Annotated in this window: 104 protein-coding genes, 1 pseudogene, 1 riboswitch and 1 other annotated feature (2 of these 107 only partly in view); of the genes and pseudogenes, 14 read left to right on the forward strand and 91 right to left on the reverse strand. The window is 43.8% G+C overall.

The annotated features are described in order from the left end of the window. On the forward strand, positions 1-864 hold the 3' portion of the coding sequence (locus NSS82_RS31160) for a ketoacyl-ACP synthase III (RefSeq protein ID WP_076137015.1). Its footprint begins 129 nt before the window's first position; 864 of the gene's 993 nt are visible here — the last part of the coding sequence; its start codon lies beyond the left edge, outside the window; its stop codon occupies positions 862-864. Between the two features lie 185 nt (positions 865-1,049). On the opposite strand, the gene NSS82_RS31165 is transcribed toward NSS82_RS31160, so the two are convergent. The 6 genes from NSS82_RS31165 to NSS82_RS31190 form a co-directional block, all read right to left on the reverse strand. Next, a complete protein-coding gene (locus NSS82_RS31165) occupies positions 1,050-1,883 on the reverse strand; it encodes a prohibitin family protein (protein ID WP_036680268.1) in 834 nt (277 codons plus the stop codon). Positions 1,884-1,988: 105 nt separating this feature from the next. After that, complete coding sequence (locus tag NSS82_RS31170; protein WP_038573360.1) at positions 1,989-2,762, reverse strand: hypothetical protein; 774 nt, start codon at positions 2,760-2,762, stop codon at positions 1,989-1,991. Between the two features lie 190 nt (positions 2,763-2,952). Further along, the gene (locus NSS82_RS31175; protein ID WP_038573362.1) at positions 2,953-3,951 is read right to left on the reverse strand and encodes an LLM class flavin-dependent oxidoreductase; all 999 of its coding nucleotides are present in this window, start codon (positions 3,949-3,951) and stop codon (positions 2,953-2,955) included. A 21-nt stretch (positions 3,952-3,972) separates the two neighbouring features. Beyond that, a complete protein-coding gene (locus tag NSS82_RS31180) occupies positions 3,973-4,455 on the reverse strand; it encodes an RrF2 family transcriptional regulator (protein ID WP_038573363.1) in 483 nt (160 codons plus the stop codon). A 218-nt stretch (positions 4,456-4,673) separates the two neighbouring features. After that, positions 4,674-6,119: a SulP family inorganic anion transporter gene (locus tag NSS82_RS31185; RefSeq protein ID WP_038573365.1), complete on the reverse strand. Its 1,446-nt coding sequence runs from the start codon at positions 6,117-6,119 to the stop codon at positions 4,674-4,676. Between the two features lie 195 nt (positions 6,120-6,314). Continuing rightward, a complete protein-coding gene (locus NSS82_RS31190) occupies positions 6,315-7,391 on the reverse strand; it encodes a bifunctional 3-deoxy-7-phosphoheptulonate synthase/chorismate mutase (RefSeq protein WP_036680279.1) in 1,077 nt (358 codons plus the stop codon). A gap of 628 nt (positions 7,392-8,019) precedes the next feature. Between NSS82_RS31190 and NSS82_RS31195 the strand changes: the two genes are divergently transcribed. After that, positions 8,020-8,565, forward strand: a complete 546-nt coding sequence (locus NSS82_RS31195) for a glutathione peroxidase (protein ID WP_038573366.1) — start codon at positions 8,020-8,022, stop codon at positions 8,563-8,565. A 66-nt stretch (positions 8,566-8,631) separates the two neighbouring features. On the opposite strand, the gene NSS82_RS31200 is transcribed toward NSS82_RS31195, so the two are convergent. From NSS82_RS31200 to NSS82_RS31235, 8 genes are all read right to left on the reverse strand, one after another. Next, entirely contained in the window at positions 8,632-8,973 is a 342-nt protein-coding gene (locus NSS82_RS31200) for a 4Fe-4S binding protein (protein WP_036680283.1), read from the reverse strand. Beyond that, entirely contained in the window at positions 8,970-10,580 is a 1,611-nt protein-coding gene (locus tag NSS82_RS31205) for an FAD-binding protein (RefSeq protein ID WP_038573370.1), read from the reverse strand. The genes NSS82_RS31200 and NSS82_RS31205 overlap by 4 nt, the downstream gene beginning before the upstream one ends. A gap of 159 nt (positions 10,581-10,739) precedes the next feature. Next, complete coding sequence (locus NSS82_RS31210) at positions 10,740-11,798, reverse strand: ABC transporter substrate-binding protein (RefSeq protein WP_076273145.1); 1,059 nt, start codon at positions 11,796-11,798, stop codon at positions 10,740-10,742. 47 nt (positions 11,799-11,845) lie between these two features. After that, on the reverse strand, positions 11,846-12,178 hold the full coding sequence (locus tag NSS82_RS31215; RefSeq protein ID WP_036680289.1) for a 4Fe-4S dicluster domain-containing protein: 333 nt from the start codon (positions 12,176-12,178) through the stop codon (positions 11,846-11,848). Then, the gene (locus NSS82_RS31220) at positions 12,175-13,782 is read right to left on the reverse strand and encodes an FAD-dependent oxidoreductase (protein WP_036680291.1); all 1,608 of its coding nucleotides are present in this window, start codon (positions 13,780-13,782) and stop codon (positions 12,175-12,177) included. The genes NSS82_RS31215 and NSS82_RS31220 overlap by 4 nt, the downstream gene beginning before the upstream one ends. Positions 13,783-13,806: 24 nt before the next feature. Continuing rightward, positions 13,807-14,694, reverse strand: a complete 888-nt coding sequence (locus NSS82_RS31225; RefSeq protein ID WP_036680293.1) for an ABC transporter permease — start codon at positions 14,692-14,694, stop codon at positions 13,807-13,809. 35 nt (positions 14,695-14,729) lie between these two features. Continuing rightward, a complete protein-coding gene (locus NSS82_RS31230) occupies positions 14,730-15,533 on the reverse strand; it encodes an ABC transporter permease (protein ID WP_038573373.1) in 804 nt (267 codons plus the stop codon). 106 nt (positions 15,534-15,639) lie between these two features. Continuing rightward, complete coding sequence (locus tag NSS82_RS31235) at positions 15,640-16,416, reverse strand: ABC transporter ATP-binding protein (protein ID WP_036680296.1); 777 nt, start codon at positions 16,414-16,416, stop codon at positions 15,640-15,642. A 326-nt stretch (positions 16,417-16,742) separates the two neighbouring features. Here NSS82_RS31235 and NSS82_RS31240 point away from each other — a divergent pair, with 326 nt between their 5' ends. Next, positions 16,743-19,925, forward strand: coding sequence for an S-layer homology domain-containing protein (locus tag NSS82_RS31240; protein ID WP_340961241.1), 3,183 nt, complete (start codon positions 16,743-16,745; stop codon positions 19,923-19,925). Between the two features lie 431 nt (positions 19,926-20,356). Here NSS82_RS31240 and NSS82_RS31245 read toward each other — a convergent pair whose 3' ends face one another. Beyond that, the gene (locus tag NSS82_RS31245) at positions 20,357-20,485 is read right to left on the reverse strand and encodes a hypothetical protein (protein WP_256718578.1); all 129 of its coding nucleotides are present in this window, start codon (positions 20,483-20,485) and stop codon (positions 20,357-20,359) included. Between the two features lie 46 nt (positions 20,486-20,531). Beyond that, entirely contained in the window at positions 20,532-21,815 is a 1,284-nt protein-coding gene (locus NSS82_RS31250; protein ID WP_036680299.1) for an ArsB/NhaD family transporter, read from the reverse strand. A gap of 543 nt (positions 21,816-22,358) precedes the next feature. On the opposite strand from NSS82_RS31250, the gene NSS82_RS31255 reads away from it, so the two are divergent. After that, on the forward strand, positions 22,359-23,444 hold the full coding sequence (locus tag NSS82_RS31255; protein WP_076273498.1) for an LLM class flavin-dependent oxidoreductase: 1,086 nt from the start codon (positions 22,359-22,361) through the stop codon (positions 23,442-23,444). A gap of 60 nt (positions 23,445-23,504) precedes the next feature. Here the strand turns inward: NSS82_RS31255 and NSS82_RS31260 are convergent, their stop codons facing one another. Both NSS82_RS31260 and NSS82_RS31265 read right to left on the reverse strand, forming a co-directional pair. Next, positions 23,505-23,744: a hypothetical protein gene (locus tag NSS82_RS31260; protein ID WP_076273497.1), complete on the reverse strand. Its 240-nt coding sequence runs from the start codon at positions 23,742-23,744 to the stop codon at positions 23,505-23,507. Further along, positions 23,741-24,748: a TIR domain-containing protein gene (locus NSS82_RS31265; RefSeq protein WP_170914300.1), complete on the reverse strand. Its 1,008-nt coding sequence runs from the start codon at positions 24,746-24,748 to the stop codon at positions 23,741-23,743. Before NSS82_RS31265 ends, NSS82_RS31260 begins: the two co-directional genes overlap by 4 nt. A gap of 149 nt (positions 24,749-24,897) precedes the next feature. Here NSS82_RS31265 and NSS82_RS31270 point away from each other — a divergent pair, with 149 nt between their 5' ends. Next, positions 24,898-26,046, forward strand: coding sequence for an N-acetylmuramoyl-L-alanine amidase (locus tag NSS82_RS31270; protein WP_076104179.1), 1,149 nt, complete (start codon positions 24,898-24,900; stop codon positions 26,044-26,046). Between the two features lie 96 nt (positions 26,047-26,142). On the opposite strand, the gene NSS82_RS31275 is transcribed toward NSS82_RS31270, so the two are convergent. From NSS82_RS31275 to NSS82_RS31290, 4 genes are all read right to left on the reverse strand, one after another. Continuing rightward, positions 26,143-27,435 carry an Nramp family divalent metal transporter gene (locus NSS82_RS31275; RefSeq protein WP_051491117.1) on the reverse strand — a complete coding sequence of 431 codons (1,293 nt, stop codon included), beginning with the start codon at positions 27,433-27,435 and terminating at the stop codon, positions 26,143-26,145. A gap of 207 nt (positions 27,436-27,642) precedes the next feature. Beyond that, complete coding sequence (locus NSS82_RS31280; protein WP_076146298.1) at positions 27,643-29,322, reverse strand: glutamine--tRNA ligase/YqeY domain fusion protein; 1,680 nt, start codon at positions 29,320-29,322, stop codon at positions 27,643-27,645. A gap of 81 nt (positions 29,323-29,403) precedes the next feature. Further along, positions 29,404-29,664: a binding site (T-box leader), on the reverse strand. 45 nt (positions 29,665-29,709) lie between these two features. Then, positions 29,710-31,266 carry an SAM-dependent methyltransferase gene (locus NSS82_RS31285; protein ID WP_038573381.1) on the reverse strand — a complete coding sequence of 519 codons (1,557 nt, stop codon included), beginning with the start codon at positions 31,264-31,266 and terminating at the stop codon, positions 29,710-29,712. Positions 31,267-31,321: 55 nt separating this feature from the next. After that, on the reverse strand, positions 31,322-32,176 hold the full coding sequence (locus NSS82_RS31290) for a copper amine oxidase N-terminal domain-containing protein (protein ID WP_038573382.1): 855 nt from the start codon (positions 32,174-32,176) through the stop codon (positions 31,322-31,324). A gap of 164 nt (positions 32,177-32,340) precedes the next feature. Between NSS82_RS31290 and NSS82_RS31295 the strand changes: the two genes are divergently transcribed. Then, on the forward strand, positions 32,341-33,525 hold the full coding sequence (locus NSS82_RS31295) for an oxalate decarboxylase family bicupin (protein WP_076104176.1): 1,185 nt from the start codon (positions 32,341-32,343) through the stop codon (positions 33,523-33,525). 18 nt (positions 33,526-33,543) lie between these two features. On the opposite strand, the gene arsC is transcribed toward NSS82_RS31295, so the two are convergent. The 11 genes from arsC to NSS82_RS31350 all read right to left on the reverse strand — a co-directional run bounded on the left by arsC (position 33,544) and on the right by NSS82_RS31350 (position 45,275). After that, positions 33,544-33,963: an arsenate reductase (thioredoxin) gene (arsC, locus tag NSS82_RS31300; protein ID WP_076104175.1), complete on the reverse strand. Its 420-nt coding sequence runs from the start codon at positions 33,961-33,963 to the stop codon at positions 33,544-33,546. A gap of 21 nt (positions 33,964-33,984) precedes the next feature. After that, positions 33,985-35,274, reverse strand: coding sequence for an arsenic transporter (locus NSS82_RS31305; protein ID WP_076273496.1), 1,290 nt, complete (start codon positions 35,272-35,274; stop codon positions 33,985-33,987). Between the two features lie 128 nt (positions 35,275-35,402). After that, the gene (locus tag NSS82_RS31310) at positions 35,403-35,729 is read right to left on the reverse strand and encodes an ArsR/SmtB family transcription factor (RefSeq protein ID WP_036680319.1); all 327 of its coding nucleotides are present in this window, start codon (positions 35,727-35,729) and stop codon (positions 35,403-35,405) included. An 81-nt stretch (positions 35,730-35,810) separates the two neighbouring features. Beyond that, a complete protein-coding gene (locus NSS82_RS31315) occupies positions 35,811-36,227 on the reverse strand; it encodes a GNAT family N-acetyltransferase (protein WP_081386705.1) in 417 nt (138 codons plus the stop codon). Between the two features lie 27 nt (positions 36,228-36,254). Then, complete coding sequence (locus NSS82_RS31320; RefSeq protein ID WP_081386704.1) at positions 36,255-37,598, reverse strand: sensor histidine kinase; 1,344 nt, start codon at positions 37,596-37,598, stop codon at positions 36,255-36,257. Continuing rightward, positions 37,599-38,267, reverse strand: coding sequence for a response regulator transcription factor (locus tag NSS82_RS31325; RefSeq protein ID WP_038573388.1), 669 nt, complete (start codon positions 38,265-38,267; stop codon positions 37,599-37,601). A gap of 28 nt (positions 38,268-38,295) precedes the next feature. Beyond that, positions 38,296-40,257 (reverse strand): ABC transporter ATP-binding protein/permease, encoded by a 1,962-nt coding sequence (locus NSS82_RS31330; RefSeq protein ID WP_076273495.1) that lies wholly within the window; start codon positions 40,255-40,257, stop codon positions 38,296-38,298. A gap of 367 nt (positions 40,258-40,624) precedes the next feature. Further along, positions 40,625-41,143: a DinB family protein gene (locus tag NSS82_RS31335; protein ID WP_038574881.1), complete on the reverse strand. Its 519-nt coding sequence runs from the start codon at positions 41,141-41,143 to the stop codon at positions 40,625-40,627. Between the two features lie 169 nt (positions 41,144-41,312). Continuing rightward, on the reverse strand, positions 41,313-41,969 hold the full coding sequence (locus tag NSS82_RS31340; RefSeq protein ID WP_038573390.1) for a response regulator transcription factor: 657 nt from the start codon (positions 41,967-41,969) through the stop codon (positions 41,313-41,315). Further along, complete coding sequence (locus tag NSS82_RS31345; RefSeq protein WP_076273494.1) at positions 41,947-44,328, reverse strand: ATP-binding protein; 2,382 nt, start codon at positions 44,326-44,328, stop codon at positions 41,947-41,949. Before NSS82_RS31345 ends, NSS82_RS31340 begins: the two co-directional genes overlap by 23 nt. A 137-nt stretch (positions 44,329-44,465) precedes the next feature. Next, complete coding sequence (locus NSS82_RS31350; protein ID WP_340961248.1) at positions 44,466-45,275, reverse strand: CPBP family intramembrane glutamic endopeptidase; 810 nt, start codon at positions 45,273-45,275, stop codon at positions 44,466-44,468. 496 nt (positions 45,276-45,771) lie between these two features. Between NSS82_RS31350 and NSS82_RS31355 the strand changes: the two are divergent. Beyond that, positions 45,772-45,977, forward strand: a pseudogene (locus NSS82_RS31355) (hypothetical protein); the annotation flags it as partial. Positions 45,978-46,057: 80 nt separating this feature from the next. Here the strand turns inward: NSS82_RS31355 and NSS82_RS31360 are convergent. From NSS82_RS31360 to NSS82_RS31370, 3 genes are all read right to left on the reverse strand, one after another. Further along, complete coding sequence (locus tag NSS82_RS31360) at positions 46,058-47,290, reverse strand: glycosyl hydrolase family 8 (protein WP_340961249.1); 1,233 nt, start codon at positions 47,288-47,290, stop codon at positions 46,058-46,060. Between the two features lie 238 nt (positions 47,291-47,528). Next, positions 47,529-48,065 carry a DUF2812 domain-containing protein gene (locus tag NSS82_RS31365; RefSeq protein WP_036681393.1) on the reverse strand — a complete coding sequence of 179 codons (537 nt, stop codon included), beginning with the start codon at positions 48,063-48,065 and terminating at the stop codon, positions 47,529-47,531. Positions 48,066-48,081: 16 nt separating this feature from the next. Further along, the gene (locus NSS82_RS31370; protein ID WP_036681391.1) at positions 48,082-48,405 is read right to left on the reverse strand and encodes a PadR family transcriptional regulator; all 324 of its coding nucleotides are present in this window, start codon (positions 48,403-48,405) and stop codon (positions 48,082-48,084) included. Between the two features lie 137 nt (positions 48,406-48,542). Between NSS82_RS31370 and NSS82_RS31375 the strand changes: the two genes are divergently transcribed. Continuing rightward, entirely contained in the window at positions 48,543-48,713 is a 171-nt protein-coding gene (locus NSS82_RS31375; protein ID WP_162636851.1) for a hypothetical protein, read from the forward strand. An 84-nt stretch (positions 48,714-48,797) separates the two neighbouring features. Here NSS82_RS31375 and NSS82_RS31380 read toward each other — a convergent pair whose 3' ends face one another. From NSS82_RS31380 to NSS82_RS31445, 14 genes are all read right to left on the reverse strand, one after another. Next, the gene (locus NSS82_RS31380) at positions 48,798-49,838 is read right to left on the reverse strand and encodes a globin-coupled sensor protein (RefSeq protein WP_306032061.1); all 1,041 of its coding nucleotides are present in this window, start codon (positions 49,836-49,838) and stop codon (positions 48,798-48,800) included. A gap of 175 nt (positions 49,839-50,013) precedes the next feature. Then, positions 50,014-50,343, reverse strand: coding sequence for a four-helix bundle copper-binding protein (locus tag NSS82_RS31385; RefSeq protein WP_076273492.1), 330 nt, complete (start codon positions 50,341-50,343; stop codon positions 50,014-50,016). A 106-nt stretch (positions 50,344-50,449) separates the two neighbouring features. After that, positions 50,450-50,770 carry a metal-sensitive transcriptional regulator gene (locus NSS82_RS31390; protein WP_076273491.1) on the reverse strand — a complete coding sequence of 107 codons (321 nt, stop codon included), beginning with the start codon at positions 50,768-50,770 and terminating at the stop codon, positions 50,450-50,452. Between the two features lie 74 nt (positions 50,771-50,844). Continuing rightward, the gene (locus NSS82_RS31395; RefSeq protein WP_305953527.1) at positions 50,845-51,876 is read right to left on the reverse strand and encodes a cation diffusion facilitator family transporter; all 1,032 of its coding nucleotides are present in this window, start codon (positions 51,874-51,876) and stop codon (positions 50,845-50,847) included. A 230-nt stretch (positions 51,877-52,106) separates the two neighbouring features. Beyond that, positions 52,107-58,250, reverse strand: coding sequence for an S-layer homology domain-containing protein (locus tag NSS82_RS31400; RefSeq protein WP_340961250.1), 6,144 nt, complete (start codon positions 58,248-58,250; stop codon positions 52,107-52,109). A 302-nt stretch (positions 58,251-58,552) separates the two neighbouring features. After that, positions 58,553-59,269, reverse strand: coding sequence for a purine-nucleoside phosphorylase (deoD, locus tag NSS82_RS31405; RefSeq protein ID WP_076273179.1), 717 nt, complete (start codon positions 59,267-59,269; stop codon positions 58,553-58,555). 116 nt (positions 59,270-59,385) lie between these two features. Then, positions 59,386-60,207, reverse strand: coding sequence for a methyl-accepting chemotaxis protein (locus NSS82_RS31410; RefSeq protein ID WP_036681377.1), 822 nt, complete (start codon positions 60,205-60,207; stop codon positions 59,386-59,388). A 266-nt stretch (positions 60,208-60,473) separates the two neighbouring features. Further along, a complete protein-coding gene (gene ahpF, locus NSS82_RS31415; RefSeq protein WP_036681374.1) occupies positions 60,474-62,003 on the reverse strand; it encodes an alkyl hydroperoxide reductase subunit F in 1,530 nt (509 codons plus the stop codon). A gap of 14 nt (positions 62,004-62,017) precedes the next feature. Continuing rightward, the gene (gene ahpC, locus NSS82_RS31420; protein ID WP_036681373.1) at positions 62,018-62,581 is read right to left on the reverse strand and encodes an alkyl hydroperoxide reductase subunit C; all 564 of its coding nucleotides are present in this window, start codon (positions 62,579-62,581) and stop codon (positions 62,018-62,020) included. Between the two features lie 249 nt (positions 62,582-62,830). Then, positions 62,831-63,709, reverse strand: coding sequence for an aminoglycoside phosphotransferase family protein (locus NSS82_RS31425; protein ID WP_076273178.1), 879 nt, complete (start codon positions 63,707-63,709; stop codon positions 62,831-62,833). Between the two features lie 93 nt (positions 63,710-63,802). Further along, positions 63,803-67,336: an alpha-amylase family glycosyl hydrolase gene (locus tag NSS82_RS31430; protein WP_094902388.1), complete on the reverse strand. Its 3,534-nt coding sequence runs from the start codon at positions 67,334-67,336 to the stop codon at positions 63,803-63,805. Positions 67,337-67,589: 253 nt separating this feature from the next. After that, a complete protein-coding gene (locus NSS82_RS31435; protein ID WP_076099896.1) occupies positions 67,590-68,576 on the reverse strand; it encodes a phosphotransferase in 987 nt (328 codons plus the stop codon). Between the two features lie 85 nt (positions 68,577-68,661). After that, positions 68,662-70,404, reverse strand: a complete 1,743-nt coding sequence (gene thiC / locus NSS82_RS31440; RefSeq protein WP_038573398.1) for a phosphomethylpyrimidine synthase ThiC — start codon at positions 70,402-70,404, stop codon at positions 68,662-68,664. Between the two features lie 102 nt (positions 70,405-70,506). After that, a riboswitch (TPP riboswitch) is annotated at positions 70,507-70,616 on the reverse strand. A 69-nt stretch (positions 70,617-70,685) separates the two neighbouring features. Next, entirely contained in the window at positions 70,686-72,737 is a 2,052-nt protein-coding gene (locus tag NSS82_RS31445; protein WP_038573399.1) for a beta-galactosidase, read from the reverse strand. A 170-nt stretch (positions 72,738-72,907) separates the two neighbouring features. Here NSS82_RS31445 and NSS82_RS31450 point away from each other — a divergent pair, with 170 nt between their 5' ends. Beyond that, the gene (locus NSS82_RS31450) at positions 72,908-73,741 is read left to right on the forward strand and encodes a helix-turn-helix transcriptional regulator (protein ID WP_052097339.1); all 834 of its coding nucleotides are present in this window, start codon (positions 72,908-72,910) and stop codon (positions 73,739-73,741) included. A gap of 55 nt (positions 73,742-73,796) precedes the next feature. On the opposite strand, the gene NSS82_RS31455 is transcribed toward NSS82_RS31450, so the two are convergent. The 12 genes from NSS82_RS31455 to NSS82_RS31510 form a co-directional block, all read right to left on the reverse strand. Beyond that, positions 73,797-74,321, reverse strand: coding sequence for a hypothetical protein (locus tag NSS82_RS31455; protein ID WP_076273177.1), 525 nt, complete (start codon positions 74,319-74,321; stop codon positions 73,797-73,799). Between the two features lie 30 nt (positions 74,322-74,351). Next, the gene (locus NSS82_RS31460; RefSeq protein ID WP_076141928.1) at positions 74,352-74,852 is read right to left on the reverse strand and encodes a hypothetical protein; all 501 of its coding nucleotides are present in this window, start codon (positions 74,850-74,852) and stop codon (positions 74,352-74,354) included. Positions 74,853-74,892: 40 nt separating this feature from the next. After that, positions 74,893-75,756, reverse strand: a complete 864-nt coding sequence (locus NSS82_RS31465) for a hypothetical protein (RefSeq protein WP_341109926.1) — start codon at positions 75,754-75,756, stop codon at positions 74,893-74,895. 24 nt (positions 75,757-75,780) lie between these two features. Then, positions 75,781-76,344: an AAA family ATPase gene (locus tag NSS82_RS31470; RefSeq protein ID WP_340961277.1), complete on the reverse strand. Its 564-nt coding sequence runs from the start codon at positions 76,342-76,344 to the stop codon at positions 75,781-75,783. Between the two features lie 60 nt (positions 76,345-76,404). After that, positions 76,405-76,857 (reverse strand): hypothetical protein, encoded by a 453-nt coding sequence (locus NSS82_RS31475; protein WP_038573403.1) that lies wholly within the window; start codon positions 76,855-76,857, stop codon positions 76,405-76,407. Next, positions 76,829-77,815, reverse strand: coding sequence for a phosphotransferase (locus NSS82_RS31480; RefSeq protein WP_081386664.1), 987 nt, complete (start codon positions 77,813-77,815; stop codon positions 76,829-76,831). Before NSS82_RS31480 ends, NSS82_RS31475 begins: the two co-directional genes overlap by 29 nt. A gap of 243 nt (positions 77,816-78,058) precedes the next feature. Beyond that, entirely contained in the window at positions 78,059-78,430 is a 372-nt protein-coding gene (locus NSS82_RS31485; protein ID WP_036681355.1) for an iron chaperone, read from the reverse strand. A 58-nt stretch (positions 78,431-78,488) separates the two neighbouring features. Then, the gene (locus NSS82_RS31490) at positions 78,489-78,923 is read right to left on the reverse strand and encodes a hypothetical protein (protein WP_076273174.1); all 435 of its coding nucleotides are present in this window, start codon (positions 78,921-78,923) and stop codon (positions 78,489-78,491) included. After that, positions 78,907-79,125 carry a helix-turn-helix transcriptional regulator gene (locus tag NSS82_RS31495; RefSeq protein ID WP_036681352.1) on the reverse strand — a complete coding sequence of 73 codons (219 nt, stop codon included), beginning with the start codon at positions 79,123-79,125 and terminating at the stop codon, positions 78,907-78,909. Before NSS82_RS31495 ends, NSS82_RS31490 begins: the two co-directional genes overlap by 17 nt. Positions 79,126-79,699: 574 nt before the next feature. Beyond that, positions 79,700-80,188 carry a DUF2199 domain-containing protein gene (locus NSS82_RS31500; RefSeq protein ID WP_038573408.1) on the reverse strand — a complete coding sequence of 163 codons (489 nt, stop codon included), beginning with the start codon at positions 80,186-80,188 and terminating at the stop codon, positions 79,700-79,702. Positions 80,189-80,380: 192 nt separating this feature from the next. After that, positions 80,381-80,758, reverse strand: a complete 378-nt coding sequence (locus tag NSS82_RS31505; RefSeq protein ID WP_076099892.1) for a GNAT family N-acetyltransferase — start codon at positions 80,756-80,758, stop codon at positions 80,381-80,383. Between the two features lie 458 nt (positions 80,759-81,216). Beyond that, positions 81,217-82,011, reverse strand: coding sequence for a MerR family transcriptional regulator (locus NSS82_RS31510; RefSeq protein ID WP_076099891.1), 795 nt, complete (start codon positions 82,009-82,011; stop codon positions 81,217-81,219). Between the two features lie 256 nt (positions 82,012-82,267). Between NSS82_RS31510 and NSS82_RS31515 the strand changes: the two genes are divergently transcribed. Continuing rightward, positions 82,268-82,942: a DUF4097 family beta strand repeat-containing protein gene (locus NSS82_RS31515; RefSeq protein WP_038573411.1), complete on the forward strand. Its 675-nt coding sequence runs from the start codon at positions 82,268-82,270 to the stop codon at positions 82,940-82,942. A 478-nt stretch (positions 82,943-83,420) separates the two neighbouring features. Here the strand turns inward: NSS82_RS31515 and glmS are convergent, their stop codons facing one another. From glmS to NSS82_RS31555, 8 genes are all read right to left on the reverse strand, one after another. Then, complete coding sequence (glmS, locus tag NSS82_RS31520; RefSeq protein ID WP_076208469.1) at positions 83,421-85,253, reverse strand: glutamine--fructose-6-phosphate transaminase (isomerizing); 1,833 nt, start codon at positions 85,251-85,253, stop codon at positions 83,421-83,423. A 640-nt stretch (positions 85,254-85,893) separates the two neighbouring features. Continuing rightward, complete coding sequence (gene glmM, locus NSS82_RS31525; protein ID WP_076273173.1) at positions 85,894-87,234, reverse strand: phosphoglucosamine mutase; 1,341 nt, start codon at positions 87,232-87,234, stop codon at positions 85,894-85,896. Between the two features lie 88 nt (positions 87,235-87,322). Next, complete coding sequence (locus tag NSS82_RS31530) at positions 87,323-88,783, reverse strand: CdaR family protein (RefSeq protein ID WP_076273172.1); 1,461 nt, start codon at positions 88,781-88,783, stop codon at positions 87,323-87,325. Then, positions 88,776-89,606: a diadenylate cyclase CdaA gene (cdaA, locus tag NSS82_RS31535; protein ID WP_036681290.1), complete on the reverse strand. Its 831-nt coding sequence runs from the start codon at positions 89,604-89,606 to the stop codon at positions 88,776-88,778. The genes NSS82_RS31530 and cdaA overlap by 8 nt, the downstream gene beginning before the upstream one ends. A 214-nt stretch (positions 89,607-89,820) precedes the next feature. After that, positions 89,821-90,435: a zf-HC2 domain-containing protein gene (locus NSS82_RS31540; protein WP_036681404.1), complete on the reverse strand. Its 615-nt coding sequence runs from the start codon at positions 90,433-90,435 to the stop codon at positions 89,821-89,823. A 122-nt stretch (positions 90,436-90,557) separates the two neighbouring features. After that, complete coding sequence (gene sigW / locus NSS82_RS31545) at positions 90,558-91,124, reverse strand: RNA polymerase sigma factor SigW (RefSeq protein WP_036681288.1); 567 nt, start codon at positions 91,122-91,124, stop codon at positions 90,558-90,560. Between the two features lie 514 nt (positions 91,125-91,638). After that, on the reverse strand, positions 91,639-94,431 hold the full coding sequence (gene ppc / locus NSS82_RS31550) for a phosphoenolpyruvate carboxylase (RefSeq protein ID WP_076273171.1): 2,793 nt from the start codon (positions 94,429-94,431) through the stop codon (positions 91,639-91,641). A 234-nt stretch (positions 94,432-94,665) separates the two neighbouring features. Beyond that, positions 94,666-95,559: a LysR family transcriptional regulator gene (locus tag NSS82_RS31555; protein ID WP_036681285.1), complete on the reverse strand. Its 894-nt coding sequence runs from the start codon at positions 95,557-95,559 to the stop codon at positions 94,666-94,668. Between the two features lie 165 nt (positions 95,560-95,724). Between NSS82_RS31555 and NSS82_RS31560 the strand changes: the two genes are divergently transcribed. From NSS82_RS31560 to NSS82_RS31575, 4 genes are all read left to right on the forward strand, one after another. Then, positions 95,725-96,693, forward strand: a complete 969-nt coding sequence (locus tag NSS82_RS31560) for an ABC transporter ATP-binding protein (protein ID WP_076273170.1) — start codon at positions 95,725-95,727, stop codon at positions 96,691-96,693. Between the two features lie 90 nt (positions 96,694-96,783). Further along, positions 96,784-97,863, forward strand: a complete 1,080-nt coding sequence (locus NSS82_RS31565) for an ABC transporter substrate-binding protein (protein ID WP_076273183.1) — start codon at positions 96,784-96,786, stop codon at positions 97,861-97,863. A gap of 5 nt (positions 97,864-97,868) precedes the next feature. After that, positions 97,869-99,548 (forward strand): ABC transporter permease, encoded by a 1,680-nt coding sequence (locus NSS82_RS31570; RefSeq protein WP_076273169.1) that lies wholly within the window; start codon positions 97,869-97,871, stop codon positions 99,546-99,548. Next, the gene (locus NSS82_RS31575; protein WP_076105558.1) at positions 99,545-100,855 is read left to right on the forward strand and encodes an MBL fold metallo-hydrolase; all 1,311 of its coding nucleotides are present in this window, start codon (positions 99,545-99,547) and stop codon (positions 100,853-100,855) included. The genes NSS82_RS31570 and NSS82_RS31575 overlap by 4 nt, the downstream gene beginning before the upstream one ends. 103 nt (positions 100,856-100,958) lie before the next feature. Here NSS82_RS31575 and NSS82_RS31580 read toward each other — a convergent pair whose 3' ends face one another. The 21 genes from NSS82_RS31580 to NSS82_RS31680 all read right to left on the reverse strand — a co-directional run. After that, positions 100,959-101,240 carry a holin gene (locus NSS82_RS31580; RefSeq protein ID WP_076099882.1) on the reverse strand — a complete coding sequence of 94 codons (282 nt, stop codon included), beginning with the start codon at positions 101,238-101,240 and terminating at the stop codon, positions 100,959-100,961. 12 nt (positions 101,241-101,252) lie between these two features. Continuing rightward, the gene (locus tag NSS82_RS31585; protein ID WP_036681277.1) at positions 101,253-101,945 is read right to left on the reverse strand and encodes a M15 family metallopeptidase; all 693 of its coding nucleotides are present in this window, start codon (positions 101,943-101,945) and stop codon (positions 101,253-101,255) included. Beyond that, positions 101,917-102,306, reverse strand: a complete 390-nt coding sequence (locus NSS82_RS31590; protein WP_036681275.1) for a hypothetical protein — start codon at positions 102,304-102,306, stop codon at positions 101,917-101,919. Before NSS82_RS31590 ends, NSS82_RS31585 begins: the two co-directional genes overlap by 29 nt. Further along, on the reverse strand, positions 102,299-102,499 hold the full coding sequence (locus tag NSS82_RS31595; RefSeq protein WP_036681274.1) for a hypothetical protein: 201 nt from the start codon (positions 102,497-102,499) through the stop codon (positions 102,299-102,301). The genes NSS82_RS31590 and NSS82_RS31595 overlap by 8 nt, the downstream gene beginning before the upstream one ends. A gap of 2 nt (positions 102,500-102,501) precedes the next feature. After that, positions 102,502-102,783 (reverse strand): hypothetical protein, encoded by a 282-nt coding sequence (locus tag NSS82_RS31600; RefSeq protein ID WP_036681272.1) that lies wholly within the window; start codon positions 102,781-102,783, stop codon positions 102,502-102,504. A gap of 94 nt (positions 102,784-102,877) precedes the next feature. After that, on the reverse strand, positions 102,878-103,096 hold the full coding sequence (locus NSS82_RS31605) for a hypothetical protein (protein ID WP_036681268.1): 219 nt from the start codon (positions 103,094-103,096) through the stop codon (positions 102,878-102,880). Positions 103,097-103,121: 25 nt separating this feature from the next. Next, positions 103,122-103,556: an XkdW family protein gene (locus NSS82_RS31610; RefSeq protein WP_178944249.1), complete on the reverse strand. Its 435-nt coding sequence runs from the start codon at positions 103,554-103,556 to the stop codon at positions 103,122-103,124. 29 nt (positions 103,557-103,585) lie between these two features. After that, positions 103,586-105,121, reverse strand: coding sequence for a hypothetical protein (locus tag NSS82_RS31615; RefSeq protein ID WP_076273167.1), 1,536 nt, complete (start codon positions 105,119-105,121; stop codon positions 103,586-103,588). An 11-nt stretch (positions 105,122-105,132) separates the two neighbouring features. Further along, the gene (locus NSS82_RS31620) at positions 105,133-105,744 is read right to left on the reverse strand and encodes a putative phage tail protein (protein WP_036681263.1); all 612 of its coding nucleotides are present in this window, start codon (positions 105,742-105,744) and stop codon (positions 105,133-105,135) included. Positions 105,745-105,747: 3 nt separating this feature from the next. Next, positions 105,748-106,083 (reverse strand): hyaluronate lyase N-terminal domain-containing protein, encoded by a 336-nt coding sequence (locus NSS82_RS31625; protein ID WP_076099872.1) that lies wholly within the window; start codon positions 106,081-106,083, stop codon positions 105,748-105,750. 11 nt (positions 106,084-106,094) lie between these two features. Continuing rightward, a complete protein-coding gene (locus tag NSS82_RS31630) occupies positions 106,095-107,117 on the reverse strand; it encodes a DUF2793 domain-containing protein (protein WP_076273166.1) in 1,023 nt (340 codons plus the stop codon). Between the two features lies 1 nt (position 107,118). Next, on the reverse strand, positions 107,119-107,532 hold the full coding sequence (locus NSS82_RS31635; RefSeq protein WP_036681259.1) for a hypothetical protein: 414 nt from the start codon (positions 107,530-107,532) through the stop codon (positions 107,119-107,121). 1 nt (position 107,533) lies between these two features. Beyond that, positions 107,534-108,592 (reverse strand): baseplate J/gp47 family protein, encoded by a 1,059-nt coding sequence (locus tag NSS82_RS31640; RefSeq protein ID WP_076273165.1) that lies wholly within the window; start codon positions 108,590-108,592, stop codon positions 107,534-107,536. Further along, positions 108,585-109,016 carry a DUF2634 domain-containing protein gene (locus NSS82_RS31645; RefSeq protein ID WP_076147401.1) on the reverse strand — a complete coding sequence of 144 codons (432 nt, stop codon included), beginning with the start codon at positions 109,014-109,016 and terminating at the stop codon, positions 108,585-108,587. The genes NSS82_RS31640 and NSS82_RS31645 overlap by 8 nt, the downstream gene beginning before the upstream one ends. Next, entirely contained in the window at positions 109,013-109,309 is a 297-nt protein-coding gene (locus tag NSS82_RS31650) for a DUF2577 domain-containing protein (protein WP_076147429.1), read from the reverse strand. Before NSS82_RS31650 ends, NSS82_RS31645 begins: the two co-directional genes overlap by 4 nt. Before the next feature lie 5 nt (positions 109,310-109,314). Continuing rightward, a complete protein-coding gene (locus NSS82_RS31655; RefSeq protein WP_076273164.1) occupies positions 109,315-110,277 on the reverse strand; it encodes an XkdQ/YqbQ family protein in 963 nt (320 codons plus the stop codon). 9 nt (positions 110,278-110,286) lie between these two features. After that, positions 110,287-111,039: a LysM peptidoglycan-binding domain-containing protein gene (locus NSS82_RS31660; protein ID WP_076147399.1), complete on the reverse strand. Its 753-nt coding sequence runs from the start codon at positions 111,037-111,039 to the stop codon at positions 110,287-110,289. Between the two features lies 1 nt (position 111,040). Next, on the reverse strand, positions 111,041-113,086 hold the full coding sequence (locus NSS82_RS31665) for a hypothetical protein (protein ID WP_076273163.1): 2,046 nt from the start codon (positions 113,084-113,086) through the stop codon (positions 111,041-111,043). Between the two features lie 194 nt (positions 113,087-113,280). Beyond that, complete coding sequence (locus NSS82_RS31670; protein WP_076273162.1) at positions 113,281-113,703, reverse strand: phage tail assembly chaperone; 423 nt, start codon at positions 113,701-113,703, stop codon at positions 113,281-113,283. A gap of 125 nt (positions 113,704-113,828) precedes the next feature. Continuing rightward, positions 113,829-114,299, reverse strand: a complete 471-nt coding sequence (locus NSS82_RS31675) for a phage tail tube protein (RefSeq protein WP_036681245.1) — start codon at positions 114,297-114,299, stop codon at positions 113,829-113,831. Between the two features lies 1 nt (position 114,300). Beyond that, a protein-coding gene (locus tag NSS82_RS31680; protein ID WP_076273161.1) for a phage tail sheath family protein crosses the window boundary here: on the reverse strand, positions 114,301-115,343 show its 3' portion. Its footprint extends 280 nt past the window's final position; only the last 1,043 of its 1,323 coding nucleotides appear in the window; the start codon falls outside the window, past its right edge; it ends in the stop codon at positions 114,301-114,303.

A 115,343-nucleotide genomic window follows, 5' to 3' on the forward strand; every position in this document is an offset into this window, starting at 1 on the left:
GACCGGAGATACATCGTAAAAGAACAGGGTGAAAATGCCCTGACGATGGGATTAAAGGCTGCCCAAAAAGTGCTTAGCGAAGCGAATTTGCAAGGTGAGGATATGGACATGATCATGTTCGCTTCACAGACGCCAGAGTACACCTATCCTACCAATGCACTTCTACTACACCGTATGCTTCAAGGTAAACACCGGACCATTACGCAGGATTCCAATGCTAACTGCGCAGGAATGGTATCTGCCGTGGAGCAGACAAGTCGTTATATGCAAGCCAATCCCAGCATCAGGTACGCACTCGTCGTAGGAAGCGACTACAGTTCAGTGAACTGCAATACAGATGATGAAATTACTTACCCTAACTTTGGGGACGCCGCAGCAGCAGTGATTCTGGAGCGCAGCAACGAGCATGCAGGCTTCATAGATTCCCTTTATTACACCGATTCTGAGGGCTCCGAGAATATTATGTTCCCGGCCTGCGGCCTGTCGAATATTTATCAAGAGGGTATGACCCCAGAGCAGATTCGGATACGGTGGACCCCTTTTGACGGTACTGTGTGTGTAGACGCAGCTATAGCGGATATGAAAGAGCTTCTCTCACGCAACGGTCTGACTACGGACGATATCTCTGCATTCTGTCTTTCACAATTCTCACTGAAAAATATCGAGCTCATCCAAATCGGACTCGGACTAACCGCAGAGAAGTTCATTTATGTAGGCGACGAGTTCGGCTATACAGCCACAAGCAGTCCTTTTATCGCCTTTCAACGCGGAGTCGAGGACGGACGAATCAAACGTGGCGATTATGTCTTCTTTTGGTCAGTTGGCGCTGGCTGGCAAATTCCTACGATGCTTTATCAATATTAATAGTATAAAAAGCCCTACTTCTATAGAAGTAGGGCTTTCCTATCAGAGGAGCAGTTGTTGATAAACTAGGGAGTGTCCGTATAGCCAATCCCGGAATTACATAAGGTAAATAGGAGGCATCTTGGCGTTCGAGCCGCTATTGGCATAAAGCAAATTGTGAAATAAATCAGAAACCCAATAATGAATTATTTAGTCAGGGATTGAACATCCACAAAAGGTGTGGCTCCCCCTGTTACAGATGGCAGCACGCCGTTCCATTTTTCCAGCGCTTTCTCCTGAACCTCAATTTGCTTCAGCTGCACCAGCTCAGGTGTAACCTCTTGCTTCTTAAGTCTTAAAGATTCGGCCTCTGCTTGCGCCTGGGCGATTTTTTGCTTCGCTTCAATTTCAATCCGCCGGAGATCATTTTCCGCCTTCAGCGCCTGCTGCTGGGCAACCTGCTTTGCTTCAATCGACTGGTTAAACGCCTCCGAGAATTTAAAGTTAACGATGTTAATATCGTTGACGATCAGGTCATATTTTGCCAGCCTAGCGGTTAAGTGCTCACTAATCTCACTCGACACCACATCACGACGCGTAATCAAATCCTCTGCTGGATATTTGGCTGTCACTTCTTTAACGATTTCTTGAATAGCCGGATTGATAATTACACTATCAAAATTACCTCCGATATTGTTCATCAGATTAAAGGCCGAAGCCTTATTTACGGAATAGTTCACCGCCACATGTGTGGACACAGGCTGAAGATCCTTTGAAGAGGCTGAAGTATCGGTCTCCGCCTTCGTTACCTGTGTATTGACCTGAATCACTGTCTGAATAAAAGGGATTTTAAAATGAATGCCGGGTGACAATGTATTGTCATTTAATTTGCCAAAGGTTTTGTATAAACCTACATGCCCATATTCCACAGATACAAAAGAGTTCGCGCCGATCAACAATACAATGAGCACCGCTGCAATACCGCTGACTATTTTTCCCGGACGCAGCTGTTTCAATTTCGGATTCATTTGCATATTCATCCAATACCCCTCCTAGATTATGGATAATCATTCAAGCTTAACCGTCTATACGGAGGTTTAGGGTAAATGGTCGCAGGAAATATTTCAACAGCAGTGGTCATGGCGTTACCGCTCTGGGATCAGTCCTTCTACGGTCAACCGGAATTTTTTGCTCTGCTTGTCCCCGATATTAGAAGCTTCATATATTCCTTCATCCGTTAGCACCACGGAGTCCGCCTTTAAAGCATCATTAACGAAAGTTATCTCAGCGTGATCAACATTCCAGCGGTAAATGTAGGCACTCATCGGATTTCCATGTGCGGCTACACCCTCAAAAGATCCATCCTGATCAACATCCAGCTCTCTGGAATGTCCGGTATCAATTTGCAGCAAACCCGAGGGGTTACCGCTCTCGTCGATTAAATAATAGTTACTGAGCGAGTTATTTGCTCCTAGTCCTCCAGTGATTTTCAACACCTTTTCGCTAAACAGCCGCACTACTTCTACCTTGATATCCTCCGGTTGACGATAATTATAAGTTCCTATCGCCCCTAGACTGTATTGCCCTTTGGAAGTAGAAGTTCTGGCATACACATAGTCTTCGTCACTAGCCATCGTATACACACTCACTTTGACTCCTCCGAAATCTTCCAGCTTCTTCTCTGTAATCAAAGTAGCGCCTGTAGGTGGAGCAATTAGTTGAGAGACTACGGGGATTGTATCCTCCAGCTTCCACTCTAGCTTAATGAGATTTGCAGCGGTGTCCGTTGGCTTCGGTCTTGAGGTGTGGTAGTCGTTAGCCGATTGAAGGGAGGATGGGTCCACCTGATGTTGGCAACCTGCCAGCAGATTCATTAGAAACAAGGCTGTCAGCGTAACGGATTTATGTAAAGGAAACATCCTTGATCACTTCCTACCTCTTTTTAAAATTAAATCTTTCATTAATCATAGATGAAGTTAGGCATTCAAATGTTACTTTTAGGAGGCGGTAGGGTTAATTTATTGTCTTTTGAGGGGATGCGCCGATCAAAAGCTAAATTAGCATACAAAAAACCCGCATCAAATGCGGGTTAAGGTTAGCTATCCAGAATCAAGAGCCTAGCAGTTCACGCGCCAGTAGTCGGTAAACCTCTAGCCGTTTCTCCTGCGAATGTGGGATGCTGCATATCATTGCTTCTTGGAATCCATATTGTGCTTGTTCTTCTTGCAAACGTACGGCGATGTCTTTAACCGCACCAACCAAATGAATCTTGCGCCCTTCCTTGATTGACATCCGGTCAATTTCCGATAACGAAATGTTCTGAGCTTCTTCTGGTGTCAGCACCTGAGTAATCCGGCCCTTACTCATCATCAACCGAAAAATATCCTGCGGTAACGCTTCATACTCAGCTTCTTCCTTCGTTTCTGCTGTGGTCACCATATAGGATACACTGATCTCTGGTTTGTCCATAAAGATAGAAGGCTGGTAGTTATTCCGGTAATGGTCCAAGATCTCATTACTCATCGCACCATTAAAAAATTGTGCGAAGGAGTATCCGACTCCCATTTGTGCAGCTTTTCGCGCACTATTGCCGCTCGAGCCTAACAACCATACTTCAGGGAGCGCCACCTTCGTTGGAGCAGCGAGATTTTTGGCATATAGCTCATCTTCCGGAATCTGATCACTAAGCAGTTGCATGGTAATGCCAAGCTTGTCATACATATTATGCAGCATTAACTCACGGCCTTCAGATAAAGCGTACATGGCGCTTGTATCGCCACCAGGAGCTCGTCCCACACCGAAATCAATTCTCCCCGGGGAAAAAGCACTTAACGTTTTAAATACTTCCGCCAGCTTAAGAGGAGAATAATGCATCATCATTACACCGCCGGTGCCGATTCGAATACGGTTGGTCTTGGCGGCTAAACGGGCAGCCGTTACTTCCGGAGCTGAGCTAGCAAAAGTATTTCCGCCATGGTGCTCTGCCATCCACATTCTGCTATATCCCAGCTCATCTGCTAAAATAGCCAGTTCTTCTGCTTTATTCAGGGCACCTTCCGCTGTGTTACCGCTTGTCACGGGTGCCTGATCCAATACGCTTAATCTCATGCGAATACATCCCTTCTTTGGTTAGATGACCATTTTATTGCTGACCCATTCCTCTAAGACTGCAATCTTATCTTTAAAGCGTTCAGCACGCATTTCCTCCGACAACGAAGCAATAGTCTCTCGCTTTAATACAGCTTTCCAAGAGGATTCAGCTTCTTCCATCAGATTCGATAACAGGCAGCAGCTGTCTTCTTTTTCTAAATCCAACATGTCTACCAGAATCCCATTCGATGAATACAGCGACTGCTGGCCTTCCACCGCGAGGTAAACGTCATATACACGAATATCTTCAGGGCTTTTCTTTAATTTAAAACCGCCTTTAATGCCAGGAACAGACGTGATGATGTCTGCGGTTACCAGCTTTCTTAACAGTTTCTGAAAATAGGTCGCCGATGCTCCGAGCTGCTGGCTAATCGCTTCCCCAGACAACACCGCCTTATCCGGCAGCATGTTGAGTAGAACCAGTGCATATACCGACTGTTCTACCCCTGTTTTCATATGCATGTACAGCACCTCGATTTACGTAAATAGCTTGATTCAAACTGTAGATAATACCGTCCGCGTATAAAGCGGATAAACATTATCCACTTTATACTTTATATTATTTTAAATCCAAAGTAAAACCTTGCTGGCCTTTTCTTTCAGTTAATATCTGCTATAAAAAAAAGATCACGCACATAGCGCAATCTTTTTTGAGGGTATCCGTTATTTTTTTGTATGTCCTACTGTAATGATAATCCCACCCGCTGAACCAGCTGTGAGCTCTGGTCATTAAGTCCTGTAATGGTGACTTTTTTGCCATGCTCGGCGTATTTGCTCATCGTCTTCGCTATGGCATGGACAGCGGATTGGTCCCACACATGGGAGTGTAAAAAATCGATAATAATATGATCCGGATCGCTTTCGTATGCGAATTCATGAATGAAGTGGCTTGTCGTGCCGAAGAACAGCTGGCCGGAAACCGCATATGTCTTGGAAGAGGTTGCTTCCTGAACAGTTAGGCGGATCGAAGCTATTTTCCAAGCAAACGTTAAAGCACTTAGCAGAACCCCAAACAAAACCCCAATAGAAAGGTTGTCTGTAACCACCACGGTGACCACCGTCACAATCATAACCAGCGCATCGCTTAGCGGAACACGGGTTAAAGTTTTGAGTGAGCTCCATTCAAAGGTGCTGATACAGACCATTATCATTACGCCGACGAGCGCGCCCATCGGGATCTGCTTCACCACATCGCCAAGTACGATAATTAGGAATAATAAAAAGATTCCTGACACAAACGTGGACAGACGCGTGCGTCCTCCTGACTTCATGTTAACCATCGATTGGCCAATCATCGCACAGCCTGCCATCCCTCCGAAAAAACCAGTGACTACATTCGCAAGCCCCTGTCCCTTCGCCTCTCTGTTCTTATCACTACCTGTGCCCGTAATATCGTCTATTAAGGTGGCAGTCATCAGGGATTCCAATAGCCCAACTACGGCCAGTGAAAGTGAATATGGCAAAATAATAAGCAGAGTATCCAGCGTGAACGGGATTTGCGGGAGATGGAATAGTGGCAAAGTTGCTGTAATATTCCCCATATCGCCTACGGTTCTTACGTCCAGATGAAGAGCGATGCTAAGAACAGAAACGATAACGATCGCTACAAGTGCTGAAGGTACGGCTTTGGTAAACCGAGGAACCATGTAGATAATAAGCAAGGTCAGAGCTACCAGTCCGTACATCACCCAGCCTTGTCCTTTAAAATGGGTAAGCTGTGCCATAAAAATCAGTATCGCCAGCGCGTTGACAAACCCTGTCATGACCGGCTGTGGCAAAAACGTGATAAACCGCCCCAGCTTTAGCATCCCCATCAATATCTGAAACACACCAGCCAGTACAGTTGCCGCGAACAGATACTCTATTCCGTGTTCTAGTACGAGACTTCCGACTAACAGAGCCATAGCTCCCGTAGCCGCCGAGATCATTCCGGGTCTGCCCCCGGCAAGTGCCGTTACAATCGCAATACAAAAAGAGGCATATAAACCAACCATCGGACTTACTCCCGCCAGGATCGAAAAAGCGATCGCTTCAGGAATCAGCGCAACGGCTACGGTCATCCCCGATAAAATATCGGTTCGAGTGTTAGAAAACCACCCATTATTTAAGGTAAGCTGCTTCAAAATCTATTTTCCTCCTGTGACTATTAAAATGTGTGGATCTTTTGTCAGAAAAGACCCGGGGCCGGTGCAACGCTAATGTTGCTTATTGTACTCGACCCACCTTAACCTTCACAAAAAGATTAGTTAGACTTGTAAGCGCTTATACACCTCATTTTCTAGCGAATCCTTAAAATATCATGCAAATTCTATATTTCTAGATTACCGGTACAATCCGGAAGCTTTCACTTCATTAAAGAAGGTGTTGAATTCATCAATGTTCAGCTGCTGAGCGGCATCAGACAATGCGGTTGCAGGATCAGGATGCACTTCCACCATAATGCCGTCAGCTCCAGCTGCGAGTGCGGCTTTCGCACATGGAATAAGGATGTCTTTGCGGCCTGTCGAGTGAGTTACATCAACCAATACTGGCAAATGGCATTCCTGTTTGAGAATTGGCACTGCTGAGATATCAAGCGTGTTGCGGGTCGCTTTTTCATAGGTGCGAATTCCACGTTCAATCAGCATGATCTGTGTGTTTCCACGAGACATGATGTATTCCGCTGCATGGATGAATTCATCGAGTGTGGCAGCCAATCCACGTTTCAGCAGCACCGGCTTGTCGACTTCTCCGACCGCTTTTAGCAGCTCGAAATTATGCATATTACGTGCACCGATCTGGATGATATCCACATAATCAAGCGACTCTTCAATATGTCTTGGATCTACAATTTCGCTGATGGTCAGCAGTCCATATTCATTTGCTGCTTCTCGTAATATTCTTAAACCGTCCATTCCCAGCCCTTGGAAATCATAAGGTGAAGTCCGAGGCTTGAAGGCACCGCCACGCATTACACGTACTCCGGCTTTTTGCAGGGCAGCAGCTACGGTGCGAGTCTGCAGTTCACTTTCCACGGAGCAAGGACCGGCTACCATCAGTGAAGAAGCACCGCCAACCGTTACATCTCCCGGCAGAACAATCACTGTATCCTCTTTGTGGCTCTTGCGGGCTACCAGTAAAGTTTTTTTATGATCATCTGTTTGTAAGTCCAGAGAAGCTGAGAAAATTTGTTTGAAGAGGCTACGGATCGTCCCGTTAGTGAAAGGGCCTTTGTTGCTCGCTACGAGCTTATCCAGCATCTGTTTTTCCCGTTCCGGATCAAATTTAGGGACACCTTGTTTTTCTTTAACTACTCCAATCTCCTGAACAATCTTAGCCCGCTCGGAGATCAGCTCCAGCAATTGCCCATTAATTTCATCCAGACGACCTCTAAGAACATCCAATTCCACGTTACTCATTACCCTTCCACTCCCTCTTTTTGTTATAATTTGGAACGCAAAAAGGCCCCCCGTCGCAAGGGACGAGGAGCCGTGGTACCACCCTTATTTAGAATTAACCCGAATACTAGCACAAAGGAATAGAATCTCATGTTCCCCTGACTAAGAATTAATTCTGTCTTTCACCCGGTAACGCGGGGCGCGGGCCTCCCTACTCATACCTGCCACAACCTGTGACAAACTACTTCAGGGGCCGACTCGGAAGTGAACTTCGGCATTAATCGTCTCATGAGGGTGCTCTCAGTCTCCGGCACGCCTTCCCTGTTAAGATCCGCTATAATGCTTACTCTCTTCGTCATAGTCCTTATCTATGTCAGCGCGGCTTTTGCGCTGGTTTCTGCTATCTTAATCAAAAAACGTTCCCGATGCAAGATAATAATGGAACGCAGAGTAGCTTTAACGCAATAAATTTTTTTGACTGATCCATACCCATTATCTATCCTATTCCAACCTGGCAATTACGGTTCCAATTCCTTCAAGCTGTATTGTTTGACAGCGATAATTGAATTGTTTACAATTTAATTATTATAAATATTTCCTGTTCTTTTTCAAAAAGCATAGATAACTTAACTGAAGGGATGTAGCAGCCATGAGCATTTATCAATATTCAGCACGCAGTATTCGGGGAAAAGATATCGAGCTAGAGCAATACAAAGGTAAAGTACTACTGATAGTGAACACAGCAAGTAAGTGCGGATTTACCCACCAATATTCAGATCTGCAAAAGCTTTATGAGCGGTACGAGGAACGTGGCCTCCAAATTCTCGGCTTTCCTTCCAATCAATTTGGAGAGCAAGAACCCGGCAGCAATGAAGAGGTTAATGTATTTTGCCAAATTAATTACGGGGTAACCTTCCCACTCTTTGAAAAGGTTGACGTAAAAGGCGAAGCTAAACACCCTCTTTTCACCTACCTAACAGAACAGGCTGGATTTGAAGGGTTCGATATCAACCATTCTTCAGGAAAGCTGCTGCAAAGCATGCTTGAAGACAAAGATCCAGAGGCTCTGAACAATGACGAAATCAAGTGGAACTTCACTAAATTCCTGATTGATCGCGAAGGCAATGTTGTCACTAGATTCGAATCTACGGTGGACCCGCTGGATATTGAACCAGCTATCGAAGCCCTGCTGTAAGTTTCTAATATATGAAAAATCCGCCTAGCTTTCGGGCGGATTTTTTGGGTTTAAGCCTCTGCTTATTCATGTACGGTACTGCTCGGTAAACACTTCAAAATAAGGAGTCGTATCCCTCTCCGCCATCGAGCCATTCGCACCTGGTCCCCAGCCGATTTCAGCACGCCAGCTTCCCAACGCGCCTGACTGGATTAACGCCTCCTCATTTACACCGATCAGCTGATCCGCCTGTGGTGCCACGTATAAAGCATCTACAGGACAATAAGCTTCACACATGAAACAGGTCTGGCAATCTTCCTGACGGGCAATGACCGGAATCTTCCCCTGCATTTCGAATACGTTCGTCGGACATACTTTCGTACACAGCTTACAACCAACACAACGCTCCAAGCTGATTAATTCGATCATATCGCTTGCCCCTCCTTCAGCGCATTCAGTTCATGAGCATGGGGCACAGCCTCTGTACTGATGCTTATATGTTGAATACCGGATAAGATTAGCCGGTGAGTCTGGCGCGGATCAAGCTCCGGATATTCCGCTAGCTTTTGCAGTCCGCGGGTCTCTTTCCGGGCGAGTGCCGCGGTGTACATCCACCTGCCGACCGCGAGCATAGCCGCGGCTTCACGCGATTGCACGATGCCCTGAACGCTGGCAGGAGCCTGCCCGTTCAAATAGGGCATCAAGGCATTCAGCCGCTTCAAGGCTGAAGAAATGCCCGGCTCGCTGCGGAAATAATTGATCTGCAGCGGCAAGATTTCACGCTGGATTGCCGCGATTAGCGGCTTCACCTCCAGCGTTTCCGAGGCATCGGCGCCAGCCTCCAGCCCGTAGCGTCCCGCTGCGGTCAGCTTGCGGCTGTTCGCCTGTCCTCGGCAGGACAGCGCATGCTGCGCGGCTCCCTGCCCAGCCCAGCTTCCGCTGCACATGGCCCAGGAAGCGTTATAAGCCCCGCCGCCGGAGATGGCGCCGGTCACTTTCTCGCGAGATGCGGCATCTCCGGCCGCATAGAGTCCGGGCACGGTCGTCTGGCAATCCGTGCCGCTCAAGCGCAGACCCCCAGTGCCGCGCATCGTGCCCTCATAGCGCAGGGTGAGCGGGAATTTCTGCTTAAACGCATCAATTCCCGCCCGCTCCAGCGGCATAAAGAAAATCGGATGCGCTTTGCGAAGAAAATCCTGTTTCTCCGCGGTGTCCGCCAGATCCAGCGAAGCGTAAACCGGACCCTTCAGCATCAGCTCAGGAATGCTGCCAAAGGTCCGATCCCCTCTATGCAACGGATGACCGTCCGCATCATAAAGGGTGGCCCAAGCCAGCATGCGGCCACGTGTTACGGTTCCGTCCGCAAAGCTTGGCGCATATTGGCGGCTGAATTCCATGCCCGAAAGATCAGCTCCCACCTCTGCGGACATCAACAATCCTTCCCCTGTCAGCACGTTGCAACCAAGGCCTTTGCTGAGAAAAGCACAACCTCCGGTAGCCATCACAACGGCATTAGCCTTCACTTCCCAGGACTCTCCTGTCAGGCGGTTGATCCCACGCGCTCCACCGACACCGTGTTCATCGTGAAGAAGTTCCAGCGCTGGTGACTGATCAAGAATTGTGACCCCTGCTTTGCGCACAACTTTTCGCATAATCCGCATATATTCTGGTCCATGGAGATGGGTACGCAGTGAGTTTCCTTCTTCATCCTTCGGAAACGGATACCCCCACTGCTCCACTTGAGCCAGGTTCTGCTCTACCTGATCCAGCACCCGGTGAATCCAGGCATTCTCCGATAAATATCCGCCGGCCTTAAGTCTGGCCTGCACTGCCTGCTCCCGCAGCTCGGCAATGGGAGGGATAACGAGCAACGTTGTTCCACCCGGTGCAGTTGCGCCACTTGTGCCCAAGTAGCCCTTATCCGCCAGGACTACCTTTGCACCTTGCGAGGCTGCACTCCATGCCGACCACGCCCCAGCAGGACCTCCGCCAAGCACGAGGACATCCACTGTCATTTCCTTCTTAAGCTGCGACATCTTTTTTCCTCCTACACCATTAGCTGAGTTAGTTGAACTTAAAAATCACTAAAGGGAGGAGTGGCGGAGTGGCGGCCGAAAATCCAAACATTCACCGCAGTCACTCAATTACCTTTATAGAAGAATCTTAAGTTCAATTAAAGCAGCCTTTAAGCAACTTTATTTCAACTGCCAATCGCTAATATTGAAGTCTTTTTTCGCTAACTTCTCTTCGACGAGGAAGTTTTTGGTACCTTCCAGCAGCTTTATTCCTTCATCAGTGAACGCAGTATCCTTGATATCACTAATCGGATTCACTTGCTTCGCCAGCTCAGGCGTTGTATCTCCGATTTCAGCCAGAAATTGATAATACTCATCCTCATGCTGCTTCAAGTCTGCCAAGGCCTTCTCTCTAGCTTCGTTCCATGCCTTCGGAAAATCAGGGAATTTCGCCAGATAATCCTCAGACACAACTGTTGCGCTAGAACCAAGCAGATTCGGGTGCTTCGAGGCATCATCTAAGTGAGTGTAGCCTTGGTCAATCAGCTTCAGCGCAGGAACGCCTAGATTTGTTGTAGCATCTATATCTCCACGGGCTAAAGCTGCGGTAGCATCAGGAATGAGCATATGCACGAGTTTGTAGTCGGTTACTCCTTCTTCCTGTAGTAATCCAACAACATAGCGGTGCATGAAGGAGCCCTTTTGAATTGCGATAGTCTTACCTTGCAAATCTTTCACCGTCTTGGGCCCATCCTTCTTGCCGATCAAATAACCGATCGTGTTCGCGGAAGATTGTGAAATCAGACGGGTCTTGGCTCCAGAAGCGTAGGCAATAATAGCAGGTGTATCTCCAAGGCTGCCGATATCCAGCCGACCACTAATCAAGGATTCTGTCTGATCCGGACCGTTTGGAAAGCCAGTAAGCTTCACTTCAGTAATGCCGTATTTCTTCAACTCTTCTTGAATAATCCCTTTATAAAAGCCCCAACCCTCTGCGCCGCCAGGCACATTCAGTTTGTTGGAACCGATAAACCCAAAGTTCAATACCGCTGGAACATCGCTCGTGGCCTCTTCTCCCGCCTTCTCCGTATTTGATCCCCCGGAGGCAGATGCTCCATTGCCGCCCGTATTATTTCCGCAAGCCTGAAGCACCAGCATGGCCATCATAATTGTAGTTAAAAGTGCAAAACGAATCTTCCTTGAACGTTTCCCTTGAATCTTTCTGTACGCTTGTTTCATTGTTTCTCCCCCTAGGTTTATGCTATTTATTTAAATCTTAATCAAGCTCAGAACCCTGCCCTCGACGCCAATTTATACATAAAGTCATGGCTTGCTACCGGCTGCCTGCCCTTACCCCAGCCTACTTTTTCACGATAACCGCCAAGTAGTCCCTGCTCCTGAAGTTCCGCTTCTGTCACACCAATAATATTCTCAGAGTCTGGTGCAACGTAGAGAGCATCGACAGGACAATACAGCTCACACATAAAGCAAGTCTGGCAATCGCTCTGCCGGGCAATAACAGGAATGCCATCCTCTACCCGTTCGAAAACATTAGTCGGGCAGACAGATACACATTGGTTGCACTCTACACATCTGGCAGCGCTGATCACCTCAATCACGATAGAACACCCTCCTTAGCCACGGCTTCCGTCTTCACCCATACCTGATCTAATCCGCCGCTGATCAAACGATGATGCTGGCCATGATCTGTAGCCTTGAAATCCTCACGCTTATGCATGCCTCTCGTCTCTGTACGAGCAAGTGCAGAATTGTACATCCAGCGGGCTGTTGCGGTCATGGCTTCGGCTTCACGTGCCTTGACCCCTTCTGGCGTGCGTTGAATTTCGCGGCTTCGTTGCTCTTTCCACAACCCATCGAGACGATCTAGTGCAGAAGTCAGCCCTTGTTCTGTCCGGAACAAATTGATGTCATACGGCTTCACCTCAGCCTGTACAGCAGACACATACTCTGCCGTTTGGGCCGCCACTCCCGGCTTCACTTCCTGATGCACCAGTGGTGATGATGATAAGCCGACTGGACTACGCTGCGCAGCGTGCGACCCCAGACTCTGTGCATAGACAGCAGCTCCTTCACCAGCAAAAGAACCTGAAGACATCGCCCACGCCGCATTATGGCTGCCTCCGCCAGTAAAACCTCCGCAAATCAGCTCGCGGGTAGCAGCATCTCCTGCCGCGTAAAGTCCGGGAACACCTGTGCCGCAGCTTTCATCTGTAATATGGATGCCACCCGTCCCCCGAACCGTGCCTTCGAGCCGCAAAGTAACCGGAAACGCATCCTTGAACGGATCAATTCCCTGGCGGTCAAAAGGAAGGAAAAAGTTCGTCTGCGCCACCCGCAGCAGCGGTCTTAAATCCTCTGGTGCCCCATCCAGCTTGGCGTACACCTGATTACCTGCCAACAGATTCCGGGCAATTACAGAACGGCCTTTCTTGGAACCGGCTCCCTCCACAATGCTTCCATCCTCATAATAAAAGCTGGCATAGCTGTAATACGCCGTCTTGGTCACCGAAGAGAACGTAGGGCAGATCGCATAGGCATTGGAGAATTCCATGCCGGACAGATTCGCCCCAGCCTCAGCAGCGAAGAGATAGCCATCTCCGGTCAACACGTTGCAGCCAAGTGCCTTGCTTAGGAAGGCGCAGCCTCCGGTAGCAATGACGACTGCTCCTGCCTGAACAGTCCAGGTTTCTCCACTCTGAGTATGAACTCCAGCCGCTCCAGCTACGCCATGCTCATCCGCCAGGAGTTCCAAAGCTGGGCTGTGATCTAGAATTTTAACGCCTGCCTTTTTCACCAGCCTACGCATTAATTTCATATATTCCGGTCCTTGCAGACTTCTTCGGAATTGATTGCCCTGCTCATCTACAGGGAATGGATAACCGGAAACACCCAGCTTGTTCATATTGGCATAGGTTTGATCCAGCACCCGGTCCATCCAGCGAGATTCAGCCAGCTGACCGCCAAGCGCATAACGACTTGCTTTTGCCTCTTTCCGGAGCTTCTCATCCGGTTTCACATACCAGACCCCCGTTCCCGACGGTGCCGTTGCCCCACTTGAACCGCAGTACCCTTTATCTGCAAGGATTACTTTGGCCCCCTTCGCCGATGCAGTAAGGGCTGCCCACGTTCCTGCCGGACCTCCTCCGATAACGAGCACGTCTGCCACCAAATTCACCGATCCTTTTTTCACCGATCCACTCATATGTTCAAGACCTCCTCAGTTTGTTTAGCCTTCGTAACTATCGCGCCAGAACAGGAACTTTCGTTCAATAATCCGGAACAAGGAATCGATCAGCTTACCGACAATTGCGAAAATAATAATGCCTACGAATACAACCTCCGTATTAGAGTTCTGCTTCGCCTCATTGATAAGAAACCCAATACCTGACTGTGATCCAATAAGCTCTGCTACAACCAAACCAATCCAAGCTACAGCCAGCGACAACCTTAGCCCTAACAAAATTCCAGGCAGCGCCGCCGGGAGTATAAGCCTGCGCAGCTTCTGATAAGGACTGAATCCTAATACCCGAGCTACTTCGAACAATTTATTGTCCACATTGCGGATGCCCATAAACGTATTAATATAGAGCGGAAAAAATGAGCCTGTCATAATGATCACAACTTTAGATATCTCTCCAAACCCGAACCAGAGAATAATGAGCGGCGCTATAGCCAAATGGGGAACAAGCCTAAGCACTTGTACGCTAGGATCGAGTACATATTCTACACTGCGAAACAAGCCAGTCAGTACGCCGAATAGAAGACCCAACACACCTCCAATAAGAAATCCGATGCCCGCCCTACCCATGCTGACACCCAGATGATGAGTTAACTCTCCAGTAACCAACAAGTCGGTAAAAGCTCTTGCAATCGAAAGCGGAGTCGGCAAAAAGGTTGCTGAGACCAGCCCCGTACTCCCTGCCAGCTGCCAAAGGACTAACGTCACCACCGGGATAATTGCACCCATTCCCCAATCAGAGAGCAAGGGTTTCCATGCAACTTGTATTGCGGGTTTCTTCGGTGTCTTCTTGGATAAAGGAGCTGTGCCGCTGCTATCCAGCGTTTCTCTGGCTCTTTTAGTATTTTTGATAATAGCTTCTACTCCATCGCTCATGGTGCATCCCCCTTTTGTTTAATGAGCGTTCAAGGTTATCCGCGATAACTGTCTTGCCATCTCAACAACCGTCGTTCAATGTAACGGACAATGGAATCACTCAACAATCCAGCTACGGCAAAAATAATAATTCCCACGAACACCACTGGTGTGTCCGCGAATTGACGCGCATCGGACATCATGTATCCAATGCCTGAGGTAGATGCAATAAGCTCTGCCACTACTAACCCCAGCCAAGAAAGCCCTAGAGAGAGACGAACTCCAAGAATAATGTTCGGCAGCGCTGCTGGAAGTACTAACCTGCCAATCTGCTTCAACCGGCTGAAGCCAAGTACCCGGGAAACTTCAAATAGCTTGTTATCCACGCCGCGAATTCCCATGAACGTATTAATATAAAGTGGGAAAAAAGCTCCCTTAGCAATCAATAGCACCTTCGACTCCTCACCGATCCCGAACCATAAAATGAACAGCGGTACTACCGCCAGACTGGGAATCATGCGGATCATTTGCAGGGAAGGATCTAACAGCTTCTCCGATCTGCGGAACAGGCCTACGAGAAGTCCTAACAGCAGACCCAGTCCACCACCTAGCAGGAATCCAGAAAAGGCTCTGACCAAGCTGATCCTAAAGTTCGGCCACAAATCGCCTGAAGCCGCTAAAGTTACAAAAGATTCCGCAATCGTATACGGCGTAGGGAACAGCATCTCCGAGATCATTCCATAATGCCCGAGCGTCTGCCACAGAATCAGCACACTGCCCGGCAGCAAAAGACCAAGTCCTAGTGTTGCCACCTTTCCGGGTCTTCCGGAAGTTCTTATGGCTACAGCCCGATTTGTCATACTTTGAACCCACCTTTTTTCAGCTTTACAATCACTTTAAATAAACAGAAAGAGACCCTCGAATAGTAATGTCTTCGAAAGTCTCCATGGGTATGGTCGACCTATTTTATATTCCGGCTCCGTCTGTAAGCTCTAGCTCATCTACCTTTTCAAAATAATTCAACACCTTCAAACGCAGCTCTTGAAAGGAGGTCGTTGTTTTTTTCCGTGGATACGGTAAATCTATCGGTACAATTTTACGTATTTTCCCGGGACGCGGCTCTAGAATCACTACTCGATTACCCAAGAACACAGCCTCATCAATATCATGCGTTACAAAAATCATGGTTGTTTGGTTAGCCCGCCAAATGTCCAGCAGTACCGTCTGCATATGGGCCCGAGTGAATGCATCCAGTGCACCAAACGGTTCGTCCAGCAACAGTATTTTCGGATTGCGCAGAAGTGCACGAGCTATTGCTACCCGCTGGGCCATCCCTCCCGACAACTCGCGGGGATAAGATTTCTCAAATCCATTTAGCTTCACCAGATCAATCAATTCATCGACCTTCCGCCTGACTTCCTTGTTCCCTAGCGGTAAATCAGAGGCAATATTCTTCTCAACGGTAAGCCAGGGAAAGAGGCGATGCTCCTGAAAAATAAAACCCTTATCGATCCCAGGACCCCCAATCTCCGCCCCTTCCAGGGTGACGCTGCCAGTGTACCCGCTATCCAGACCGGCTACGATGCGTAATAGTGTACTTTTTCCACAGCCGCTGGGGCCGATGACTGTAATAAATTCGCCCTCCTGTACATGGAGATCTACATTATGGAGTGCTTGAACATGACCACCGGCAGACTCAAAACGTTTATTTAGGTTCGAAATAGACAGCAACGCTTCTCCCACCTTGACCCCTCCTTTAATCTGTATGGACAAAAAAACAGAGGCATTGCGTTTTTACATTCGCAATACCTCTGTAGGAACAGTCGGCAATCATTATTCAAAGTAAATCAATTGGAATTATAATATTTAAAATATCATCGATTTTATAAGCTGTCAACAAAAAACAAGCCCTTTTATGGAACAGAAGTGGAGTTTTTTCTAGTTCATAAGTTAGAAAAGCAATGAATTAAATCACTTTTAGTAGGATGAAAGTATTAAAAAACCTCACTTTTGCGTCGATATAATGAAGTAAGCTTATGACAAATTGGTTCTAAGGAAGGGGCTTTTGCTTGAAAAGCATATCATTAAAATGGGGAGCAACACTTGTTGCCCTTAACACCTTGTTCGGTGGTACTCTCTATGCATCTGCAGCTGAAATCACTCCACCGTTCTCCGATTTAACCGAAATACAACAGACGAAAAGTGCCGCAATCCTCGAGGCTGCTCGTCTAGGCTTGCTTAAAGGCGATCCCAACGGACAATTCAGACCCACTGCGACAATGACTCGCCAAGAGCTGGCAGCCATTTTAGCGAAGACCTTAAAGCTAGATTCCTCAGTAAACTCCGCTTCTTCCTTTAGAGACGTATCTGATTCCAGTTGGAGTGTGTCCGCTATTGAGGCTGTTAAAAAGGCAGGATTTATGGAGGGTGATCTTACAGGTGATTTTAATCCATCCAGACCTGTAACTAGAGAAGAGCTTGCAGTTATATTTGTACGTGCCATCCGCGGAACTGGAGCGCAAGGCGGACAAGCCAACAAGATTAAGGACGAATCCACAATTAGCAATTGGGCAAAAGAGTATACCGATGTCGCATTACGCCTTAAACTTATAGACTCTCCCGAAGATATGTTCAGCCCCAAAGGTACTGTTCAGCGGCAGGATATGGCTTCTTTTCTGCTGAATATTTTTAAAGAAGAACAACAAACTGCAACGATCGACAGTATAGATGGGGATTTCGTAACGATCAATGGCACGCCTTACCTCATTGAAGGTAAACTCAAAGAATTAATGGGTGATAACAACCATGATGCTTTAAGAGGAGCTGTCCTTAAGTTCAATTCCTTGAATCGTCATGTAGATGGTTTGCAAGAGCTTGAAATTGTACAAAAAGGGGTTCAACTAAATACCTCCGGCTTACCCTCCGGTTCTTTGCTCAATATTTCTGGAAATGATGTTGTTATTAAAGGCAATGTTACCGGTGATTTGAAGATTAAAAATGGCGTTTCGAGTATAACTTTTCAGGGCCAAATTGGGCAGATCATTGTGGATTCTATAACTCCAGTTACTATTCATGGTAGCGGTTCCCTGCAAACCTTAAAAATAGTTGAAGGCGGCGCTAAGATCACCATCGATCCCTCCTTGTCTATTCAAAATCTGCAGTTGCCTGGCAACAGTCTGCCTTCACATTTCATAACAAATTACACAGCCATTCAAGATAATATCCAAACGGTTCAAAATACATCTGGAGCCGTTGCTCCTGCGTATACTTCGTCCACGTCTGCTAACGCCGCCGTGAGCGATCCGACTCCTGAGCCTACTCCGGCACCGACTCCTAGTCCGACTCCGGTGCTGACTCCGAGCCCTACTCCGGTAGCCACTCCTAGTCCTACTCCGGCGCCTACTCCGAGCCCTACCCCGGTAGCGACTCCTAGTCCTACTCCAGTCGCGACTCCGAGCCCTACTCCGGTCGCGACTCCTGAGCCTACTCCGATAGCGACTCCTAGTCCTACTCCGGTGGCGACTCCTGAGCCTACTCCGGTCGCGACTCCTAGTCCTACTCCGGTAGTGACTCCTAGTCCTACTCCGGTGCTGACTCCTGAGCCTACTCCGGTACCGACTCCTGAGCCTACTCCGGTGGCCACTCCTAGTCCTACTCCGGTCGCGACTCCTAGTCCTACTCCGGTGGCGACTCCTGAGCCTACTCCAGTCGCGACTCCTGAGCCTACTCCAGTCGCGACTCCTGAGCCTACTCCAGTCGCGACTCCGAGCCCTACTCCGGTCGCGACTCCTGAGCCTACTCCGATAGCGACTCCTAGTCCTACTCCGGTGGCGACTCCTGAGCCTACTCCCGTAGCGACTCCTAGTCCTACTCCGGTAGTGACTCCTAGTCCTACTCCGGTGCTGACTCCTGAGCCTACTCCGGCGCCGACTCCGGTGAACCATGCACCAGTCGCGCAAAATAATATTGATCCAATATCTGCTCTGATCACAAACGGTGTCCAAAACGTCGACATCAGTAATGTGTTCATTGATCCGGACGGCGACCCGCTTACATTCGCAGCTGCATCCTCTGACGCTAGCGTTGCCACTGTATCTGTAAATGGGAATCATCTCAACCTTGTGCCGGTCAATTCAGGTACGGCCATGATTACAATAACAGCAATGGACGGCCAAGGTGGCGTTAACACTTCTACTTTTGTATTCACTGTAACGTCTAATCAGCCACCAATTGCGATATCTGGAATCACTACTCAACTCTTAACACCAGGTATCACGGCACCACGTATATTTGATCTGGCCCAGCTTTTTCAAGATCCAGACAATGACATGCTTACTTATTCAGCTTCTATAGATAACGTAAATGCTGGTACACTTAGCCTTAATGGCAACACTCTGACGGTAACTCCGGCAGCTAATAGTTCAGCTAGTGGTTTAGTGACCCTCACAGCAATGGATAATAAAGGAGGTTCAACCACCTCAACTTTCACCTTGATTACAGCCCAGCTTGTAAACAACGGCTTTGTGCCAATAACCACCAAGCAAGGTGTGTCCAATATTTCCTTCGATATTTCCAAGCTGATTCCTAATCAGAGTCAATTTAAAGTGTATACAGAAAGCAGCACAGGTTCATTGAGCGGACCTGCAACTCTGAATGGAGCTATATGGAATGGTCCTACAAGTCCAGGAACGGTATGGATAGTAGGTTCTGATGGCAAAGCGGTTGTATTATCTATAAGTGTGGCTTCACAGGGTACCTCCGAGCTATTCTTCTCAGAGTATCTGGACGGCGGTGACGGCAGAATCGCAGTTGAGCTGTACTATAAAGGAAATGGTAATCCCGCAGGAAAAGCAGAAGGTTACACCCTTGAAGTCCACCAATTTATGAAAGCCACTCAAACCAAACAGGTTTATTCCCGGCCACTATTTCCTGTATCTGTAGCAATGCCTTATATGTTTATAGATTCTACTTTTGGGGACGCATTTGATTTAATGAATATCTCCTATTACAATGATGAGCTGAGTCTATATAATCCAAAAACATATAATATTACAGCATTAGTACTGAAGAAAAACGGCCAAATCGTAGATGTTCTCGGTGACCCTACCTCTAATCAGCAATTCCTCTCCACAGGTGGAACTATTGTCCGTAAATCTGGTATATACACTGGATCACAGCAGTATTCACTTGAGGGCGAGTGGAATCAATATCCCAAAGGAAGTTACCAGTATTTTGGAAGTCATACTCCTTAAGCAGCCCTTTCTAATGTAAAAAACAAGCAGGCAGTGAGCCTCCAGATATTGGAGAATCACTGCCTGCTTGATTATCTGCATTGCGTAGCGTTAAGTCGACTTTGGGTAAACCTCGGAATAACTCCTCCGGATCCCCCCGTATATTTTATATCGCCGAATCTAGATCAAATCTTTGATTTAGTTGCATTCTGTACACTTATTTCGTATAAAAAAGGGGGTGTCCTGAATATAACTGTATTCTATACAATTAAAATCCAGAAAAATCACCTTTAGCTGAGGAAATCATGAAAATAAGTGTACTGAATACAGCTATTTTTTGGGGACAATTTATTCGATGAGTTATAACTGTACAAAATACACTTATATGCTCCCACCGTCACTTCAACATATGTTCACCGCTTCAACATCTGCATTTTGCCTCCACTTGTTACTTATACTCCTGCATCTTCTTCCACTTCTTCCACTACTTCCTCTACTTCCTCTACTTCCTCTACTTCCTCTACTTCCTCTACTTCCTCTACTCCTTCTACTTCCTCCACAACTTCTACCTGCCGTTTCAAAATATCACTTCAAGCATATCGCTCCCCCGGCTCTTAATAACGCTGCTTACATCAGATATCTTAAATATAAATACACGCTGGAGATCACAATGGACAACAGCATCAAAGGAAAACCGACCTTCAAATACTTCATGAACGTAATCGGGTACCCCTCTTTACCTGCCAAACCCGCTACGATCAAATTAGCACTCGCACCAATCAATGTGCCATTGCCACCCAGACAAGCCCCTAAGGCCAAACTCCACCATAACGGCTCCAAATTACTGATCCCCATATTGCCCATCTCCTGAATCAGAGGGATCATAGTTGCTACAAAAGGAATGTTATCCAGAAATGCTGAGGTAATGGCGCTGACCCATAAAATCATCATTGAGCTCATCAGCACATCACCATTCGTTATTTCAATCGCTTTTGCTGCCAGCTCTGCAATCACACCTGTCTCTACAAGCCCTGACACCAACACGAACAGTCCGATAAAAAAGAAGATCGTAATCCACTCCACGCTGTGAAAAGCTTTTTCCAGCATATGTTCCCCTCCGGTCAGCAGCAGCAGTAAAAATGCACCGGCCAGTGCAACTGTAGCGGACTCCAAATGTAACGCCTGATGTAAAAAGAACCCGGCAATCGTAATTGCCAATACGATCAGACATTTTCGCAGCAGCTTATGATCCGTAATCATAACCTTCTCATCCATATCCATGATGCTCTGCTGCAATTCAGGTGTAGTTTTAATTTGTTTACCGAACATCAATAACAGCAGCGGGATATACGCCAAAACAATGATGATAATCACAGGTGTCAGATTGCTAATAAAAGCCATGAAGGTCAGCTCCTTAACAGCACTGCCAATCATGATATTAGGCGGGTCTCCGATCAAGGTTGCCGTTCCGCCTACATTAGATGCGATAATTTGTGACATTAAAAAAGGCAGCGGATGTATGCGCAGTTGTCTTGTAATACTGAAGGTGACTGGCACCATAAGCAGCACTGTCGTCACATTATCCAAAAAGGCTGAAGCCACTGCGGTAATCACAAACAAAGCAATCAGTATTCTTTTCGGCTTCCCCTTCGCCAACTTAGCGGATTTCACAGCTGCGTATTTAAAGAGCCCCGTCTCTGCGGTAATCCCTACAATCATCATCATCCCTACAAGCAGTCCTATAGTATTAAAATCGATGTGCTGCAGTGCCGTCTCCTGATCCACAATGCCCATCGCTATCATGACGATAGCTCCTAACATCGCCAGAATGGTACGGTGAATCTTTTCGGAAATAATAAGTCCATAAATCAGCAGAAAAATGCCTATCGCCCAAACCGCTTGCTGTTCCATAATATCCCTCGGTCCTTCTATGTAATTTCGTTAACTTACAGTCTACTCATCATATAACCTTATTATCATAAAATAGATTTGTATTTTTCGCACGGGGATTGTGGAATCATTCCACTAAAAAACGACTCTGCCGGATGTTTATCGGAGAGCCGTTGTAGATTCGATTATTTCATTTTTAGAGCCTGAGGCTCCTTGAAAGCAGTTAACGTCCCTTTAATCTGCACAATTATCATACCGTTTAGATCAATAGCAACCAATTTCCCATCGGTCTGGGCTACATACATGTCATGTCCCAGGCACCAAACTCCTCCTCATATAAGTAACTGCCTCATTTGGATAGATTCTTAAAATCAAATATAATAACATCAGACGAGCAGGATATAACCCTTATGAATTATTATTCCATTTTGTCAAAAACAACAGAAGAAATCAAAACATTTACTCACAAACTTACATTTTGTAAGTCATTGTGTTATAATAATCACATTCCTCCATACACGGACAGGCTTTAGCAAATATATGAATAACAAGGGGTTTGTGAGCATGAGTAACGAAGCAACCGCAGCACCAGCATCCGATTTTGAATTTGGTATCTATACCTTAGGAGACATCGTTGCGGATTGTCATACAGGGAACAAGATCAGTCCAAAACAACGTCTCGACGAAGTCGTGGCTGCAGCTAAGCTGGCAGATGAGGCGGGACTTGATGTATTTGGTGTAGGTGAGCATCATCGTCTTGATTTTGTAATTTCTTCGGTGCCAGTCGTGCTGGCTGCCATTTCTCAGGTTACTAGCAGAATTAAACTAACGAGCGCAACAACCGTATTAAGCACCATTGATCCTGTGCGGGTGTTCGAGGATTTCGCCACACTGGACTTGCTGTCGAATGGTCGTGCAGAGATTATTGCGGGGCGTGGTGCGTTTGTGGAGTCTTTTCCGCTCTTCGGGTATGAGCTTGAAGATTATCACCGTCTATTCTCCGAGAATATCAATTTACTCTTGGAGCTTAACAAACATGAAGTTATGAACTGGGAGGGCTCCTTCCGTTCATCGCTGAAGGATTCGGAGATTGCTCCACGTCCATTACAGGAGAATCTTCCACTCTGGATTGGTGTAGGCGGTTCTCCAGAAAGCGCGGAGAAGGCCGGGATGCTCGGGACCGGAATGGCTATCGCCATCCTAAGCGGCAGTCCAGAGCCTTTTCAAGAGCTTGCCGCAACCTATCGGCGTGCCGGAATTCAAGCAGGACATGCACCTGAGGATCTAAAGATTGCGATCACTAGCCACGGCTACATTGCTGAAACCTCACAGCAGGCGTTGGATGAATATTACCCTTACTACTATAGTTACCGTAACTCTATCAGTCCAAAACCGGGTCAAGAGTACAAGGTGTCTCGTGATGACTTTGGGCAATATGTATCTGCTGATAACACGATGGCTGTGGGCAGCCCGCAGCAAATTATCGAAAAAATTCTCTATCAGCATGAGCTGTTCGGTCATAGCCGCTTTATGACTCAGCTCGATATCGGTGGCCTTCCTTACGCTAAGGTAGCCAAAGCCATTGAGCTTTTGGCAACAGAGGTTGCACCTGTCGTACGGCGGGAGATCGCCAAGAAGAACAGCCGTTAGAATGGAATACCAAAAAGGGGCCCTCAAGCCAACGGCTGAGGCCCCCTTTTTATAAAAAAATCACGCAAAGGATGGTTTATTATTATCTACTTTTCCGCTGATAAGCTTCTTATATTCGTCGTCTCCGCCGTCCAAAGAAGGTGCAGTATAAATCTGAGCTGAAGCTGGCTGCTGAGTAGAATGACTCGAGCCTGCTTTTCTTTTGGTGCTTTTGTCATCGCCGCCTGCACTCCTGCTCCCACCACTCGCAGATCGGAGAACAGCATCGGATAAGCTGTTAATACCTTTTATTCTCTTCATGCTGAATCCTCTCCTACTAAATGATTGATGGTACGGAATAAATCCTGATTATTCCCAACTACCGCCTTAAGATCATCTGCAGATAATCCATCACTTCCTGAGAAATGAACGGAAAGAACATACTTCTTACCTAGAGGATAGCATAGGATATATACCTCTGCAACTTCCGTGCGTTGAAAAAAAGTCCATTTACTCGATAAAAATGCATCTACCACACTAGGCTGCTTCTCATTCCCTTTCGTTACAGACAAGGGATAGGAGTGACCGCGTCCGACATTCCCCCCCACCTGAACTAGTTGTTCCTTCGCTTGTGCCTGCCAGATGGCTGCACCGATTACACGACAATGCTTCGGAGGTAAAAAGGAATTGCGTATCGCCTCACTAAGTGCGTGATACTTCTCTCCATTCTCGGAGATGGTCACATTACTATTATATTGCCAAAAAAAATGAAGGATACTTTCCTTGCGCCTTAAATCCATCTTTAGCTGCTCTAAATCTTTAAGCGGGTCACGGAATCTTCCACGCTCTTGAATACTATCAATAATCTTACCACAGCTCACATCCACAGCAGCCGTAGGATTATCGTGATGCACTTCATACTCTAACGATGTAATTCCTGCTAAATCAGATAGCAGATGATATTCTTCTACATTTTCTCCAGGGATCAGATCATCACGCGCAGTTACCTGATCAGGTACTAGACAAAAAACACGGCTGCGCCGCAATCTAGCCCAAAACAAACCCATTTCAAACCCCGTATTATCGCGGGTCACATAATAATATTTACCACGGATTTTGGCGACATCATCTGGCGAGAACACAAATACGGCAAAATCGCTCTCATCCAAATTTCTCTCCAACGCCTCCATGGTGTATTCATTCGCACGAAAAGCGTTGGCATACCAAGGATGCACTTCAGCATCCCTCTTCAGCTGCTCATGAATCGCTCTTGCATAACGTATAGACTCCCTGGAAGATCCAATGAATAGCTTTGGTTTAGTCACGGCAATGCTCCTTCATCCTCTTTCCCGATATGTAATAATTATACAAGTCTTTTGACCACCAGAAAAGAGGCCTTATTCTCAAAAAATATTATTCTAAACCTCGTAAATTGGGTAAGGAATTACGACTACTCTCAAAAAGCGAGGATACTATGAACAAAATGATAGGTGTCACCCTGCTCACAGCTTGCCTTTTGGGTATAGCAGCGCCACAGTCTGCTGAAGCAAAGACAGCAGCGGGAAGTTATACCGCACAGGTATATGCGAGTTCTTTAAATGTACGCGATGAACCGGCTAAGAATGCAACTGTTGTAGGATCAATTAAGAATGGGGCTCGGGTTACTGTGACTGATGAGCAGCACGGATGGTTAAAGGTTAAGGCGGGGAGCACCTCTGGCTGGGTAGCGGGTTATTACCTAAAAAAGGTGAACAGCAACTCCCTGCAATCCAGCGCTTCTGGAACGTCTATTGCTACTAAAACCAATACTGCCTCGTCAACATCAGCCAATGCTTCTAGTAGAACTTCAAAGGCTACAGTCACGGCTGATTCTCTACGCATCCGAAGTGGCCCAGGAACACAATATAAGGTGCTCGGTTCTTTAAAAGCCAAGGATACAGTCACTCTCCTTCTTCATCAGAACGGCTGGGCTCGAATTCGCACAGCCAGCGGTGAAACTGGTTGGGTGGCAGAGCAATATATCCGAAGCGGAAGCACACCAAGCAGTACAAGCAGCATAAGCACCGTCCAGCATAAAGGCGGACTACGAGGAAAGCTAATCGTCATCGATCCTGGTCATGGCGGCAGTGATCCGGGCATGCTCGGCACTACATATAACACCATGGAAAAGGATTTGAATCTGCACACTGCACTTTATGTCCGGGATGCTCTTGTTGCTAAAGGAGCACGGGTAGAGATGACTCGCACCCGAGACGATCAAAAGCCCACGTTAGCACGTCGTGTTCAGATGAGCCAAGCCCTGCGTGCTGATGCTTTTGTAAGCGTTCATTATAATTCTTCACCTAAAAATGTGTCCGGAACGTTGACCTTCTTTTATTCAGAAGCGGATGATTTGAAGCTCGCGCGGGCGATTGAAACCCGGCTGGGGCAAGGCATCGGTCTGAAGAGCAACGGGTTGTCCTTTGGCGATTATCACATCCTAAGGGAGAATCGGATTCCAGCTACCTTGGTCGAGCTTGGATTCCTTACCAATCCTATAGACGAGTCCATTGTCCGCAAGACCTCCTATCAGAAAAAAGCGGCTAAAGCCATCGCCGAAGGCGTAGCAGATTATTTTAAATAACTGGCTGGAACAACCCTCCAAAAAAAAAGCCCGACCCATGTATCTCTCAGGTATGATCTGAGGAGATTTGTGGGTCGGGCTCTTTTGACTGCTTCCTTATACGAGCATTTGATAGACCAAGAACAAGTTCAACGATACAACCAGACCGGAGATAATCCAGCCCAGAGTGGCTGTCATTTTGCGGTTCACTAACCCGCCCATAATCTGGCGGTTGCTTGTAAACACAACCAGTGGAATCAACGCGAACGCAATCCCAAAGGACAAAATCACTTGACTTATTACGAGTGCCTTCGTTGGATTCACACCAAAACCAATGATCGCTAGTGGGGGAATGATGGTAATCGCACGGCGCAAGTACAGGTTAATTCTTTTGTTGATGAAGCCTTGCATAACCACATCGCCAGCCATAGTCCCTACGGAGGAACTCGACAGTCCCGCAATGAGTAGTCCCAGCCCAAACGAGATCGCCGTTACTGGCCCAGCTAAGTGACCAAATTGCTGAAACGCGACATCCAGATCCTCAACCACGAGACCATTTTTGAAAAACAATGCCGCAGAGACAATAACCATAGCCATATTTACTGCACCTGCGATAATCATCGCAATAATAATATCTATAAATTCCAATTTGAAAATCTGTTTTTTCTCCGATTCATTCACCCCGACGATACGGTTCTGTGTAAGTGATGAATGCAGGTAAATCGCATGTGGCATCACGGTTGCACCTAGAATTCCTGCGGCCAAAAGGATGCTGTCCACCCCTTCAAACTTAGGTGTAAACATGCCTACGGCAACTGCTCCCATATCCGGTTTAGCTACAATAACTTGAAAAGCGAAGGCTAATACGACTATAAGGATCATTGCGGCAATCCCTGCCTCAAGGGAGCGGTATCCCCGGCGTTGCAGCTCTAAGATAGCAAATGAACCCACCGCAGTAATCAGTGCTGCTGGCAGCATGGGAATATCAAATAAGAGATATAATCCTAATGCCGCCCCGATAAACTCTGCCAGATCCGTAGCTATAATCACCAGTTCACTTTGAATCCATAAGAAGATAGATACACTCTTCGGAAAACGATCATGAGCGATCTCAGGCAAGTTCTTGCCTGTCGCAATCCCCAGCTTGGCGGATAACGCTTGGATTAATACAGCCATTAGATTCGAGGCTACGATCACCCACAATAAAAGATATCCATATTTGGAGCCTGCCGTAATATTGGTGGCAAAATTACCCGGATCCAGATAAGCAACTGCAGCGATAAAAGCTGGGCCTAGGAAAGGAAGTAATCGTTTAATCCCTTTGATCTCCCCGTTAAGTACGGCTTGTGCTGAAACAGAGTTCTTATGTTGTTTTATATGTGGTTGTTCTACTAAAGTTTGTTCGAGCATTTCAATTCCTCCTCTTGCCCTGAAAAAGTTGTCTATATACACGAAAGTTTCCCCTGTGCAACTTATATTTAAAGTATATGCTTATTTCTGAAAAATGTAAATATGTTTCATATGGAATTTTCATTTGCTTATAATACTTATGACCAATAACAAAAAAAAGCAAGACGATGATCAGAAATTACCCGATCTTCGCCTAGCTTAAGCTGCTTATGAATTTTTCTTCCATGTGTCCTTCAGCGGTACTATCCGATTCAGCACCAGCTTATCTGCCGTGGTGTACTTCGTATCCACACAGAAAAATCCATGCCGGATCAATTGAAATTTATCTTCTGGCGTTGCGTTGCCCATCGATGGCTCCAGCAAACAATCCTTCAGGATCGTCAAGGAATCCGGATTAAGATACGCGTCCCAGCGCTCACCGTCTTCTTTAGGACCGTCGTTATCTTTCAGCAGCCGCTCATATAGATGAACATCAGCTTTGATAGCATGATCTGCCGATACCCAGTGAATGGTTGCCTTAACCTTCCGTTCATTAAACCCGCTTCCGCTCTTCGTTCTCGGATCATAGGTGCAGCGAAGCTCTAGGATTTCTCCGGTAACTTCGTCCTTGATTACTTCGTTGCATTTAATGAAATAAGCACCCTTTAGCCTTACCTCGTTCCCCATAGTCAGCCTGTGATAACCTTTTGGCGGCTCCTCCATGAAATCTTCTTGTTCAATATAAAGGGTTCGTGAAAAAGGAACCTCTCTTTCCCCAAGTGACTTATCTTCACTGTTATTCTCAATCGTCAGCCCTTCATTATGATCCTCAGGATAATTAGTAATGACCACTTTTAAAGGCTTAAGAACAGCCATCACACTTGGAACCTTTGCCTTCAAATCTTGTCTAAGCGCATGCTCTAACATGGCAATATCCACAATGGTGCTATTTCTGACAAATCCAATTTCCTTCACAAAATTCCGGATACTCTCCGGTGTAAAACCTCTTCTGCGTAAACCGCGAAGCGTAGGAAGTCTTGGGTCATCCCAACCGTCCACATAATGGCCTGTAACCAGTTGCCTGATATACCGTTTACTCGTCACAACTCCGGTGATGTTCACCCGTCCAAACTCTCTTTGCTTGGGAGCCTCAGGGGTATCCAGCTCATTCAGTACCCACTCATAGAGCGGCCGATGATCCTTAAATTCAATCGAGCATAAGGAATACGTAATCCCTTCGATAGCATCTTGTATAGGATGGGCAAAATCATACATCGGATAGATACACCATTCGTTACCCGTTCTATAATGCTCCGCATGAATGATTCTGTAAATCACCGGATCACGTAAGTTGATATTAGGTGAGCTCATATCTATTTTAGCCCGCAACACTCTGGCTCCCGTCGGATAAACTCCATCTTTCATCTCCGTAAATAACCGCAAATTCTCTTCAACAGAACGCTCCCGGAATGGGCTGTTTTTTCCCGGCTCCGTAAGTGTCCCTCTATAAGCCGTCACCTCTTCAGGTGATAAATCACAGACATAAGCCTTTCCTTTTCGGATTAACGTAACTGCGCTATTGTATATTTTCTCAGAATAATCTGATCCATAAAAAATATGGTCCGGTGGATAGCCCATCCATTGAATATCTTCGATGATGGCATTTACATACTCCAGATCCTCTTTTAAAGGATTGGTGTCATCAAAGCGCAAATGGAACTTCCCGCCATACTTTTTCGCAGTCGTATAGTTCGTGTGAATAGCATACGCACTGCCAATATGCAGATACCCGTTAGGCTCAGGTGGAAATCTCGTGCAAATATCTCTACTGTAAGTCCCTGCTCCCAGCTCTTCTTGAATCAATCTGTCGATGTAGCTCTCTGCTAATACTTCCGGTTCCTCGTTCATTGGTGTTACCTCCTGTTTATAAGTGATATCCGCCTGCTTAATCTGCAAAATAAAAAGAACCTCACCTCCAAGACTTATGGTCTTGGGGACGAAATTCTCGCGGTACCACCCCAGGTTCATTAATATGTCACCATATTAATCTCATCAAGTACGGCAAAACATCTTACGCAGTGCTTATACTCTAGCTCTATAACAGGAGCTCCCGTCATACCATCCCCTTAGTCCGGTTCCGATATGCCGCTCAGAGGCTTGTTTCGATAAAATCCCCCTTACCCTGTTCTCATCATCCAGGGCTCTCTGTGAAGGAATGATTTCATGTACTCTTCTCGTCATCGCGTTTGATTATTTTGTATAGGATACCAAAAAGATAACCCTATGTAAATGTGCTTATTCCTCGCTCAGCGCCGTGAGAAGCTCCAATACTACTTCATTGTCAGGCTCTGCAGCCAAAGCTCTACGCGCGTATTCCAATGCAGCAGCTTCAGCTCCTAGCTCGTAGTTACAAATTGCCATGCTATAAAGCACTGATGCTAATGGTTCTTCCGTATTGGCATGCATAGAGCGTTCTAAGTAAACCAATGCTTCCGCGAATTTATCCATTTCATACAGCAGTAACCCCGCATCTAGCGACAGGTCATAACTCTGTTCCATCGGATAATAGCCAGTCCACATCAACTGTATTCCTCGCTGTAAATCCAGCATTTCTTCATCACTGGCACTGGGCAGTAGCTCCGAAATCTGTTCAGCACTATGGATAAACCATTCAGCATCATACCCACCCAAACGCCAAAAGGCCAAAATTTGCTGCAGCCCCATCGTATCTAATTGCTGATCCATCCATTCCTTCATACTAAAGAAATCATCGGGACCAAAACGTTCTATAAACCGCTTGTAACCCAGCCGAGTATTTGTATAGCTCAACGGAGTTGGAAGCATAAGAATACAGCCGATGTTTAGGTTTTTATAGTGATGACTGGTGAATATTGAATGCGCCCCTTTTTGTTTCAGCACATGTTCTATCGCATGATAATTCGCAGTCAAAGAGAAGCTTCCGTGATGAATCAGCAATGGAGGTTCTGCAAATTCCCAGTTCTCTAAGCGATGGTCTCCCTTATCCGCTGTAAGCAGCACGAATCCCTCTGTAGAGAGCCGCGCAAGCCGCTCCAGACAAGTGAGCCCCACCACCGGAAAGAGTATATGTGAATCCTCCAGCTTCTGCTGATAAAGCGCTATAACGTCATGATAGGGATAAGTCTCCTCTTCATAACTAGCCGCACGCCGATAATGGTACTGCGGGATGATTTTGCCGAGCGCATCGGAGGGGTTATCCGGATCAACTTCCGCAGAATACTGGATCGAAACCTCACATTCATATATTTTTCCTTCATCCACATAAATTAATTCTTGCGGAATGCTGTCAAAAAAATAATTTGCCACAATCACCAATGGCTGCTGTAAATCACCAGGCCGAATGCTGAGCTTAGCGTGTACTAAATGTAGTTCTACATCCTGCACAGCATCAAAACGTGCGAAGTCCAAAATACCCTGCTTCACGTAAGGAAGTAGGCTCGGGTGCTGCTGCCAGCTGGATATATTTTTGGAAGGCAAATCGCTCATCACATAACGAAAAGGAGGTAGAGGAATATCTGCGTAGTCTACGATTTCACATAGCTTTTTAAGCACATGGAAGGCTAACCGGCCTGCTCCAGCTCCAAGTTCTAGAATCGTAACGGTCTCTGAGAGATGCCCTTGTCCAGCCCGGTCTTGCAGGAATCCAAAGATCATCTCTGCGTATGCTGTCGCAATCATAGGGTTACTCGTGATGTACTGCGGGACCTGATCATTATTCCAAGCCTTTAATCCCTGCTCTTCATAATATGTTCGTTGCAATTCCCAAATCGGTGCTTCGCTGAAGCGATATTGCTGTTCTTTGTTACCTGTCATCTGTTTCTTTACCCGCTCTCTGTCTAGCTTGTTTGAATAATCTATAGCAATTGCCTTATTGCGCTCTAAATGTGCGTGACCTGAAAATGACGTATTCAGCCTCTGTTGGAATGGAAACGGAAAATGATAATAATGCCGCCTTAGAGGTTAACGAATCAGGTCCTTTCAACGTTTGATAAAAAGAATTTCCTTTACTGTCCACACTCACCAGCTCTAATTCCGCGTTTCCTTTAGGGATGATGAATCCGGAGGTATTTTGCACGCCTAAGGTTAATCTATATTCTTTCCCGGATTGAGCCTGCGTTAGCATAGTAGGATATAAAGGATACGGATGTGCTGTCGTTTCGAGTGGATAAGGAGCAAGGGCAAGATCTGCCTCAGGCTTCACCCATTCCTCCCCTTTTCTGGCTCCAATGCCAAGGGTTAATTTATTCACATTATTAAATTGCACTTCCCAGCGAAAAGACTTAAGCCCTTCTAAAATAGGGGAAGCCGGAACAAACAGAGTGCCATCCTTTACCTCTGGAGCAACGCCTAATGATTCTACGGTCTCCCCATTAAAATCTGCCTCTAGCTGCCCTGCTTTAATATTTCCTACAGATCGGTCCAACAGTGAAACAGTAACACTCTTGCTCAGAGCGTCATAGAGCAAATCTGCGCCAATCGCATTGGAGAAGGCTCGAATCGGCACCATTAATTTACCTGCTTTGAAATAAGGGGCGAGTTTACCTGGAAAAAGCACGTAATATCCCCCGTATGACAGTGGCATTACCTGTGTCCCTAACTGGACAGCTGCTGACACCGATGTAGGTGTAACCGCAGATCCCGCGGCGAACATAATCACTAAAAGACCTATTACATAAGCTTTTATTTTCCCTAATCGTTGTAAGGACTCCTTGATGTGAATCATCACAAACCCCTCTCCAGTTCATCTAGAACCTTAGCCTCTATTAGTAATAATCAATGATGACCCTACACATGTCAACTTGTACCACTTCTGCTATCCATCATAAAAGACAGCATTCCGCATATATTTTCATTGAACTCTTAAGGAACAAGAAAGGAGAACAGCTTATGACTTCTGCTGGACAGGATTCGGCAAAAAAAACAAACATCCCCCAGCCCATCCGAAGCGATGGCACAGGGGGATTAGATAAAGGCCCCCGCGATGTTATGCGGGATCTTGAGAATCCGGATATGTTCGTTCCTCCGGTGACTGATGCGGGCCTGGTTCCCAATTTGAAATTTTCTTTCTCCGATGCGCATATGCAGCTTAATCATGGTGGCTGGTCCAGAGAAGTAACCGTCAGAGAACTCCCTATCGCAACTACACTGGCAGGTGTGAATATGAGCCTGACCCCCGGTGGAGTACGAGAGCTTCACTGGCATCAGCAAGCGGAATGGTCTTATATGCTGTTAGGCCGCGCTCGGATTACTGCTGTGGACCAGAATGGGCGGAACTTTATAGCAGATGTAGGACCTGGTGATCTATGGTATTTTCCGCCGGGTATTCCTCACTCTATACAAGGTCTTGAAGAAGGCTGTGAATTTCTCCTTGTCTTCGACGACGGAAGCTTCTCTGATCTGAATACCTTGTCTATTTCCGATTGGTTCGCCCATACGCCCAAAGAGGTTCTTTCAGCTAACTTTGGAATACCTGCCGAGACCTTTGACTCCATCCCCACTGAACAGGTTTACATTTATCAGGATCAAGTTCCCGGCTCATTACAAAGACAAAAGGTGCAGTCGCCTTACGGAGAAATTCCACAGAGTTTCAAACATTCGCTATTGGCACAGCCTCCATTGAAGACTCCTGGCGGGAGCGTCAGAATCGTTGATTCCAGCAACTTTCCGATCTCCAAGACCGTGGCTGCTGCACTGGTAGAGATTGAACCTGGAGGAATGAGAGAACTCCACTGGCACCCCAACAACGATGAGTGGCAATATTATCTTACCGGAAAAGGACGGATGACTGTGTTTGCCGGAAACGGTGCGGCACGTACCTTTAATTACAGGGCTGGCGATGTTGGGTATGTTCCTTTTGCATTTGGACATTATATTCAGAACACAGGAGAAGAATCGTTGTGGTTCCTCGAAATGTTCAAAAGTGATCGTTTTGCCGACGTCTCTCTGAACCAATGGATGGCTCTCACTCCCCATGAATTGGTTCAAAGTAATTTGAACGTTGGACCCGAAGTGACCGATGCCTTACGGAAAGTGAAATGGCCAGTGGTGAAATACCCTAAGTTAAAAGAATAGGTTACTTCCTCCCTTTGCTTATTCACCAGTCTCCGCAAAATGTTTGATTCTATCTCCAATCTGGTCACGCACACGCTGGAACACTGCCCACTTCTCTTCATCCGTCCCTTGCGCTTTTGCCGGATCATCGAAGCCCCAGTGTTCCCGTTTGACCTTCGGAGGGGTCATTGGACATTTATCCGCAGCATCTCCACATAAGGTAATGACCAGATCCGCGTTGTTCAGCAGATTAGCATCAATAATATCCGAGGTCTGGCCCGTGATATCTATACCTACTTCGCTCATGGCTTGTACAGCTTTTGGATTTAGACCGTGAGCTTCAATACCGGCACTGTACACGCTCCATCCTTCTCCTAGATATTGCTTAGCCCAGCCTTCAGCCATCTGACTTCTGCAGGAATTCCCTGTACATAAAAAATAAATCGTTCTCTTGTTCATCTTGATCTTCCCCTATTCAAATTAGTTAATTAACAACCACATATAAAGACCTAAAAGCGTAATAAATAACGTTGGAATGGTTAAAATAATACCTGTCTTAAAATACGTTCCCCAAGAAATCTTCACGCCTTTAGCCGAAAGTACATGTAGCCACAGCAGTGTGGCGAGTGAGCCAATCGGAGTGATCTTCGGTCCTAAGTCCGAACCTATAACATTCGCATATATTAAAGCCTCTCTAATGATTCCAGTGGTATGCGTCGCATCAATGGCAAGCGCGTCAATCAGAACGGTAGGCAGATTATTCATCAGCGATGAGATCAATGCAGCTATGAAGCCCATACCCATCGTTGCGGCAAATAAGCCCTGATCAGCAATAGACCCAATCATCTTAGCAAGTAAATCCGTCAGCCCAACATTCCGAAGTCCATATACTACGACATACATTCCAATAGAAAAGAACACAATCGCCCAAGGCGCTCCTGTAATCACTTCTTTCACCTTGACGAAAGGGCTTCTTCTCGCGAGAAGCAGGAACAAAATAGCTATGATCCCCGCAACCACAGATACCGGAATACCTAAAAATTCGCTGACAAAATATCCCACTAATAGAACAGCCAATACAATCCATGAAAGCCGAAACATTTTTTTGTCTTTAATCGCCTCATGCGGATCTTTTAGCTGTGAATCGTTAAAGTGCTTGGGAATACTTTTGCGAAAAAAGAAATAGAGCACCACGATGCTCGCCACAAGTGAGAACAGCGTAGGTATGATCATCTTGCCTGCATACTCCATAAACGTAATCCCGAAAAAATCCGCCGATACGATATTGACCAGATTGCTGACCACGAGCGGCAGTGAGGTGGTATCGGCAATAAAACCGCTGGCGATAATAAACGGAAATACTTTTTTCTCATCAAAATGCAGCGCCCTTACCATCGCAAGCACAATAGGCGTAAGAATCAGAGCCGCTCCATCATTCGCAAAAAATGCAGACACTAACGCGCCAAGAACGATGACGTACACAAACATTCGTCTGCCATTCCCGCGGGCAGCCCGTGCCATATGTAAAGCAGCCCATTCAAAAAATCCGATTCGATCCAGAATTAAAGAAATCAGAATAATAGCCACAAACGCTAAAGTAGCATTCCACACGATCTGCGTTACATCCAGAACATCATTAAAGCTGACTACCCCAGCTAGCAAAGCTATGATCGCGCCACCGCAGGCTGACCATCCAATCGATAAATTACGGGGCTGCCAGATTACAAGGATTAAAGTTACTAAAAATATAAGGATAGCTACAATAGGCAAAGTGCCATCCCCCTTTTACTGCCAATCCACATCTTTTTCAACACTCCTATATAAGCATGTGACTTCAATCCAACATCATTATATAACTATATGGTTATATATAAATCAAAAAAATCCTTACCTGAAATTTAGTCGCAGCATGGCTCTTTAGCCTCTTTATTCAGTTCAGCCAATATCGATTTGGTACTAGGCATCTGTTGAAGAACAGCCTTAAGATGTGGTTTATCCTCGACATTTAACGAATAATGTACCCACTGTCCCCGCTTGCTTTCCCTAACGATTCCTCTACTTTTCAATTTCCGTAAATGCTGGCTAATCGCCGGCTGGGAAATGTCAAAGATATCAACGAATTCACACACGCACCATTCCCGCTCTTTCAGAAGAGAAAGCATTGCCAATCGGGTCTTATCTCCGAATAGCTTCAAGTCTTCAGCAATTTCCGTTAGTGTCTGCATTCCTTCTCTCCTCCTTTCGAAAGTATATAAGCTAATACTTATATTCTAGTGAACTTACCAGTGGGAAGCAAGAGTTAATTTTTAGCGGGCTACCGTCCACTCATGCTCCAACATACTGAACATCAATGAATCCCGCCACCCATCTTTAATAAGTAAAGCATCCCTTAATCTTCCTTCATAGGTCATACCTATCTTGGTGAGCACCTTGGATGATCCACTATTCCTAGGGTCACAGGTCGCGTATATTCGATGTAGTTGCAGTTCTTCAAAACCGAACTTTAACATCCGTTTGGCCGCTGCTGTAGCGACTCCCTGTCCCCAGGCATCAGGATGGACAATATAGCCGATTTCACCGCTTCTGTCCGTATGGCTTCTAATGTTTAATTCAATCATGCCGATCAAATGTTCAGTTCCTACTGCAACTATGGCTTGCGCGAACCGAGTTCTGGGAACTTTTTGAGAGTCTTCTAGTGCTTGGTTTACAAATGAAAGGGTCAGCGTTTGCCTTAAGCTTCAGCTCATTAACTATTCATAGGGTTGAGAGATAGGGATCGAGACGATAAACTGGGTTCCTACCCCAACCCTGCTCTCCACTTCTATTTTACAATCATGCATTTTTAGAATTTTTAATACAATGGATAATCCAAGTCCATTCCCTTTATGAACGCTGCTCCGCGCTTTATCCACCATATAAAAACGATCAAAAATGCGTGGCAATGCTTCCTCTGGTATGCCTTGACCAGAATCTTTAATAGAGACCTTCACAAACGCTATAGAACGCTCGATTTCGACATGAATGATACCCTCTTGGCTTGTATATTTTATAGCATTATTGATTAGGTTTTGCCAGACTTGATCAAATAAATCTTTATCCACCGTAATTTCGCAGGGCAATAAATCTAATTCTATCTGAATGTTTTTCTGTGCCCATTGTGGCTCCGCCAGAACGATCGCTCTTCTTAACTGTTCATCCAGCTGAAAAGTGGTGAGATTAACCGGATGATGTTCTGAATCCAGCGAGGCTAATCTAAGCAGATTGTCACTTAGGCGGGATAAGCGCAGCGTTTCCTGATAAATAATATCCAGATGCTCTTTTTGCTCTTCTACTGGAACGACACCATCTTGCAGCGCTCTAGTAAACCCTCTAATCGACGTAAGTGGAGACTGCATTTCATGAGAGACATTGCTGACAAAATCATCACGAACTGAATCTATCTTTTGCAGCTCACTAGCCATATGATTAAAGCTTTCCATCAGTTCCCCGAACTCATCTTGATTTTTATGCGTCAATCGTACAGATAAATCGCCTGATGCCATTTTCTTAGCAGCTTCCGTCAGACGTTTGATAGGCTTCACAATGAAACCGGACATCAAGAGAATCAGTAAACTTCCAATGACTAAAACCGTTAGAAGTGTAAAAAATACGTTACGTCTGAATGTGATCAAGCTCGACGAAAAATCAATTTTAATGATTAGCGCAGCTTTATCTTTATCTACGATGGGAATGCCAACAATAGCAACACCAGACTTATCACTAAGCATCACCGCGTCTGAGGAATCTGGCTTAAATAGAGCGGAAACCTTCTCCTTATCCACTGTAAAATCAGCATCACTCCACTCATTCACTCTCACTTTCGCAATATCGACACCATATTTATTGAGTAGTTTAGTAAATGCCTGTGCTTTTTCCGGATCATCGATTAGGTTAAGCACTTTTGCTACGTCTCCAGCTACTCTAATGAAGATATGGTTTGGGGTCACATTATTTTCGGAAAACCGTACATTTAGCAAAAAAGAGATCATTAAGCTGACGATCACAATCCCAATGAACGTAATGACAATACGCAGACGCAGACTTTTTTTCAACATTTAGGCCAACTCCAGACGGTATCCAAGTCCTCTTACCGTAGAAATAATTAGCTCGGGAATCGATTCAAGTCTTTCTCTCAGACGTTTGATATGCACATCTACCGTACGCTCGTCGCCTTCATAATCGACACCCCAAATATTTTCTATGAGCTGAGAACGCGTGAATATTTGCCCTGGCGAACCCGCCAGAGCAAATAACAACTCACATTCCTTTTTCTTCAACTCCACCGTTCTCTGAGCCGCAACAACGGTCAAATTCCCCAGATCAATCATCACTGCGCCTAATTGAATCACACTCGAGGAGGTTAAATGATATCTTTTTAATAGTGATTTTACCCGCAGGACCAATTCTATGGGATCAAACGGTTTGACTAAATAATCATCTGATCCGGCATTAAATCCTCTGACTTTGTCCTTAGATTCTCCTCTAGCTGTAACCATCAGAATTGGAATATCGATATAAGATCGGATATCTTCGGTCAATTCAATACCATCTACATTCGGCATCATTACATCTACAATCGCCAAATCGATCTTTGTATGCGCTAGAATGTCTAATGCCTCTTGACCGTCTGCTGCTTCCACTACGGAAAATTGGTTTTTTTCAAGATATAATCGTATTAATCTACGGATATGAGAATCATCATCCGCCACTAGAATCGTGTTCATCTCTCAATTATCCTCTCCGCTAACCTATTTATTCATATCGTAGAGATTCCATTGGATCCAGTTTGGCAGCCTTAGAGGATGGCATCAAACCGGCGATAATACTAATCAGGGTACTCACAACGATCCCAAATAACACATAATAACCGGATAGATTAATAAGTTTCACTCCAAAAGCATTGTCCAAGAAAATATTTAACACATAACTAATGACAATGGCAAAGAGTACTGCAAAGATACCGCTGAATACACCTAATAAAGCTGATTCAGAAAAGAATATACGCTTAATATCTTTTTTCCTTGCGCCAATTGCCCGAAGAATCCCGATTTCCTTAGTCCGTTCCACTACACTGATATATAGCACAACCAATATCATGATCCCTGATACGAGAAGTGAAATCCCGGCAATACCAGAGAGAACTATAGTAGCCATATTCACATAAGTTGTGATTCGCTCCATGATTTTTGCCGATTGAGAACCTGAGAACCCAGCATCAACAGCGGCTGCATTAATATCATTCACATATTTCATATCGGTTGCAAAAGCATTAACTTGAATTGGACCTATTGTAATCCCCTTGTCAGCATACATTTGCTCCAAAGTCTGCGCTGGAAGATAACCCGTGGGTTGCATTTGCGCTCTTGGATCAGTGCTTTCATAAATACCAGAGATAGTGACTTCTTGTTCCAATGTGACCGGTTTATGCTTAGCATCCATTTCATTAATATATAGATGAATCGACTTCCCTACCAAAGACTCTGGACTGTCGTTTCCGCTTAATTTACTTGCCGTTTTCACGGGTAATAATATCTCTTTGTCCTCTGGAAAAGCCCCTGCGGTAATCGTCTCTTTATCAAAAGCATCCGTTAAGGTAGTTAATTGTGTAAGACTAACCGTCTGATCTGCATAAACCATAGTAGATTTGCCCGAAATGGAAGTGATGGTTTCTACATAATCAACATTTGGAATATTTCGAATGGTTTCAATATCGGCAGCCGTAAACGTTTCGCCCGGCAACATCATTGCCTCTGGACCTTGCATGCCTTTAGCTTCTTCACTGGGTTTAGTTATATCCACGAGTAAAGGATCCATACTTGAATTAATTTCGTCATTCATATAGTTCGTAATTCCATTCCCTAAGGAAAGCATCAACAGTACGCTTAAAATACCAATAGACCCACCCAAAGCTACCAATACATTACGTTTGGCGTTGAGCTTCATATTCTGCAGAGCCATTTTAAAAGATGCAAATAAACTGAGATTCCGGGATGACCCCTCTCCTCCATCGTAACTAATCAAGGAGCGGTCCTTTAACTGAATATCATCTTTAATCCGTCCTTCTTCAACCTTTACGATACGGGTACCAGAGTCGGCTACTTTCTGTGAGTGGGTCACGGTAATGACCAATATCCCTCTTTTGGCTATGCTGTCCAATAAGGCTAAAATTTGATCGCCGGTATCCTTGTCCAAGGCCCCTGTAGGTTCATCTGCCAAAATAATATCAGGATTATTCGCTAGCGCGCGGGCAATGGACACTCTTTGCTTCTGTCCACCGGACAGCTGATTGGGACGTTTTTTCAGGTGCTCTTTCAAGCCTACCTCAGTCAAAATATCTATAGCACGTTTATTGCGGTCCTTCTCACTGGTATCCGTCATCTGCATCGCCACTGTAACATTCTCCAAAACTGACAGATGCGGGATCAGATTGAAATTTTGAAAAACGAAGCCAATATTGTTCTTGCGATAATCATCCATTTCCTTTTCGGTCATCGTGCTTAAATTCTTTCCGCGGACAAGGACCTCGCCCTCATAATCGGAGTCCATTCCCCCAATGATGTTCATCAGTGTGGACTTTCCGCAGCCAGACTCACCTAGAATAGAGACGAATTCACCTGTCTCAAAGCTTAGATTCACATCATGGAGTACTGGCACCTTTTCTTTACCGTACAAAGTATATGATTTCTTTACATGTTTAACTTCTAATATTTTCATTTGTTTCTCTTCCTCTCCTGGTCATACTCTATATCTCTTTTGATGTTTCATATCCTAACAAATTTGTGTGAACTGATAATGAACTGGATAGCCACATGGAAGAGTCAGAGCTACAGCAGATATTTAGGTTAAGCAATATAAAAAGGCGAATTCACACTCAAAATGAGTGGAACTCGCCTTTTCTATTCGGCTTATTTTCAAAAGAAATTAGTGCATGAGGTAATAAGCTAATCCTCCAACTTGTTTTCCGGCGTAATAAACGATGTCTATAATCACCACTGTTAATACAAATTTCGAGAGCAGCGGATATTTCTTAAATAAAGGCTTTATAGTTTTCTCTATGTACTCCATTCGCGCGCTTCCTTTCTTAAGCTAGTGCTCTTTTTCGGATCAGCCTAATCTGGCCTCTATGATTGATTTCATCCTCAAAAACGTGAAACCACATAAAATAGTAGTTCGCAGGTTTGTTATGCCAGAATTCCTCTTCAGTATATAACCAATTATCATCGACGGTTGCGAATAATTCATAAGTCTTTTGTCTAACTTCATTTAGGCGATCTAAATAATAGCTTAGGTCATTCCCCTTAATATTGGCTCGTCCTTCGTCGCCTAAATTTAATGCTGGTCCCCATCTTGTTAGCTCTTCTTCAGACAAATCTCTTTGCTCAAACGTTGCCACTTGATATGCATATTCTACAGCAGCGTAGTGCAATAATAACGCTCCAATAGAGTTACTCTGAGCATCCAATAAATAATCCAGTTGTTCCACAGTTAGACCCTTAACGGCTTCTAATGTTGTATATCTTGCATAGTTCATCATGGATAAAAGTCGGCTGATTTGCGGCGAGTAACCTGGGATATCTGTAATCAAAAATAGTTGGTTCATGTCAATCATATGGATGTTCCTCCTTGATTTTTTCAGAATAATACTTCTAAATACCAGAATGGTTCAGAATTATGAATTACAGGTAATGACGATCAAGATGTCAAAGTGAGGTGCTTAACACCATGAATAAAACTAACAAAACTATGTATTGGGTTGTATGGGCTTCAACTTAGAAAGTCTCCATCCTAACAAGACCTAGTCGTTTACCCTCAACAATAGCCTCGGATCTGGAATGTACACTAAGCTTCTCAAAGATTCTCGTCAGGTTATACTCCACAGTCCTTTGTGACATTAAAAGCTTGCTGGCTATGTCTTTATTGCTTTTTCCACTAGCTACTTCTTGGAGTATTTCCTGTTCTCTTTGATTAATGGACACTTCTTCAAGCAGCCGATTATCCCGGTGATTAGAAATCTTGATATCATTTCTTCGTAGCTGTTTAAGTAAAGACACCGGAATGACCGCCTCATTCCTCAGTGCACAACGAATGGTATTTAACAACTGTTCTCGGGAAGCTGTCTTAGAGATAAATCCTGTGACCCCTGACTCCATCAAAAGATTATAATGAGCACTGATCTCATATCCGGTATAAATCACCACTTTAGATTCAGGATCACGTTGAACGGCTCTTTTGGCGAATTCAAGTCCGCTGATCGTAGGCATGTTGAGATCGCATAAGATCACATCAAATTCTTGTTGCTCCAGCCTATCCAAAGCTTCCATCGCTGACAAAACAAAAGTAACCTCCATATCCGCGTCCTGCTCAATCATAGTTTTGGTTCCTTCTCCGACTGAAGGATGATCATCAACCAACAAGATACGTATCATCGTCATCGCCTCCTCTGTGCTTTTCTTCTACAAAAGCCATTGTCGGTAAATAAATAATAACCTCCAGTCCCTTCCCTTTCTCCGAGTTAAAAGTGCATTGCCCCTCTAAGCTCGCAACACGTTCTTTGATTCCGGACAGGCCCATATGCTGAAAAGATTCCCTGATATCAACTATATTCATGCCAATCCCATCATCCTTATATCGGAAATAGAGATGCTCTTGCTGGTCCAGCTCAATTTCAATCTGATTCGCCTTGGCATGTTTCCCGGCATTCCGCAGGAGCTCCTGTACTATTCGATACAACGCAATCACCAGATCATCACTTAGCTCACCAATCGGACTGGATGTAAAGGTGATAATGTAGTTAGACTGCAGCTGGGCATACTCAAACAATAGTTCCAGTGCCTTCACAATTCCGGTCTCTCTTAGCAGCGGCGGACGCAGTTCATTGCAGGTCTCCCTAATCTGATATATCACATCCAGAAGTCCCTCTTTAATCTGAAGCAGCTCTGGCAAAATATCCGCCTCAATATCATGATCGGAGATCAGTGTTTCCAGCCTGCGAAGCCAAATGAGCTGATCCTGAAGAGCAGAATCATGTAAATCTGCCGCCAGCTTTCTGCGTTCTTTCTCTGATAAGTTAAAGATCAGGCGTAGAACCCATGGTGCTGCATGTAACTCTTTTTTCATCTCTGCTTCAAGGTCTTCAATCAAGCCTTCAATAAGATATAAATTCTCATAAACAATACTCGCATAATTTGCGAGGGTATTTAACCAATTAAGCTCATCCGAATTAAGTTTTGTATGATTCTTCTTATGATCAATCCAGAGGAGATTAAATTTTTTTTGGTGACGTCCGATTACGAGTAAGATCCCCTGTTTGAGTTGAACTACTTCTCCTACCTTAAAAACTGGAGATTTCGATAAAAATTCTATGTTGATCTCTTGGCCCGAATTGTCGACTATTTGTTCGAGGTTACTCATATCCTCATCTCTCTCAAAAAAAGCAGACAGACTAACCGGTAAAATCTCATTGATTTCCTTGTAAATTGCAGCCTCCAAATCAGACCGCTTCATCACCTTGGAGATTTGCTTCGAGAATCGCTCCAGACTACCTTGATAATGATAAAGCTCACGGAACAATTTAGGCCGGAAATAATAATCTATTTTCTCCTTAAAGAATAAAAAGATTGTAATAGATAAATATACAACCAAAAACATCTGAATCCATTTGATCCAATCATACTCTTGCCTGCTCTGAATGATCGCAAGTACGGCTACAATCATTAGCGCCGGAAAAAAAGCAATTATTAAATAATATTTAAACCGATTAAAAGCGAAATCAATATCAAATAGTTGCCTAGCCGTCAGCAGATAAAAATAAGTAACTGGCATCAAAAACAAAAAGATCGTAGTAATTTCGTAAGGAATCAAGTTGACCCCAACAGCAATGGGTGCAGCTGAGAAGAGAACAAAAGGTGTAAACGCAAGGATTTGTCCGGTAAGCATAATTTTAAACATCGATTTAAGCGCTGTGCTTCGATAAGTAATGTATAAATATAGCAGCTTAAATATGCTGTAAAAAATCCCAAAAACAAAGAACCCAATAATAATTAACCTTATAAAGGAATACAAGGATCTATCCCATGAGTAAACCATTAGACTGGAGGTAGAAAATAGGCTTAATAAAATAACCAGGCCGTAGTATATTTTGATTACAGTAGTAGATAAAACTAATACATCAAATCGTTTCAGATATACTTGGAGAAAGTGAATAAAAACCAGTGGAATTAAAGGCAACACGCAACCCATCGCGATTCTACCTATAAGATCAGATCTACTTGAGGCATATCCCGCAAAGTAAGTTATTCCGACTAATAAAAAGAATAAAATCAGCAGCTCTGCTGAGCGCTCCCCGCTTCTCCTGCGGTATAATAGAAGGCTTAACACTGCCAAAAAAACAAATGTCGCTCCAGGGACTACAAGCTGGGTAAACGTATGATATATGGAGGATTTATTCTCAATATCATAATGCAAAGCAAGTGGAGCACCCCCCTTGAAGTTACGAAGAAGGTCAACAGATTGAACCTGAGTTAAGCTTCCATATCTAACAGCTTCATCCACTTTGTCAATCGGTTTCCCATTAACCCGTAATAAGATATCCCCTTCCCTTAAATTCTGTTTATACCCTTCGCTAAAAACGTCTACCTCAGCAATATAATATTGCCCTCGTTCATTCTGCTCCAGACCAACGCCAAGCAAGATATTAGAGTGAATGACCCCCACAAAATGAATAATAAGAAAAGTAAAAATGCAAAGTAACCCTGATATGAATAACTGGCGGAGTTTTACTGTCATTTCAAATCCCCCGAACGAACAAAATTATACATATCTCTATTCTTAGTTGGTATTCCCCTACCATTTTATATGAATCACACAGGAAATTATATACTTTTATGCATGATATTCCTTCCCTTCTAAATGTCCGCATTGAATTATAGCTCTATTCTGTCTTTTTGCTGTTTCACTCTGTGGTTTCGATTCAGAATCCATATCGCTGCGCACCCATATAAAATCATTGGAACCCAACCGCTCTCCCCGGCCACATACTCCAACATAGGTGAAGAACTGACAGTAATATTGTGCAAAACACTATCTACAGCATTATTAGTTCCGTGTAAAAGCACTGCCGGCCAAATACTACCGGAGGACAGACGCAGTTCATTTATAATGATGCCCGCAAACATAACAGATAAGGTAAAGAGCACCACCACGAGCCAGCGGCTTCCAGAGGAATGATAAGCACGCGGCCCAAGAATCGCCGGATAATGCCATATAGCCCAGATTAAGCCCATTGTTACACTAGAACTTACTCTTCCCATCCATTGAAAACGCGGGAGCAGCCAACCCCTCCAACCGATCTCTTCCCCCAAAGCAGATAACGAACCAAGGACAATGTAAACGAGCAAATATATAACAATCTCGATCCATGAATCTGGAGGAATTAAGCTTGAAGTCCATTCCATCCAATAGACAGCATAACCCGCTCCCAGTGAACCTAAGGGAATAACTAAAGCCAATATGTATTCTTTGCCTCCCCTAAATTTGAAGCCCAACCTTCTCCATCCCTCAGCACTGTATCCATCTCTCACAATCAGAAACATCATGATACATACTGCGAAAAAAGGAGTAAACCCATACAGACCCTGTGCCGATTCCGGAAGCAGCAACATCCCTAACGCCATTGCCCATACGATAATAATAAATAGTAGAGATTGTTTCTTGTCTGAGAGCAATATTATCACCTGCCTTTTTTAGATATAAGGAACTACATTTTCCTATTTAATCCAATTGTATATAAACTGGCAGGACGTTTCACCGAAAACAACGTTCGCTAAAACCACAATTCTTTTGCGGTACTGCTTATCTGTATGCCGCAAAGTCTTCAGAAAGGTTGTCCCAAAAATAGGGAAATGGTGTGCGATGGGCGATGGGCGATGGGCGATGGGCAGCGTAAGTGTAAACTAATTAGGGAAATACTCCCTGAAAATAGCCGATATTCGCTCTAAAAGGACAAAATCAGGGAATTCCTCCCTAATAATCAGGGAGATTTCTTTATTAGTTACTGAATCGGCCAAAATTTAGGGAAGTTTTCCCTAATTATATGTCTTATGAACAGAAATCTCTGAATTTCAGGGAGAAATTCCCTAATTGCTGTATAAGTGCTTCACTTATTGCATCATTTGGAGCATCATTAGGTACGCCCCATGATTCAATTGGTTATCAAATAAAGGATGCTCCGCCGTACGCCGAATGACGGAACCGCAAAGTGTATTTGGATAACCGAAGAACAAACGAAGATTGCGGGGATCTCGGGGATTCCAGTGATTTCTGCTTTGCGGCACAAAAAAGTGACGTTAGAGATCGGGTGGCTTTCACTTGCCCATAATCTACTGAAGCAAGCTGCAGTTGACCAAAAATGCAGAACAGCGATTCTCCAATATTAGGAGAATCGCTGTTCTGTTTGGCTTTTATAGTTTTGGGCATGAACGTTTTGGGGGCAGCCTTTTTCTACCTAAATATTCTCTTAATAGGTCCACCAGTTGCCAGACATAACGATCATCGAAAATAGCTTGATGCTGTCTTCATAGTAATCTTCTGCAGCACTGCTTGCTGTGTGGCTCCAGAGAGAATTCAACCAGCTTTGGTAAGTTGATGAGGTCATCGCACTGACCCCAAATGGAGCATAGAAAGCACCGCTATTGTAACTTCCAAATACGGTTCCGTTTAGCTTGTACCCATCTTTTATACTACCAGGTGTACTGCTTACTATAGTCTTAATCCAGCTATTCATCTTATTAAGCTGCGTATGCGCCCTGCTGTCTCCAGTAATCAAATAATCTGTTGCGATCCGCCATGGGGTACGACAAGAATTGTAATTGTAATTCCCGTCATTGGCATCCTCAAGGAAATTCGCCGCAGCAGGTTTATACACACCCCCAGAGTAAACTACGAAATCAGGCAAGAGTCCAGTGCTAGAACTATAACCCGTATAAAGGCTATTTATAATCGTGTACGTTTTATCGATAACATTCGTCCAGCGGGTATCTCCTGTAGCCTGTTGGAATGCTTTTAAATGATTTAGCATGAAATCCGAAGGTCTAGTTGCTGTATTATACGAGCCACTATTCGCCCAGTCACCTAGACGGATCGTCCACTGTGTCTGGTTAATCTCATTGTCCATAATCGCATTGATGATATCTTTTGCAGCTTGTAAATAATTGATCGTACCACTACTTCCCCACTGCTTGTCCGCAAGCAGCAATGAGAAAGCTATATCCATATCTCCATCTGTAGCCGAATCCTCTCCTTCAATGTTTTGAAAGCTGCTATTTTGCTTCCAGGACATCAAATAAGGGTTAATTGTACTTGGATGAGCCTTGTAATAATTATATAAGCCGTCAAAATAAGTCTGAGCATTACTGTCATAACCAGCCATCAAAACTGTGAACAACATCCCGTAACCATGTGCTTCAGATACCGTTTCTCCATCTGAATTATACTTAACGTAATATTTGCCAGTGCCAGCTGGTTTGAGATAGGCCGTTTTCCACGCATCCCATTTGGTCTTCACTGAATTATCCATACTGGTCTGGGTTACATTGTTCGGCTTGATAGATCCACTCGTATAGGTGGTGTGTTGCGGAAAAGGTTTGTTCACTGCTGCAAACGCGGAACCGGCAGGAAGAATACTAATTACCAAACATACGACAATAAGGCTTCTCCAACTCAACCTAAGCTTTGCATTCTTCTTCATCATTCATTGCCTCCTCTTCAATTGTGGTAATAAATTTGAAAGAAAACAGCAAGCTAATTCGTATTCGCCATCATTGTAATACAGAATATGGAATTAATATATAATAAATCCCATTAATAGATCATTAGTACTATATATCTGAGACTTAGATTTGTTCTCACTCCTCAACTAAAAAAAGGATGGTTCCACAACCAACTTCATTCATGGCTGTGCATACATCCTTTAGATAAAAATTCATTCGCTATTCTCGTAATTTATTTAATTTAAGTCGATACGCAATGTATGGAAGACCCGGAAAGACCAACATACAAAGTGTGACCACTACTAACACTAGGCTGATATTCCTCACCATCTCAGGTAACCATCCATTAACGCCCAAGATCGCTAGGAAGATAAAAACAATCAAAGCTATAAGCAATGGCAAGGCTGCTTTGCTCATCGTTTTCTTTTCACGTTCATATTTGTCAATGAGGGTCCCAGTGTCTGAGTAGATAGGCGCCGTACCTGCAGCTGCCCGAAAGATATGAAACCCATTTCCGGCAGAACAGACATAGGTCCATCCGGCATCTTCAAAAATCAAATAATACTCCTCATCCACATTCGTGTGATAATCTACACTGTACTCAAAAGTCTGGGGATCTCCCTTTCTTAACTTATAACCAAATGGTGCAAAGCTTTCCAGGAGCCAGCCCCTTTTGGCATACTTACTCAATTTCTGCATATCACCTTTTTCAGTAAAAGCTAAGCCCCCGCTGGTCACATATTTTGTATTCTTCATGCCTATTCCCCACCTTTTATTTGAGAATTTGTTCTGCATGTCTAATCATTTCTTTTCGGCGCTCTACTTCTTTTCTTAGCAATCCAATCCCTTTTTCTGTTGCAATATACGTTTTTCGTTTGTCATCCTCTTCTTCTTTATACAGCTCAATAAATTCAGCCGCTAACAGCTTCTTAATGGTTGTATACATGGAAGCAGGCCCAATTGAAAATTGATTGTTCGTCATCGTTTCGATCGATTTCATAATTAGATATCCGTGTTTGGCTTCGACTAAAGATAAGAGAATATAAAATGCAGTGTCTGTGAGCTCTCCCATTTCCAATGAGTCCGTTCTTGACACTTAATCACCTCCTCATATGTATCATTAAAAGATATATCATTAAATGAACTATATCTTTTAATGATACATTTGTCAACTGCTGGCATAAAATTCAAACTACCTTCTCATACTAGGTGAAGAATATGGAGGTGACTGTCATGCCCAAAAATAACGCCAATCCCAAAGAAGCTCCAGGAAAACATCAACCGAGCAAGAAAAACAATGCGGAGAATAACAACAATTTCAATGAAGCCGCTCAGATGGTGAACATCGATAAGGCTGCTGATTATGTGCCCAGCTTAAACGGTGTCTCCAAAACTGATGTCTAAGCTAGACCGCTAATAACTTCTTATATTTCAAACAAAAAACACTCCTCAGAATTTTCTGAAGGAGTGTTTCAATCCGTGGCAGCTTCATTTCAAGCTCTCTAACTCAGCAGTCACTTTTTCAATTAAGTTCACGAAGGAAGCCAGCTCTTGAGAGCTTTTGACTTGATCCTTGGAATACATTGAGTTATGTTCCGATTCTTTTTTCACCTTGGAAAGGGTGGCATTGATATTGTCTAGTTTCTGGTCAATGGTTACCAATGAATCCTTTGAGCGGCGGGCTAGCTTACGAACTTCATTAGCCACAACTTCAAACCCTCTTCCAAACTCCCCAGCTCTGGCGGCTTCGATAGCCGCATTTAAGCCTAAAAGATGCGTATGATCTGCCACTTCTCTAATCATCGTACCCACTTGATGAATAGACTCCACCTCTTTGTCCAAATATAATACCGTTTGATGCGTTTTCTCTTGATAATCAGCATTTTTACTAGCTAAACTTTCTATCGATTCACTGCTATCCTTTAATTGAACCATCAAAGATACCAGCTCCTGAACGGCTGAACTCACTCCTGTAAGCAGGTGATTTTGCTTCTCCAGCAAGTTTTCAATTTTTGCTTTTTCATCCACTTCATAGGCTTCAAGAACGAGCTGTGAATCGAGATTAAACATCTTGGTTAAGGCATGAATAACAGGCTTCCACTCGTTTGGTAATATCCGTTCAAAATAAGCAGTAGCCAGATCCAGATATAATATGTACGTCCCCAAATACCAATTCGTTGTTAATCCAATACGAGAATGGATTTTCCCGATAAGCAAACGTCTTTCAATAAATGCTTCATCGATCACACCAGAGGCCATGGATAAAAAATACCACTGCTGTGTTTCTTTTAATCGATCCAGTGTACTATGCTGCTCAATGATGTGGAGCAATTCTGGCTCCATCGTCATCTGTTTATACAGTTCCTCAACCAATGAGCTAACGATTAATTTGAATTCTTTCTCCTTGCTTTTTAATAATTCTAAATCAGTTTCAGTAATCCCTATGTAGCTAACTTGCTGGAGTCGTTCTGGACTAAGATTGATCATAACGTTGTTAACATCCCCCTCATTCTGTTTTTTCTCAGCCATCCCCTATGGCATCTATATCTCTTGATTATAAAGGTATTATTTCAATAAATTTTAACACTATATTTACCTATATTGCTTAATAATTTTACAAAACCTCACTAGTTGCCCTTAGATTTGGCTTCCTATTCATGAATAAAGGACTGCCGCGGCAGCCCTTTCAGTTTCAAGCTTTAATTTATGCCGCCATTTCACGGCAAACTTTTGCACAAGCAAAACAAGCTTCTGCACATTGCTGGCTATGTTCATGATCATGCTTTTGGCATTCGTTGCCGCAGGCTTCACAAGCTTCTGCACAAGCCAGACAAATTTCTTTTGCATATTTACTGTTCATCGACATCGCATGAGCTGCGAACTCGCATATATCTGCACATTCACGATCCAGGCGAATGCACTCCTTCATCATCCCCACATGATCCTCATCCAAACAAGCTGAGTAACAGTGATTACAAGCTACCATACATTTCAAACACTCTTCAATACACTCTTTGTAGTTTTGATGTGCCATAACACATACTCCTCTCGAAATCATAAATTAGGATAGTCCCCTACTCTATATATACCCAATTTGAGCAAATAAAAAAGGATTCCAAGGAATCCTTCCGATTGATCAATTATCTAATTAATTTATTGATGGTAACTAATAGCTCATCCAGTACCTCGTTCTCACCATCATGGATACGTTCCACTACACAACTTTTCATATGATGCTCCAGCAAAAGCTTGCCCACGCCGTTCAATGCAGATTGGACCGAGGAGATTTGATGCAGCACATCATCACAATAGGTGTCTTTTTCAATTAACCCTTTTAGCCCTCTAACTTGACCTTCAATTCTATTGAGCCGGCTAATCAAATTCTTTTTAGTTTTATCTGAGTGATGACTTTTCCGCTCATCCGTACTGCATGATTCATGCTCGTGAGTCAGATTATCCATGCACCGATCACCCCTTTCCTCGTATTTTTATTATACTATAGCCCCCCTATTCTATTCAAAAAATAAATCATTGATTAGATTTTCAATTCTTCATGAACTATAGCGGAAGTTTCAACCTGAATGGTTGTATGTTGAATTTTGAAATGATCGGCAATTAACCGAATCGCTTGCTGCAAAATGCGTTGGTCATCTGCTTCCTCTTCAATTAAGATATGACAGCTGAGTGAATCTAAGCCCGAAGTTATGGTCCAGATATGCAGGTCATGAATATTTCTAACCCCCTCAATGCTTTCGAGGATTTCCTTTACTTCAGCTGGATTAATTGTAATCGGTGTGCCTTCCATAAGGACATGAACGGTATGTTTGATAATTCCCCATGCCCCTCTAAGAATCAATAGAGCAACCAGAACGCTTATGATAGGATCTGCAACATACCAGCCAAAAATCATCATAATTAAACCGGCAATAATCGCCCCTACCGAACCTAAAGCATCACCAAGCACATGGAGATAAGCACTACGGAGATTAATATTATTTTTCACATCCCCTTTTCTCATAAGCGACCATGCACTAGCTACATTGGCTAAAAGACCAATACTTGCGATCAGCATCATAGAACCACTGGCAACCGTCGGCGGATCAAAAAATCGCCCATAAGCTTCTACAATGATAAATCCAGCAACTACAAATAAAGTAACTCCGTTTAAAAGTGCCGCTAAAATTTCAAATCGATGAAATCCGTACGTTTTGTTCGGAGAAGCAGGTTTGGTTGCGAACCAGACCGCTACTAGGCTTAATGCTAGAGAGCTTGCATCGTTTAGCATATGCCCACTGTCCGATAACAGGGCTAAGCTGTTGGTAATTAACCCTCCAAAAAACTCCAAAAACATAATTCCAACCGTAATGATTAACGCAATCATAAGCCCTTTTTTATTTCCACTTGGATCAAAATGATGATGCCCGTGAGCGCCATGCGAGTGATTGTGTCCTTCATGAGAGTGACTGTGTCCTTCATGAGCGTGGTCGTGGTTACTGTGATCGTGATTGGCCTGTTGCCTGTGTGCATTCTCGACCTGATGATTGTGTCTTTTCTTCTTGTTCATCATGCTTAACCTCCTATTACCTTCAGCTAGATAGTATTCGTAGCCCTGCGTAGTTACATTCAAAAGCTCCAGTTAATAATAACATATGAGCATGTGTTCATATGTTATTATTAACTGGATTTTTCTTCTTGTCAATAAAAAAGCAACAAATGATTGTCTCTGACCTAATAAAATAAAGAGGACCCTCCGCAGCTCTTCCTGCATGAAGGATCCTCTCGAATCAGTACCGTGTATTAAATCAAATCTGATTGTTGCAGCAATCTTTGGATGATAGCCGCAACTTCTGCTCTCGTAATGAAGGCTTGTGGGGCAAGTACATTTCCGCTTCTGCCCGTGATGATTCCTGCTTGCAGGCTGTCTGCAATGCCACTCTTCGCCCAGCCTGATGCTTCATTCGCATCCGTGTAAATGCTCAGCAGCTCGCTTGCTTCTTTGGCAGGAAGTTTTGTCTTCAAATCGGTAATCACCATAGCTTTAGCAATAATACTCATCGCCTGTTCCCGAGTAATCTTGTCTGTAGGATGGAACGCTCCATCCTCAAAACCGTTGATTAGCTTATAGGAGTAAGCTGTCTGCACCGCATCATTATACCAATCTGAGACCTTCACATCCGTAAAGGATGTTGTTCCGCTCTCCAATTTCAATCCCAATCCACGTACGATAATCGCCGCAAATTCTGCACGTGTAATCTCCTGATTAGGGTTAAACAAATCGTCACCGACTCCATTAATAACCTTACGGGAAGCCATCTCATTGACAATGTCCTTAGCCCAGTGGGTGACGACATCCTTGAAGTTCTGTGGATCTTGAACTACAAAATACGTACTGTTCGTTAAACTGTGTATTTTCGCAAAGTTTTTGCCATCAATGGCAACAATCTGTGTGGGTACATGGCGGATCGTCCCCCCTGCTTCAAGCACTAGCCCAGTCGTAATCTTCTTAAGGTCTACACCATCCGCAAGAGGAATAGTTCTTTCCACATAGGTATTAAACTTAGTGAGTTCAACAGTTTTCCCAGCGTAAGTAACTTTCACCGTGAAATCTAATGGCTGAGCTACCAGCGTTAGCTTTTCATTGGCTGCCAGCATTTCTATTCTTTTCAGTACATCCGCAGTCGGAACAGAAATTGAAATTTGCACCTTCACATCTTGTAGAGCAATGTCTGTGCCAAACTGTTTTGAAATTGCACTGATATCAATCTGTGCTGCTGATATTGTATAAGTACCCTTTGGAGTACGAATGATTAACAGCGCCTGCTTCTGCTCCATATCTTTGATGATTTGACCATTAAGCTCGCCAATAATCACATCTGAAGTCGCAGTCACAGGGATAGTTATAATTGCATTCTGGTCTTCCTTTTCGATGCGTTGCTCTATTTTTGCCTGATCTACAACAATCGTGGTAACCGTCTGCCCGTTATGCTCAGATATCGTTGCTGTTCCGGCATTTTCAACCTTACCGTTCACCAATACCTCAACCATGCTGCTAGATGGTGTAGCTGTAGCTGTAGCAGTGGATCCTGCTGTTGCAGGTGGTGCAGTTGTTGCAGGTGGTGCAGTCGGTGTTGATGTCGGTGATTCTGTTGGTGTTGGTGTTGGTGTTGGTGTTGGCGGTGTAGGTGTAACCTCAACCTCCGTTGATGACTTTGGTGTCACGGAGTTCGAAACTTCAGAAGCTACACTACTACCAGCGCTATTAATCGCTTTAGCTGTAAACGAATAAGTTGTTCCATTCGCTAGACCTGTTACCGTTATTGGACTTGTTGCCCCAACTGTTACGATATTACCCGGAGAAGCAGTAACCTCATAATTCGTAATTGGAGTTCCCCCGTTCGAATCAGGAACTGCAAATGTCACAGTCGCCTCGCCATCTCCCGCTACTGCTATTAAGCCCGTAGGTGCAGATGGTGATGTTCTTGGTTTCGTGCTGACTTCGTTAGAAGCTGCACTCTCCCCGCCCGGATTAGATGCCTTAACTACGAAATAATAAGATTGGCCATTAGTTAACCCTGTCACATCATAGTTGTAGACGGACTCGCTTACTGTAGCCACTTGTGTCTCATAGATTCCGGAAGTGATACCTTGATATATAGTGTATCCAATCGCACCCTTCACCGGATCCCATGTTAAGCCGATGATGCCATTACTTGCCACAGGTGAATGAAGTATTGGCGCGCCCGGCGCTGGAACCTGAGGCGTTCTAGTTACTTCATTGGAAGCCGCACTGATACCATCAGGATTAACAGCTTTAACAATAAAATAATAAGCAGTTCCATTAATTAATCCTACAGCATCGTAACTGTTCTCAGAGCCACTTATAGTAGCTACCTCAGCTCCATAAACACCTGAAGCTGTAGACTGATATACAGCGTAACTATCGGTACCATATACGGGACTCCAAGTAATTCGAATATGTCCGTTTCCTGCCGTTACAGACTCAATACTTGGCGCAGCAAGTTCAGGCCAGGTAAGGTCAATAACTGCACTAGTGATCTCTGCAAGACCTGTCGCATCAAATGCCAGTTGGGCTCCTGTGATTCCAGCTGCATTCGTAGCTCCCAGATCCGTAAAGGTAATGACACCCGCTACTGCCGTCAACGTCACATTCCCCGTCAACGTCCAGCTTCCTGCATCCTTCTTCGACACAGTAACAACCGTACTGTTGTCGCCAATGTTTACATTCCCAAACTGATCCAGCAAAGTAATTACTGGCTGCTGCGCGAAGCTACCGCCATTGGCTTGCGGAGCACTTACGCCCGTGGTCAGCTTCATTGTCGCTGTGCTACCTGCGACAGGTGCAATGTTCAGCGCCGTTGCCGCTGGCGATGCTACACCTACTTGGCTGAACATAACCGCTTGCGCGCCAGCTTTGTTCAGCTTCAGGTTCACCTGTGCTACACCCTCAACGAAATCAACGTTGATCTTGCTCGGTGAAGCTGCCAAAGCGGTACTTCCTAAGCTGCCGTACGTTCCGTCCGGCGCAACATCATAACCCGTTACCGTCACTTCTTTTGTTCCGGTAAACAGAGTGTCCGTGTCGCCCAGCGAATTCTTCACGGTCAGCGTAATGCCATTATCTACACCTACGACAGGTGTCAACGTCGCCGCTGAGGCAGTGATGCTTTGCGCTCCCTGTGGTTGTGGAAGATTCAACGCTACACTAGTGATCTGTGGAAGTCCTGTCGCATCAAATGCCAGTTGGGCTCCGGTGATTCCAGCTACATTCGTGGCTCCCAGATCCGTAAAGGAAATGACGCCCGCTACTGCCGTCAATGTCGTATTTCCCGTCAATGTCCAGCTCCCTGCGTCCTTCTTCGAAACAGTAACAATCGTACTGTTCTCGCCAATGTTTACATTCCCAAACTGATCCAGCAGTGTTATTACTGGCTGCTGCGCGAAGCTGCCGCCGTTAGCCTGTGGCGCACTTACGTCCGTAGTGAGCTTCATTGTCGCTGTGCTACCTGCGACAGGTGCAATGTTCAGCGCCATTGCCGCTGGCGAGGCTACACCTGCTTGGCTGAACATAACCGCTTGCGCGCCAGCTTTGTTCAGCTTCAGATCCACCTGAGCTACGCCCTCAACGAAATCAACGTTGATCTTGCTCGGTGAAGCCGCCAAAGCGGTACTTCCTAAGCTTCCGTACGTTCCGTCCGGCGCAACATTATAACCCGTTACCGTCACTTCTTTTGTTCCGGTGAACGTTGTATCTGTATTGCCCAGCGAGTTCTTCACGGTCAGCGTAATGCCATTATCTACACCTACAACTGGTGTCAAAGTCGCTGCTGAGGCGGTGATGCTTTGCGCTCCCTGTGGTTGTGGAAGATTCACGGTAGCGCTAGTGATCTCTGCAAGACCTGTCGCATCAAATGCCAGTTGGGCTCCTGTGATTCCAGCTGCATTCGTAGCTCCCAGATCCGTAAAGGTAATGACACCCGCTACTGCCGTCAACGTCACATTCCCCGTCAACGTCCAGCTTCCTGCATCCTTCTTCGACACAGTAACAACCGTACTGCTGTCGCCAATGTTTACATTCCCAAACTGATCCAGCAAAGTAATTACTGGCTGCTGCGCGAAGCTACCGCCATTGGCTTGCGGAGCACTTACGCCTGTGGTCAGCTTCATTGTCGCTGTGCTGCCTGCGACAGGTGCAATGTTCAGCGCCGTTGCCGCTGGCGAGGTTACGCCTGCTTGGCTGAACACAACAGCCTGTGCTCCCGCTTTATTCAGCTTCAGGTTCACCTGAGCTACACCATCAACGAAATTAACGTTGATCTTGCTCGGTGAAGCTGCCAAAGCGGTGCTTCCTAAGCTTCCGTACGATCCGTCCGGCGCAACACCATAACCCGTTACCGTCACTTCTTTTGTTCCGGTAAACAGAGTGTCCGTGTCGCCCAGCGAATTCTTCACGGTCAGCGTAATGCCATTATCCACACCTACGACAGGTGTCAACGTCGCCGCTGAGGCGGTGATGCTATATGCAAGAGTAGGTCCTAGGTTCAAGGTCATTTTAGTGAAATAATCCCCCACGACCTTAAAGTTAGTACCATCGTAAATAATGCCATTAAGATTAGAAGTAAGATCTGATGTTTCCTGAGTCCACGTGGAACCGTCTGCCGAAGAGAATAACTCCCCCTTCATTCCAACAGCCAGAAAACTTCCATTACCAAAGCTGATATTATTTAGTGCGCTAGCTGATATTGTAACCTTCGTAAAAGTTACCAAATCCTCAGTGGTTAGAATTACTGCCTGCTGGCTAATTGTATCTTCTCCAACCAGAATATAAGCTCTGCCATCATAGGCAATTCCCTTCAAAGAAGTATTGGGGAACCCAATCTCTAGGGGCACATTCCACTGTATTCCATCCGATGATTTTGCGATAACAACGCTCTCTTGCTCATAAGTAGTACTGTTGTATTTCATCCCAAGAGCTACAAATTGATTATTCAAGTAAGCTACTGTATTAAATGCAAAATCCCCATTTTTAAATCTCTCTGTCCATGAGGTTCCGTTAACTGAAGAATAAATTCCGCCATAATCGGAAACTGCAATATACTGATTTGTGCCAAAAGCAATACCTGTCAGATTGTCCTGCACTCCGGTATCTGTCGTAGTCCAAGTGTCACCGTTGGTCGAGGTCACCACTTTGGCGTTAAGATTGTAGTTTTCTTTATCTGTAACCGCAATAAACTTCCCTGCTCCATAAGTGACCGCATTCATTCCCGGCAGCTTAGAGGGTGTGACATCGTTCCATACTGCGGAGCTAGTAGATTTGTAAATAGAGCCATATTCCCCGGATGAGACAGCAACATAATTGCCATTACCATCCTTAGCAATACTTTTCAGATTACCGCTGACATTACTCCACGCCGAGAGGTCAGAAGAAACCAGCAAGCCGCTGCCCCCTGAGGCAACATATTTGCCATTTCCGTAAACCATATTGTTCACCATCATTGTTGTATGGGTATCCGAAGATGTCCACTGGCTGCTGTCCAGCGGAGCCGCAGGAGATTTATAAATTACGCCCTGCCCAAACAACAAATAGCTCCCATTTAAAGAACCTCCCCCATAAAATTGCTTATTATCCCATGAGGCATCAACGGTCCAGTTAACACCGTCTGTAGAGGTGAATACTTTTTTAGCATAAGGAGTCACGATATAACTAAAGAAACGATTATTTAAATAGATTACATTCGTAACATAAGGCCAGCTAGAATTATAGTGGTTGATCACAAGATCGGTTAAGGTAACCGTTGTCCAATTGATCAGATTCGTTGAGGTATAATAGACAGCATTGTTAGCAGAGACCACATATTTGTTGTCGCCATAAGCAATATCCGTTAAGCTTTGCATTCCGAATATTGCATTGGTAGAAGTGATTCCTGTGTCTGTCCAGTTAATGCCATCCGAGGATTGTAGAAGAGTTACATTATAAGAAGGTGGATTGGTGCCAGGTTTATATACTGACTGCCATACAAAAAACTTTCCATTGACCGCTTTCAACCTTTCCGGTGTGATAGCTAACGTTTTTTTTGTCCAATTTTCACCATCGAGTGAATTGTATACTGCCTTTTCGCTACCATCAATAGCTAAGAACAGCCCATTAGCGAACACAATAGAAGTTAGTTTGGGGTTCCCCGCCTTATTGGAGATAGACCAATCTACGCCATTTGATGATGTAGATATCCCTCCTTGGCCCACCGCTACAAAAACATTGTTACCAAATGCAACACTGCTCAAATTTCCAGCTGATGTGGAGCTTTGATCTATGATATTGCTATTGCTGGGTGCTGCATAAATTACTGCAGGCATAAACAGAGAACTGACGATAGAGAATACTAAACTTATTGCTAATAAAAGATTGCCACTCCGCTTAATCACAATTTTCCCCCTTTGGCATTACACCAAAATATAAATACTTCCACCATATGGAGATTAGATGTCTTTTCTAAGATTTGTAGCCATTTGGTTTGATTTTTATATCGGTATAATCCGAGAGAATTATTACGAATTTAACATTAAATTTTGATTAAAAACAACAATAATTTACACGCTTCACCTATCCATTTCCACAACCTTACAAATGAGAAAAAAAACCTATTAAATATCAGGACTTAATCCTGAATTTAATAGGCTCTCAAGCTTTTGCTCGTAGAACTTTTTAAGCTACTTAATCTTTTTTATTAAATAGAAATCGCTGCTTCTAAAGCTACTTCCATCATGCCGTTGAAAGAATTTTGTCTTTCTTCTGCCGTGGTTACAGCATGAGTAACTAACGAATCAGAAATGGTAAGAATACATGCAGCTTGTTTACCTAACACTTTCGCATTATGGAACAACGCATAACTCTCCATTTCTACACAAACACAGCCATGTTCATTGTAAAATTCATTAACTCCAGGCACATTGTCTTCATGATAGAATACATCGCTGGAATGAATTCTCGCCGTCAGAACTGGCTTGTTAATACGTGTAGCCGTTGCTTCAATGACTTCGTTCAATTCTTTACTTGGCAGCTGGATATCTCCTTCTACACCGCTTTGCACATAGGCATATGTAGATTCACTCCACGCGCTATCCGCCAACACCACGTCAAATAAATTCAATTTATCTGTGTATGCTCCAGCACTACCGATACGAATGATGTTTTCCACACCATAGTTTTTGTATAGTTCATAAGAATAAATACCGATACTTGGCATTCCCATTCCCGAACCCATTACAGAAACCTCTTTGCCTTTATAAGTTCCTGTATATCCAAACATATTACGTACCGTATTAAATTGGGTTGGATTCTCCAAATAGGTTTCTGCAATATACTTCGCTCTCAAAGGATCTCCTGGCATTAATACTGTTTTGGCGATTTCACCATTTTGTGCTGCATTGTGCGGCGTTGACATAATTTATTCCTCCTATGTTGATTACTCATTACTATCTTACTATACCATTCATCATTTTAAATATACGTTTAAAATTTTCTTTTATTGCGACAAAAATACTGCTACTGAATCTCTTTTTATAATTTATTAGCAAACTCGTTAAGTTTTTGGGACATTATCTTTATTTCCTCAATAAATGTAGAAGTATGCTGAACAGACGCCGCCTGTTCTTGGCCGATAGCTGCTATCTTCTCTATCGAATTAGCCATTTGATTCGTAATTCCCTTAATCTGTAACATGGTTTTATTTATGTTTTGCGTCGAGGCGACGGTTTCCCTTGAAAATTTCCGGATTTCCTTGGCTACGACTTCAAAGCTTCTACCTTTCTCACCTGCATGCGCTGCTTCTATTGCAGCATTCAGCCCAAGTAAATTCGTTTGATCAGCAACCCTATTTATAATGGATAGGACTTCTGTTGTATTCTCCACATCTTTTCCAGCCTGCTGAGATTGAATGAGTAGTTCCTGAGAGTGATCGGAAAGTGAACTTACACCATAGGAAATATTATTAATTTGCTCATTGGCTTGGGATAATGATTCCGAGATTTGTTCTACAATGGCTTTTAATTCACTTTGTCTTCGAATCTGAACTGCAATCCCGCCAATGACTTGTCCCGTTTGATCGTGAAGAGGTGTTGCTGTACCTGTAAACTCAAATCCATAAAAGTGGGCTGGAACATCGGACTTCAAGGTACGATTCTCTTGTATCGCTAAGTAAAGCGGTTCTTCTTTGTGTAAAGGTTGTCCTTCGTTAATGTTTAAATTTATGGTGTCGCCAGGAAAATAAGCAACGAACCGTTCCAAATCACATATCGCTATTGATAAATCAGCGGGGATAGATAATTTTATAATAGGCATAAGTGAGATAAATTTGTCTAAAGATTCAATGTTGTTAATCACAGAAATATAGTCTCCATTCCAGCAAAACGTTATTTATAGCGCACCAAGTCTAACCAGATCATGCCTTACATACATGCATTTAATCTAAATCCTTAATTTTGCTTAATTCATATTTTAGATATGTATTCGCGAAAATCTTCATAAAATCCTCCAAAAAAGTTTACAAACACCCATTTCTCTCTCACAAAAGACGAATAACATAAAAAAAGCCCCCACTTTGTGAAAAGTGAGGGCTTTCGTTCTCTTGCTGTTACTAATAATATCGATTAGTTACGGATCAGATAATCAAATGCTCCTAGCGCTGCAGTTGCACCGGATCCCATCGAGATAATGATTTGTTTATAAGCACTATTAGTGCAGTCACCAGCAGCAAATACTCCTGGTAAGCTAGTAGCACCATGGCTATCTACAACAATCTCACCTACACGAGTACGTTCAACTGTGTCACCTAGCCATTCTGTATTTGGAACCAGACCGATCTGTACAAATACACCCTGCAATTCAACATGGTGAGTCTCTTCTGTCGCACGATCAACATAAGAAATACCATTTACCTTATCAGTTCCGGTAATTTCTTTAGTTTGCACGTTTTTAAGAACAGTAACGTTAGGAAGGCTATAAAGACGATCTTGCAGCACAGCATCAGCTTTGAGCTCTGGAGCAAATTCCAGAACCGTTACATGCTTCACTATACCTGCAAGGTCAATAGCTGCCTCAATACCTGAGTTACCGCCGCCAACAACTGCAACATCTTTGCCTGCAAACAAAGGACCATCACAGTGTGGGCAGTAGGCTACACCTTTGTTCTTGAATTCAGCTTCACCAGGCACGCCCATATTCCGCCAGCGAGCACCTGTAGACAGAATGACCGTCTTACTCTTTAGAACAGCGCCGTTCTCGAGTTCAACTTCAATTAAGTCATTTTTGTCTAGACGTCTGACACGCTGCAATTTCATCACATCAATGCCATACTCTTTTACCTGCTCTTCAAGTTTAGCTACGAGTTGAGGACCTTCAGTGTACTTCACACTAATAAAGTTCTCGATACCAAGCGTGTCGTTAACCTGTCCGCCAAAGCGTTCAGCAACAATACCTGTACGAATACCTTTACGTGCCGCGTAAATGGCTGCACTTGCACCAGCTGGGCCGCTGCCGACAACAAGCACATCATATGGAGCTTTATTGTCAAACTCTGATGCGTCCACACTGCTGCCCATTTTAGCTAAAATTTCTTCAACCGTCATACGACCACTTTCGAAAAATTCACCATTAAGGTAGACGCTTGGAACAGACATAATTTCTTTGCTTTCTACCTCTTCTTTGAATACTCCACCGTCAATCATCGTATGGGTAATGCCCGGATTAAAGATACTCATAAGATTCAGTGCTTGTACAACATCAGGGCAATTATGACAGCTCAGGCTAACATAAGTTTCAAACTTATATTCGCCACTAATGCCTTTGATCTGATCAATTACACTTTGCTCAACCTTAGGAGCTCTTCCGCTAACCTGCAACAGAGCCAATACTAATGAGGTAAATTCGTGTCCAAGCGGAGTTCCGGCAAAGGTTACGCCCGTATCTTCACCCACACGATTTACACTAAAGCTTGGGGTTCTAGATAGTTCGGTTCTTTCCACCGTAATCCTAGCTGACATTTTGGCAATTTCATCAACTAGTTCAGTCATCTCTTGTGATGCCTCGTCAGCGCCTGCACTGAGTTTCAGTACTACATCGCCTTCCAAGAGTTCTAGGTATTGCGCTAGTTGAGCTTTTATTTCTTGATCTAGTTTCATTTAGCTTTCGCTCCTTAAATCTTACCTACAAGATCGAGACTTGGTTTAAGAGTTTCTGCACCTTCCGACCATTTCGCTGGGCAAACTTCACCTGGATGATTGCGTACATATTGCGCTGCTTTAATTTTGTTAACAAGAGCGCTAGCATCACGGCCGATACCACCAGCATTAATCTCAACAGTTTGAATAACACCGTCTGGATCAATGATGAATGTACCACGATCAGCAAGACCGTCAGCTTCGATCAATACATCAAAGTTGCGGGAAACCACATGGGAAGGATCGCCGATCATAATGTACTTCACCTTGCCAATTGCTGCGGAGCTTTCATGCCATGCTTTATGTGTAAAGTGTGTGTCAGTAGAAACGGAATATACTTCAACACCTAGTTGTTTGAGGGTTTCATATTGGTTCTGCAAATCTTCTAGTTCAGTTGGGCATACGAATGTGAAGTCAGCTGGGTAAAAGCAAACTACACTCCATTTACCTTTGAAGTTTTCTTCTGTAACATCGATAAATTTCCCATCTTGAAATGCGCTTGCTTTGAATGGTAGTACTTCTGTTCCGATTAATGACATATTGTTTAATCTCCTTTGGGTTTAATTTATGAATAGAGTGAATACTATTTATAATTATTATAATTAACCAAATTAAGGCCTGTCAAGTTATTTATAATAATTCTAATATGATAATCGTTGTCAGTCGCTAAATGTTCATACAAATTCCTTTCTTTCAGATTTAAATACAACACTTTATCATCTGACTGATGCTCATTCGTACTTATTGACTATTATGGTTTAGTTTACATGTTTTATGTAGTTCAATTTCTACAATTCGATGTCTTCTACTATTAAATTGATAATATTCAAGGATTCTTCCGCTACTGTTGGGTTAGAATATCGATTTCCATTATAGGTGATCAGTGCTTTCCATAAAGCCCACCCTCTTGCTCTATTCCACGTTTGTGCATCCATGTTTAATACCTTTTTAAAGATTCTTCTACTAGCCTCATCAAAAAAAGTCCACGCCATTGCAGCATCGCAAGCAGGATCACCCACCCCTAATATGCCAAAATCAATGACTGCACAAAGCTGTCCGTCTTTGACTAATATATTTCCAGGTGCGACATCACCATGAACCCAAACTGGTTCTGACTCCCATTCAGAGTCTAATGCCAGTTCCCAGATCTTTTTCAATAGACCTTCATTAAAAATATCTTTATTATGCTCAATCGCATTTCTAGATTCCTCATCATATACAGCTAAGGACCCACCTCTATAAAAATTATGCTCTCCGGCTAAAGGTCCCCCACTAGCATCAATAGACTGTAATTCAATTAAAAAGCTTCCCAAGTCTCTCGCAAATTGATTGAGATCATTAATGTTCTCATGGGATAAAGTCTCTCCCTCTAGCCAATTATTAATAGACCAAGGCCAAGGATATTCTTTGGTAGGTGTCCCTTTTGCTAATGGTGTTGAAATAGGTAACGTCAGTCCTTTCTTTAAAAAAGGTAACCATAGTTGTTCTTTCTCCACTTGAGGAACATAAGCGGCTGCACTTGGTAATCTCACACTCATCTGTTCACCTAAATGAAAAGTCCGATTATCATGCCCACTGAATTTTACAGACCTGATCTCTAAATCGGACCATTCAGGAAATTGTTCATTTATTAATCTTGCTACTAAATCGACGTCTATAGTATGCATAATATCTCTCCACATATATGAAATTGAAGCAACACCAGTTGCGGAATCCGGGCTGATGTTGCTTCTTTTTAACTATGAAATGGATACAAGGGTCTACTTCAGATAGGTTCCTGACTCTCCGATTCCACCACTACCGTTCAATACATATACACGCGCATTTCCTTTACCGGAGCAGTTGATTGTGATCACACCGTTGGTAACGGTTTTCGTATCACCAGTGACCGCATCCACATAAGTTCCGTTAGGAATTCCGGTGAATGTTGCATTTCCTGAGATCGTAACCAAAGCAAAGCTATCGATTCCTTTGCTACTATCAGTGTATCTTCTTTTAAATGCCAAATCACCTGATACATTTTCTGTAGAATATTGGCCTTTTTGCAAAGCAGGAACAGCTCTTCTGATTAAATTAAGTTGTCTGATATGTTTCGCCAGAGGATAATTTAACGAGTCTGCAAGTGTGCCAGTAGCATTGGTATATTTACCGTAATCTTGAACAGTAACACTACCCTCAATATGATCGCCAAAGTAAGCACGGCCTGTTGTACTTAACGGTGCATTTGGACCTACATCTATGACTGATCCTTTTTTAAACTCAATTTCAGAACCATAATAGATCGCAGGTATTCCTCGGAAGGTGAACATCAGAGCGAGATTCTCAGCCCAAGTGTCCTGTGTGCCGGCAAATCTTTGATTTTCTGGTGCCTGGTCAGGTGCATAGTCATGAGAGTCAATATAAGTTACATTCCAGGTAGCATCATTATAGAATTGATCACCGCTTCTCATACTGAATGCTTCCTGAGCAGTCTTGAAGGCCCAGTGCATTGGAAAATCAATAACATCCATACCCGATTTCATCGAATAGTCAGGCGTATGATAAGTATTTCCTGTTAAAAAAGCATTGTTCGAGGTAGGCTGTCCTGCTGTAGTAGAGTTATCTGCCCACTCTTGTTCCACCGATAGCTTGTTGGAAGCGTAATCATTTTGACCGTCACCCGGATAGGATTTTGAGCTTTTCCAAGTATAAAATGGTGTTGATATCGCCGGGATTCCACTGTTCCACACATCTCTGTACCGAGTAGCCACTTCCCCAAAGACAAAGAAGTCTGAGCCCCCTCTTGTTTTCCATGCCGGCACAAAATATTTGTTAAAAATATACCGGCTTACATGCTTTACAGTATCGACCCGGAAAGCATCCACACCCATATCAATATATTGATTATAGCTGTCGATTAGATACTGATTCACTAGAGGATTTTCTGTGTTTAAGTCCACACAGTCTCCCGCAATCTGTCCTGTCTGGACGGTATAAGACTCCCAAGAAAGACTTTTTTCCGTATGGTAAATGTTATTGTTAGTCTCCGCAGTCTTCATTAAGGCAAGTCTTGCCTGATATTGCTGATCAGGGGTCATGGAATCATAGTTAGCTGGCAGCTTATCCGTAATTTTGAGCATGTTACTCACGGTGTCCGCCGCCGCCGGATCTTTTTTGAACATCGGGAACAGATTTTCTTCTCCAAAATTACCGGTATGATTGACGACAATATCTTGAATAACCTTTATCCCTCTAGCGTGCGCCGCATTGATCAAATCCTGATAAGAAGCCCCTGCGGATTCATATCTTGGATCTATTTTTGCAAAATTAATTGCATGGTACCCATGATAATCATAACCGCTGGCATTCTGCACCACAGGTGTAATCCAGATGGCACTGAAGCCTAGGGCTTTAATGTAATCGAGCTTTTGAATCAGTCCTTTGAAATCCCCTCTCCAAGCTGGATCAGAGTCCGGATTTCCTGCCTTGGCATCCTCCCATGCATGCTCGTTGTTACTGGAATCACCGTCATAGAACCGGGAAGTGATTACAAAATAAATCGTATCTTCACGAAAATCGCCCTTATTACCAATGTTATAAACAAAACTCTGTTTGGTTTCATTTCCGGCACCATCGATCACAAGAAATTTTAAGGTTGTCGTCTTGTTAATTAAGATAGACGGTCCTGCAAGAGATGTCAGTGCATTGCCTGAGATATAGACTTTTGAACTCGTTGTTGGTTCCGTACCATTATCTGTGTAATATGCTGTAGTTGTTGCCGCCTTGTTGTCTTTTATATTAAAAGATACGGAAACCGCTGAGCTCGAATTCCCAACAGGCAGATTCGCAGTGATAATCGGAGCTTGCAAATCGGCATTCAGATCAATCACATAAGCAAAAGAGCCTACATTACCCGCTTGCCCTATAGAGTTAACGCCGAATGCTTTGATAGTCAAAGATGAAGGTACTTGGATTGGAGTCGTATACAACGTTGAGGTTGTCGTAGGTGTCGAGCCATTGGTCGTATAATAAATTTTATCGCCGCTATTTGTACTGGATAGTGTCACCGTTTGGGCAGAATCATAGGTTTTGGGCACAGGAGAGACGGTTATCACCGGAACCTTAGGAACGTCTGGATTGGCGTCATACCATACATTATCTGAGTTATACCAGCCCTCTTTTATGCTGCGAGATAAGTCAGCCGTCTGTTTGCCATTGCCGTCATTAAAGATCAGGCTTGCACCTGTAGCATTTGGAACAGTATAGCTATACCAATCGTTTCCGTCCGATTTCATCAGTATTCCCGGCCATGCTCCACTAGTCGGAACGGTTGCCGGATTCAGATTCCAGTAATGGATGCGGATCGCTGCATTCCAGCTTGCTGGTTTCTTAAAGTGAACGGTTAGCCCCGCTGAAGTTGGTGTAGGAGTTACGGTAGGTGTTGGTGTTGGCGTTGGTGTAGGAGTTACGGTAGGTGTTGGCGTCACCGTTGGTGTAGGAGCTACCGTAGGTGTTGGTGTCACCGTTGGTGTAGGAGTTACCGTAGGTGTTGGCGTCACTGTTGGGGTAGGAGTTATCGTTGGTGTTGGGGTAGCTCCGGCCGAAAGGGTCACATAGTCGATATTAATATTCCCGCTATCATCCGAGTCATATTTATAAGCAAGCGTGTTATTTCCTGCCTGTAAGGAGAGTATTTCTATTTGGTCTGCCCATGTATCCCAGTTGGCCAGGTTTGCTAATGTTGTCTGTGTAACCTTTATTCCATTGACATAAATGGACACCTTTTTTGCACTGCCAGATGCATTAGCATAGTGAAGTGTGGCATTATAGGACCCTGCTGCGGAAGACTGGACGTTAAAAGTGGTGGCTGCTCCTGTAGTTGTATATCCATCAACAAAACCAGTGCCCGAATATCCGATGTGATTCGTATTTACTTTTGCACCACCAGACAGGGATGCACTCTCTGCTTCGTATTTCCCGGCAACCGGAATAACCACCGTCCAGTTCTTCCCGCCGTTATTGTCCCAACTATCCGTTGGAGCCGTGATGTGATAACAATAAATAAGGGTGGCACCTTCCTGAACATTGAGGTTGGCGGTGAACGTGGTTCCATTTTTGGTCATCACCGTGTCCGTAGTATTAGCCCAGTTATTCGTAGTCCAATGTAAGGTCACAGCTGTCGCTGTAGGATTGGTATAGGTGACTGTATGATCCGTATTGCTGGCCGATGCTCCACCCGATAAACCAAATAAACTAAAAATGAGCGAAAAAATAATTAACCACGAAATATAACGCCTGGATTGTTTGGATACCAAGTAAATAACCTCCTCATAATTTTTAGTGCAGCTACGATTTTTATGCTTATCGTGTGGTGCAAACGTTTGCAAAAATGAGAAAAAAAGAAATACTTGATAGTTTTGATCTCCTCCTTCCATGATAAATAAGGAAAAAGCTCATTGAATGCGTTTACAAATAGCTCTATATGTGGTGGATTTTCCTTGTTAAGATTATAGGCGCCAAACTTTGGCTGGTCAATGCATCTTTTAGGCTATAATTCAATCGTTTTCACTATAAGTTCCCTAAGATAGCAGGTAAATTGTTCAGGTTCTTAGCCAGCCAATTCATTTCTTTTGCAAAACGTTTTGGAGGTACACTATGTTTGTCCATCGCGGCATTAATCCACCACGGGCTTTCCATATACCACAACAACTGCAATGATTTTGTTAAATCCCCCTGCTCCACCGTTCGTTCCTCACGATATCCGTCAATAAATGCTGAGGCTAGTGCTCCATCTAAATCTTCATCTAGAGCACATGACATCACTGCTCGCGCTACATCTAGCTGCGGATAATCATATTTGAACCGATCAAAATCTAGAATTGCAGACAATTGGCTATCTTGAAATAAAAGATTATCAACCCATAAATCACGATGTGCCCATCCAGCTTCAAGTCCTTCGAATATTTCCGGATCTATTTCTTCAGTCGCTCTTAGTTGTATCTCTAGGTCAGTGATAAGTGAGGTTTTACCCATTTCCTTTGATTGTTGTAGGAGTACATTCCAATGTTCTAAACGTTCCTCAGGGCTTTGTGGAATAAATTGTGGGGTTCTTTTCAAACTAATGGTCCCATCATTTAATAAACGATGCATTTTACCTGTGGCACGACCCAAATCAAACATTTGATGGATATTAATCTTACCCGGCTCTATGACACGGCCTTCACAATATTCCATTGCCATAAACGTTTCTCCCTGATCTGATTCCAGTAAAACATTATTGTTATAAGCCAACAATCCGGGACATGGGAGCCCCTGTAGATACAATCTTTTCTGTTGAGAAAAGGCAAAGTTCAGCTCTTCTGGGTTATACAATTTATATCTTTTTTTGTTGTATTGTTTAAGTAGAAATTGCCCTGAATCCGTTGTGATTTTCCATTTAAGATTTAACCAGCCACGTTTTATTGGGGTAGCATGAAGGACTTTCAATCCAAAAAAATGATAGAAACTATTACTTAAATCCTCTAAAATGGCTTCCTCTGAACGAATCGCTTCCATTTCATCAACTCCTATCTATTCAAAGTATAAAAGAAGAAGCCGCCAATGACGACTTCTTTTAGATATTTCTTTTTAGCAGAAAAAGTTATCTATAAATGAGGCTCCCGCCTTGGAGAAACTCTTCTGCCTTCTCTTGCATTCCTGATTCAATTCTCGTCGAATTACGGATATTATGAGAGATCTTCATACTGCAAAATTTCGGCCCGCACATGGAACAGAAATGAGCTGTTTTAGCGCCTTCCGCAGGCAATGTCTCATCATGATATTCGAGCGCTCGCTCAGGATCTAACGATAAATGAAATTGATCACGCCAACGAAATTCAAAACGGGCTTTCGAAAGAGCGTTATCCCGGTCTTGTGCTCCTTTATGCCCTTTCGCCAAATCTGCGGCATGTGCCGCTATTTTATAAGTAATGACCCCTACACGTACATCTTCCTTATTAGGCAGGCCAAGATGCTCCTTCGGAGTTACGTAACATAACATTGCTGTACCGAACCAACCAATCATCGCTGCACCTATAGCAGAGGTAATATGATCATACCCCGGCGCAATATCTGTAGTCAGTGGACCTAACGTATAAAAAGGGGCTTCGTTGCAAGTTTCAAGTTGCTTATCCATATTCTCTTTAATCAAGTGCATCGGCACATGTCCTGGACCCTCTACCATCACCTGTACATCATGACTCCAAGCCATAGCTGTTAATTCACCTAACGTCTCTAACTCGGCAAATTGTGCTTCATCATTCGCATCAGCAATCGAACCCGGACGTAATCCATCGCCTAGGGAAAAAGAAACATCGTACAGCTTCATGATTTCACATATCTCTTCAAAATGTGTATATAAAAAGTTCTCTTGATGATGCGCAAGACACCATGCCGCCATAATGGAGCCACCTCTTGAAACAATACCTGTCATACGTTGTGCCGTCAACGGGATATAACGAAGCAGAACTCCCGCATGAATGGTAAAATAGTCCACCCCTTGCTCCGCTTGCTCAATGAGCGTATCACGGTATACTTCCCACGTTAAATCTTCCGCTTTCCCATTCACTTTTTCCAAAGCTTGATAAATAGGCACCGTTCCAATAGGAACAGGAGAATTACGGATGATCCACTCGCGTGTCGTATGGATGTTTTTACCTGTGGAGAGATCCATTATATTGTCTGCACCCCAGCGGGTAGCCCATCTCATTTTCTCCACCTCTTCCTCTATGGATGAGGATACTGCGGAGTTTCCAATATTGGCATTGATCTTTACCAAAAAATTACGCCCAATAATCATTGGTTCACTCTCTGGATGATTGATATTCGCTGGAATGATGGCGCGGCCGCGGGCTACTTCATCTCTTACAAATTCCGGTGTCACATTCTCACGAATCGCAACGTATTCCATTTCCGAAGTAATAATCCCTTTGCGTGCATAATGCATTTGAGAGACATTACGCCCCTTTTTCGCTCGCAAAGGTTTTCTATGGAGCGCTGGAAACACTTCCGCCACAGCTTTTCCCGTTGCATTCCCGTTATCTTCAGGCTTCACGGTTCTTCCTTCGTACGCTTCCACATCCCCTCGTTCCTCAATCCAGCTTAGACGATTGGGCTCTAACCCCTGACGAATATCAGTATGAATATTAGCATCCGTGTAAGCCCCACTTGTGTCATAGACATGAATTGGGGCATTCTCCTCTTCGCCGTCTATGCCCGCAGTTGGACTAAGTGAGATCTCCCGCATAGGGACCTGAATATCAGACCGTGAACCCTTTACATAGACTTTTTGACTTGCTGGAAAAGCTGATAGATTGATTGGATCGTTGTTCAATTCGCTTGTCATCTCAATTCCTCCTATAAGGTGATTTGATCAAGCGGAGACGGTCTACTCCCCACACATAGAAAAGGCCACATCTGTATAAGATGCGGCCTTAGAGTAGACAAATAGAAATAGAGCTCCATTTCCTCCGCTGGCATTATCCAGATCAGGTTTGACGGTCGATAGTTATAACTATCCTCTCAGCCTGGTCCCACCAAGCTCCCGTGACTATAATTGCTACTTCAAAGTATAACCGAAAAGAGAGAATTATCCAAATCTACTCAAATGTGAGATCAATGTGTACGTTAGTATAACACCAATACCCCAAATCCTTCCAGAAGCACCTCGCCCGACAATGTTGTGCCGCTCAGTAAATCTGTTTTGGTCTCATGAAGATGGATCGTGACAGGAGTCTCACTATAATTAAGCAAAAAAGCATAACTGGAAGAAGCTCCGGTACGGACTTGCAGCTCTACCTCTTCTGGGAGCTCCAGCCAATTTGCTGGCGATTGTAGATCAATTAATTTTATGATCTCAGCCGCTGCCTGTTCGTTAAATACGGCTCCGTAATACCAAACCTCACCCTTGCCGCGACGATTTCTAGTTACCGCCGGTTTTCCCGCATAATAATCAGAGGCGTAAACCGCCATCACTTCAACCGAAGCTTCCTCTATTTTGAGAATATCATTAAAGTCATCTGCTCCTGTAACGACTTCGGTCGCGCCCGACCAGCTAATTGTTGTTGGCTGACGACTGCCCTTAACCATTGTGAATTCTTCAACTGTGATCCCGCATAGATCCTTAGCAGTACCTGGGAAAGGACGCATATAACATTGACCGCGCTCATCCTTATAGCCAGTTCTACAGCCGAAGATCAGTTTGCCGCCTTGTTGAACATATTCATCCAGCAGAGACGCTGTCTCATCTGTCATAATCGCTGGGTGAGGATAGATAAGCACGTCGTACCTTGCAAGCTCCTCCAGCGTTGTTTTTTTGCGCAGATAGAGCACGTCATTCGGGATATGCTTCCGCTGAAGAGCCTTGTACCACTCCTTATTGCTCTTCCACATAAACGGGCCATGCCAAACATCGTATTCTCCATCCCACTCATTGTCATAATCACGAACAATAGCAACGTTAGCCTGATTATGAGTACCGATAAACGCTTGACCTGCTGCTGCCAGCTCCTGACCGATCTGCCCCGCTTCCCGCACTCTCCGGTTAGGCTGATTATGATAGTCATTGATTCCATGCCAATAAATTTCATTGCCCATCGTAGCTGTCCGCCAGCGGAAATATAACACCATATCTGCCCCATGAGCGATCGACTGATAAGTCCATAACCGCATCTGCCCGGGCTTTGGAGAAGGCATATCCATCCGGTTCACCCAGCCACCCGGGCCTGACTGCTGCTCCATAATGCAGAAATTCGGGGATATCGAACGAACAACAGATAATGACAGTCCCCAGCCTCTATCATTCAGCGGATTCCGCTCATTCGGGTCATAAAAAATAGTAGAGAACTGAGGATAGGAATCATAGCTGAAGAAATCCAGCAGTTCATCCGTCATTTCATGGCTATCGAGATGACCGAACAGACCGTTCGTGGTTACCCATTGCTTAGGGGCAAGTTTACGAATAATATCCGCTTGGTTTTTGGCAAAAGAAATTGTATTGTCCGAAATAAACCGTTTTTCATCCAATGCCTGATGAGGATTGGGTTGCTTCGGTACTGGAGTCGGACGTGGAAGATAGACCTGAGACCAGTCACTATAGCTTTGATTCCAAAAAACAGCTCCCCATGCCTCGTTCAAATGCTCAAGCGTAACATATTTCTGCTGTAGCCATTCCCGGAAGGCCTTATGGTCACTCTCCGAATAAAATTCACTGATCTCACAGTTGAGCTCATTATCAATTTGCCAGCCAACTACACCCGGATGATTGCCGTAATGTTCAGCCATTTGTTCTGCAATACGTGCACACAGTTCCCGGTATTTAGGACTGCTGTAATTATAATGGCGGCGCATGCCATGCTGAAGTGTAACACCTTCGTAGGTTACATTTAATACTTCTGGATATTTATCAGTCAACCAAGCTGGAGGCGTTGCCGTCGGAGTACCAAGTACAACCTGAAGACCATATTTATGTGCTAGATCAATCGCCCGATCAAAGAGCCCGAACTGAAACTCCCCTTCTGTGGGTTCAAAAATAGACCAAGCAAACTCCCCCATCCGAATGATCGTAAAGCCGAGTTCACGCATCCGGCGATAATCGTCCTCCCACATGTTTTCTGGCCAGTGCTCCGGATAATAACAAACGCCAAGCTCGAATTTTTCAGTTGCGACAGGTTTCTTCATCATTACCTCCAAAGTATTAAAAATATGCTTTCAATATTTTATAATTCTATTGTAGTATCAATGATAAGAGGTCTTATATAACAAAATATTGCTATCATATAACAATCTTGCGTTTATTGCCTTAATCCAACTTGCGCTCTGTTGCGCTACAGAAATGGGTGCTGCCAAACATGAAGAAACAATGGTATTTGCCGACACCGGCTTTTTCAAAATATGTCTGTTATCCTGAATTTTTGGGACATTACACTCACTTTCCACAACATACAGAGAGAAGAAGCGAAGGGTTTCTGGGGAGTTATAACCTGCATTTGATCTTTGGTGGGGAGGGTTATGTATTCCATGAGGGCGAACGTATTCCGATGAGTAGAGGACGAGGTTTTCTGTACCCAAAAGGGGCTTATCAGCAATACGGCTCTGACCCAGGCGAGCCTTGGGATGTCCGATGGGTTCATTTTAATATTGAAATCGTCCTCCCCTTATTAGAGGAAGTGGACCAGTCCCGTGCATACCTGTTCACTTTTGATTTGGATGCTAAGCTGGACGAGCTATTCGAGGAAATGTACCTACTGAGCGCTTCCTACGTGACCCGTAGCGAGCCAAGACTATCTGCTCTGCTGTATGAGCTTCTAGTTAAATTGCTGCAGAACTCCGAGCCGCTTCACGGCTCAGTACCGCACGAGGTTAGACAGTCCATCCGGAGTGCTGCAGATATCATTCATGTCGAATGTGCCAGCCCTTGGTCTCTGGAATCGATGGCAAGATTGACCGGGTACAGCAGCTATCATTTTCTAAGGCTGTTCCGGGTGGTTATGGGCAAAACTCCAAACCGTTATTTAACCGATTGTCGGCTGGCTAAAGCCAAGCTTTTACTGGTTTCCACAGGACTCTCCATTGCTCAGGTTGCGACTCAGTCCGGTTTTGCCCAATCCAGCTATTTTATTAAAGTGTTCAGAAGGTTTGAAGGCATGTCTCCTGTGAAATACCGGCAGGCTTTTGGGGCGTAGACGATCTTCCTTCAGTCCGTAGAGATTCAATCTTAGTCTCTTGGACTTATCACCCTTAAAGATCATCCTTAAGAGAAATTTCACTCTCAATATCTAAACTTATTGTTTCGGAATGAATCTCCCCTTCATTATCATTCCATGTAATAGATAAAGTGGTGTTTTCATAATTTTGTCTATTTTTATTTAATTCGTCATACGAATACGGACCTGTTATAGACCCGATATCAGTGTTACTTAATATTGAAACGGGTCCATCCGTTGACCTAGCTTCATTTACAAGAACTGTTTCATCCTTATTATTAGTGTTTTTTTCATTGACTTCATACTTATAATAGCTACTATTCACTAAAGCGCTTGGGTCTCCCTTGAACACTAACTTCCCATGTCCCCGTAAAATTTTGCTAGATGAAATTATTATTTTGTAATCTAAAACATCCCATGTATCCCCTGTACCCTTAAGCGTATATACTTGAACATCAGTGTTTAAATTTGTTTCGAACTCTTTATTGAAATATAAATAACTCCATATCGCATTCGAAATAATAACCACAGCTACAAGCACTAGGATTAGTTTTTTCATATCTGCTCCTTTATAAATACTCCCCAGCCATTATTTATATCTTAAATTCCATTCTTTTGACCAATTCGGAAATGCTTCTCCGGTCAATTCTTCGAGTGTTTTTCCATCAATGGTGTAAACCCAGCCCATATGTAATTCATCGAAATCAGGAAAACTATAGCCTCCTATCACTTCATCGTCTGCTTCTAGCAGAAAAATCAGGGTTTGTTTTTTTGTATTATCCTTCTCGTTATCTAAGGGGTGGTTTTTAACGATTAACTTACTTGTAGTTATTTCCTTACCTATATAATCGATTGGATCAACACTTTGAACACTCCAATATTGTATGTATGGCATTTCCGTCAGCAGTTTTTTATCTAATAAATATTCAGAAACAATTCCTTCATTACTAATGATCAGATAGCCCATATCGGTAATAAATTGTTCAGCTTTGCTATATTCTTTTTTTGAATTATCGCTAATTTCCTCATCACTACATCCCAATAAAAAGATTAAGAATAACGGAATTATGATTCTCCTTAATTTTTTCATAGGTTCTCTCCTTGCATTGTTTATTATCTCCGCGCTCAATTTATAGATTAATCTTATTGTATGAATTTAGTATCATCAAACTCTTTCGCGTCTTATAGGCTCTCCATTCCAACCTCGCTGTTTCACCGGGAGGCTCCCATTTTATCTGCCATCCTCCATCATCCTCCTGTTGGTATTCTAATACTTTTAAATGATCAAGAATGGTTTCATCAGAAAATATGCTGCTACAGTAAGAAGTTGGTGATGGCGAAAATTCTAGAGGAGAGAGTCCATAACTGTGGGATGCGGCATCCAAGCAAAAAAAGTTGGCAGTAATAAGCTCCTTAGATAATTTTTGAAATAATCCTTTGATAAAATCCGATTGAGGTAAGCTTTCCAATAAATAAAATGCAGTTAAAATTGTATGCGCATCATCATAGGCTTGTGAGTGAATATCTTCCAAACAAATTTCTGTCGCTTTATCAAGCCAGGAATGTTCTATCCCTTGCCATTTAAGAAGCCCGACAAGACCAGTAAGTCTGCTAAATGATGGCTCTGGAGAAAGAGGGTTATTCCAATGTTCTGCTCTTGGATAGTTCGATGATGAAGGAAATATTGTTGGAATCCCTTTTTTTAAGTCAGCATGCTTTGAAATATAATCACATGCTTTTTGAGAGAGTTCTTCGTCTTTTATGTTACAGTCATATAAGAAACGTAGTGCAAATTCCATGAAAAGTGGCTGACTACCGGGTGCCCGTAAATCTGGCTCTATTGCATTTCCAAACCCACCATCTTCGTTCTGGTAGGCTATTAGAGAAGTCACAACATTGCTTATTGATCCACCGTGGAAAATATATTCAAAAACCCTTCTTTCTAATAATCTGCCATGTGTCCAAATGAAATGGGCTGCTTTTTCAAAATCCATCTGTTCCCCTCCTCAAAATTTACGCTAAGCATTTAAGTATTCAATGACACTTTTAATATAGGATTCAATCGGTTCCTTTGTATTAACAATATGTATTCTGACATTAGAGGGCTTTTTAGCATTTTCAATAGTTTTAAGTAATGTCTCTTCAGAAGGCACTCTTTCAATCTGGCTAATCATTCTTTTTCTATTTCGCAGTCTATTATTGAGCTCGTCATAGTCATTTAATAAACATTCTACATATTTATATTCCGCATTATATTTCTGGGTCAGATTCAATCCTCTCTCTATCATCTCAGAGTATAAACAAGGGCTATCGAGTATAACATTATGACCTTGAGATAAGTGAAAATCTATCAAGGCCCATTCAATGTCATACGAAATTCTTCCAACTTCCTTGAACCCAGTGTTTGCTCCAAGTGATTCCATAAGAGAAGACTTTACAATGTCGTGATCAAGAATAACAGCAGAAGTATGCTGCGCTATTACTCTGGCTAATGAAGACTTTCCTGATCCGGGGTATCCAGACATCTGAAGAAAAAACAACGAGGGCCACTTCCTTTCAGCATAGTCTTGGGTCTTCCACAGACATAAATGAGCTCATAGCGTGAATTCTATGTTAGCTGATATGTATTCTTCTTCGAAAATCTATTCGAGTATTATCTCTTCTGCTTTATTGTTCCATGTTAGCATTAACTTTATTGTCTGTTTATTTAAATCCAATTCATTTGAAAATTCAGTCATTTTCATTTTCAAACCACCCTCTGTCTTACTCTTACCGAAACCTCCCTTAGTATTAAAATACTCACTTGAATACTCAAATATAAAAATCTTTATGGTAGGTTCAGTCCCTATATAATTGATTTCGTAATTTATCTCACCTGTTGATTCATTATGCTCAATAATTGTTTCCCAATAATCACCTTTTCCGTACTTCTGAACCCAATGGCTATTGCACCCGGTGACTAAAGTTATACACAGAACGAATAGAATAACTAAAGATATCTTTGTATGTTTTATTATATTCACCTCTATTCTAACAACAGAATTCCAACTATCTTTTAAGTTCAGGCTATATTTCGACGAGATTCTTATAAGCATTTATCGACTTCCATATAAGCTCCTCATCCTTAATTCCTTCATGAACAAATAACTTTATTGGAAAAAAGAGTCCTTCCATAATCGATAATCTAACGTCCTCCACAAATTGTGTGTACGTGTATGCGCTCCTGATTTTATTGTTAATTGAATGAAAATACAGATCAAAAATACGTGTAGTCTCCTCACTGCCATGAAACAAATCGTGGATAAATAACATAACGAGATCCTCCGTACAAAGCCCCACCTTCACAGCTTCAAGATCAATGATGCACGGCCTTGAACTGCTAAACATCGGATATAATAAATTGCCAACATTTAGATCACCATGAATGCATGTGGTATTTTGATATCTGGATATACGACTAATATGTTTCTGGGCATTTTCACGCAAGCTAAGTAAACTCTTCTCGTAAATACTAAACTGTTCTTCCCCAAGGTTATAAGTCTGGTGCTTTCTAAAAGCTAGATAATCTCTCTCCAAATACGAAATATGCTTTAAATAATGCTCTGTACTTTTCAAATGCTCGGGATGAGCTAACTCGCTTGTCCCCCAAGAAGCAGAATGAAACTGTACGATCACATCAATAATGTTTGCTAATTTATCAGAATCAATAGGTACTTCCCAGTCAGCTAAATTGGTATGTGTCGGGGTCAGATCTTCCATCAACAATATCCCCTCTTGTCCGACTGTATCATATTTATTAAAAAAGACTCTCGGAATAGATACATCCTTGGTATAGTAATGATTATAAATCATATTTTCATATGGAATATGATCTGACTTTGTGATTTTCTCTAATAACGACAAAACCTTATTGTCTTTCGTATACACTTCTATTTTATTGAGTGCTGCTCGATTGCGTATTTCTTGTTTTGTTCTTTTAATCTCAAGAATCTCAGGAACACCCTGACCTCTTAATAGCTCTAATAGTTGATCATCGTTTAGTAGCATTTTCATCCTCCAATCTGAATTGGCTCTCGCCTACAGTAGCCATTTGTCTCACTTCCATTTTTCAGCATTCATCAGGTTGAACTAACGTGTATAAATTCGCTTTCAACATTCCATCCACCTTCCAAAATATTGAATATTTCACGCTGAGAATTTAAATAAAAAAGACAAATCACGTATTAAAGTGACTTGTCCTCCGGTGCTTCCACATATAAATTTGCTTAAAATGAATTGAACGCTAAATAATACGTTTTATTTCCGCCAAAAAGTTGAACAGTCTGCCTTATCCAAAATATTAAACTCGATCATTTTTTCAAGTAATGAGAAATCAACTGGACTTTCCCATCGGATGCGTAATAACTGCTTGGTATGATCATAACCTGCCTGCACAATTTCATCAGAAAAACGATTAATTCCTGCAATTTCAGGGGCAACCGCCAAATGATGTTTGGATACACTGAAGCCAATAATAAAAGTCTCGTGATCGGTAAACATAGGCTGATTCCACGCAACTTTTGGCTTTAAATCAGTAAATTTTCCAGCTACCCAAGCCAAAACTTCTTCCATTCTTTCCCGATGTTGCGGGTTATCAATCTGCGCTAAATATTCTGCAAATACTTCCATGTCATTCTCTCCTAAAAAAATATTTTCGAATAGTCTATTTGATGTTACGTCATATCAACTACATTCTCTTAGCATAATAATTAAACAGGAAGATTCCTAAGGAGATTTGAAAAATAAAAACACCACATAACACAGTGACTACAGTTTGATCTACTCCCATTAAACTAAACACAACAGTTAGAGCCATTAGGATGTAAAAGTTAACAATATTAGTTTTCCAACCGGCTTTTTCTCTTATTCTTATTTTCCGTTCGTCATTAGCCTCAATTTTACTCATTCTAACTTTCTCATCATTCTTTACTTTGTTCTGAGGCTTATTAAGCCATAACGAATACCCCATATTTCCTACTCCAAGCACTGCAAGGACTGAACCCACACCAATGAGCAAACCGGAAATTCCTTTTAGCTTCTCGTCAGTTAAAATAAATCCACCCATATAAACCATAATAGCACCTGCAATTGTTAAGAGCACCCATTTACTTGCCGTTTTCATTACCCAGCTCCTCCTCGTAAATGAAAATATCTTCAATACTCATTTCAAAAAATCGCGCAATCTTAAATGCAAGAATGATGGATGGGTTATACCGGCCATTTTCAAGTGAACCAATCGTTTGCCTGGATACTTCCAATTTATCCGCTAGTTCTTCTTGTTTAATACCTTTTTCTTTTCTAATCTCTTCAAGCCTGTTTTTCAATATCTTACCTCCTGAAGCAATTATGGAAAGTTAACTTTCCGTAAGAATAACACATTGAAGTGTGTATGTAAAGCTAACTTTCCATCAGCTGAAATTGATTGCAATTTAACCCGTGATCTTTATAGGTGTAATGATTTAGGGCACGCCTTGTTGATACTACATCTGTAGAATTGGGCATGAAAAAACGCCACCCGCTAACTCCCTAATAGGAGTACGGGGTGACGTTGAGTGTTTTACGGGCGAAAACTTATGAAAGAAAAGTTCAGTTAGCTTAGCCTGCCTCAAGAATATACCCTCCGAAAGTTTGCCTTTTTAATAAAAAAGTCCCGATGATTATTCACATCATCGGGACTAACGTGTCATTGTCAGCAGAAAATAAAATATTAGACTGTCTCTGTTTCATTGAACAAAAGTCTCCTGTTAGCTTAAACGACATTACGCACCGAGTTTAGCCTTGCAGGGTTGTCTGCTAATTACGGTTCACCGAAAATCCTTAGCAGACCAAGCAGAGCGGCGTAGATATGATTTAATAAGATGTCGGCAGCTTCTTCGACTATACTTTCAAATTCTTCTCTTACTGACTATGATTTATTAAATGAGCAATTTCTTTAACTCTCTCCATTGTAATTCCTTCTCTTTGTTCAACTGCAAGTTGATGATTCGTTTGTTCTAATTCTATTAACGGAACAGCACCAACCTCTTGTGTATGCACCATTGTCTTTAACGATAATGTAGTTATTGGATATATTGAAAGTTCAGTCGATAACCAACCAAAATAAGGTTCTTCCGTCTCCCTTCCTTCTACGTGCAATAATTCATTAGACTTCAGAAAGTTTTCTTCACTAAGAGAAACCCACACACTCCATATAAATTTCTCTTTGCTATCAATTATTGGTATTTCAATATGTCCTCTAATAAAGAAATGCTGTTCATCAATTACACAAAAATCTCTAATTAATTCTGTTCTTTTCTCTTCTGGTACAGTGTAAAAATAATATGGTGCTTCACTTCCGTAACATAAAGGAAGTTCACTTAATTCGTTGTTACAGTGAGGGCATTTCATGTTTTCTGCTCCTTATAGTTTCTCGCCGATTTCTTATAACGTCTTATTTGGGAACTTTGTGATAATTCCATCTGTTGAGTATTCGCGAAATTACTTAGTTATCCTGCCCTTTTAATTCAATAAAAACGGCAGCTGATCCTCTGATCGGCTGCCTTCTTGTTGCGATTAAACTATCGTGACCCATTAGTTTAATCATATCAACTCTGAGATAAACATTGGTGTAGCTCCATCCTCTGTATTAAAGCCAATTTTATTATAGAAATTCACTGCATGAGGATAAGAAATTAATACTTTTGTTTTACACCCTTTATATCTATCAAGCATTATATTCATCATTTCCTTACCTATACCAATACCTATACTCTGATAACTCGGATTAATAAGCATATAATGAAAATATACCGTTAAAACACCATCTGACAAAGCATTTATTAAACCGACAAGCTTTCCTCCTTCCCAAGCGGTAACAATTGAATGAGACCCTCCGATTGCTTGTAAAAGCTCGTTTGGATACTTGCCAGACTCCCATTCTACCGAAAGAAATAACTCTTGGAGTGCATCCTTAGTGATATCCTCTTAGCTTGGAGCGTAATAAATACTCACCCCTATACCTTCCTTTCATAAAACTAACTACGGCACAACATCTGTTTTAAACTCCCATATTTCGATGGTTTTGCAATCCTTACGAAGCCATAAAATAATACCAACAAAGAAATTTCGGATTTATCAAAGTGAATAATCACTTTATTTACCTCAATATACTATTAAAAATATGTATAGAAAATGGATTAACTGAAGTGGAATTTGTATTTATTCACATTAGAGAATTCATGATAATACTTTTTTCACTTAAGCATACAAATCCTAAGAGGCATATAGCGTTAATCTGCCAGTTAGCTAAATAGATAACATTGAACAATAGTTAAATATTTAGCTAATCGGCGAAGTATAACGTTCTTGTCCTCAGCCTGGGGCAAGAAACGTGATTGCTTAATCAAAAAAAAGCCGCTAAATTAGCGACTTTTAATCTAACATGTGCGTTTCTTAATGAACAGTTGTATCTGATAATCCCACTGCAATATTCCAGTCACAATAATGTTATGAAGAACAAAATCTGGACACACATCGTATTCCGTCTTTGCCCTTTCAAGTAAATTTTGTAATACAGCATTCTTATTCTCTTCGGCACAGTTTGCACACAGATAGTCCCCTTCTGGTAGCACAGTTAACCCCTCTAAAGACGGATATTTCAAGCAAACAGCAAATAACCGTGTTATTCCTTCAGTCGTAAACATTCCCGCCATATCTTCAAACAGAAATTGTGAATGCAGAGAAGTCTCAATTTGTTGATAGAAATGTCTGTGATAGTCCCATAAATTCTTAAGTGTGGGGCTTTCCATTTTATTCGAAAACATAATTACCCTTTCCTCTATGTGTCTGACAAAGTAATTTTCACTTTGACTATAATCGTTGTGGAACTTATTTTCATAATGTAGATAGGCACGTTTAATTTTCGATTTTGCATACTGCAGACGAGCAATTTTATCGTCTGCTCTTTTTTCTGCCTGTTTTAGAAAATCAATTACTTTAGAGAGATCATTCTGCTGCAATATATCTTTAATATCCATTAAAGTAAGATCCATTGCTTTGAGCAGTTCAATGGTTTGCAGCTTTACGAGCTCCTGCTCGGAATAGTATCGATATCCCGACAATTCATCTTTATGGCATGGCTTGACTAACCCAATACGATCATAGTGCCGCAAGGTCTCACTGGTCATCTCTACGATTTCTGCTGCTTGCTTAATTGTAAAATAGTTGTTCATATCTACCCTCTTGACCTTTTTGTAACACAAAAGTTTATGATGATTAAAACATATGCGACTGATAAACGCAACGAAATACAAAAATGATCCGATCCAACTCTTGCAACATATTTGGGTAGACTTTTTCAAGATCATTATGTTTAGCTCTAATGCTTAGTTGCATATCGCAATTTTTTTTGCAGAGCAGCTTAGGATTGGTATTCGTAGGACTGGCTATATTAAAAAGAAAAATGATTTAACAAAGGAGCATTTTATAATGAAAAGTACTGCAAAAAAATTACTAACTACTATAGGCATATTGGTGACACTATTGATATCATTGGCAGGATGCTCCTCCCACTCCACTTCCATGGAGGAAAAAAATTACATCATCCCTGCCCAAAAGATTGATACCTTAACAATTGATGTAAAGGACAAAAAAATAACTATCCTCCAATCTAAAGATGAACAAATTCATATTGTTTACTATGAAAGTGAGAAAGATTTTTACAAGATTGATCTATCTGATGATAAAGAACTATCAATGGTAAGTGACAGTAATAAGGAATGGAATGACTATATCGGAGGAAAAGGCTCGCAAGTAACCAGAACTATTCAGGTATGGATACCTGATGCAACTTTAAAAAATTTGACTTTAAAAACATCAAATGAAAGTATTGTATTACCAACAATCGCGTTTTTGGGGACAGTGGAAGTAAACATAAATAACGGAAATATCCAACTGGACAAATTGAATGCAGGGACGGCTATAACCCTTGAAACAAAAAACGGAAATATTAGCGGTTCAATTCTAGGGTCATATGATGATTTCGCGATCTTAAGCAAGGTAAAGAAAGGAGATAGCAATTTGCCTGCCAATAAAGAAAATGGTTCAAAAAAATTATCTGCTTATACAAATAACGGCGATATTACCTTACAATTTTCTGAGTAGCCAGCAGTTAAATATTAGCTCGTATGAAGTCAGATACAATATTGAAAGGGATAACCCCTGTTTCACTTTTGAAACTTCTGGTCGTACCTCTTCGACTATTCCACCGGCCTATGACCGATACAATATCCCTCCCTCTTGTAATGGAAAATCACCTTGATAAAGTTGTTAATCCGACCCGTAAATCGATTATCTTATGATGTACCCGAGGGCCAAAATTAAGCTTGATCGTGAATTCCATCAAAATAAGGTATAAGCCGCATTACAGCGGCTTATACCTTCTCATGATTTTGTTTGACTGTTTTGAACCATCCTTTGGAAATGAATGTATCCGATGCATATAAAAAACACTACTAACGATATAATTTAAATAATACCGTATATTGGATATTTAAACTATCCTGCCAGTTAGCTTAATGAAGCATCTCAGTCTAATACTTTATTTTTTTTTGACAACAACTATACTTTTATATCACCAAACCTACTCCACAGTAACACTCTTCGCCAAGTTACGTGGTTTATCCACATCATGACCCAGCGCAAGAGAAGCATAATAAGACAATAATTGCAGAGGCACTACGGACAAAGCTGCTGTCAGCATTGGAAGTGTCTTTGGAATCACGAACACTTGATCAACTGATCTAAGCAGGTCAGTCAAATGCTCTTGGTGAGTGATTGCCAGCACGTCTGCGCCACGAGCTTTCACTTCTTTGATGTTGCTGACGGTCTTCTCAAGTACAGCTTCCTGAGTTGCCAGGGCAATAACTGGAACACCTTCTTCGATCAGAGCCAATGTACCGTGTTTCAATTCACCTGCAGCATAAGCTTCGGAGTGAATATAAGAGATTTCTTTCAGCTTCAAAGATCCTTCTTGAGCAACAGCGTAGTCTACGCCGCGGCCGATGAAGAACAAGTTTTTGTGCTCAGAAATTTGTTCAGCATAACCTTTGATCGCTTCTTTTTGAGCTAGGATCTCTTCCACTTGCTCTGGCAGAGATTGCATAGCTGCAAGAATCTTAGTAACTTGTGCTTCGGTTTGTGTTCCACGAACTTCAGCCAAGTAAAGGGCAAACAATCCAAATGCGATCAATTGTGAAGTGTAAGCTTTGGTCGAAGCTACTGCAATTTCCGGACCCGCCAAGGTTACCAGCACATCGTTTGCTTCGCGAGCAATAGAGCTGCCCACTACGTTAGTGATCGCCAATACATGTGCACCGTTAGCTTGAGCTTCACGCAGAGCTGCCAAAGTATCTGCAGTCTCACCGGATTGGCTGACTACGATAACCAACGTTTCTGGAGTCACGATTGGTGAACGATAACGATATTCCGAAGCAATATCATTCTCAACCGGAATACGAACCAAAGATTCGATCATAGTACGTCCTACCACACCTGCGTTATATGCTGTTCCGCAAGCAACGACTTGAATGTTACGAATGTTCTTGATTTGTTCTTCAGTCATGCTCAGTTCAGGCAATACAACCTTGTTGCCTTCGGCATTGATACGACCACGCATGGTGTCGCGGTAAGCCTTAGGTTGCTCGTGTATTTCTTTCAACATGAAATGCTCGTAGCCGCCTTTTTCTGCGGTAACTGCATCCCAATCGACAGTAATCATTTCCCGAGAAATAAAATTGCCTTCAATCGTCATCAATTCGACAGCATCTCTTGTCAGCACAGCCATTTCGCCGTCGTTCAAAATATATACGTTACGGGTATATTCAAGCAGTGCAGGAATATCTGACCCGATAAAGTTTTCTCCTTCGCCAAGACCGATAATGAGCGGGCTAGCTTGACGCACAGCCACCAGTTTATCTGGTTCATATTCAGTCAGGACGCCTAATGCAAACGCACCGCGCATGAACGTAATCGCTTTTTGTACAGCCTTCACGATATCCCCGTCATATTCGCGAGCAATCAGATGTGAAATAACTTCTGTATCTGTTTCAGAGACAAAGTGGCATCCGCCAGCGATCAGCTCTTCTTTCAGATCCAGATAGTTTTCGACAATACCGTTGTGAACTACCGAGAACTTCATGCTGTTATCCGTATGTGGATGTGAATTCTCATCGGATGGTTTACCGTGAGTCGCCCAGCGTGTGTGTCCGATACCTGCGCTACCTGCCAGCGGGCTGTCTTCGAGCTTCGACTGCAGATTCGCCAAACGGCCTTGAGCTTTCACTACTTGCAGTCCTTCTTGGGTGAATACAGCAATACCAGCGGAATCATATCCACGATATTCCAATTTCTTCAAACCCTCAACCAAGATCCCCTGCGAATTCTGATTACCAATATATCCTACAATACCACACATTATAATTTCCCCCGTCCGAGTTATCGTAATGTGGCGGCATAAGGAAAGAAACGTGCCGTGCGGCATGTTTTTGAGAAAAAGCAAATATTCTGTTGTATTTTAGGATCAACAAAATAAACTGTCACTTACATTCTAATGTTCATGAAATGCACAGCCTTCTCCTCTGCCGTGGCAGAAATAACGTGTTTCCTTCTGATGCGCGCACACATGAATAATATAATTTGTTGCACCCATGAAAACGTTGTGTGAAAGGTCGCCCTTTCATTTTCCGTATCCATTTACGGCTCTGGTGCATCACCGGGAGGTCCCCGCCGAACATTTCGAACACCTCCACCTCGTCAGCTTACGTCTGCCGTGATCCGTTCAAGCCATAGCCTACATAACAAGTAAGCAGCTTTCCCTTCTCCCCCGCGCTAGACCAAGCTCTGGCGCTTGCTATTGCTAACCTCACAATCCCCGCTTTCCTTCTAGAATGACACTTAATCTATTATATGCACCTTGTAGTACTTTGGCAATGGCACACCAACCTAAATTTTACAAAACCAGTTCAAACGATCCAATCCTAAAATAAAATAACACTGGTGCAACGAGTCCGGATCGCTCCCGCTCACTACACCAGCCTTATAGTTAAGGTAATGGATTATACCAATTCGCGTTGAACTACTTCCACAATTTGATTCACATAAAGATCCAGATCTGCCTTATCCGGTCCCTCTGCCATAACGCGGATTAGAGATTCCGTACCTGACGGACGTACAAGCACACGGCCATTGTCGCCTAGCTTGCCTTCTACTTCAGCGATAGCCGCTTCTATAGCTACGTTATTAGGGTAATTAGTCTTATCCTGTACACGAACATTGACCAGCACCTGCGGGTATTTAGTCATCATACTCTTAACTTCGCTAAGCTGTTTGCCTGTAGCCTTAAGTGTGTCTACCAGCTGAATAGCTGTAAGAATACCATCACCAGTAGTATTGTAATCCAGGAAAATAACATGTCCAGACTGTTCTCCACCTAGATTAAAGCCTCCACGACGCATTTCTTCCATAACATAACGATCCCCTACAGCTGTCTTAGCGGTATTCAGGGATAATTTCTCGGTAGCTTTATAAAATCCGATGTTACTCATAACGGTTGATACAATCGTGCTATCCTTCAGCTTACCTGCACGGTTCATCGCATCGCCACAAATACAAAGGATAAAGTCACCATCGACTTCATCACCATTATTATCAATAGCGATCAAGCGGTCTGCATCTCCGTCAAAAGCAAGTCCCAAATCGGCTCCTTGACGCAAGACTTCTTCACGCAAAGTCTCTGGATGTGTCGAACCAAATCCATCATTAATATTCAATCCATCTGGCTCAGCCCCGATAGAAATAACCTCAGCGCCAAGCTCTCTGAACAGTCTTGGAGCAAGCTCATACGCTGCCCCATGCGCACAGTCCAGTACAACCTTGATTCCTTTAAAGTCCTGAGAAATGGTAGTTTTCAAATACTCCAGATAAAGATACTTAGCATCATTATCTACGGTAACCATACCTAAACCCGAACCGATAGGACGTGGCAATTCATCTACCTCAGCATCCATAAGCTCTTCAATGCGCAGTTCAGTTTCATCTGTAAGCTTGAAGCCATCCCCACCAAAGAACTTAATGCCATTATCCTCTACAGGATTGTGAGAAGCTGAAATCATGACGCCTGCGTCTGCTTTTAACAATCTCGTAATATAAGCAACAGCAGGGGTACTCACTACGCCTATACGGATTACATCGGCTCCAATAGACAATAAGCCCGCTATCAGCGCGGATTCCAATAAAGGACCGGAAATACGTGTATCCATTCCGATAACAACCTTCGGTTTATCCAAGTTACCCGCTAGTACATATCCTCCACAACGGCCAATACTATAAGCCATTTCTGCAGTCAATTCACGGTTTGCTACTCCCCGCACACCGTCAGTTCCAAAATACTTCCCCATTATTTTTCTCCTTTGAATACGCTACGTTAGCTTAATGTACTATCATATGAATTGCATACTATTTTGGTGTACCTCTGGGCTCAAAAGATTACGTCCCGCCTGTACCTACAGGATTCTCGGAATTCGTACTTGTGTTAGCTGTGCCGTTATTCTCCGGATTGCTATCCGTAGGGACAGGCGTTGGTGTTGCTCCACCAGCCTCTCCGCTATGCGTGGGCTTCACCGTAGGTTCCACATCGCCTATAACAGGTTCAGAACTCGGTTCAGGAGTAGTTACACCCCCCGTATCTGGATGAGGCGTAGGGACTGGTGCTGCAGGCGATAGCAGTTGCACGGTCACAGTAAGTGGCACCCCTGCATTGGCTAGTGCGATGAACTTGGGTAATGATACCCGCAAAGAAACCTCGTGAGTTCCAGCTGAAAGTCCGCTAACATCAGCCACAACCCCTATATTTTTCTTATCAAGTTGATCAAGTAAAGCAGGTGCACCCTTTAAGGTAAGCGCAATTTCCTTGCTTGAAGGATTAACGATACTTCCTTCCAATTCATCCCCCACGCCTTGGAGCTTGATAGGTACCGCCTCAATCGTCCGCTCAGCAATTTCTGAGATGGTTAATGAAACGTTTACGGCTTCGGGCATAACTTTCTCCGTTCCAGCCGGAGCCTTCAGATCCACCTTTACTTGTTTCGTCCCCGCAGAATCTATTGCACTAAGGTCGACTGTAGCTTCATAAGCAGATAAAGCTTTTAAAGCCTCTGCTTGTCCATACACTACGACCGTTTCCTGCTCAGGGGTCACTTTGGATAATACGAGTGAATCTGGAAGTTGCCCAGTAAAGCCAATCTCCAGCGGCACACTCTTAAAAGGTAAGGTAATCGGCAATTCCACAGATACAGTAGAAGGCTCAATTACAGCATTTTTAATTTCATTTCCATTATTATCATAAGCGTGTAGCTTCAGCTTTTTTTCTACAAAGGTTTCGTTCTCACCGTTAAGCTCAATAGTCCCTTGTATCTTGGCTACCTTGCTTAGTTCATTATCCGCAAGTGTCACTTTTACAGTATCTGTAGGCTGCAAGACAGGCGTGCCTATTTGATAGCCCGCTGCAGGTTTTCCCTTTGTAACCAATGTTATGGGAAAAGACTTCGTGTTTCGCGGTTCTACATGTACAGTAACCTCTTTAGGATTCATTCTTACCAGAGATACACCTTTGGGTAATTTATAGTAAAGTGGCAACGTGGTGTCCCCAGGTTCAATCTTACTCAGATCAAGCATCACTTTATAGTCATCCGAGAACTGAAAGGAGATATCGGAATTTTTACCCGCTACCTCCAGACTGACACTATCGACAGCCAAGGGTTCAAGGACATATTTGTCCTCGTCAAGGCCGGTCACTTCAATCTTCACATTCTCAATAGTTTTTGTTTTAATATCCACTGTTGTCTGTCCAGAAGGCGCAGTATCGACATGAACCATCGTAAACAAAATGATCCCAAACACAAGGGCAAGAATCTTATTGAAATTGTTATTGTTCATCCACTTATCCATGATTCTTGTCCCCCTTCCGTTTCCAGAAAGTTGAACCCTTCTCCTTCAGCGATGAACTTACACTAAGCTCTTGATGGAGCTTCGATATCATGGATTCTTCCTTAATGTCTCTAACGATTTGGCCATTGATGGCAAGGGAAATCTGCCCTGTCTCCTCCGAGACAATGACAGACACCGAGTCCGCAACCTCACTTATTCCTATAGCAGCCCGATGCCGGGTTCCCAGTTCTTTGCTGATAAAAGGATTCTCGGACAAAGGCAAGTAACAAGCAGCCGCAGCAATCTGATTTCCCTGCATAATAAGGGCTCCGTCATGCAAAGGTGTATTGGGAATGAAGATGTTAATAAGCAGTTCGGAGCTGACCAGGGAACGCATGGGTATACCTGACTCTGTATATTCGTTTAGCCCCGTCTCCCGCTCAAAAACGATTAACGCCCCTATTTTTCTGCGAGATAAATAATTCACGGCTTTAATCACTTCGCCGATTAACTTACTGATCTCTTCGTCACTTTCTCCAGCCCGTCCGAAAAATCTGCCCCGTCCAAGCTGCTCCAGTCCCCTTCGTAGTTCCGGCTGGAAAATGATAAAGACAGCTAAGACCCCGAATGTAAACATTTGATTCATTAGCCATTTAAGTGTATACAAGTCCAAGATTGTGCTTACCGCCCAAATCAAGACCAGAACCAGTATCCCTTTTAAAAGCTGAATCGCCCGCGTCCCGCGTACCATATTAAGCACTTTATAAATAATGTAACTGACGATTAGGATATCAATTATATCTTTAATGGAATCTTTCCATGTTAGCTCAGTAAAATAACTCATTGCCTAAAACCCCCGTCATTTCAAATTAGCTGGGTTTATGTAAAATGTCTGTTAGCTCTGTATCATATCTAGGTTATAACGTTCGGGCTTCAGTTGCAAGTTTAGTCCCTCAATCCTTTCCGAAACCACCCAATTTAAGGAAACAAAAAAGCGCCATCTTTCCGGAAAAAGAGGCGCTAATTAATATTCCTGCTCAAGGTAACCACTGCCCGCATTAACGGTAGGCAACTTCAGAGAACATGTTCGTCACTTTATACCAGAACCAGCTTACTGCCTGGTCTATGCTTTTGACTTGCCCAGAAATATGAGCTGTTGAAGCCTGATATAGAGATCCGTCAATGACTGTCACGTTGCCGTTCACTTCTCCATATACCTGTGCTTTACCGTTCTCTATGGTAAGGTCTCCGGTAATTATTTTGCCGGAAGGTACAATTACAGTATCCCCTTTGATGACCACTTGATCCAAATCAACACCTCTAACTACAAGCTGTCTGTCTGGACTCCAAAAAGTTACGGTGCTCATCAGCATAACGACAAGGAATAGAGATGCCGCTGTAAGTGCAGGGTGTCTCTTGATCCAGGTAATAAAGGCTTTTTCTTTCTTAGTCTTTGGCAATGAACTCATTATCCGGCTCACAAGATCATCTGAAGCTACAGGATTCTGATGCATTAGGGAGAACATCAACATATCTGTCTGTTCTAATTCTTTAAACTTTGCACGGCAATCTGGACAGGATAGAAGATGCTCCTTCAATTCCCTCTGCTGCTGTTCGGGCAAGTCGTCATCCAAGTAGTCATGCATCATAGAGACGGCCAGTTTGCATTCCATAGGAGCCAATCCTTTCATGAGTGCTATTTAATTATCCTAAGACAAAGGGTCAGGACACATAAGACTTGCTTAACTTACATACGTCGCTCTCGAAAAGATGTTTCATAAAAAAAAATCTATTTTTACATTTTTGGGCCTAATTTTTTACGCAAAAATTCACGGCCTCGATGTACACGCGTCTTAATCGTGGTCACGGGCATATCCAGGACATCACTAATCTCCTGAAGTGACAGATCCTGCAGGTACCTCAGAATCATCACCGACCTGTATTTCACAGGCAGACTGTCAATCGCCTCATAGATTAGCCCCTGCGTCTCAGAGAGCAATAGTTCGGTCTCAGGTGTCACATTATCGCTCGGAATCAACGAGTAGCCATCAAGGCCCTCCTGATCGTTCATTTCAGCATCCAGCGAATAGGTTGGTTTTCGTTTACGCAATCTATCAATACAGAGGTTCGTTCCAATCCGGTAAATCCATGTGGAGAACTTCTGTTTATCATCATAACGATCCAAATTCCTATACACACGCAAAAAGGTCTCCTGAACAATATCCTCCGCCTCATGGCGATTGTTCAACATCCTGTAAGCTAAATGATATATTTTGTCTTTATATAGTTCCACAAGCTCGGCAAATGCCCTTTGGTCGCCCTTCAAGGCGAGCTTTGTCAATCTGCCTTCCAAATTCTCCACCTGTTAACTCCCCCAGACTTGCCGCCCTTGGTATTTCTTCGCAAATATCCACGGTACAAGCAATTAAATCGTAATTCAAGTTTGTGTAAAAATCAAGGATTGTATTGTAACCTTCTATGTAAACTGAGTTAAAAACTGGACAAGTTGGTATAGGCGATTAAGTGCAGCTCCGAGAAATATTTGGACTTCCGGTTGCTGTTATCCTCACATTTCCTGATTATAAACCGCATATAGCGGTCGAAATCTGAGGGTAAAGGCGAACGCTGGCGCTCCTACAGTTCCAAATATTCTCTACGCTGCTCCATCACCGAAGTAATAAGTGCCACGTTATTTACCTCCGATTACATCTGGGTTACTTGGGTAGGGTAAAAAAAGAAATATCGGGTATGACTCTCCAATATTTAGGAACAAGTAAAATCCGCAGCAGCAATATACAGTTTATGATCACAACAACTTGTATTAGGCAAAAAAAGTCCGCCCCAAATAGGGCGGACTTTTTGTTGTTAGGACTATATCAGCCGGTATTCCGAAGACCGGCGGCAATGCCGTTGATGGTAAGCAATACTTCGCGAAGCAGTTCGCTATCATCTCCATCGATTTCACGGAGCGCTCTAAGCTCGGATAGCAATTGAACTTGCAGGTAGCTAAGCGGATCAACGTATGGATTACGGAGTCTGATAGACTCTTGAATCACAGGAACGTTATCCAGAATATCCTGCTGGCCTGTAATCTTCAGGATCAGCTCAGAGGTCAGATTAAATTCATCTTCAATCTGGCCGAATATCCGTTGACGTGCTTCCTCGTTCTTGCCCATGCTGGCGTATTCCTTAGCAATAATCAAGTCCGCTTTTGAAATAGCCATTTGCAGCGTATCTATCAGTGTAGTAAAGAATGAGAAGTTCTCATACATATGTTGCATTATCTTCAGATTCTCTTCCTTACCCTCATAGAAACTCTGCAGTCCGGTTCCAGCAGCGTACCAGGCTGGGAGCAAATAACGGCTTTGTGTCCATGCAAATACCCAAGGAATTGCACGCAGATCTTCAAAACGGTCGCTGTTCTTCCGCTTGGAAGGACGGGAACCGATATTAAGCTCTCCAACCTCAGGCAGAGGTGTTGATTCTTTGAAATAAGTCAGGAACTCCGGATCACGGAAGATCAAATCCTGATATTTGTTCAGCGAGACTTCAGAAATCCGGGCAACAATCTCTTCCCATTTCTCTTCATAAAGATCCGCTTGTGGCACTCTCGCACTAATTGCTGCAGTTACAAGCGCAGATGTCGCTTGCTCCAGACTGCGGTAAGCAATCCCCTGCATCGAGTAACGGGAGGAGATCACTTCTCCCTGCTCGGTAATCTTAATCCCTCCGCCAATTGTCGAAGCTGGCTGAGCAAGAATACTGCGGTTAAGTGGCATACCGCCACGGCCGAGCGCTCCACCACGACCATGGAAGAACTTCAGCTTGATTCCGAACTGATCGGCTGTCGCTGTAATTTCTTTTAGGGCAACACGCAGTTCCCAGTTAGCAGTAACCACGCCGCCATCTTTATTACTATCTGAATATCCAAGCATGATTTCCTGCAAATCATTCATTGCTCTTACCGCATCACGGTAGATCGGCATACTGAGCAGTGTGTGCATAATTTGCGGTGCTTCATGCAAATCATCAATCGTTTCAAAAAGTGGCACAGCTTGCAGGGTACATACAACTGTACCGTCGTTATCCTTGCGGAATAGTCCTACCTCTTTGGCGAAGACCATAACCTCCAGAATGTCGCTTGCAGCTTCCGCCATACTGATCAGATAACTTGTGATACATTGTTTGCCGTACTCTTCCTGCGATGCGAAGATCGTCCGGTAAACCGCCAGACACTCCTCTGTACTTTCAGTGTAAGTCTGGTAAGAAGAGGTCAACGGACGTGGATCATTCAGCAATTTCTCCAGCAGATCAATCTTCTCGATCTCCGTCAACTTAGAGTAATCCGGCGAAATGTTCATCTTCGCCAAAATTTCTGTCATGGCATTCTCATGTTCTTGGCTATGTTGACGCACGTCAAGAGTTGCCGTATGGAATCCGAACAGCTCCACTTGGCGGATTAGCTTTTTAATATAGGTATCGGCCACATAGTCGGCATAGTGATGTCGTAGACTGCGGTCAATGACATTCAAATCATCTATGAACTCCTCAGGTGTAGCATAACGCTCAGGAGTATCTTTTTTCTCATCATCCAAAACATTTTGTGTCTTAGAGATCATGTAGCTAAGTTTAATTCGGTAAGGTTCGTTGTCATTGCGCCATTCTTCCATCTTGCCTAGGTTAATGATCTCACGATCAGCTTCGATGGATTCTACTAGCTCAGGCGTCACTTTAACAATACTTGTGCTAAAGCTTAGATATTTCATGAGTTCACGCATAATCCGCTGATATTCACGAATGGCCAGCTTACGCTGCATGCGTAAAGTCTGCGCAGTGACTGTTGAGGTTACCGATGGGTTACCATCACGGTCTCCACCAATCCATGATCCAAAACGCAAGTAGGTTGGCACATGCCAATTCTGTCCAGGATAGTATTTGCTCAGACAGCGTTCAAGCTCTTGATACACATCCGGCAATACATGGAAAATAGTCTCATGGAAATAGTACATTCCATTGCGCACTTCATCGAGTACTGTTGGCTTGCGGTCACGTAGCTCATCCGTTTGCCAAAGCGTAATCACTTCATTCAATAGCTTCTCGCGAAGCTGTTCACGTTCACGGAAAGTTAGAGTAGGGTTATCAAGACCCATAACATCATCGGATATCCGTTTATGAATATCGAGAATCGCACGGCGCATGGCTTCCGTTGGATGTGCCGTCATTACAAGTTCCAGAGACAATCCTTCAATAATCTCGTTGACTTCCTCATGAGAGAAATCACGTTCACGAAGCTCTTGAATAGCGCTTTCTATAGAACCGGGTTGAACTGTCTCCCCAGCTGAACGTTCATAGTCACGTTTACGGCGAATCCGGTGGTTCTGTTCGGCAATATTCACCAATTGAAAATAAATGGCGAACGCTCTTATTACCTGATGACGGTTCTCCGGATCCAAAGAATTGATTAACTCCTTAAATTCACTATGCAGTTCAGGTAAAAATAGTGAGCGTAGCGATTTACTGGTCTCGCGGATCTTCTCCACGATCTCTAGCAGTTCGTTACCGCCTTGGTGAACCAAGACCTCTCCTAAAATGTTCCCCAAGAACCGTACGTCCCGTCGCAGCAGATTGTTAGAGTTGCTTTTGCTGACGGTAGTCGTAAGTTCGGTCATGCTGCTCCCCCCATTCTCTTCCGGATCAATGTGTTAAGTTTGTCTGTCTAAATATCGTCTATTAAAGCTTCCTCATATCATACAATAAAACCGTTTGAAAATCTGCAACTTTTTTGTGCTGTAAAGCGACACAGTACCTAAGATTATACACCAATTTCTGAATTTATACAGTCCTTATATTTTATGTATTCTTTCATATATATAATGGCTCTATCGTATATTCTCTATGTATGCTTATATTCGGATTGTGCGGAGCTGGTCAATGAACAGTCCAATTAAAGGAGAATAATGACGATCACGGTTATACGAATAATAAATATGTCTTTCAAAATTATAATCCGGAATGGCTCGCATTAGCAATCTTCCTCTGGCTACCTCGTCCTCCACAGCAAGTCGTGAAATAAATGAGACATGCTGTCCACTCATAAGCGATTGCTTAATCGCCTCCAGTGAATCGAGCAAAATATGCGGTTTTGATTCTTTTCCCTCTCGTTCAAACCATTTATCCGTCAAATGGCGTGTGCTTGATTCCTTGTCATGCAAAATAAAGCTCGCTGAAGCGATCATCGCCGAGTTTAAATTAGAAAATCCGGCAAAATCATGTGTAGGTGCAAAAACAAGGACAAGCTCATCTTCACATAAGGCTTGAGTATGCAGATCAGGCAGATAAAAAGATTCCGTAGACAAGATACCAAGATCAATCTCATGACTGGCAAGCATTTCTTTGATCACCGGTGAAGGTTTAACCGATAAAGAAATGGTAATCCCCGGATGTTGTTCGCCAAACAGCCCCAATATTTTTGGAAGAATATATGTAGCTGGAACATAACTGGCACCAATTTTCAGCGTCCCCCGGCCTGCCTGACTGAACTCTTTTACCACCCGCTCCGCCTCCGCAGCAAGCGCATTGATTTTGATTGCATAATGAAGAAAAGCTTTACCACTCTCCGTAAGAATCATTTTATCCATTCTGGATTCAAATAACTTCTCCCCCAATTGCTGCTCTAAATTCTTCAAATGATACGTAACGGTGGGCTGCTTTAGTCCAAGTTTATCTGCTACCGTGGTAATTTTTTTATGTTTATTCAGCAGTTCTACAATTTCCAGCTTCATTAGATTAAGGTTCATTCTCTTCCACTCCCTCGCCTTTTCCTAAACGGTAACATAGAAGAATTCTATGAATGTTAAAATAAATCGGCAAAAAAGTTAATATCACAGTTACATTCAGCAAATATAGCGGGAATTCTTTACCTTTACACTAAGAACAAGCTTAAGAACAGGCAGGTAGATAGAATGAAGGAAATTACAATCCACAGATTGGAAAAGAAATTCGGAGATGTGCATGCCTTAAAGGCTGCAGATCTGAAGATTCCCGCTGGAAGCTTTACGACATTACTCGGTCCTTCAGGTTGTGGAAAGACGACACTACTCCGTCTGATTGCTGGGCTGGAAACACCGGATGCAGGAGAAATTCTGATCGATGATGAGTTTATTTATTCAGGCAGCAAAAGAATTAGCCACCCTATTCATCGCCGTAACTTTGGCATGGTTTTTCAAGATTTCGCCCTCTGGCCGCATCTGACTGTGTTCGAGAATGTAGCCTTCGGACTTCGAGCTTCCAAACAAAAAAAGAATTTACGGGTTCGGGTACAGGAGGCACTTCGATCGGTCAAGCTGGAGGGGTTAGAGCTGCGTTTTCCACACCAGCTGTCCGGTGGACAACAGCAGCGGGTTGCTTTTGCCCGAGCCGTAGTCATGCGCCCTCAGCTTGTATTATTCGATGAGCCATTAAGTGCGCTAGATGCGGTCTTGCGAGATGAAATGAGGCTGGAGTTAATCTCCTTGGTGAAAAACATGGGCATTACAGCCCTGTATGTGACGCATGATCAAACCGAGGCGATGTCTATGTCAGATGAAGTAGTTGTAATGCAAGGTGGCACTATTTTACAGAGTGGTTCTCCTGAGGACATTTATCGTAAACCGAGTCATCCCTTTGTGGCACACTTTATTGGAAAATCCAACTGGATCGTTCCGGATAAACAGATGCTGCGTCCAGAACATTTACGCTGGTCTCAGGAGGATGCTTCCTTTCTTCCTTTTACAGGGACTATTCAGCATGTGAGTTATATGGGGGATCGCTATGAGATCATTCTGAACATGGAGCAAAATGGGACTTGGACCGCTTATCATGATCGGCGCCTACCTGTAGGGGAAAAGATTCAGCTGTACGCTTCAGAGCACCAAATCCATCATCTGAATTAAGCGTCCACTGCATGGAATGGCTCTATATGATGCTGTTCCATGCAGCAAGATGCACACAACAATATTAGGGAGGCAATTACATTGAATCAAATGAAAAAGACAAAAGGGTTAAGTTTACTTCTTCTAACAACTGCACTTGGCATTACTCTAGTGGGCTGCGGCTCCTCGAACACCCCTGCGGCTAACGCAAGCAACAACCAAACCGATACTGCGGCGGCGACGCAAACTGAAGCCCCACAACCAACAGAAAAGACACTAAGCGGCAATCTTGTCGTTTACAGTGCAGGACCTGAAGGTTTAGCCAATAAAATCAAAGACGGCTTTGAAGCCAAAACTGGCGTTAAGGTTGAAATGTTCCAAGGCACTACAGGAAAAATACTTGCCCGCATGGAAGCAGAAAAATCCAATCCGGTCGTTGATGTTGTTGTCCTCGCCTCTCTTCCGTCCATGCAAGGAATGAAAAACGACGGATTATTACTTCCATATAAAGAGGCGGTTAATGCAGATAAGCTCGTTAGCGATTGGTCAGACACAGCAGATGGCAATTATTTTAGCTATAGCGCATCCGCACTGGGGATTGTCTACAATACTAAAAAAGTAAGCACACCCCCGACCTCCTGGGAAGACCTCAGCAAAGCGGAATGGAAGGGTGCAGTCAACATCCCCGATCCTTCACTTTCCGGCTCGGCTCTTGATTTCATGACTGGGTATTTAAGTGCTAAGGGGGACAGTGGCTGGGATCTTTTTAAACAATATAAAAGCAATGAAGTAGCTATGGCAGGCGCCAATCAAGAGGCACTTGATCCGGTGATTACCGGTGCTAAATCCGTCGTTGCTGCTGGCGTAGATTACATGGCTTATAAAGCAAAAGCTGACGGAGAACCTGTGGATATCGTCTACCCTGCTGAAGGAACTGTAATCAGCCCTCGTCCGGCTGCGATCATTAAGACAAGCCCGAATGTAGATAACGCTAAGGCTTTTATCGACTACCTTCTATCCGATGAAGCGCAAGCCCTTGTTGCCAAAGCCTATTTGCTGCCAGGCAGAACTGACGTGAAGGCAGAAAATCGTACCAATCTTGAAGAAATTAAAACATTTGATGTGAATTGGGAATGGATGAACGAGCACGGCGATGAAGTTTCCTCGACCTTCACACAAATTTTTAAATAAGCGTAATGAATACTAACTCTTTGCGCTCATTTAAATGGGTGAGCGGTGGACTGGCTTTATTTATACTAACCGTGCTCGTGCTGCTGCCACTCCTGCTCATTTTCTGGACCAGTGTTTATCCAGAGGGGCATCTCGATATAACCGCACCACTACGAACCATTATGGGGAGCAATGACCTAGTAGAGGTGCTGCTGAATTCTATCGGGCTTGGGGTAAGCGTTATTCTGCTAACTACGTTGTTTGCGCTACCTCTAGCCTGGATTATGGCAAAAACCGACTTAGGGCGCCACAACTGGCTGGATGTCGTGCTGTTAATTCCATTTATGACGCCGCCTTACATTGGTTCTATGGGTTGGATGTTGTTTATGCAGACGGGCGGGTATATGGAGCAGTTTCTGCCCTCCTCCTCCGTGCTTACACCGTATTTCTTTAGTTATGGGGGTATGGTGCTGATCATGAGCCTTCACCTGTTCCCCTTCCTGTATCTGCTGCTGCGCAATGCGCTTTTGCAGATCGGGGGCAATCTGGAGGAAGCAGCCTCGGTTCACGGCGCCCCCTTCTTTTACAGATTTAAAAGAGTGATTATTCCTTTACTGCTCTCTAGCTATGGGCTTGGAGCACTGCTCATCTTCGTCAAAACAATTGCTGAATTCGGTACCCCTGCGACCTTTGGCCGCAGGATCGGCTTTTACGTTCTGACCTCTGAGATCCATAAATATATCTCCAGTTGGCCGATTGATTTCGGTAAGGCTACTTCACTAGCCTCCTTGCTGCTCGGAGTTTGTCTTGTCATGTGGTACATCCAGACTATAATTAGCAGCCGCTACTCTTACCGTCTGATCGGTGGAAAAGGAACTCGTACTAAACGTTATAAGAGTACAGGAATCGTAGGGTTTCTTAGCTGGGGTTATGTTCTTCTATTGCTTCTGGCATCCATCGGCATTCCTTATTTCTCTATCATAACAGCCTCATTATTGAAGCTTCGGGGAGAAGGTGTATCCTGGAGCAATCTAACCTTAAAACATTATGCAGAGCTGTTATCCCCGGGTTCGCAAGGACTAGAGGCCTTATTAAATAGCTTTACATTAGCTATCGTTGCTTCCAGTATCGCTGTTATTCTCGGGACTTGGTTTGCCTTAACGGTAGGAAAAGGGGCTACATTCAAGCAGAAAATTACAGATTTATTCAGCTTGCTTCCAAATACAGTCCCGGGAATTGTAATTGTAGTAGGGCTAATTCTGCTGTGGAATGCCCGCTGGATGCCTATCCCGCTCTATAATACCTACTGGATGGTTGTACTGACTTATGTCGTACTTTTCCTTCCTTATACTGTTCAGTATGTAAAAGCAAGCTATGGGCAGATCGATTCCTCTCTGATGCAAGCGGGACAAGTATTCGGAGGTAGTAAGCTGTATGTGTTCCGCCGTATCCTGCTTCCCCTCATCCTTCCGGGGATGGTGGCTGGCTGGATGATGACCTTCACCATTTCCAACCGGGAACTGGTAGCCTCCTTACTCATTCTTCCACCTTCAATGCAGACATCAGCGACCTATATTTTTGCCCAGTTTGAACAAGGTGCGGTAGCGATGGGGATGGCCATGGCTGTAATTTCAGTAGGTATCACCACCATACTACTATTAGTCTTAGAATATTTAAGCCCAGATAGAAAGCGGAGACAACAATGAGCAGACTAACGATTTGGGGAGGGGCCGGAGAGCATGGCCGTTCCTCCTATCTTTTGCAGGGCAAGGATTCACGAAATGGCATCCTGCTCGATTGTGGCGTAAAAAAAGAAGGCCCCGGTGAATACCCCCTACTTGATACGGATATTATTCCACATTTGCAGGCAGTATTTCTGTCTCATGCTCATGAGGATCATTCCATAGCGCTGCCCTTACTTTATAAACACGGATACAGAGGTAAGGTATGGACTACTAGATCCACCTCATTACAGCTTCCTGATTATTTCGAGGCCTGGGATAAATATGTGGCAGCTCAATCCGCCCCGCTCCCTTATGAGGAAACGGATAAAGAAGCTATTCAATTCAAGTATTTAGAGGAGTATGTCTCCCCTCAAACTTGGCTGACGCTTGCGCCTAACCTTCGAGTTCAATGGGGACGTAGCGGGCATTTAGCAGGTTCGGTTTGGTTGGGCCTAGAATGGGAGGACAAAACTGTATTTTTCTCAGGGGATTATACGGAGGAGTCACAGCTGCTCACGGCAGACACCCCAGCAATTATGGAAGCCGAAGCTAAAAATGTGGCTGATCTGTCCATTATCGATGCTGCTTATGGGGCAGATCCTGATGAGCAGCTTGTAAAATTACAGCAATTAGAGATAGCCATCCACAACACCTTGCAAAAAGAGGGTACAGTCCTCTTTCCTGTGCCTATCCATGGCAGAAGCCAGGAATTGATCGTATGGGCAAATGAATGTTTTCCAGATCATCAATTGATCGTTGAAGAAGCACTCGTCGCTCCTTTACGAGCATTAAGCGACAAGGTGGAATGGCTGAAAGAGGACGCTATTCCGCGCGCAAATGCGCTTTTTAACAGAAAAAACTTGTGTGTTGTATCTAATTCGGACGAACGCGCGAAGGCAATGTTGAATCTTAAGGGAGCTATCGTATTCACCAATGACGGGATGATGCAGTCGGCAAAAGCGCAAGAATACTTTCATCAACTCTCTGTTTCTCCTGACAACCATGTGATTTTTACGGGACATTTAGCGGCAGGAAGCTTTGGACATCGTCTCGTTAAGCAAGCTATGATCGAAGAATCTAGCAGCGTACGCTGTACAGTCTCACTTATCCGCTATAAAGTCCATCAAGGCTTGCCGGACATTCGCAAAATGCTCCAAACGATTCCCAGCCACCGGACAGTGCTCGTCCATGCTCCCAAACCACATATCGACCATGTAGCTTCTATATTAAAAGAAGAAGGTTTCACAGGACTATATTCTTTACAACCCGGCAGCACGCTTTCGTTCTGAATCTTATTTATGTAATATCATGAGAAAAACAGTGGGGCTCTTCCTTAGGTCTTTTTCAGACTTTTTGGAACAGCCCTTTTTATGATTCGTACCTATTATCCGCTTACCCTTTCGTCGTGCCCGGGCGATCCTTAAAAGCTAGTTCAAACAACCCGGTTGCAGATAAGCCTGCAAGACCCCCAGCCCAAAGGCGAAGCACTAAATCAAGTTCGGTAAAAGGATACGCTACTACGCCGATGAACAAACCTATCAATAGTCCGATAATCGGTACTGCATTACGCGGGATGTTGATACTATTTTTGACCAACTGAACCAGTGCCAGTACGAATACTGCTAATATAGAGGCGAACGCCATAACATCATCTAAAATTGTTCCAGTTTCCATCCTTTTCCCTCCTTAGCGGGTACTTGTAATCTCAACCGTTCGAGTCGCAGAATCATAACCTACCTGAGCACCCAGCGCTTCTGCAATAACACGTACAGGGACGTAGGTGATGCCTTTTTCAAGCACTCCATCTGCAACTTTAACCCCGTTAACCTTTACGACAGCAATAACATCACTCTTCAATTCTTCCTCCTCCTTCCGATGGATGACCTTATACGCTGACTCCACCGCAGATGTTGAGGGCTTTGTCCCTGCTCGTAACTGTGTGAGTGTTAACCCAAACGCCATTTGAAAATGGGGGTAATCCTTGAAGCTTGTCCAGTCGCCTCCCCACTCGAAGCCCAGCCCTTTTGCCTCCTTCACAACCTCCTGCCAATCTGCGATCTGGTTGTTATTGCCGTCCCGGCACATATCCCAAGACACACCAGATCCATTCGGCAGCAAAAGAGCAAAATCTACAGCCAATCCAAAATTATGATAGCTATATCCGCCACGTGCATTGGTGACAATCGCTCCGGGCTTGGTGCGGCCTTGGGCATATAGAGCATCCTGCTCGTCAATTGTGCGAAGTCCCTGCGTAATGAGAATGGGGATGTTGAGTTTGTAGCAACGTTCGATTAGAGCAGTAGCAGCGGAACGGACTACGGGGTGTAGGTTGGTTAGACGTTGGGCTGATTTATTTTTCACCTGAGTTATTGTCAGCATGAAGTTCCTCTTTTCTGTCTATCTTTTTCAGATAAATAAATTGGTCGTATTTCCCGGAACGTGTCAGTATCGCTAATATTATAATTCCACCAGTTGTACCGAATTGGGCAATAGCCCAGCTACAATTAAGCCAAGTCAGCCATGTTGCCATGTCCACTCCTAGTAATTCTGCCAAACGGAATAGTAGAACGATAAGCATATTGAATGTATAAGCCAATAAGAAAAAAAGCATAGCCAGCATAAACACGCTGACCACACCTTTTTGGAATCTTTCGTAAAAATATTGCCTGTGGCGATGAATAATGTATAATCCGCAAGCCGTATTAGTGCCATATAGCACCAATAATAAAAATTCAATCATGTGCATCATGATCCCCTCGATCATAAACTAAATATTTGGCGAACCGGTTACGATCAATCTCCTCCTGAATTTCCTGCGAGACATTTTTATAATGACTTATGGTCAGTGTAACGCTGGTAGAGGCTCTACGGAGCTCCATCTCTTTATCAACATGCCGGGGGAGAAGCAGCCGCCGAATCCATTGTGACAGCATTCCTAACTCCCCCTGTCTTCCGTATGGTCAATCTTCAGTTTCTTTAAGACGTCCAGTGTGGGCTGCATAAACTCCGAGCGCTCCTTATCCAAAATCGCTTGCAGACGATCCCGATCCTCCTCTGCCCGATCCAGCATTTCTCGCGGTACAAGGTTCCCTTTGACAATCGCACGCAATAACACCATCAGCACGATCATCAAAATGAAAGCAACAATATAAGCCAGCCCATACTTATCTGCCAGCGGCAGCAGCTTCTCCAATTGCGCAATATCCCCTTCGCCCATTCGTCCGCTCCTTTCTGTAATGATGTTGATGCGTAATAGCCCCCGGCACCACCGAGGGCACAAAAAAACACGCTCCTGTGTGGATGCGTGCTAATTATTTGGCTGATGAAGCTTGCTCAGTCGAATCGTTTTCAGCAAAATGAAATTCTGATCGTTTCTGGATAATCTGATCCTTAACCAAAATCTCATTATCCGGCTGCATGTTATAGGAAGAAATGATATTCTCTATCGGACCCTCCTCACGATCAAAACGAGTGATGCAGGCATTGGCCATCAAGCGGATTTTGGCGGCTGTTATTGAATCCATTGTCATAATTACAACTCACCTCCTTTTGGGTTTATATGCTGAGTAATTCAGCCATAATGACTTCGACATCTTGAAGCCTGTCTTGCAAAGCAGTATTCTCAGCACGGAGTTGCTCGACTTCGCTTAATTCTGGTGGTTTGTTAGCTTCTGCTTCTAGATATGCTTCCCACGCCGCTTCCAGTTCTTCTTCCGTTGGTTGCGGGGCGTCTAGGTTCCAAGCTGCGATGTATGGGCCGCGTTCCTCTATTTCATAATCTACGCCCTCTTCTAACTCTGCGAGGTGTGCTGGACGAAGTATATAATGTACGCCTTCTATCCAATCTACCTCTTCCGTAGTCTCACCAGGCGTCTGTACATGCTTCGTAAGCAAAGGTTCTTTAAGATACTTTACTATTGGGCCGTCGTCTCTCAAAGTGAAATCGACTCCCAACTGACTATCTGGAAATAGGAATAGCAAGTTCTTCATTAAATCCATATTTTAGTCACCTCCATTAGTTATGCCACTCTCGCAAGAGTGGCATATGTGTACTGAGAAGCCCATGAAACATTTGAATTGTGAAGGGCAACGGCATAGATATGAACACGGTCTCCTGGATTTAAAACCAAAGTAGTATTACCATTAAGGGTACAGCCTATAAGTGCAGTTGTGATAGCTCCCTCGCTCAATGTGCAGTTTAGAACTCCGTTTATATAGATCTTAATTGCAACACCGCTTGTAACACTCGTCGTAATCCCAAATCCAACCCGAACAGATAATTCATAAATCCCTCTCTCGGGCGCATAGAAACCGCCTTGTGAAGGTTCAGCTACTCCCTTCTGACTCATGTGCACACCGTTAAAAAAAAGTTTTTTATCTACACCGGCAGTTAAAGGTACGTCGCCACCGGCATCCATATACATTGCTGCAAAGGGGCGTGTATCAATCGTGTTATCTCCCCATGGGTTAAGTACACCCCTAGTTATGATACCTGCGTCAATCTGTTCATTTATTGTGCCCGCGGGCTGACCGTCTTTTTTTGTTATTGTGCCACCGTCGTATGCTGAAAGTCCAATAGTATTTGAGGTCCCAAAACTATTTCTGGATATTACCGTTGATCCTTGGTTACTGACGATGCCTGCATTACGATTAGAAGCTTCACAGCCGTAAAGTCGCAAACCAGAATGGTTACTAGCCTCGAATCCTCCAACGGAGTTTGCCTTGCCATCTGCTAATATACGGCAATATAGCATCTGAATAAATATCGAGTTATTAATAAAAAATCCGACTCTCGTTGTAGAAGTTGCTGTGAATCCAGTTACAACTACTTGATTACTAACACCGTAAAAGGTCATACTTTTAACCTTGAAGTTTGCGGCCGTCTCGTAGCTTGTTCCTCCGTTAAGCCATACTTCCGTGCCACCACTCACATCTGCAAAAGAGATATCTTCGGCGTACGTACCGGCAGCGACATTGATAGTAGCGCTATGAAGAACATGTTTAGGAATACTGTTAATCGCCTTTTGTATAGTCCTAAACGCCCCACCCGCCGTATTCACCAATCCCGTATTATTATCATTCCCGTCCGTCCGTACGTAGTACGTAATATCCGCTGTCGTCTGCTGAGGCGTAGTAACCAACGGCGCCTTACCATTCAACTGCCCCTGAATCCCACTAGAAACCCCATCCAAGTACCCAAACTCCGCGTTTGAGACCACTCCCGTTCCAATCTTCGAAGCATCAATTCCGGCTGAAGCATTAACATCGGCGTTTACAATCACCCCAGCCGCAATAGCCGTAACTCCATCACCAGTACTAGTGACATCCCCCGTGTGATTAGGATGCACATAATTATTCGCTCCCGTAGCAATACCCGCCAGCTTCGTTTTCTCGGCGGCGGTGTAATCGTTCGTGGACAGCTGTTTACCTGTTACTTTATCGACCTTGCCATTAACGGCATTGTCCAAAATATCCATATTCCCGTTCAGATCGGCAATATCAACGATATCTGTTCCCTCTGGCTTCTTTAAGCCCAAATTTCCTGTGGTTTGCATATGTCACTCTCCTATCTATAAGTTCTTAATTCGTTCCATGTTTTACTGTGAGCACTCTCCCAAGTCAAAGCCTTAACAGAGTCCCACCAGGTATAGCTGAACACAAATTCATAAGCTAAATGCGCAGGTTTAATCTCTTCGATGATTTGAATCAACCCTGCCATATTCGGAGGAATCCCCAGTGTACTCACAAAATGAATCTCAAAACGGTACTCTTCAGGCACTTCCTTTACTTCAACCACTCCACCTGAAAAAGCTGACGCCGTCCGCTGAATCATTTCCGGTGTGGTCGTTCCATTTCCACGCAGCTTTGCCTTAATCATCTCTCGACGAGTGGCATAAGACTTGGATGGATCGCTGCTGAGTCCAAGTTCGGATTCCCAGCGCCCAAGGCTCACTGTAGCCGTTTCAATAAACGCCTGATCCAGTACATCTATAGTACCTACCTTCAGTCCACCAATTTCTAGCCCGATGGTCTCCTGAAGCTTCTCCATTTCGCGGACATCCTTATAATAATCCGGTAAATACTGCATTAGATCAGGCGCCTCGACTTCACCCGGATGGCTCGAATCTTTATCTGCGGAATATTGCAATTCGCTGTATAAAGAGCTGCCGTAACTCATCCTCTACACCCCCTTCAGTTGATTCCAGGTTAGGGGGCCTTTGGGCAAATAATCATGTGTATGCGCCGCCGGAGGAAATACCACTGGTTTACCTGCTACCCCCGCCCAAGCTACACTATCCGCTTGTTGCGCAAAATCCACCTTGCCATTGTTATTCGTATCGTAAATGCTTTTCAGCATATCCCCGGTACTTTGCGCGGCTACCAGCAAGACATTACCAGCGGCAGAACCAATGTACAGCTTGCCACTGTCTGTACAATACCCAAGCTCACCAATAGCCAGCGCTCCAATGGCGCTTTCCAAGCCGCGGCGTATTTGAATCAATGTTTTTAGAGCCATTGTCCCGCCCCCTAAAATGTTCCGCCATCAATACTGGCCACGGTAAGTTTATTGCCATTCGCAGCATCATAAACGATACTGCTTCCATCCACACTTACAGCTACACCAGCTGCATCCACGGTGATTCCTTTTCCAGCGGTAACCGCAATCGCGTCTGCAGTGACCGTGATCCCATTACCCGCACCAATGTTCAGCGTCACAGCATCGGCTTGACCCCCACCAATCAGCCCGTTCCCGGCTGTAATGGTCTGTAGTGCACCACCGGTACGTACCCATGCGCTGCCGTTCCAGCTGTAAATTTTCTGCTCATCATCGACGTAAGCGGTCCAACCTACGGCAGGAACATAAAATACCCAAGCGGCAGATTGGTATTCAACAATTTGATTCGTTTTGCCCGCCCATGCCCCGGTTGCCCCTGCTGGAATAATATATCGATCCCCCTCAACCGGACTGGCAGGTGGAGCCAGCAGGTTCTGGTCTTTTACCGATGCTTGCGGTTCGATGTTATGCTTAGCCAGTTCAATTTCATTTTTAATCTTTTGCGCAGACCACAAGTCTGTAATCGTAGTCCCCGCATCATTGATCGTCCGGTGCTTGGCCACATCATCAATGTGAGTCTTGATCTCAGCGGCAGTCTTTACGTTTGTGCCATCCGATACTTTATTGATATGTCCCGCACTAATATCCGCTTTAAGCACCTTCGCATAGGTTGTTCCATCAGCGATATCATCAATTGTACCTGTCAGATCGGTAACCTTCTGCGCATTCACCCGCCGCCAAGCTGCCCCATCATCAAAATATAAATATCCGCTATTCGAACCCGTAGTCACGTAATACAAACGACCAACGGATCCTGCAACCGGACGCGAAGCTTCTGGCCCTGACAGCGCCCTGCCGACCATGGAATTGGACGTGCCGTCACCAATATAAACTTCCTTAGTATCACTGCAAAAACCAAGCTCACCTGCCTTCAACACGCCATAACTCGTTAGCTCAGCCTTTGTACCCCGCTTTATTTGTATGGTCTGTGCCATTTTACACCTCTCTTCTAAATGATCCTCCGTCAATCTGGCCTTTGTTCTTATAACGCTCTATTTCAGTTTGGACAGCGGTAAGACTCACCTGCAAACCGTTAATATCCTCTGCTTCAACCGTATCGCCGGGGGTTTCGTAAGTCACATATACCTCAGGCACATCGGCAAAAATCTTAATCAACCGCCGCCAGGGCGCCTCATCCGGAAAAGACACAGTGAAATTGCGTAGCTCGATCCCGGAATACTGTGACCCTGTGTACACCGCAATGGTCTGATTATTAATATTGTCATGCGCTAGAAGACCACTGTAAACGCCATTTACAAGCGGTAATCTCTCTTCGATAACATAGCTGCTACCGTTTGCTTTTTTATTAAGTTTTTCTTGAAAAATATCAATTTGCTCTGGATAACCCATGCTACACCTCCAGTAGAACGTTACCGAACAACGGTACTTCTTCTTCGTTCAACATCACATTGCCCGCTCCACTGTTCAACTTCAGCTCTGTGTAATCCGCGACTCCTTCAGTAGCAAGCAATAATGCCCCGATGACAGACTGACTGATATAGGTTGCTGAAAAAGCCTTCTCCTTGCGATATTGCTCAAGCATCACCTGAAAGCCTTGGTTTACAGCTTGCAGTGCATAGCCAGAAGCAAGGGTTACCTTGGCGCTTATACTGATGTTTTTGCCCGCAGCCGGCGCCACGGTCACCACAGCCCCTACCGGTGCTTGTCCCTCACCCGCTCCTGAGACCGGATCAATGTATTGCTGCACCTGAGCCGCCAACAGCTCGGATGCAGGTTTTTTTTCGGCGTCCACAATAATCACCTTCACAGTTTTAGGACCTTTCCATAATGGAAAAACACGTGCGCCTCCCACACCCGGAACTTGCAGTGCCCACTCCATATAGTGATATTTATTTCCGCTAGTAGCTGGGCGTCTGGCTGAATCCAAATAACGCTGGCGTAGCGCATCATCCGTTTCAATGTCCTCCCCAGGGATCAGAAGAGAAGCTATTTCTCCGCGCGCTAGGTCTGAAATATAATCCACTGGCAGTAAAGAGCCAAAATATCGATTTCCTTCTTCTCCAGCGGTTTCACTTTCCAAGCGATACACTCCAGGAGATAACTTCTCCACAGCCGTATAATTCAGCATTTCGAGTGAGAAGCGGCTGCCGAGTGGAACATCCAACAATCCTCCATCCGCCTTATAAAAAATCCCTTTCAGCTGTGCCTTGCTGGCTTCACGCCTTACAATGCCTGACCAGGAGATGCTTCGCTCCAAGTACTCTCCGGTAGCCGTATCTGCAAAATACAGATTATTATTCACATCCAGCTCAATATACATCTGTGCCAACTCAGCGGCTGCTGGAGCCAACGCGTCATAAATGATGCTGCCCTCGCGTTTATCCAATCCTGATGGAATCCGGTCCAGCATCCGCTCCAAAAGAGCCTCATACGTCTGATCCTCATACATCCTCATTCCACTCCTTTCTCAGCTGAAAATTTCCGTAACGTGTGACGACCTTGCAGTCAAAAGTTAGATTATCTCCGGTAAACGAAACAACAATATTCTCTAAGCTAAGGATTCGTTCATCCTGAAGTAGTGCCTCACTAACGATACGTCTGATTTCAGCTCTAACCAGCAGCCGATCCTTGCCAAGCACCAACCGCCACTCTGTTCCGTAATCCGAACTGTAAATCAGATGTTCAAACCGATCGGTTCGCAATATTTTAGCCACCGCCTGTTGAACAGCTTCTAGTCCATCCGTTTGGCCTGTAATCCTTTTTCTCTCCCAATCCATTCGGTACGTAAGACTAGGACTTTCCCCACGCTCAAGGTTGACCTCCCCCTCAAGCAGGGCCGTTATCGGTCCAGCTTTTCCAATCGCCGGGATCATATCGGACTCACCAGCCGATCCAGGACAATGTAGCTTTGTCCGCCCTGCATTCGAACCATTAATACGCGGTCCCCACTCGCTAATCCTCGCCGAAGTATTACTTCTTTGCCCTCGATGTAGATCTTGCTTTCCATTACCGATTCAGGCAGCACTAACGCATTCCCCGATAAAACAAACCGCTGATCCACCTGAATCTGCAAAGGAGCTGCCACCGTTACCGTTCCATAAGAAAAAGCCACGGGATTTGTACTTCCCACGGCTCCTAGACTTGCTTTTTTAATAATATCTAACATCATTTCTACACCACCTTAATATCGAGGGACATTGTATGCTCCCCTCCAGAAATCTTATGGCTGCATTGGTCCACCAGAAACAATTGAGTCTCGAATTCATCCAATAGGACATAAATGAAATTGCCTGCTCTTACACGCATATCACCAATCGCCTGTATGGAGAGACTAAGCTTTTCACGATTGTGCATTTTCAGCAGATTGTTTGCCTTCTCCTGAATTTGTGCAGCATTCGCTTTGTCATCAGCCTTTTGATACAAGTGCAGGATACCCCAGCGTTTCACATTGTCCTTGTCACTGACCGGATAGAAATCGCGTTTGCCCGATGCCTCGTTGTCCTTGTACAGAAAAATCGTGTTGTACGTATCGTCATCAATACTTTTTTTGAGCGAATAATCGTACAGATAATGCCCCGCTCCGAGCACCAGGTTAAGCAGCATAGAATCCGGTTTACGCAGCGTCAGCTTCCCAAAATCATCGTAAAAAGCCATCAACCGCCCCTTATACTGAAGCTCACTGCCGATGGCTCCCATAATGATGTCCAACAGCTTTTTGTCATCTTCAATTAAAGAAGGAATCCGGTACTCTGTCTCCTCCAGCACACCTGTCTTTAATCCGTAGTCCGTTGTTATTTTCTTGATCACATCACTAGCCGTAACATCCTGCAAAACATAACTACCATTGCCCAGCAAATAACGAATCTGATCATAGGCAGTCAGCTTAATCTCCTGATCCGAGCCCGTATCAATGCTGAACACAAATCCGTAAAATACATCTACATTATCTTTACTGAACTGAATAATATCACCGTTGCTGATCCCGAACTTGGGGAGCTGATAAATTCCGTTGTCCACAAGCGTTAACTCTAGCGTTGACGGTTTACCTGACCGTGCAGTTTTCCAAGAAATATCTGAGACGATGCCAGAAATATCCCATAGATTCCCTTCCTTATTCTTCACTAGCAGTTCCATAACATCCTCCTACGGCAGCTTGATGACTTTACCGATGGGCAGCTTTTTCAGCTCACTATCCGGAATGCCATTAAGCTTCTGAATGGCTTTGTACTTCGAGCCATCTCCTAGGTTTTTTTGAGCGATGCTCCATAGACTGTCTCCAGCTTTTAAGGTATAGGTAGTAGGCTTTGCCTTTTCATTGGCCCGCTTCTGCTCCGCCTTCACTTCACCTTTAACAACCTTCACAGCTACCGCCTGATAGAATACGTACTTTTTGAGAGATAACGAATATTCAATATCCCCTGACGTACCCGCACTAAGCTTCCAAGTGAAACCTTCGATGCTCATAGCCATATTCACAGCAAAATCAATTTCTAAAGATGCATCCTCACTAATTGAAGATTCCTCTAGCCATTTCTGTGGTTTGTTTAACTTCTTTTTATCCTTTTTCGTATCATCGGGATACCTCACACCGGAGAACACAAACCGAATGGGCCGACGACTCGTCATCCATTTCTTAATAAGCTCCACATATTCAAAAGGTCTCTTCAGCCCGTCCTCCTGCACCAATACGAACGGATACCTTTGTGCCGGAAAAATACTTTCAATCGTGATCTCCGTAAGCTTCGGATAAGCAATCGTATTGATCTCACCCAGATCGATAATGGTATAGCTTTTTCCATCTCCACTCTCCTTGATTTCCAAGGTCTCTGGATTGACTGGCAGCCGGATTGCATCCTCCTGATTATTAAAACCCAAAAAAATCCCGTACTCTTCCACGTTACGTATACACCCCCTGAGCCGTAGAGACAAACTCCTCGTTCAGCTTTTGCCCGATCTTGTTGATAATCGTATCAATGTCTCCGGCATTGTTAATATTTCCGGTCGTCACCTGCACCGTCGGCGTAAGCTCCACAAAATTCTGGATCGCCTGAATCTCGGCCAGCTCGCGGAGCATTTTCAGATCATCACTGGAGATGTCTACGGTGTCGTTGATGGAGCCGAGCTCGTTCACACGGTTGACGGTGTTCAAATTACCAGGTACTCCTGCATTTTGAAAAGAACCTACAGCGGAAGGCGTATTTAACGCAGGAGTCTTCGTCACAGGAACTACTGGAACCTCAGGAATGGTAGGCGATTTCGGAGGTTTCGTTGAATCATCTTGATGAGTAGTATTCCATTGATTGATTGTAGTCTCGTTATTCGTATTCCCCCCTACGTTTAGGCTTTCTTTAAATTTGTTAACATCAAATTCTTGCGTATATTTCGCAGCCGTATCAAAAGTATTTTCAATGCTCATCTCCACGTTCTGTTTAAATTGACTGCTGTCAACCTGTTCAAGATGAAGATTAATCTCTGATTCTATACCTATAAATTTACCAACAGCCCCAATTACTTTATTAATACCACCTAATAAAAAATTGGCAGCATCAATGATACCATTAATAAATCCGGTCCATAGATCAATCACATAACCTACAAAATCTGCAACGATCTGTCCGAGAGCCCTGAACATATTGGCAAGAAAATCTCTTACTGGCTGAAGAGCTGCAACAATTCCTAAAAAAGCCACAATAAGTGCAATAACAAGTCCAATTACAAGCGCAATAGGATTGGCATTTAACACAGCGTTGTAAATCCCTTGCGCTGCGGTAGCGATCCCAGTCGCAATTGCTGACATATTTGTTGCGATTGCTGCTGCACCCATAGCAATTTTATAAGCAATAATCCCAGCAACAATTCCCAAAAGAATGGGTACTACATAAGGCAACGTGCTGCTAAGAACACTCCAAAGGAATAAGGCTCCCTGTACAACTTGTGAAAAACCTTGTGCTATAATAGCCAATCCAATGGCCATCCCATCGATAATAGGCTGAAAGGTACCTTCTGAGAACGCATCATTAAGAATGCTTAACAGCGGAGAAAATGCTGCAAGTGCCCCTTGTCCCATGCCAGCTAAGGAATTGTTATAGTTTCCAAGAAGTGTCTGCCACTGATTTACGGGTGAATCCATCATGGTTTGCAGCGAAGTACTCGTCATACCTGCCGTTGTCATGATATCTCCCAAAGTACTTAAAAAAGCGCCCATGTTCCCCGTACTGGCTACTAGGTCGAGTCCACCAAGCTCCTCTTCATCTACCTGAAGCATCGATGCTAAGTCACTAGAGTCTCCATCAAATGCAGAATTAATAGCTGATGAAGTATCGCCAATATCCTTACCTTCTGGAGACATCATACTAAGCCTTGTGGAATAATCCATTAGCTTATCTAGCTGGTCCGTATTTTGTGTTTTAGGATAAAACGACAAGACACTTTCCATAGACTTGCTGACGTCCTGTCCGGTTTCTAGCGCTCTCTTCTTGAATTTATCAAACATAGCTACACCAACATCAGCATTTCCGGTTTTTGCTTTGAAAAGATCTTCCCACTTTTGCTGCTCAGCAGCTGGCACAAGCACCTTCTCCATGACACCCTTAACTTTTTCCACCATACCCTTAGCCTTTTCAAAGGCCCCCGTAAGCTTTTCCCAGGTTTCTGCTTGCTTTTCAGCTCCTCCAGCCCCTCTATCAGCCGCATCATTCAGTCTCTCCTGAGCCTGAACCGCACCTCCAATAGAAGCTTGAATTCTGGTATAAGCTGCACTGTAATTATTAGTGATGTTGTACACGGGTTTATTGACTATTTTCATACTGATACGGTTTAAGGTTGCTGAAAAGGAATTTGAAATATTTGCCGAGACCTGTGTTGTAATCTGATTGGTTATATCATTGATCCATTGATTGGAAACTTGCTGTATTCCAGCTATATTATTTTGTACACCTGCCATTCTCTCACCCCCTAACTATCTCTTCCTCGCCTTACTCCGTGCCTGATCGCGCTTCTCCTTCTCCACACGAACAGCAATCATCGCATATATTGCGGCGCGTTCGCGGGAAGACAGCTTCATCAACTCATGGGGTAAAATGTGCAGCTCATGGAGGGCGTAATAAGCAAAATTGGCTTCACTATCGCCCTCGTTGATTAGTTTTTTACTTCATCCACCAGCTCGTTCATGTCCGTGCCAAAACCATTTAAGGCCTGCACCCGCTCACCCAACGCCGCGAATTCACCCGGAAGCAGCATTTTACGCAGCAGTGTTTCAGCACCAAGTACGCCATAAGAACGCTGCAATTCAGCATTTTTTAGATCCGGATGCATTACACTTGAGGTCATCAGCTTCGCCATATAATCGTTAGGCTCAATTTCAGAGGTATACACTCCGTTTTTCCCTTTGAGTTTGCGGGTTGCGGCCTTGCGGCATTCCTGATTCTCATCCTCAGTCATACTGCGCAGCTTCCAGGCCACCGCATTTCCTTCCTTATCCTTAAAACGCTGGGATACCACAAACTCCTCGGTCGTGTCACATGCTACATTTTGGGCAAAAAACAAACTTAATTCGCTCATTGTCTTCCTCCTAGAATTATTTATTTAGATACTTCTCCTGCTACTAGTGCCAATAGACAGAGAAGAGACCCGCCGCTCATTCTACGTTCGGGTCTTGCTTGCTCCAATCTATCTAGTTGTCTTAATTAAAGCCCGGAACCTGCCGGAGCACCAAAAGCTTGCACAATCTGCACATCTTCAAAGGTAAAGCTAACTTCTTCTTCCAGAGCGTCTGACTCTGTATCGAGTGAGGCCATGATGACACTATCGAGGTTCACCCCTTTTAGAATAATCCGTTGTGCCCCCACGCTGGACGATGGATCCTCGTTCGTAACCTCAATATCGAAGTACTGATCAACACCCGTATTCATATAATCGAGCATCATCTGGCGGAAACGACTAGTCATATAAAAAATCGTCATCGAACCGCTGCCCGACCATCCAGTCGCTTTATGCTGAACACCCCGGCGGCCCAGTGTTTTCACCTCTGCCTTTGTTTTTTCTACTGTAGCCTCAAGAGTTTTCACATAGAACATCTCTTCGGTTTGCGTACCAATCACAGCATAAGCACGGCCCTCCTGGCCGGAAATCGTATCACTAGCTTTTAAAAATGCCATCTTAAACCACCTTCACTTTCATATATACTTTTTCTACGGAATCTACCGGTTTCACAGCCACATCCAGCACGATACTGTCACTATCTGCACCAGCCACAACTACAACATCTGTCTGCGCGTTAAAGCCCTCAATCGCACCCATATCCTGCAAATCATTCATATAAGTCGCACACTGTGACCAGAAAAGAGCACGGCCATCTTCATTATTCGCGACCTTACCGATATAGTAGTTCTCAAAAATACGCTTCATATCATTCGCAATTCCATCCAGCACGCGCAGCACACGATTTTTGGAGAACGCTTTGCCTTTGTCCGGTGATAATGCGGTAAATGTATTAATATCCTGTTCCACCACAGCCCGTCCGCCACTGTAAGTAAAGATAAGCTCTCCTTTTAGCAACGCAGCTGTAGTCTCAGAATGGCTAAGTCTTACATCAGCATCCACCGAATCATCATAACCCTGATAAGTCAGCGATTCATTAACAGCTGCTGCTGCTGTAGCACCAGCTACCCAAGCAACGGCATTGACGTTATCAATCGTAGTTCCGTCGCTCAGTACTACCCCATTATTCACGCTAATCACACCTTCATGACCTGCAGCCGCATAATCGGATAGTACGGCCTGTACCTTTTTCCCTTCTGTATCCCGAAGCCGTCTCACAAAAGAACTGTAGAGTGCCTTGAGAGCACTATCCTGCGATATTAGACCCACTGTTTGGAATTCTTGCACCTCAAGAGCAGACAGGAAGTCACTATGTGCTCCATTCGTCACGGTTCCGTTAGCCCCCCCTGTAAGCGGCATGCCTGCAATTAGCTTCAAGCCTTCTGCACCATTTTTCTGGAATTGAACATAATCGTTCGCGACCAACTCCTCAGCCGTTCCAACCGTTTGCTTGTTCAGTTCTGTTCCATTAAGCAACGTCTTTACATCAAAAAGAGCAGCATTCTCTATATTTTTCTCAATCACAATCGAAAGATCATTTCCGCGTACACCGCCATATTTAGCTGTTACCTGAAGACCGTTATTTGTGACTGCCGCTTTAA

Origin of the sequence: Paenibacillus sp. FSL H7-0735 (genome assembly GCF_038008505.1) — a bacterium.
Lineage (GTDB): Bacteria > Bacillota > Bacilli > Paenibacillales > Paenibacillaceae > Paenibacillus_AQ > Paenibacillus_AQ odorifer.

Excerpts from the sequence above, each read along its gene's own strand:
- NSS82_RS31435 (WP_076099896.1), bottom strand. The coding sequence starts at position 68,576 with ATGGAAGCGATTCGTTCAGAGGAAGCCATTTTAGAGGATTTAAGTAAT.
- cdaA (WP_036681290.1), bottom strand. The coding sequence starts at position 89,606 with ATGAGTTATTTTACTGAGCTAACATGGAAAGATTCCATTAAAGATATA.
- NSS82_RS31450 (WP_052097339.1), top strand. The coding sequence starts at position 72,908 with ATGAAGAAACAATGGTATTTGCCGACACCGGCTTTTTCAAAATATGTC.
- NSS82_RS31560 (WP_076273170.1), top strand. The coding sequence starts at position 95,725 with ATGAAGGAAATTACAATCCACAGATTGGAAAAGAAATTCGGAGATGTG.
- NSS82_RS31620 (WP_036681263.1), bottom strand. The coding sequence starts at position 105,744 with ATGAGTTACGGCAGCTCTTTATACAGCGAATTGCAATATTCCGCAGAT.
- NSS82_RS31325 (WP_038573388.1), bottom strand. The coding sequence starts at position 38,267 with ATGAACACGATTCTAGTGGCGGATGATGATTCTCATATCCGTAGATTA.
- NSS82_RS31390 (WP_076273491.1), bottom strand. The coding sequence starts at position 50,770 with ATGGATAATCTGACTCACGAGCATGAATCATGCAGTACGGATGAGCGG.
- NSS82_RS31610 (WP_178944249.1), bottom strand. The coding sequence starts at position 103,556 with ATGAAGAACTTGCTATTCCTATTTCCAGATAGTCAGTTGGGAGTCGAT.
- NSS82_RS31225 (WP_036680293.1), bottom strand. The coding sequence starts at position 14,694 with ATGAGCGATGGAGTAGAAGCTATTATCAAAAATACTAAAAGAGCCAGA.
- NSS82_RS31635 (WP_036681259.1), bottom strand. The coding sequence starts at position 107,532 with ATGGGTTATCCAGAGCAAATTGATATTTTTCAAGAAAAACTTAATAAA.
- NSS82_RS31600 (WP_036681272.1), bottom strand. The coding sequence starts at position 102,783 with ATGGGCGAAGGGGATATTGCGCAATTGGAGAAGCTGCTGCCGCTGGCA.
- NSS82_RS31665 (WP_076273163.1), bottom strand. The coding sequence starts at position 113,086 with ATGGCAGGTGTACAAAATAATATAGCTGGAATACAGCAAGTTTCCAAT.
- NSS82_RS31295 (WP_076104176.1), top strand. The coding sequence starts at position 32,341 with ATGACTTCTGCTGGACAGGATTCGGCAAAAAAAACAAACATCCCCCAG.
- NSS82_RS31310 (WP_036680319.1), bottom strand. The coding sequence starts at position 35,729 with ATGCAGACACTAACGGAAATTGCTGAAGACTTGAAGCTATTCGGAGAT.
- NSS82_RS31375 (WP_162636851.1), top strand. The coding sequence starts at position 48,543 with ATGCCCAAAAATAACGCCAATCCCAAAGAAGCTCCAGGAAAACATCAA.
- NSS82_RS31285 (WP_038573381.1), bottom strand. The coding sequence starts at position 31,266 with ATGACAGGTAACAAAGAACAGCAATATCGCTTCAGCGAAGCACCGATT.
- NSS82_RS31580 (WP_076099882.1), bottom strand. The coding sequence starts at position 101,240 with ATGGAAACTGGAACAATTTTAGATGATGTTATGGCGTTCGCCTCTATA.
- NSS82_RS31200 (WP_036680283.1), bottom strand. The coding sequence starts at position 8,973 with ATGATCGAATTAATCAGCTTGGAGCGTTGTGTTGGTTGTAAGCTGTGT.
- NSS82_RS31345 (WP_076273494.1), bottom strand. The coding sequence starts at position 44,328 with ATGACAGTAAAACTCCGCCAGTTATTCATATCAGGGTTACTTTGCATT.
- NSS82_RS31500 (WP_038573408.1), bottom strand. The coding sequence starts at position 80,188 with ATGAAATGCCCTCACTGTAACAACGAATTAAGTGAACTTCCTTTATGT.
- NSS82_RS31275 (WP_051491117.1), bottom strand. The coding sequence starts at position 27,435 with ATGCTCGAACAAACTTTAGTAGAACAACCACATATAAAACAACATAAG.
- thiC (WP_038573398.1), bottom strand. The coding sequence starts at position 70,404 with ATGACAAGCGAATTGAACAACGATCCAATCAATCTATCAGCTTTTCCA.
- NSS82_RS31195 (WP_038573366.1), top strand. The coding sequence starts at position 8,020 with ATGAGCATTTATCAATATTCAGCACGCAGTATTCGGGGAAAAGATATC.
- NSS82_RS31480 (WP_081386664.1), bottom strand. The coding sequence starts at position 77,815 with ATGAAAATGCTACTAAACGATGATCAACTATTAGAGCTATTAAGAGGT.
- NSS82_RS31260 (WP_076273497.1), bottom strand. The coding sequence starts at position 23,744 with ATGAAGAGAATAAAAGGTATTAACAGCTTATCCGATGCTGTTCTCCGA.
- NSS82_RS31460 (WP_076141928.1), bottom strand. The coding sequence starts at position 74,852 with ATGAAAAAATTAAGGAGAATCATAATTCCGTTATTCTTAATCTTTTTA.
- NSS82_RS31190 (WP_036680279.1), bottom strand. The coding sequence starts at position 7,391 with ATGAGTAACGTGGAATTGGATGTTCTTAGAGGTCGTCTGGATGAAATT.
- NSS82_RS31475 (WP_038573403.1), bottom strand. The coding sequence starts at position 76,857 with ATGCTTATAAGAATCTCGTCGAAATATAGCCTGAACTTAAAAGATAGT.
- NSS82_RS31365 (WP_036681393.1), bottom strand. The coding sequence starts at position 48,065 with ATGAAGAATACAAAATATGTGACCAGCGGGGGCTTAGCTTTTACTGAA.
- NSS82_RS31165 (WP_036680268.1), bottom strand. The coding sequence starts at position 1,883 with ATGAATATGCAAATGAATCCGAAATTGAAACAGCTGCGTCCGGGAAAA.
- NSS82_RS31640 (WP_076273165.1), bottom strand. The coding sequence starts at position 108,592 with ATGTATGAGGATCAGACGTATGAGGCTCTTTTGGAGCGGATGCTGGAC.
- NSS82_RS31320 (WP_081386704.1), bottom strand. The coding sequence starts at position 37,598 with ATGTTGAAAAAAAGTCTGCGTCTGCGTATTGTCATTACGTTCATTGGG.
- NSS82_RS31210 (WP_076273145.1), bottom strand. The coding sequence starts at position 11,798 with ATGAAACAAGCGTACAGAAAGATTCAAGGGAAACGTTCAAGGAAGATT.
- NSS82_RS31585 (WP_036681277.1), bottom strand. The coding sequence starts at position 101,945 with ATGCTGACAATAACTCAGGTGAAAAATAAATCAGCCCAACGTCTAACC.
- NSS82_RS31615 (WP_076273167.1), bottom strand. The coding sequence starts at position 105,121 with ATGCAAACCACAGGAAATTTGGGCTTAAAGAAGCCAGAGGGAACAGAT.
- NSS82_RS31515 (WP_038573411.1), top strand. The coding sequence starts at position 82,268 with ATGAAAAGTACTGCAAAAAAATTACTAACTACTATAGGCATATTGGTG.
- NSS82_RS31540 (WP_036681404.1), bottom strand. The coding sequence starts at position 90,435 with ATGGAATGCAAACTGGCCGTCTCTATGATGCATGACTACTTGGATGAC.
- NSS82_RS31630 (WP_076273166.1), bottom strand. The coding sequence starts at position 107,117 with ATGGCACAGACCATACAAATAAAGCGGGGTACAAAGGCTGAGCTAACG.
- NSS82_RS31605 (WP_036681268.1), bottom strand. The coding sequence starts at position 103,096 with ATGACAATGGATTCAATAACAGCCGCCAAAATCCGCTTGATGGCCAAT.
- NSS82_RS31220 (WP_036680291.1), bottom strand. The coding sequence starts at position 13,782 with ATGAGTGGATCGGTGAAAAAAGGATCGGTGAATTTGGTGGCAGACGTG.
- NSS82_RS31625 (WP_076099872.1), bottom strand. The coding sequence starts at position 106,083 with ATGGCTCTAAAAACATTGATTCAAATACGCCGCGGCTTGGAAAGCGCC.
- arsC (WP_076104175.1), bottom strand. The coding sequence starts at position 33,963 with ATGAACAAGAGAACGATTTATTTTTTATGTACAGGGAATTCCTGCAGA.
- NSS82_RS31530 (WP_076273172.1), bottom strand. The coding sequence starts at position 88,783 with ATGGATAAGTGGATGAACAATAACAATTTCAATAAGATTCTTGCCCTT.
- NSS82_RS31425 (WP_076273178.1), bottom strand. The coding sequence starts at position 63,709 with ATGCATACTATAGACGTCGATTTAGTAGCAAGATTAATAAATGAACAA.
- NSS82_RS31570 (WP_076273169.1), top strand. The coding sequence starts at position 97,869 with ATGAATACTAACTCTTTGCGCTCATTTAAATGGGTGAGCGGTGGACTG.
- NSS82_RS31595 (WP_036681274.1), bottom strand. The coding sequence starts at position 102,499 with ATGCTGTCACAATGGATTCGGCGGCTGCTTCTCCCCCGGCATGTTGAT.
- NSS82_RS31250 (WP_036680299.1), bottom strand. The coding sequence starts at position 21,815 with ATGGAACAGCAAGCGGTTTGGGCGATAGGCATTTTTCTGCTGATTTAT.
- NSS82_RS31340 (WP_038573390.1), bottom strand. The coding sequence starts at position 41,969 with ATGATACGTATCTTGTTGGTTGATGATCATCCTTCAGTCGGAGAAGGA.
- NSS82_RS31575 (WP_076105558.1), top strand. The coding sequence starts at position 99,545 with ATGAGCAGACTAACGATTTGGGGAGGGGCCGGAGAGCATGGCCGTTCC.
- ppc (WP_076273171.1), bottom strand. The coding sequence starts at position 94,431 with ATGACCGAACTTACGACTACCGTCAGCAAAAGCAACTCTAACAATCTG.
- glmS (WP_076208469.1), bottom strand. The coding sequence starts at position 85,253 with ATGTGTGGTATTGTAGGATATATTGGTAATCAGAATTCGCAGGGGATC.
- NSS82_RS31655 (WP_076273164.1), bottom strand. The coding sequence starts at position 110,277 with ATGGAACTGCTAGTGAAGAATAAGGAAGGGAATCTATGGGATATTTCT.
- NSS82_RS31645 (WP_076147401.1), bottom strand. The coding sequence starts at position 109,016 with ATGATCCCGGCGATTGGAAAAGCTGGACCGATAACGGCCCTGCTTGAG.
- ahpF (WP_036681374.1), bottom strand. The coding sequence starts at position 62,003 with ATGAAACTAGATCAAGAAATAAAAGCTCAACTAGCGCAATACCTAGAA.
- NSS82_RS31230 (WP_038573373.1), bottom strand. The coding sequence starts at position 15,533 with ATGACAAATCGGGCTGTAGCCATAAGAACTTCCGGAAGACCCGGAAAG.
- NSS82_RS31205 (WP_038573370.1), bottom strand. The coding sequence starts at position 10,580 with ATGTCGCAGCTTAAGAAGGAAATGACAGTGGATGTCCTCGTGCTTGGC.
- NSS82_RS31380 (WP_306032061.1), bottom strand. The coding sequence starts at position 49,838 with ATGGCTGAGAAAAAACAGAATGAGGGGGATGTTAACAACGTTATGATC.
- NSS82_RS31510 (WP_076099891.1), bottom strand. The coding sequence starts at position 82,011 with ATGAACAACTATTTTACAATTAAGCAAGCAGCAGAAATCGTAGAGATG.
- NSS82_RS31360 (WP_340961249.1), bottom strand. The coding sequence starts at position 47,290 with ATGATGAAGAAGAATGCAAAGCTTAGGTTGAGTTGGAGAAGCCTTATT.
- ahpC (WP_036681373.1), bottom strand. The coding sequence starts at position 62,581 with ATGTCATTAATCGGAACAGAAGTACTACCATTCAAAGCAAGCGCATTT.
- NSS82_RS31565 (WP_076273183.1), top strand. The coding sequence starts at position 96,784 with ATGAAAAAGACAAAAGGGTTAAGTTTACTTCTTCTAACAACTGCACTT.
- NSS82_RS31270 (WP_076104179.1), top strand. The coding sequence starts at position 24,898 with ATGAACAAAATGATAGGTGTCACCCTGCTCACAGCTTGCCTTTTGGGT.
- NSS82_RS31180 (WP_038573363.1), bottom strand. The coding sequence starts at position 4,455 with ATGCATATGAAAACAGGGGTAGAACAGTCGGTATATGCACTGGTTCTA.
- NSS82_RS31455 (WP_076273177.1), bottom strand. The coding sequence starts at position 74,321 with ATGAAAAAACTAATCCTAGTGCTTGTAGCTGTGGTTATTATTTCGAAT.
- NSS82_RS31255 (WP_076273498.1), top strand. The coding sequence starts at position 22,359 with ATGAGTAACGAAGCAACCGCAGCACCAGCATCCGATTTTGAATTTGGT.
- NSS82_RS31385 (WP_076273492.1), bottom strand. The coding sequence starts at position 50,343 with ATGGCACATCAAAACTACAAAGAGTGTATTGAAGAGTGTTTGAAATGT.
- NSS82_RS31465 (WP_341109926.1), bottom strand. The coding sequence starts at position 75,756 with ATGGATTTTGAAAAAGCAGCCCATTTCATTTGGACACATGGCAGATTA.
- NSS82_RS31335 (WP_038574881.1), bottom strand. The coding sequence starts at position 41,143 with ATGAACCAACTATTTTTGATTACAGATATCCCAGGTTACTCGCCGCAA.
- NSS82_RS31330 (WP_076273495.1), bottom strand. The coding sequence starts at position 40,257 with ATGAAAATATTAGAAGTTAAACATGTAAAGAAATCATATACTTTGTAC.
- NSS82_RS31395 (WP_305953527.1), bottom strand. The coding sequence starts at position 51,876 with ATGATGAACAAGAAGAAAAGACACAATCATCAGGTCGAGAATGCACAC.
- NSS82_RS31485 (WP_036681355.1), bottom strand. The coding sequence starts at position 78,430 with ATGGAAGTATTTGCAGAATATTTAGCGCAGATTGATAACCCGCAACAT.
- NSS82_RS31280 (WP_076146298.1), bottom strand. The coding sequence starts at position 29,322 with ATGAACGAGGAACCGGAAGTATTAGCAGAGAGCTACATCGACAGATTG.
- NSS82_RS31650 (WP_076147429.1), bottom strand. The coding sequence starts at position 109,309 with ATGTTAGATATTATTAAAAAAGCAAGTCTAGGAGCCGTGGGAAGTACA.
- NSS82_RS31555 (WP_036681285.1), bottom strand. The coding sequence starts at position 95,559 with ATGAACCTTAATCTAATGAAGCTGGAAATTGTAGAACTGCTGAATAAA.
- NSS82_RS31490 (WP_076273174.1), bottom strand. The coding sequence starts at position 78,923 with ATGAAAACGGCAAGTAAATGGGTGCTCTTAACAATTGCAGGTGCTATT.
- NSS82_RS31445 (WP_038573399.1), bottom strand. The coding sequence starts at position 72,737 with ATGAAGAAACCTGTCGCAACTGAAAAATTCGAGCTTGGCGTTTGTTAT.
- glmM (WP_076273173.1), bottom strand. The coding sequence starts at position 87,234 with ATGGGGAAGTATTTTGGAACTGACGGTGTGCGGGGAGTAGCAAACCGT.
- NSS82_RS31675 (WP_036681245.1), bottom strand. The coding sequence starts at position 114,299 with ATGGCATTTTTAAAAGCTAGTGATACGATTTCCGGCCAGGAGGGCCGT.
- NSS82_RS31290 (WP_038573382.1), bottom strand. The coding sequence starts at position 32,176 with ATGATTCACATCAAGGAGTCCTTACAACGATTAGGGAAAATAAAAGCT.
- NSS82_RS31590 (WP_036681275.1), bottom strand. The coding sequence starts at position 102,306 with ATGATTGAATTTTTATTATTGGTGCTATATGGCACTAATACGGCTTGC.
- NSS82_RS31670 (WP_076273162.1), bottom strand. The coding sequence starts at position 113,703 with ATGAGCGAATTAAGTTTGTTTTTTGCCCAAAATGTAGCATGTGACACG.
- NSS82_RS31175 (WP_038573362.1), bottom strand. The coding sequence starts at position 3,951 with ATGAGATTAAGCGTATTGGATCAGGCACCCGTGACAAGCGGTAACACA.
- deoD (WP_076273179.1), bottom strand. The coding sequence starts at position 59,269 with ATGTCAACGCCGCACAATGCAGCACAAAATGGTGAAATCGCCAAAACA.
- NSS82_RS31170 (WP_038573360.1), bottom strand. The coding sequence starts at position 2,762 with ATGTTTCCTTTACATAAATCCGTTACGCTGACAGCCTTGTTTCTAATG.